The sequence below is a fragment of the Natrinema sp. CBA1119 genome, from assembly GCF_002572525.1.
In the GTDB taxonomy this organism is placed as follows: Archaea; Halobacteriota; Halobacteria; order Halobacteriales; family Natrialbaceae; genus Natrinema.
The window spans coordinates 1,974,232-2,087,780 of sequence record NZ_PDBS01000001.1 but is presented as its reverse complement, the minus strand read 5'-3'; the positions used below and the strand labels follow the sequence as shown (position 1 = coordinate 2,087,780).

The window sequence follows — 113,549 nt, the reverse complement described above, 5'->3', positions numbered from 1 at the left end:
GACGCGGCCAGCATGACCTGCAGCGCCTCGCTGGGCGACATGTCGTCGTCGAGCTGGCCGGCATACCACGTCAGCAGGTCCACGAACACCTCGCGGACATCGTGTGACGCCGCGCTGTGGTGTGCGACCTCTCCGTCGGTCTTCAGCGTGATGTCGACCCCGTGCGGTTCTGGCGCGTCGGCGAGTGCGTGATCATGTGCGTGTGTGCGATCGTGATCGTCGCGCTCGCTGCGAGCGTCCCCGGCGGGCCCGTCGCCCGCTGGGAGTGCGTCCGCGACCTCGCTGGCCGCCGACATCGCCGCGCGCTCCGAACCGGATCCCTCCGATCGAACGAGATAGCGGTTCTCGCCCAACTCGTCGACGTGGTCGTCGTCTAACTGCAGCTCGTCGGGGGCGAGAACGCCGTCGTCTTCGGGTGGATCGGGGGTCATTGTGTCTCAGTCGTCGGTGAGGTGGTTAGACCTCGACGATGCTCTTATCACCGAAGGTGTTCGGAAGACTCACACCGTAGGTGTACTGCGCACCGGATTGGTCGATGAGTTTGATCGTTGCACTCTCACCGGCTGGAAGTCCAACAGGGGTAGAGGTGCCAGTCTCATTAACTTCATCTTCAATCAATGCAGTATCAATTTCTAACTTGACTCGCTCTTCGGTGTTCGTAAGTGACTCATTAGAGCTGTCAGTAATAGAATGTGTGGTGAAGTTTTCAGCGTTAGCGCCACTGTCATCGTACGTGAGCGAGACATCCTCTTTATTACTCGTATACTGGACGGTCATCGATGTGAGGTCAATTGCCTCAGACCCAGCCGATTTCTTAATCGTCATGTTAAGTGTATCGACGTAGGAATTGTTAAGAGCATCCTCACTTGAGGAAGAAGCTTCATATACGGAACCAACAGCGTGAATGACATCGATCTGGTTCGCGACCTCCTGCTGAGTCTCGGAACCGGTGTCGGATGCCTGGCTCTGCAGGACGCCAGCCGTGTTAATCAGCACGCCTGCCGCGATCGCTGCGACGAGAACCATCGCAATGAAGACGATTAGTGTCCCGATACCAACCTGACCACGAGTGTCATCGTCGATCTGAAGTCGTTCGAACATCAGTTAGACCTCCACCACTTCTTTGTCACCGAACGTGTTCGGAACGCTCACACCGTAGGTGTACTGAGCACCGGATTGGTCAATAAGTTTGAGCGTTGCGCTGTCTCCACCGTCAAGTCCACCTTCGATATCATCGGTATCGATAGTGAGCCTGATACGGTGTTCAGTATTGGTCAGCGACTCGTCGTCATATCCATTAATTTGTGACGTGGTGAAATTCCCACTGTCCGCTGAAACCAATGCTGTCTCGCCCGCATCCGTGGCGTTATACGTAAGTGCGACATCGTTGTCATCACTTGTGTATTGGACCGTCATCGACGTGATGTCGATCGCATCAGATCCTGCTGATTTCTTGATAGTCAAATTCAAGTGGTCGACAACATCGGCGCTAGAAACGTTACCGACTGCGTGAACCACATCGATCTGATTCGCGACCTCTTGCTGAGTTTCGGAGCCAGTATCGGATGCTTGGCTCTGCAAAACACCGGCCGTATTAATCAGTACGCCTGCTGCAATCGCCGCGACCAGGACCATCGCGATAAACACGATGAGCGTCCCGATCCCGACCTGACCGCGGTCGTCGTTATCGTAGTCTGTTATTGCTTCGAACATTATGTGTACACCCTGCGTGCCGTCCTCGTCTGCATCGTGTCATCGCGACACGAGCCGTCCGCGCGGACACCATCTGCCAGCTCGACGGGCCGAACCCGTCGCTCCCACCGCGAGACTGACGACGGAACACGATCGGTGTCCCGTCGAAGGCAGACGTGTGACGAGGTCGTTGGCATCACAGATTCTGGGGATGTACCCCGGCGAAGACAAAGACTAGTCGGAGTATCAACCTCAGTATCAGTTCAGTCGACGTATCGAAACTCGACTCACGACTCGAAACGCGGGACGAACTCGAGCGTACACCTTTAGGACCGCCCTCGCTACTGGGGAGTAGTATGACCGTATCGTCCGACGGAGAAGACCGCCTCCGGCGGCAGGTGACGAGCCGAGTGACGAGCTCGCGGAGCTAAGATGGATTTCGGACTCGCCTCCCTGCGGAGCCTCATCGAAGACTTCCTCAGCGACAGCGGCGGCCGTCGGGGGCGCGAGCGCGAGCAACAACGCCAACAGCGCGACGACGGCACCGACGACGCTGGGGGGCGACCGCACAATCGGGAGGCGAGTCCGACGTGGAATCCACGGACGACGAGGAACCGACCGAGTCCGACACCGACGAGAAGAGCGGTGGCGGACTGTTCGGTCGCGGGAAGGGATCGAGCGGCGACGAAGACGATTTCGACGACCTCTTCTATCGGATCGAGGAACTCGAGGAGGAACTCGAGAGCAAGGAGTCGACGCTGGGCACGGTGCAGGACTCCCAGCAGCAGGTCGCGGACCAGGTCGAGGAGATGAACGATACGGTCCGCCAGCTGCTCGGCGTGTACGACATGTTGACCGACGACGTGAACCCGTTTACCGGCGCTGGTGAGGAGCGAAACGGGTTCGGCGTCTTCGGCGAGGACAAGGCGACGACTGACGGCGGGAGTGAGTCGATGGCCGGACTCCGGGCTGAAACGAGTTCGTCGGGGCGCGAGGAAACGGTCTCGTTCGACGACCTCAAAGGAGTTATCGAGGACGCGGCGGCCCAGTCCGACGGCGCCGACGAGACCGGCGGTGAGACGATCACGTTCGACGAGGACGAGGACGACACCCGCGTCGAAGTGCAGGCGACCGAGAGCGTCGACGACACCAGTTCGGAGCCGAGTTCGGACGCCGATGGAGCGGACGTAACGGCGGACGACGACGAGTCGGACGTCACTCTCGAGTCGCTCGCGGACACGTACGCGACGGATATCATCGTCCTCGAGTGGCTGACCGAACTGGTCCGGACGGCCGGGCCGGCGGCGACGCTGCGTGCGATTTCGTACTACGCCGAGATCGGCTGGATCGACGACGAGGTCAAAGACCACCTCGAGGCGATGTTGAGCGGGCCCGACCTCGACGTTCACGTCGACCCGGAGATGACGCCGGAGGAACTGACCGCCGAGGATCACGCCGATAGCTACACGTACATCATGAAGCTCCAGGAGATCCACGAGACGAAGCGGGAAGTCGGGCCGGATACCGGAGCGGGGCCGTAGCAATGCGTTGGAGCGACGAGGGAGGACGGTGATCGCGCGTGGGGTTCAGTACCAGTGGCGCGACGGCGATCATCTTCGTCGGCGTGCTGGTCGCCGCGGGGATCGCCTATCCGGTCTTTCACTCGGCACAAGAGGAGCGACGGACGGCGATACAGGACCGCGACGATCGGACGCTGTCGATGCGAAACACCGCTATCGCGGTCGACTCGTGGAGCTACAACGAGAGCGGCAACGACAACTTTACTATGAGCGTGAACAACACCGGTTCGGCGACGCTCTCGGTCGCCGAGACGGATCTGCTGGTCGACGGCGTCTACCGGACGCGAGACTCGTACGTGACGCGTGTCGAGGGGAGTGCCGAACGGGAGCTGTGGCAGCCCGGCGAGACGCTGCACGTGACGGTAGCCAACAGGACGCCCGAACCGGACAGGGTAAAACTGGTGACCGAACACGGAATCGCCGAGACGGTAACGGAGGTCGGCGGGTGAACCATGGCCGGTGACTCCGTTTCGACGCTGATCCTGTTCATCGCCGCGATGCTGGTCGCCGCCGGCGTCGCCGGCACGCTGGTGACCAACGTCAACGACCTCAGCAATTCGGTCGACAGCCAGAGCGGCGACATGACGGACAAAATCGATACCGACATCGAGATCATCAGCGATCCGGGAAGCCGCGCGGTGTACAACTCGAGCGGCGCGGAGAACATCACGCTCCTCGTGAAGAACACGGGCCGAAAGACACTCACGGCCGACAGCACCGTACTCGACGTGCTGGTCAACGGCTCGTACGTCTCGAGCGATGAGTTTACCGTCGCGGTCACGGACGGCGGCCCCTGGCGGGACGGAACGGTCGCCGAATTCGAGATCTCCCGGTCACTCGCGACGGGCGAGGAGCACCGGGTTAGCGTGACCGTCAACGGTGCGGAGGAGGTGTTCGAATTCTACGTCCCATGACAGACTACTACTCCATCGGGCTGACCGATCAGGACCGCGTGAACACAGCGATCGGCGGCGGGATTCCAGCCGGGAGCATCATGCTCATCGAAGGCCAAGACGGCGCTGGCAAAAGCGCCCTCTCCCAGCGCTTTTCCTACGGGATCGCCTCAGAGGACGCCTACGTCACCTACATCTCCACGGAGCTCGAGTCCTGGGAGTTCGTCCAGCAGATGCACTCGCTGTCCTACGACGTGGTCGATCTGCTGTTGGACGAACAGTTACTGTTCTTGCACGCGAACATCGACACCCACGACGAGGGGCAAGAACGCCAGCTCCTCGCGCGACTCGCGAGCGCGGAGACGCTCTGGAAGGCCGACGTGGTCTTCGTCGATACCCTCTCAGCGCTGTTGCGGAACGATCCCAACTACGAGGGCGTCATCGAAGCGGGTGACGAGGATCACGTCATTCAACGGCTCGTCACGTTCCTGCGCCAGATGACGATGAAGGACAAGTCGGTCGTGCTGACGGTCGATCCGACGAGCGTCCGCGAGGACGCGTTGCGACCGCTGCGGAACATGGCCGACATCTACTTCCAGATCGAGACGAACACGGTCGGCCAGGAGATCAGACGAAAGGTCCTGGTCCGACGCTTCCAGAACATGAAGAGTCCGGTCGACGACTCCATCGGCTTCACCGTCCAACAGGGACGAGGGGTCTCGATCGTCAGCAGGACGGTGGCCTAAATGTCCGACTTCGGGAGCGCACGACTCGAGAACGAACTCGACGCATTGGCCGACGAGCACCCCCACCTGCGGGAACACCTCGAGTGGTTTCACGAGGAGTACGGCGAGTACCCGAAACTCATCGACGAACCGTCCGAAGAGTGGGAGTCGAACCGACCGAACGTCATCTACGAGGCCGAGACACCCATATTCTGTCACGTCTACGGCGATATGGGGATCGACACCACCTACTACTGCGTCGAACCGACCCTCGAGGACGAGGACAAGGCGCTGTACGACCGGATTCGCCAGCGGATCCTCGACAAGAGCGTGACCCGACCCGCACCGGGCGACAACGAGGAGTTCGAGGAGCACCTGGACGAACTCCTGGACGAAGTCATCGAAGTCACGTCGGGAATCACCGGGCAGTCGATCGGTCGGCTCAAGTCCTTGGGCACCAGCAAGGTCTCGCTCTCGCAGGATCAGTTCACCCGGTTGCGCTACCAGCTCCAGCGCGATATCGTCGGCCTTGGCCCGCTGGAACCGGTGATGGCCGACACGGCCAACGAGGACATCCACGTCATCGGTCCGAAGCAGTGTTACCTCGATCACGGCACGTACGGCATGATCTCGGCCACCGTGGACTTCGGGACGCCCGAGGAGTTCGAGCAGTGGCTCCGGAACATGGGCGAGCGGATGAATCACCCGATCAGCGACTCCGATCCGATCATCGACGCGACCCTGCCCGACGGCTCGCGTATCAACATCATCTACTCCGACGATGTCTCCGTCCAGGGGCCCTCGATGACCATCCGACAGGGCGAGGAAATCCCGCTGTCGGTCTTCCAGATCACGAAGTGGGGGACGCTCTCTCCCGAACTGGCGGCCTACCTCTGGCTCTGCCTCGAGAACGAGCAGACCGTGTTCGTCGTCGGCGAAACGGCTTCGGGAAAGACGACGACGCTGAACGCGGCGCTGTCGTTCATTCCGCGCGACGCGAAGATCTACACGGCGGAGGATACGTCGGAGGTCATTCCGCCGCACAACACCTGGCAGCAGCTGCTCACCCGCGAGGGATCCGGCGACGAGTCGGCCGACGTGGACATGTTCGACCTGGTCGCGGCAGCGCTCCGATCGCGGCCCGACTACATCGTCGTGGGCGAGGTCCGCGGGGCAGAGGGGCAGATGGCGTTCCAGGCGGCCCAGACTGGCCACCCCGTCATGCTGACCTTCCACGCCAGCGACATCGTCTCGATGATCCAGCGCTTTACCGGAGCGCCGATCAACGTCCCCGAGACGTTCATGGACAACTGCGATGTCGCGCTGTTCCAGAACCGGGTCAAGCAGGGCGACGACGTCCTCCGACGGGTAACCTCGGTCCAGGAGATCGAGGGCTACTCCGACTACGAGGGTGGTGTCGTCACCCGGCAGGCGTTCAAGTGGGACCCCCGCGACGACGAGGTCGCCTTTACGGGTCGAAACAACTCCTTCGTCCTTGAGGAGCAGATCGCGACGCTGCTGGGCTATCAGGACACCCGGAAAATCTACGACGAACTCGACCGTCGGGCGGAGATCATCCGCCAGCTCATCGACGCCGACGTGCTGGGCTACCACGAGGTCAACGACGCGATCGCCGGCTTCCATCGCGACGGCCTCGAGGGGCTGCCCATCCGGATCAGCGGCATCGACCAGTTCGCCTGAGATCACTATGTCAACAGACTCTCAGTCCGCGCCCGATATGAGCACTCGATCGGCCCTCGAGTCGCTCAACATGGCGTACGCGAACATGGAGATGGGCGCCTCGCGGTATCTGCTCCTCGTCATCGCGCCCGCGTTCGTGTTCTTCATCGGGACTGGAATCGCCGTCGTCGTGCTCGGGCTCTCGCTGCTGATCGGCCTCCCGGTCATCCTCCTGGGACTGCTGGCGATGGTCGTCGCGATCATCTACCCCAAGCTGGCCCAGGACCGAAAGCGCAAGCAGATTCGCCAGCGCTTTCACCTCTTTTTGACCCACATCACCGTCCTCTCGATGACGAACATCAACCGCGTCGAGATCTTCCGTACCCTCGCGGAAGAAGACGAGTACGATGCCTTAGCCGAGGAGATGGGACATCTCGTCGCGATGGTCGACACCTGGAACCAGAGCCTCGACGACGCCTGCCGGCTCCGCGCCAAACAGACGACGAGTCCTCTCCTGACAGACTTCCTCGAGCGGCTGGCGTACACGGTCGGCGGCGGCCAGCAGATCAGCGAGTTCCTGATCGACGAACAGGACACGATCATCCAGCAGTTCGTTACCCGATACGAGGCGGACCTGGGGAAACTCGACGTGATGAAGGAGCTGTACATGTCGATGATGCTGTCGGTGGCGTTCATCCTCGTGTTCGCGATCGTGCTGCCGATCCTGACCGGAACGAGCCCGACGCTGTTGATCGGCGGCACCATCGCCATGTTCACGATCGTCCAGGTCGCGTTCATCTACGCGGTCCACGTCATCTCGCCGTACGATCCCCTCTGGTATATCGAGGAGACGGAAGGGACCGGCCCGCTCACCCGGATTCCGCGAGCGCTCGCGATCGGTATCGGCTGTAGCATCCTCCTCGCCGTCGTGATGGGACTAGCCCTCTTCGGGATCGTGCCGGGGATCGCCAGCCGCGTCCCGCTACCGATCATGGTTGCGATCCCCGTAACGCCGCTGCTCCTCCCCGGGTGGCGGATGCGACAGGAAGAACAGAAAGTCAAGGTCCGCGACGGGGAGTTCCCCAGCTTCATCCGCGCGCTCGGTGCCGTCGAGAGCGTCAAACAGACCTCGACCGGGAGCGTCCTCGAGAGCCTCCGGCGCAAGGACTTCGGGGCGTTGACCGACAACGTCGACGCGCTGTACAAGCGGCTCAACATGCGAATCGACGACATCCGCTCGTGGCGGCTGTTCGCGGCGGAGACCGGCTCCTATCTCATCCAAAAGTTCGGTGACATGTACGTCGTCGGTCGCCAGATGGGAGGTGATCCGAAGGTCCTCGGGCAGGTCATCAGCGAGAACCAGAACGAAGTGCTCAAAGTCCGCGAGCAACGGGATCAGGCGACGATGACCTTGATCGGCGTCCTCTACGGCATCACCGCCTCGGCCGTCTTCTCGTTTTTCGTCGGTCTCGAGGTCGTCGAGATCATGATGGAAATCACGAGCGGGATGGACCTCCAGAGCCAGGGCAGTTTCACCGGGGGGCTGCTCAGTACCGAGCAGTACGATATTCAGATGATCGAGTACCTGTTACTCCTGACGATCGTCATCAACGCCGCGCTCTCGGCGATCATGATTCGACTCACCGACCGCGGCCACATTATCAGCGCGCTGGTTCACTTCGTCTTCCTGACGTGGCTCGGTGCCGTGATCGCGGTCATCACGGAGTACGTCGTCGGGATGGCTATCAGCGTGTAGCGACGACGACTCACCGTTCGTAATGACGTGAATGTTCTTGAGTAGCGGACGACTGAATGACAGTAGATCGGCGACACCAGCCATCCATGCCAGATCAAAAACCATATCTCCAGACGCTCGAGCGATCGGCCGGGCGAACCAACGCCACCATCCAGTGGGCTCGCTTTCTCGGCGAGACCTTCGGCACGACGGGCGCGCTGAACTGCCTGCGGTACTACGAGGACCTGGGCTGGATCAGCCCGCTCGTCCGCGAGCAGATGACCTCGTACCTTCGCGGGCTCTCGCTCGGAGAGATCCACAACAAACGCTACGACGAACCGACGACGCTCGAGTATCCCCTCGAATCCCTGAGCGGGACGCTCTTCAGCGCCCACGCTCAGACCCTCGAGTATATCGCGAAGATCCGGGGCGACGACCTCGAGGAACACGTGATGGTCGCACGGATGGCCGAGCGGCGAGTCGAACGGCGCATCGATGATGACGAGGACGACGGCGACGAACCGAACGAGATGGTAAGCATCATCCGTGACGGGCCATCACATCACTGATCATATATTTGCCTTTTGGCCACAACACTTATCATCGGATTCGAACGGGCACCCATAACCCCACAGAAAAATACATTTATAAGTATTTTATGACCAGATGTTTCTTTTCTTCTCCCCACACGGACTAGTATCCGGAGAGTCCATGATTGGATAGTTATTCCATCATTCACGAAAAGTTGATTTATATATATTCAACACCATTCACTTCCCTGTCTCTTAATACGGATCAGTGTCAGGGACTCAGTAGTCGTGAGTGGGGCCGTCACCGATCATCCGGCGACAGTGCGTGGTCGGCGGCTGCGGAACGGTCCACATCACGTACCCCCATAGGTGATCGTCAATGCGTGAGGACACTCCAAATACCGAATCCGTGCTCGACGAGTTGTCGAGAGCGGCGACTGCGGACAACCAGTCGGAATCGTACGATATCTCGCTCGGATCGACCGACGATACGACCAGAGACGTCGAACGCGAACTCGACGAACTGATGGCGCAGGTAAACAGCGCGCTCCCGACCGACGAGGTCCAGTTCGACGAGGACATCATCAAGGAGAACTTAGACGAAATCCTCCTGATGCTCATCGCGCTCCACGAAGAAACACACGGGAAAGAGCTCCTCTCGGATCTCACCCACCTCTTCGGAGCCCAGCTCAGTCCGGGCACCGTCTATCCGAGCCTCCACAACTTAGAGGAGGAGGACGTGCTCTCGATGCATGCCAAGGTCAGAACCAAGGAGTACTCGATCGCCGACGAGGAGTACGTCCGTGCGACCGTCGAGCAGACGATGGTACAGCACCTCGCCTTCGGCCTGCTGCTGTACGCGTTTCTGCCGCGGCTCTAAGGCACTCCCGTTTTCCGCGCTCGAGGAGACCCCGATCGCGTTTTCGAAGCCGAAGTCACCGTCACCGACGGGTTCGAATCGACGGAGCCACCTCGGTCCGGTCGTGACAACGCTTTTGCCCGGCCGAAACTCGGCTCTCGCCGAGATCGGAGGGGTCGAAAATCAGCGGTCCTCGAGATCCTTCGCGATCTCGCTCAGGCTATCGCTCGGCGGCTCTCGCGCGTCGTAATAGGTCGTCTCGCCGGGTGCGCGAAGGCCGTAGAGGAACTCGGATTCGACGACGTCGACCAGCACCGAGCCCCCTGCCGGAATACCGTTCTCGGCGGTCCACTCCGAGAGGCGGTCAGTCGCGCCGGTGGGGTCTCGGGCCTCGTCCGGCGTCTCGTAGACCCCCGGAATCAACAGGTCGTCGCCCGTCAGCGCCCGCTCGACTCGCGCGAACAGTTCCTCGCCGTCGAGGGCGACCCGGACGACCTCGTCGGTCGGAAACGCACCGCGTTCGTCGGCCGGTACCTCGAGTCTGACGCCAGTCGCCGTCTCGGTACACGTCGACCGGACCGTCTTCACCGAGGAATGGTCGCTCGCAATTCTGTCTCCCATGAGAATGAATCGAAGGACTCGCCGCGATTACTCGTCGTCGTCGCCGCCCTCGCCGAGGAGGTCGTCGACGTCGGTGCTCCCGCGCTCGGCGATCGAGGCGTTGACCTGCGCGACGGCGTCGGAAATCTCGCTACCGCGAACCGTGATCCGGCGACGCTCACCGTCACGGTCCGGACGGTACCCCGTCTGTCGGCCGGTCATCAGCACTTGCGACAGATTCGGGCCGGAGACCTCGCCGTTGAGCGGGCGGCCCGCTTCGTCGGAGCCGCCGGTGATCTCGAGCGTGTAGCCGTCGAGGCCGACCGAGCCGCCGTCGACCTCCTCGCCGATCGACTTGCCCATGAATCGGTTCGCGTCCTGTTCCTCCGCCTCGAGCTGATAGGACGACCCGGATTCGGGGTCGCCGACAACGACCGTGAAACTTGCCATGCCCGACGGAAGACGGCCGTCGCTCAAAAGATCATCGATCGGGACCGAACTTTTGCTCTGCGGGCGCGGCAGAGCCGCGCCCTCGGCAAAACTTCGATGAAAAGCACTCCTCCCTCCGTTTCGGGCCGCTTCGCGCCCCTCCACATCGGTCGTCGGCCCGCTCACTCACCCTTCGGGTTCGCTCGCGATAGATACTAGGTAACCGCCTGCCCTCCCCCGGGTTAGACGGCTCTCGCGTTGCTCGAGCCGTCCGCCCGGCCACTCGAGCCAGCGGCGTTTGAGCGTTGGTGTTTCAGCGTTCGGCTGCTCGAACAGTCAAGTACCCCGACCCCCTACGAGTAGCCGTGTTCATCGATCCCGGACGACTCGAGATCCGCCTGCGCGAGGAGTTCGGCGGAACGATGGGGCAGTCACGCGTCGTCGTTCGGCAGGCCGTCGATCTCGCGGATTCCAACCAGTACGAGGGGGACGTGGGTGTGACGCTGACGAACGATATCATCATCGACGAACTCTCTGACGCCCCCGACGGCACCCCGCCCGAGCGGTGGAACTGGTGGATCGGCTCGCTCGAGGTCGCGTACGGCGGCTACGGCCGGTTCGGGATCCAGCGGTATCGGAAATAACCACTCGGTCGAAAGGACAACACGGATTGTCTTCCACGACGTAGGTAGCTCTCAATGAGCGAGCTGTCACGGCCAGTCTGGCCGGCGTATCCACTGTCAGCGCTCGTCGCCGGCCTCGGCCACTGTTACCTCGGTCGGTGGAAACGCGCCGGGATCTGGTTCGTTTGCTACGGCCTCGCGATCGCGTTCCTGAGCGCGCGATCGCTGTCGGGCGCGTTCGAACCGGGCGAGCCGTTCGTCGTGACGGCACTGCAGTTCGATGCGGTGCGCTTTACCGACGTCGCCGTGCCGCTCGCGATCCTGTTGATCTGTCTCCTCGACGTCTATCTCATCGGGCTGACCGAACGGACCGACGCCCGGCGGGCCGATGCGAACGACCCTCGATCGAACAGCTCCTGATACCGCTTCGCGAACGGTCGACTCGAAAGAAAGTCACAGCATCGCGATTATCGCCGTCTGCGGCCCCGAGTGGTTTTTGTGCACATCCGACGAACGGTGCGTATGGGACGCCTCAGTTCCATCCTGTTCCAGGGAATCGGCGTGCTCGTACTCGCGCTCATCGCGCTGAGCGTCGTCGGAACGATCGTCGGTATCGCGCTCTCCCTCGTCGTCGCCGTTCTCTCGGTGATCGTCTCGCTCGCCGTCCTGAGCCTGTTCGTTCTGGCGATCGTCGGGCTGTTTTCAGTGTTCAGTGGCGATTCAGCCGCCGAAGGCGACGCGCGTCCACCGCAGCAGTCCGACGACCGGACCGCTCCCGAGGACCGAGTTCGCTCTCGGTACGTCGACGGCGAACTCGACGATGACGAGTTCGAACGAGAACTCGAGCGCGTCCTCGGACCGGACGAGCGACGCGAGTGACGGACATCTCGACCGGAGTCCGTGAACCAACGGAGGCAAACCAGACGAGATGCAAGGGATTCGTAATGGACGTCCAGTTGCTGGGTGGCGCGCGCGAGATCGGCCGGAGCGCGATCCTCATCGACGACACGCTCTTGCTCGATTTCGGAATGGATTCGGGGAACCCGCCGTCGTTTCCGATCGGCGACGTCGATCCCGACGCCATCGTCGTCAGTCACGGCCACCTCGATCACGTCGGCTCCGTTCCGGCGCTCCTGTCAGGTGACGCCCGGCCGCCGATCCACTGGACGCAACCGACGTACGATCTCACGATGGTCCTCGCGCGGGACACGCTGAAACTCCACGGTGGAAGCTACGACTGTCCGTTCACCCAGGCGGAACTCGCTCGCGTCGCGGAAGTCTCCGAGACCCACGGATACGAGCACACCTTCGATGCTGCCGGGTACGAGATCACGTTCTTCGATGCCGGTCACGTCCCCGGCAGCGCCCACGTGCTCGTGAACGACGGCGAGACCAGACTGCTCTACACCGGTGACTTTCACACCGAGGAACAGCGGTTACTCGACGGCACCACCGCGCGACCCGACGCCGATGTTGTGCTCTGTGAGAGCACCTACTCGGACGTGACGCGACCGCCGCGACCCGAAATCGAACGCGAGTTCGCCGAGAGTCTTCGAACGACGATCTGGGAGGGCGGCACCGTCGTCGTCCCCGCCTTCGGTATCGGCCGCACGCAGGAGGTGCTCTGCATCTGCGAGGAACACGACCTCGAGTGCTACGTCGACGGGATGGGCAAACGCGTCACGGAACTCTTTCTCCGGGATGCGAACCGAGGATTCCTGCGCGATCCGGACCTGCTGCGCCGGGCGAAGGGCAACGCCAGGTTCGTCGACGGCCGCGACGGCCAGCGCCGACGGATCGCCGAGCAGAATACCGTGATCGTCACGACCAGCGGGATGCTCCACGGCGGCCCCGCGATGACCTACGTGCCCGCGATCCGCTCCCACCCGACGAACAAGATCGCCATGACGGGCTATCAGGTCGAGGGGACCCCCGGCCGCGACCTGCTCGAGACCGGGAGCGCCGAGATCGACGGCCGGATGATGCCGGTCAGCGCGCGGGTCGAACAGTACGACTTCTCCGCGCACGCGGATCGAGACGGGGTTCGCGCGTTCCTCGAGTCATATGCGGATGCAACGGTACTGATCAATCACGGCGATCGCTGCGAGGCGTTCGCGGCGGAGCTGCGCGCCGACGGCTACGACGCGACGGCGCCCGAACTGGGCGAGCGAATCGGAGTCTGAGCGGTCGGGCGACGCTCGCACTCCGTCCCGCAGTCCGGCACGTCCAACGGGGACGGTTTTCCGTCCGGTCGTGGTTCTCGCGTGCGTGACGGATACAGATTCGGACGCCGACCCCGCGGACGGCGACCGCGACTGATCGGCCGCCTGGAACGCGCTCGCTGAGTCGCGAGCGACCGTCTTGCGCGGCAGTGCAGGAGAACGCCTCCCACGCGTCGCCGGTGGCCTTCGCATGGTTTAAGCCCGCGCTGCCTGCATGTCGACACAATGAGCGACGAGAGTCAAGAACTCGGGATCACCGAGTCGAAATCGCACAAGCCCGGGGAGTGGTACGCCGAGGTCGTCCAGAAGGCGAACCTCGCGGACTACGCCCCGATGGGCGGGTTCATCGTCACGAAACCGCGCGGCTACGCCCTTTGGGAGGCCATTCAGGACTCGCTGGACGGCTGGTTCAAGGAGACCGGCGTCGACAACGTCTACTTCCCGATGTTCATCCCCGAGAGCTACCTCGAGCGGGAGAAAGACATCGTCGAAGGCTTCGACCCGGAGGTCGCGTGGGTGACCCAGGGCGGCCACGAGGAACTCGAGGAGCGACTGGCGGTCCGTCCGACAAGCGAATCGATCATCGCACCCTTCATGGCCGAGTGGACCCGCAGCCACCGCGACCTGCCGATGCGGCTCAACCAGTGGTGTTCGGTCGTGCGCTGGGAGGCCACGGAGACCAAGCCGTTCTTCCGGACGAAGGAATTCATGTGGCAGGAGGGCCACACCGCCCACGCGAGCAACGCCGGCGCGTGGGAGGAGGTCTGGACTCGCCTCGGACAGTACGAGCGCGTCTACGAGGACGTGCTGGCGATTCCGGTGTTGCGCGGCAAGAAGCCCGAACACGACAAGTTCCCCGGCGCGGACACCACGACGACCGTCGAGGCGCTGATGCCCGACGGCAAGTCCGTCCAGGGGGCGACCAGCCACAACCTCGGCCAGAGCTTCGCCGAGGCGTTCGACATCACCTTCGCGGACGAGGACGAGGCCGAACAGACGGCCTACACCACCTCGTGGGGGCTCTCCTGGCGAGCGATCGGGGCGCTCATCATGACCCACTCCGACGATCAGGGGCTCGTGCTCCCGCCGACGGTCGCGCCCACGCAGGTCGTCATCGTTCCCATCTGGCAGGAGGATACCAAAGACGACGTCCTCGAGTACTCGGAAAATATCGCCGACGACCTCGAGACGGCCGGCTTCCGCGTGGAACTCGACGACCGCGACGAGCGAAATCCCGGCTTCAAGTTCAACGAACACGAGCTCAACGGGATCCCGCTGCGACTCGAGATCGGCCCCCACGAGGTCGACGACGGGGAAGCCACGCTGGTTCACCGGCCGGACAACGAACAGTCCGTCGCCGAGCGCGACGAGATCGTCGACGCCGTCGACGAGCATCTGGACGAGATCTACGACAAACTGTACGAGACCGCGCAAGAGAACCTCGAGGAGAACGTCCGGGACGCCCACAGTCCGGAGGAGATCCTCGGGACGATCGGCAAACACGGCGGCTACGTGAAGACGCCGTGGTGTGGCGACGAGGCCTGTGAAACGGCCATCAAGGAGAAGATCGCCGCCGAGATCGTCATGCAACCCCTGGCCGACGAAGGCGGGACGACGGCCGGCGAGGTACCCGAACCCGACCGCGACGAGTGTGGCGTCTGTGGCGATCCCGCCGACGAGATTGCCTACTTCGCGAAGTCGTACTAGCGCGGTTACTCGACGGGAGCAGGTCCGTTCGGCAGTAACACGCCTGTTCGGTGGTAACATGTCGACTCGTCGTTGCTCGCTCGAGCCGGGAATCGAACCGTCAGCTTTCCGGTGTTTCGCTGCCGGCGGCAGGTACTTTCGATCTGATGTCGTCTTCGACGAAACGCTCACATCGGGATGCGTGAAACGGTGAGATGGATCGTCGGTGCGAACAGGGTCGAGACGGACTCCCCACGTGAACCGGTCGGCCTCGCTTCGGGAACTGGTTCGAACGGTCACCTCGACAAATTGTGGGTGCCACTGCCATGCGTACCTAACTCTTTAACCCAATAGTGCTTACCAGCGGCGAGTAATTAGAGACTGTGGTGTTCACTCTGGTGGGTGAACACTACGTGCCTCTGACAATTCACCCCGCTATCGGGAAGCATCGCTTCCCGGATGGGGGTTCGAACAGTGCCGTCCTGAATCTCGACCCCAGAGCGGTAGCTCGATCCGATAGCAGTCGCAACTGCGGCGAGACGGCGCGTGAACGGTGACGAGGTGAATGTATAAGGGCCCCACAAATACCTTATATCACACCATATGTGTTTATAATACACTTAGCCATAATGGGTTAGCCTCTTATATCTGTTTCCGCTAGGGAGGGCTATGCCACAGCCACATATAGCGTCATCCGCCGAGCGTTCACAGGGGCTCGCCGACCCCGCGGACGCGCGGTCGAACTGCGGCGTCGGCGTCGTCATGGATCTCGATGGGGATGGGGGCCACGACGTCGTCGCTGACGGACTCGAACTACTCATCAATCTCGAGCACCGGGGGACGACCGGGGCGGAGAAGAACACCGGCGACGGAGCCGGCATCATGCTTCAGACGCCGGATTCGTTCTTCCGAGAGGTCCTCGACGCCGAGCTTCCGGACACCTACGCCGTCGGTTCGCTCTTTTTGCCCCAGGACGACGCGGCTCGCAACGCGCTCGTCTCGCTGGTCGAGGAGACGGTCGATACCTACGATCTCTCGGTCCTCGAGTGGCGGGACGTCCCGACCAACAACGACGACCTCGGCGAAACAGCCGTCGACTCCGAACCCGACGTCCATCAGGTCGTCGTCGCACCCGACGACAATATCTCCGGTGACGACTTCGACCGCCGACTCTACGTCGCCCGACGCGCGCTCGAGAACGCCGTCGAAAGCGCCGATATCGAGAACAAAGAGCGCTTTTATGTCGTCTCTCTCGACTCCAAGACGGTCGTTTACAAGGGACTGCTGAAAGGCGTTCAGGTCCCCGACTACTACCCCGATCTCACCGACGAGCGCATGGAATCGACGTTCGCGATGGTCCACGAGCGATTCTCGACGAACACGCTCGGCGCCTGGCACCTCGCCCACCCCTACCGAAACATCATCCACAACGGCGAGTTCAACACCATTCAGGGCAACATCAACTGGATGCGGGCCCGCGAGACCGACATCGAGAGCGACGTCCTCGCGGACCTCGAGGCGGTCAAGCCGATCATCGACGATCCCGACCAGTCCGACACGGCGAGCGTCGACAACGCCCTCGAACTCCTCATGCAGGACGGCCGGGACCTCGAACACGCCCTGCGGATGCTCGTTCCCGAGGCCTGGCGCGGCGACGACGCGATGGACCCCGATCGAAAGGACTGGTACGACTTCCACGCCTCGCTCGTCGAGCCGTGGGACGGTCCCGCGCTCGTCGCGGCGACCGACGGCGAACGCGTCGGTGCCGTCCTCGACCGCAACGGACTGCGCCCGTGCCGGTACGACGTGACGACGGACAATCAGCTGATCATGGCCAGCGAGGCCGGCGCGCTCGAGACCGAGCCCGAAAACATCGAAGAGCGCGGCCGTCTCAAGCCCGGTCAGCTGTTCCTCGCCGACCCCAACGAGGGGCGCGTCATTCCCGACGAGGAGGTCTTCGAGGACCTCACCGACGACCGCTACGGCGAGTGGGTCGCCCAGGAGCAGGTCCATCTCGACGACATCCGCACCACGAACGATCGTTCGCCACAGCAGACGGTCTCGGGGCTGCGAGACTATCAGGCCGCGTTCGGCTACACGCACGACGAACTCGAGAACATGATCGAGCCGATGACCCAGAAGGGGAAAGACCCCGTCGGCTCGATGGGTGACGACACGCCGCTGTCGGTCCTCACCGATTTCAACCGACCGCTGTTCTCCTACTTCAAGCAGCTGTTCGCGCAGGTCACCAACCCGCCGCTGGACTACATCCGCGAGGAACTGGTCACCTCGATGGAGAGCCGGCTGGGCTTCCAGCGGAACCTGCTCGACGAGTCGCCCGAACACGCCCGCCAGCTCGTGCTCGACTCGCCGATCCTGACCGACGCCGAACTCGGCTCGATCCGCGACTGTTCGACCAACGGGATCACCACCGCGACGATCGACATCACCTACGAACCAGAGAGCGCGGAACTCGGGGCCGGCCTCGAAGCCGCCATCGAGCGCGTCCGCGAGGACGTCGTCGAGGCGATCGAGGACGGCGGTCACGACATCATCGTCCTCTCGGACCGGACCGTCGACGAGGACCGGGTCGCGATCCCGAGCCTGCTCGCGACCGGTGCCGTTCACCACCACCTCGTGCGCAACGGGCTGCGCAACCACGTCGGGCTCGTCGTCGAGTCCGCCGATCCGCGGACCGTCCACCACTTCGCGACGCTGGTCGGCTACGGCGCCGGCGCTGTCAACCCGTACCTCGCCTACCAGACGATCGAGGACATCACCGCCGGCCCCGACGGAGCCGACACCGAGGTCGCGATCGACGCCTACGTCGGCGCGGTCGAGGACGGCCTGCTGAAGATCATGGCCAAGATGGGCATCTCGACGGTCGAGAGCTACCAGGGAGCACAGATCTTCGAGGCCGTCGGCCTCGACTCGGGGCTGGTCGCCGAGTACTTCGAAGGCACCGAGAACCGCACCGAGGGGATCGGCCTCGCCGAGATCGAGGAAGACCTCCGCGAGCGCCACGCCACCGCCTTCGACGGCGACGGCGAGGACGCCGACCTCGACCGCCACGGCGAGTTCGAACACCGTTCGGACGGGATCTACCACCAGTGGAACCCCCAGACCGTCGGCGCGCTCCAGCAGGCGGTCCGCTCGAACGACTACGAGCGCTACCAGGAGTTCGCCGAGCAGATCAACGATCAGCAACAGAACCTCCAGACGCTTCGGGGCCTCCTCGAGTTCGAGTCGGATCGCGATCCGATCCCGGTCGAGGACGTCGAGCCGATCAAGGACGTCGTCCAGCGGTTCTCGACGGCCGCGATGAGTCTCGGGAGTCTCTCGCCGGAGGCCCACGAGAACAACTCGATCGCGATGAACCGGCTGGGCGCCAAGTCCAACTCCGGCGAGGGCGGCGAACCGCCCGAGCGATTCAACACCGAGCGCGAGTGTAACGTCAAACAGGTGGCGTCGGGCCGCTTCGGCGTCACCTCGACGTACCTCTCGAACGCCGACGAGCTGCAGATCAAGATGGCACAGGGCTCGAAGCCCGGAGAGGGTGGCCACCTCCCCGGCTCGAAGGTCAACGAGATGATCGCCCACGTCCGCAAGTCGACGCCCGGCGTGGGGCTCATCTCGCCGCCGCCGCTACACGACATCTACTCCATCGAGGACCTCAAACAGCTGATCTTCGACCTGAAAGCCGCGAACGAGACGGCGGACATCAACGTCAAGCTCGTCTCCGAGGCCGGCATCGGCACGGTCGCCGCCGGCGTCGCCAAGGCCAACGCCGACGTGGTCCACATCTCGGGTCACGACGGCGGCACCGGTGCCTCGCCGCGCACCTCGATCAAGAGCGCCGGTCTCCCCTGGGAGCTCGGCCTCGCCGAGGCCAACCAGATGCTCTGTGCGACCGGCCTCCGCGATCGCATCCGCGTCTCGACCGACGGCGGGATGAAGACCGGGCGCGACGTCGCCGTCGCCGCCCTCCTCGGCGCCGAAGAGTACATCTTCGGCACCGCCTCGCTGGTCACCGGCGGCTGCGTGATGGCCCGACAGTGTCACAAGAACACCTGCCCGGTCGGCGTCGCCACCCAGCGTGAGGACCTGCGCAAGCGCTTCCCCGGCGAGCCCGAACACGTCATCAACTACATGACGTTCATCGCCCAGGAGCTGCGCGAGATCATGGCCGAACTCGGTTACGAGACCATCGACGAGATGATCGGGCAGGTTGGCGTCCTGGAACAGCGTACCGATGTCGACCACCCGAAGGCTCGCAAAGTCGACCTCTCGGAAGTGCTGGCGGATCCGGGCGGCGACGTCCGCCGCAAGATCCGCGAACAGGACCACGAGCTCGAGGACCAACTCGACCGCGACCTCATCGAGGCCGCGGCCGACGCCATCGAGGACCAAGAACCCGTCTCGCTCGAGACGGACGTCACGAACGTCGACCGGACCGTCGGCGCGATGCTCTCGAACCGCATCACGGACCGCTACGGTGAACCCGGCCTCCCGGAGGATACGATCACCATCGACGCGGAAGGGACCGCCGGCCAGAGCTTCGGTGCGTTCCTCGCCAGCGGCGTCTCGATGCATCTCGACGGCAGCGCGAACGACTACGTCGGCAAGGGGCTCTCCGGTGGCAAACTCACGATTCGCACGCCCGAGACCGCGGGCTACGATCCAACGGAAAACATCTCGATTGGCAACGTCGCACTCTACGGCGCGACCGACGGACAAATGTACGTCAACGGCGTCGCCGGCGAGCGCTTCGCCGTCCGCAACTCCGGAGCCAAGGCCGTCGTCGAAGGCGTCGGCGACCACGGCTGTGAGTACATGACCGGCGGCGTCGTCGCGGTGCTCGGCGAGACCGGGAAGAACTTCGCCGCCGGCATGTCCGGCGGCGTCGCGTACGTCTACGACCCCGACGACGAGTTCGAGGCCAAGGCCAACACCGGCATGGTCTCGCTTCACGACGACCTCGAGGAGAAAGACGAACGGATGCTCCGTCGGCTCGTCGAGAACCACGTCGCGTACACCGGCTCCGAACGCGGGCAACTGCTGCTCGAGAACTGGGAGCGCGCCCTCGAATCCTTCGTGAAGGTCATGCCCGAGGCCTACTACGAGGCGATCACCGAGCAGGGGAGCGACGATGTCCGCAACGAACTGCCCGGTGCGCCCGAGGTGGCCGCAGAGGCCGAATCGACCAGTTTCGCAGCGAGCGACGACTGAGCCGCGACCTGCCGCTTCTCTTCACTCGTTACGATACAATAATTTTCCGTCCGCGGGCCGGAGTCGTCGTCGACTCGAGGATGCGATACGCGACCGCTACTCGCGACCCAGCGTGTGGAATTCCTCGTTGGGCCGCATCTCCGCGAACATCGCCAACCGATTGCTCAGGTTGTAAAACGCGGTCACGGACGCGATATCCCAGAGCGCCTCCTCGCTGAACCCGACCTCGCGAAGCGCCTCGAGGTCGTCCCGCTCGACCTCGGTCGGTCGTTCGGTCAGTTTCACGGCGACGTCGAGCATCGTCCGATGAGCGTCGTTGATGTCGGCGGTCCGGTAGTTAGCCACCAGTTGATCGGCCAGCGTCGGATCGTCGGCGTAGATTCGCACGAGCGCGCCGTGGGCGACGTTACAGTAGTAGCAGTGGTTGACGCCTGAGACCGCGACGACGATCATTTCGATCTCTTCGCGCTCGAGGGCGGTGTCTTCGACGAGTGCGTCGTGATAGTCGAAGAACGCGCGAAAGTGAGACGGTTTGTACGCCATCGCAGCGAAGACGTTCGGCGTGAATCCGGCGCGGTCGGTTTCCGCCGCAATTCGGTCCTGGAGATCCTCGGGGAGGTCCTCGAAAGCCGGAACGGGAAACCGACCCATCGCGTCGTCGCTGAGTTCGGGGTCGGTCGCTGACTCGGCATCGGTACCTGAATTGGTCATGACTACCGTTTCACAGGCATCCCTAAAAGCTCAGGGGCGAACTCCGGGTGCTCTCCGTTGACGATGCCGCCCGTATCGGCCGCCGCCTCGAGAACGGAGTCAGCGTGGCTCGCCCAGCCGCCACAGTTTTTTCCCGCAGCCGTGACGGCTACGCATGGACAGCGCACTCGTCATCGGCGGCACTCGCTTCATCGGCCGCCACCTCGTCGACGACTTGCTCGAGCACGACTACGACGTCACACTGTTCACCCGCGGAACCAGCGGAAACCCGTTCGCGGACGACGAACGGGTCGATCACGTCGAGGGTGACCGGACGAACGAGACCGCCCTCGAGGCCGCGGCGACGACGGTCGACCCCGACGCGGTCTTCGACTGCGTGGCCTACCATCCGAAAGACGTCCGCGCCGCGACGACCATTTTCGCGGACTGCGACGCGTACGTCTACGTCTCGAGCGGCGCGGCCTACGGCCGCGAGGAGATCCCCAAGCGGGAGGGCGAGACGCCGCTGCACGAGTGTACGCTCGAGCAGGCGACCGACGATTCGTTCGAGACCTACGGCAATCGGAAGGCCGAGGGCGACCGCGCCGTCTTCGCGGCGGCCGAGGACGGCGTCCGCGCAATGGCCGTCCGGCCGCCAATCGTCTACGGCCCCCACGACCACACCGAGCGCCTGGACTGGTGGATCGACCGCGTGAACCGCTTTGACCGCGTCGTGGTGCCCGGCGACGGGACGAACCTCCGCCACCGCGTCTACGTCGAAGACGTCGCGAGCGCGCTCCGGATCGTGGCCGAGCGCGGCGAGGCCGGCGAGGCCTATAACGTCGGCGACCGACGGCTCGTCACGCTCGAGGAGATGATCGACCTGATCGCTGAGTCCCTCGATCGCGTGGCGCATAGCGCCACGGAAAAAGCGAATGACGTAGAACTCGTCCGCGCCGGCCCGCGAGAGCTCGCGGTCGGCGACATCGAACTCGACGACTACCCCCTCTACCGGACGTATCCCCACGTCCTCTCGACGGCGAAACTCGCCGCGCTCGACTGGGAGTCGACATCGCTCGAGACGGCGATGGATCGCTCGGTCGCGGATCACCTCGAGAGCGACCGGGACGGGAGCGAGAACGGGCCGAAACGAGAGGCCGAGGAGCGCGTGCTGGGGATCCTCGAGACGCTTTGATCAGATGTCGCGAAGGCGCTCGAGTCGCCGAGACCGCGACGGCTGCGACGCGAGCAACTCTCTGAGCCGACCCCGGTCGTCGGACAGGTCGGAGCCGGTCTCGATAGCGGACGCGAGGGGCGCGGCTCCGACGGATCGAGCGGCGCGGCGATCGGCAGCGAACTCGAACCGCCGGTAATACCGGAGAAGAAGCGGCGCGGTGATCGCAACGCAACCCACCATAATGAGAAGCGATGTCCAGACGGTCAGCGTCACGATCAGTCCGAAGAGAAGCGCCAGCACTAGTGACCGCCGCTCGAGGAGCCACAACTCGTCGCTGGCGTCCGCACGCGCACAGAGCGCAGTCAGCGCCTCGTCGTCGAGGGCGTCGAGAGCGTAGTCCGTGGCGTACACCCGCCGATTCCAGAACGGTCCGTCGAGGAAGAGTCTGGCTATCTCGGCTTCGCGAGCCGGGATCACGCCGGCGATCGTCGCGGTCAGGCCGGCTCGGTCGCCAGCGTTCTCGAGTCGCTGGCGCTGTTCGGCCGTCGTCTCGGTGACTGTCTGCGAGAGGCGAATGCCGTACTGCAACCAGGCGTAGACCACGGCGATGAGGACGACGAACGAGAGCGGGATCAACAACGGACTGGGATCCGATGCGCTGACGAGCGCGACGAGGGGAACGAGTGCCCCAAGGCAGAGCATCGTAATCGCCACGAGATATTTCGCGAGCCGACCGACCGCCGTCGCGGCGCTGATCTCGAGGTCGCGGCGTTCGCGAGCGTACGGAAAGACGCCGAGATACGCGACGAGCGTCGCGACGATCGCACCGCCGAGCACGGGAAGCCAAGCGAGCGTCGCTCCGGTCCCGCCCGCCAGCGCTGGATGGACACTCGAGAGGGCGTTTTCAGTCTCCTCGAGGAGGCCGGATAACGCGAGGACGATTCCAGTCCCGAAGCCGACGACGGCGAGAAGGCGATACGTACCGAGCGATCGCCGGCCGTCCGGGCGGCGTCGAAGCGTGTACCATCCGTATAGCCTGGCACTGGCGTAACCCGCGCCGAGCAATCCGAGCCAGAGCGCGGCTACTGCAATCATATACGCCCGTTATAGTTGGCAATTATATAATATCGCCGATCGATTCGACGGATCGACTCGAGGCTGTCGACCGGCCGCCGCAATCGGCTCGCCAGTTCGGTCCCGGCAGCGGGCGCCCCGAACGACGCGCCGACGAGGAAAAACACATGACCCAGGGGTGTGTCAGGAACGGTATGTTCGAGAAGTCGACGTGGATCCGCTTGCCGCGAAACGTCGTCGTCGGCCACGGCGTTCGCGACGAGGTCCTCGACGTGATCGACGACCTCCACTTGCAGGGGCGGCCGCTGTTCGTCACGAGTCCGACGCCTCGCGAGGTTGCTGCGGACCCCATCGCGGCCGACTTCGAGGCCACCGGGATCGAGCCCGCGATCGTCACGATACAGAAAGCGACCTTCGCCGCCGTCGAGCGGGTGATCGAGGTCGCCGAGGCCGAGGAGGTCACCTATCTGGTCGGAATCGGCGGCGGGAAGGCAATCGACATCGCGAAGCTGGCCAGTCACCACCTCGATATGGGCTTTCTCTCCGTGCCGACGGCGGCCAGCCACGACGGGATCGTCAGCAATCGCGGCTCCGTTCCGGACGGGGATTCCCGCCACAGCGTCGCCGCGGAGCCACCGCTCGCGGTCGTCGCCGACACCGGCATCCTCGCCGAGGCACCGTGGGAGCTGACGACCGCCGGCTGCGCCGACATCATTTCCAACTATACCGCCGTGATGGACTGGCGGCTCGCCCAGCGGCTCAAAGACGTCGAATACTCCGAGTACGCCGCCGCGCTCTCGGAGATGACCGCCGAAATCCTCGTCGACAACGCTGACCTCATCCGACCGGGACTCGAGGAATCGGCCTGGGTCGTCACCAAGGCGCTCATGTCCTCTGGCGTCGCGATGAGCATCGCCGGCTCCTCGCGGCCGGCCAGCGGCGCGGAGCACCTCTTTTCGCACCAACTCGACCGGCTGGCCCCCGATGCGGCCCTCCACGGCCACCAGGTCGGCGTCGGCTCGATCATGACCGCCTACCTCCATCAGGGAGGAGACGGCATCTGGCGCGACATCCGCGACGCGCTGTCGAGTATCGACGCGCCGACGACGGCGGCTGAACTCGGAATCGACGACGAGATGATCATCGAGTCACTGACGACCTGTCACGAGATCCGCGACCGGTACACCATTCTCGGCAACGGGATGAACGAACGGGCCGCTCGAGACGTGGCGGCGAAAACGGGCGTCATCGACTGAGTGTCACGTCGGGTGGAATTTGACCGGCCCCCGGAACTGGAACCGAGGTGGCTACTTTTCGCGCGAACCGGCCGACGCTGTCGAGAGAATTCTTCCGTCAGCCCAGATCGGCGCGTTCGAACTGCCAGATCCCCAGCGCCAGCGGGACGACGAGCCAGGCGAGCATGACGACGAGCATCGTCTCGCCCTGCAGGAACCACGGGAGATCCGGCGGAATGGTGTTGAACCCCTCGGGGAACGCGAGCCCGGTGGAGTTGACGTACGCCGCCGTCGGGCTGACCAGCGACTGGACGAACGCGATCTGGTTCATCGAAACCTCGAGGCCCGCGAGGTCGTTGAGCACGTAGTCGATAGCGAGCTGGAGCGGACCGAACACGTTCAAGACGCTCGTGATGAAGAAGAAGGCGATGGAACCGCCCATCGCGCGCGAGCGAGAGGCGGTCGCGGCGGAGATCGCGATCGCGACGGCGACGTAGGTCAGCGCGTACAGGACCGTCAGCGCCGCCATGATACCGAACGTGTCCATCTCGGGCGAGGGGTACCACAGTAGCGTGAGCACGCCGCCCACCAGGAACGCGACGACGATCGACGCGCTGACGATGGCCGTCCGGGTCGCAAATTTTCCGAGAACGACGTCGCGACGACTGTTCGGAATCGAGAGGAGGTACTTGATGCCGCCGGATTCGCGTTCGCCGGCGATCGCGAGATACGCCGTCACGAGCGCGATCAGCGGGATGAACATCGCGCCGATAGCGGTCAAATTCCAGAGGGCGTTCAGGATGGTCGGATCCGGCCGCCCGTTCTGTCCGAAGTACACCAGCAACACCATAAACAGGGTGTAGAACGCGCCGACGAACCAGACGATCTTGGCCCGGCGGACGTCGAGGAAGTCCTTCTTCGCGACGTCTACCGTACTCATGCTGAGGCCTCCGGCGTCGCGGCCCCCTCGTCGCGCTCGCCGTTCGTGTACGTGTTGAACAGTTGCTCGAGCGAGACGTCTTCGGAGACGATATCGCGGACGGTCGTCGCCTCGGCGACGTGTCGGACGACATCGACCTTGACCGAGGGATCGGCGCAGGTCGCCGTGATCGTGGCGTCCTCGACGGTGACCGAGCGGACGCCAGCGAGATCGTCGAGGGCGAGGCCCTCGGGGACGGTCGCAACCTCGAGCGAGATCGGCGCGCCGAGGTCCAACTCGCCCTGCAGGTCGTCGAGGGTGCCGGTCGCGACCAGCCGCCCCTCGTTCATGATGCCGATGCGGTCACAAACCGCCTCGACCTCGCCGAGGATATGGCTCGAGAAAAAGACGGTGGTGCCGCGATCCGCCTCGTCGCTGATGATCTCGCGCATCTCCTGCATCCCCGCGGGATCGAGCCCCGAGGAGGGTTCGTCGAGTATCAGGAGGTCGGGATCGCCGGCCAGCGCCATGCCGAACCCGAGGCGCTGGGCCATTCCCTTCGAGTAGTCGCCGGCGGGACGATCGCCGTCGTCGCTCGTGAGACCGACTTTCTCGAGCAGTGCGTCGGGATCGTCGTCCACGTCCTTCGTGTCGATGACCCACTCGAGGTGTTCGCGCGCGGTGAGGCGGTCGTAGACGCTCGCCCCTTCGGGGAGGACGCCGATTCGGTGACGGATCTCGTCGGTGTCGGCCTGCGCGTCGAGGCCGAGCACCGTCGCGCTCCCTTCAGTCGGCCGAACGAAATCGAGGAGCATGTTGATCGTCGTCGACTTCCCGGCACCGTTCGGGCCGAGGAAGCCGAACACTTCACCCTCCTCGACGGTGAGATCGAGGTCGTCGACTGCGAGGATCGACTTACCGTATCGCTTGGTGAGCCCGGTCGTCTGAATAGCGGCCATAACGGGAACTCTACGCCCCCATCATGTATAACCTTTGTAATAATTTCGCTGACCGATCCGAGCAAGCGGCCGCTCAGACGTGTTCGTCGAGGAAGTCCGCGATCGCGCTGTACGCTTCGATGCGGTTCTCGAGCTTCGAGAAGCCGTGTCCCTCGTCTTCGAAGATGAGTTTCCGGACCGGCACGCCCTGTTCGGCCGCTTGCTCGGCGATCTGTTCGGCCTCGCCGACCGGAACGCGCGGGTCGTTTTCGCCGTGGAGGACGAACAGCGGGGCCTCGATGTTCTCGACGTTGTTGATCGGGGAGATCTCCTCGAGGAACTCGCGATCCTCCGCGAGCGAGCCGTACTCGGCCTCGCGAAGTTCGCGCCGCCAGTCGCCGGTATTCTCGAGGAAGGTCACGAAGTTCGCGATGCCGACGACGTCGACGCCGGCGGCCCAGAGGTCAGGATACTCGGTCAGCGCGGCCAGCACCATGAAGCCGCCGTAGGAGCCGCCCTTGGCGGCGATCCGATCGGGATCGATCGCGGGATGATCCTGCAGCCACTCGACGCAGGCCCGAATGTCCGCGACCGAGTCCATCCGCCTTTCGACGTCGTCGAGGGCGGCGTACTCGGCACCGTAACCCGACGACCCGCGAACGTTCGGCTCGAAGTAGGCGTAGCCCCGGTCGAGGAAGTACTGCTTGACGCTCGAGAAGGAGGGACGACGCTGACTTTCGGGGCCGCCATGAATGTCGACGATGACGGGCGTCTCTCCGTCCTCGTGCCCGTCAGGAAGCGTCAGGAAGCCCGGCACCTCGAGCCCAGCGTGGGACTCCTCCGGAGTCCCACTGGCTGACGGGCGCTGCCCGTCAACACCGAAACTCTCCACGCTGACCAGATCGGAGTCGCGAAACGTTTCTGGAGGGATCCCTGCAGTCGGCGCGCTGGTCCACTGTTCGGTCTCACCGCTCTCGAGATCGACCACGAAAACGTTCGTGTTGACCGTGTCGCCGGTCGTCGACAGCGCGAACCGTTCCGCGTCGGGGCCGAAACTCACGCCGCCGGAGATGCCGCCCGGCAGGTCGGGCTCGGGAAAGGTCTCGTAGGCGGTCGGCTCGTCGGCGTCGAACTCGCCGACGGTCAGTTCGGTGTAGCCCTCGACGTTCCGCGAGCAGACGAACCGGCCGGTCTCGTCGTCCAGCGCGATGCCGTCGACGTTCCATCCCTTCCCATCGATGACGGTCTCGAGTTCCATCTCGTCGCTCTGGAGGTCGAGATACGCGAGGTAGAGCGTGTCGGCTTCACCCTCGTCGGTGACGAGGTAGATGCCCGTCCCGTCGGGGGCCCAGCTCGCGCTCTGGTAGCGCACGTCGCCCTCGTGGGGGGTGAGATGGGTGAGGTCGGGCTCGTCGGCCGCGAGGTCGAGGACGTACAGATCCTGATCGAAGTTGGAGTAGGCCTGCGAGACGAGTAATCGGGAGTCGTCGGGGCTCCAGCCGGACAGCGAGAGCCAGCCGTCGCCTTCGTAGACGAGGGTCGCATCGTCTCCCCGCTCGTCCCGGTCCTGAACGTAGACGTCGAAGACGGACTCGTCGCGGCGGTTCGAGGTGAACGCGAACCGCTCGCCGTCGTGGCTCCAGCCGCCCCACCTGTGTTTGGCGTCGGGCATCGCCGTCAGGTTCTCGATCTCGCCGGTCTCGGCCTCGAGCCGGAACAGCTGGGCGCGCTCGTTGCCGCCCTCGTCCATCCCGAAGATGAGTTCCGGCCGCTCGGGCGACCACGAGGCGAACGTCACCCGCTCGTCGTAGAACGTTCGTTGCTCGGGCCAGGATCGGGGCTCATCGAGCGTCCAGATCTGTGGCGTGCCGGTCGTATTCATTAGGAAAGAGAGCCGTTCGCCGTCGGGACCGAACGACGCGCCGTAGGCACTGCGGACGTTGAGATAGCGCTCGATATCGTAGCTTCCCATGGCAGGGCCGTACGGACTCGAGCGGGTAGTCGTTTCGGTCGGGCGGACTCGAGGCGGCGACCACGCCTCGGTAGGGGCCGGTTATCCCCGCTCGTCACCGACCGCGATGAGTCGAGCACTCGAGCGACGAGCGCCCGGTCGGCTGCCGTGACTGCGGTCCGCGCTGCCGATGGCTGCGCTTAACAATACCGTCTCCCGTCCTGAACACGGTCGATGGCAGGTGAGACCGACTCGTCGTCGATCGGGACCGTCCTCGTGACGACCGTGATCATCCTCGCGGCGTTCGGGCTGACCGTCGCAGCCGTCGGCCCGGAGCTATTCGTGGGCGAGGGAGGCGAAACGCCCGAGGTCGACGGCGAAACGGAACCGCTGGGGGGACAGGATGCCGAGAGCGACGAGACGGGGGCTGATGACTCCGAGGACGAGAGTGGCGACCTCGAGGACGGCGAATCGGCGGACGATTCGACCGAGGAAGGCGGAACCGAGGGTGGTGACGACGGGACCGGCGGTGGGGACGAGACCAACGAAAGCGACGAGGCAGACGATGACGAGACGGACGATGGCAACGAAACTGTCGATGACGAGACGGACGATGGCAACGAGACCGAGAGCGACGAGACTGACGACGGGGACGCGACCGAGAGTGACGAATCCGAGGGTGACGAAACCGAAGACGACGCGCGGGAGGCCGAGGACGGTGACGACACGAACGAAGAGACCGTCGACGATCCGGAATCTGGGACGAGTGAGGACAGGAGCGACGACGATACGGCAACCGATGACGGCGACGACGGTGGCAGTGACAGCGAATCGGAGACCGATAGTGACGAGACCGACGACGGCACGGGCGACGACGACAGCACGGACGACGACGACAGCACGGACGACGACGATTCGGACGACACCGATGGCGGCTTCTTCGAGGGAGTCGGATCGTTCTTCGAGGACCTTCTTCCCGGCGACGAGAGCGACGAATGATCGATCCGGACCGAATCCGTCTCAGTGTGGCCGAAAACGGTCACCGATCGTCGCCTCTCCGTCGGTTTCGAGCGGCGATTGCGGACGAAACTCGCGCTCCTCGAGCCGACGAATCGGACGAAAAAAGTGACTTTATAGCCCGGGGCTACGTGGCGGCCGAATATGCGAATCGCGTTCGTCTCGTTCGAAACGGTTTATCACCGCGATACCGAGACGAACCAGCGCTTTCGAACCGTCTGCGAGCTGTTCGCGGAACGCGGCCACGACGTCCACTGTTACTGCGCCGGGTTCTGGGCCGGCGAGGAGTCGACGTTCGAGCGCAACGGCGTCACCTATCACGCGGTCTCGAGCGGCACCGAGGCCCGGAGTTCGTTCCTCCTGCGGCTGCCGTTCGTCCTCGCGGCCGCGAGTCCGGACGTGATCCACGCCAGCGCACAGCCGTCGAGTCAGGTGCTCGCGGCCAGCTGGGGATCGACGCTCGCTCGCGCGCCGCTGGTTCTCGAGTGGTACGGCGACGACGGCGTGAGCGACACGCGGTGGACCCGTCTGGCGACGGGCCGACCCGGTCGGATCATCACGCCCTCCGAACTCGTCGGGACGTGGGTCCGAGAGATTGGGGCCGACGGCGATATCGTCGAGACCGTCCCGAACCCGATCGATTGCGACCGAATTCAGCGCGTTGAGCCGGGCGAGGACGTCGACGTGATCTACGCCCGCCGGCTCGACGAGGGGCCAACCTCGAGAGCCTGCTGTTGGGACTGGCCGAACTCCGCGGCCGCGACTGGCAGGCCAACGTCATCGGCGACGGCCCCGAGCGGGATACCTACGAGCGCCTCGCACGGGATCTCCGGATCGAGGACCGCGTGACGTTCGTCGGTGACTGCGATCTCGAGGAGCGGATCGCGGCCTACCGCGGGGCGCACGTCTTCGCCCAGACCGCGGATCACTGCGTCTTCCCGACGGAGATGCTGTGGGCGCTCGCCGCGGGCTGCGTCGGCATCGTCGAGTACCACGCGAACTCGAGCGCCCACGAACTCGTCGAGGGCTGGGACCGGGGGTTCCGGACCACCAGCGAGGACGAGCTGGCCGAAGCGATCCTCGCGGCGGGGGACCTCGAGCACCGCGCGTACGACGAGGCGTTCGCGGAGTACGATCGGTCGGCGGTGGCCGATCGGTATCTCGAGTTGTATCGAACGCTACAGGACGAACACGGGCTTCTGTAGGAGCCGGTTCGTGTCGAACGCCGACGGGCGACCGTCGAGCGGAGATACCTATATGTCGGTTCGGAAGAGAGTTCGGCCATGCACGACGACTGCGAGTTCTGTCAGATCCACAGCGGTGATCGATCGGCGCACGTCCTCCGCGAAGACGAGCGAACGATCGCGTTTCTCGACCGGAATCCGGCCGCCCCCGGACACAGTCTCGTTATTCCGCGCGTCCACGAGGAAGACGTACTGACGATCGACGAATCGGTCTCGACAGCCGTCTTCGACACGGTCCGAATCGTTTCGACCGCACTGGAGGCGGCACTCGAACCGAACGGATTCAGCGTCTTTCACACCAGCGGGCCGCTGGTCGGAACCGTCGACCACGCCCACGTCCACCTCGTGCCTCGCTTCGCGGACGACGACGTGGCGCTGTCGCTGCCGCGGGATCGGCTCGATCCCGACGAGGCGGCACACCTGCGGGATCGCGTTCGGGCACACCTGTGACGGAGTCGGTCCCTCGAGCGCCGAACTGACGCTCGCCGCGCTCGGAGTCACCGCTCAGAGATCGAACTGCGCCGCCGCCGTCTCCATGTCCTTGTCGCCACGACCCGAGAGGTTGACGAGAACCGTCTCGTGGTCTCCTTCCCCGGCGAGTTCGATCGCGCGAGCGATCGCGTGGCTGGACTCGAGTGCGGGGATGATCCCCTCGGTCTCGCTCAGTTCGCGGAAGGCCGCGAGCGCTTCGTCGTCGGTGATCCCCGTGTACTCACAGCGACCGACGGCCCGGAACATGGCGTGCTCGGGGCCGACGCCGGGGTAGTCCAGGCCCGCGGAGACGGAGTGAACGTCGACATCGTCGTCGATGACGCGCGTCTTCATACCGTGCAGGACGTCGTCAGTTCCCTTCGCGAGCGGGGCCGCGTGCCGACTCGAGTCCGATCCCTCCCCGCCGCCCTCTGCACCGTAGAAGTCGACAGGATCGTCGCGGAAGGCGTGGAAGAGGCCGATCGCGTTCGAGCCGCCGCCGACGCAGGCGACCGCGGCGTCGGGGAGGTCGCCGGTTCGATCCTGAATCTGCTCGCGGGCCTCGCGTCCGATGACGCTCTGGAAGTCCCGAACCATCCGCGGGAACGGATCGGGGCCGACGACGCTGCCCACCAGGTAGTGGGTGTCGTCGACGTTTTCGGCGAAGTCCTCGAGCGCGGCGTCGACGGCGTCCGCGAGCCCCTCGTCGCCCCGGGTGACTTCGTTGACCTCGGCACCCATCAGTCGCATCCGGAAAACGTTCATCTCCTGGCGCTCGACGTCCTTCTTCCCCATGTAGATCTCCGTCTCGAGGCCCAACAGCGCGCCGACCATCGCGGTCGCGGTGCCGTGTTGTCCGGCACCGGTCTCGGCGATCAGCCGCTCCCGGCCGGCCCGCTTGGCGAGCAGGGCCTGCCCGAGACAGTTGTTGATCTTGTGCGCGCCGCCGTGGAGCAGGTCCTCGCGCTTGAGGTAGATTTCGGCGTCGTAGCGCTCGCTCAGATTCCGCGCGTAGTACAGCGGCGTCGGCCGGCCGGCGAACTCCTCGAGCAGGCCGCGCAACTCGGACTGGAACTCGTCGGTGTTCGCGACGTCGTCGTAGGCCGCCGCGAGTTGCTCGAGCGGCTCTCGAAGCGGTTCTGGAACGTGCCGACCGCCGTATCCCTCGAATTCTCCGTTCTCCATGCTGATCGATTTCGCGCTCATCACCAAGTATGTTCCGCGGTGACGGTCGCCCCCCGCGGCCGGCGGTGGAAATATCACTGCGACCGTCGACGGGACGCAGTCGGATTCGGAGCCGGCCGTCAGAACAACACCAGCAGCGCCGTCAGCGAGAGCGCACTACTGGCGAGCAGCGCCAGCAGAACGGCGAGAGCGGGCACCAGCCCGGTCGCCCTGAGATTACCGAGGCGGATTTCGGCCCCGAGACCGACGAACGCGAGCGCGAACAGCCAGTCGTATGCGTGCTCGATCGACGCCTGCTGTGCCGCGGAGAACAGGCCGGCGCTCGCGATGAGGGCCACCGCGAAGAAGCCGAGAACGAACGTCGGAAACTCGTCCCAGAGCGTCCGGAGCGAGGGGCGACTGCCGCCCCCGGATCGACTGTAGTAGCCCGCGTACGCGAGCACGACGACGCCGATCAGCACGTTTCTCGAGAGCTTCGTCATCGTCGCCCACTGTCCGGCCGCCTCAGAGTGAGCGAAGCCGACCGCGACGACGGGGCCCGTCGAGAACATGCTGACGCCGGCCCAGATCCCGAAGACCGTCCCGGATAGGTCCAGCAGATCGCCGACGATCGGGTAGACGACGATCGTGATCGCGTCGAACAGCAGGACCGTCGCCGCCGCGTAGGCGATCTGCTCCTCTCGCGCGCCGATGGCACCGGCGACCGCGACGACCGCGGAGACGCCGCAGATGCTGGCACCGGCCGCGAGCAGCGAGCCGAATCGCTCGGTCAGTCCGAAGACGTTTCGCGCGAGCAGTTCGACGAAGAGGAGTGAGAGCGCGGCCGCAACGACTACCAGGAGGAAGACCGGCCCGCCGACCGCGAGGACGGTGTCGAGCGATATCGACGCGCCCATGAGGACGATGCCGGCCCCCAACCACAGGTTGTGCGTCGCGAGACCGGGCTCGAGCCGGGTCGGGATACCGATGACGTTGGTCGCGGCGAACCCGAGCGCGATAGCGAGGAGCAGCCGGTTGAATCCGAGCGACTGGGCGAGCGCCCGCGCCAGCACCGCGCCGAGACAGAGGGCGACGAACCCCGGCAGGAGACGACGAACGGCCATCTCGTCACCGGGAGGGCTGCAGTTCGAGCGCGGCGACCAGTGCGGCGATCGCTGCCCCGACGACGGTCTTCCAGTCACGTTCCGGCGCCGGTCGGCGGGCCGTCCCGGTGCCGACGGTCGACCGCCATCCATCGATCGCCATGTGTCCGGTCTCCGGACGCCGCCACAGTTAACAGTTGCCGATCGATCGGTGATTCGGGCGCACGTTTCCGGTCCGGACGGCAGGGTCGTATATAGTAGCCACTGAAAGTCAATACACATCTGATCGCACGACTGTGTTACGACCAGTGTGTGAATCGTTTCAGTGGCTACTATAGCCGTACGCGGCGACGGGGACGCCGTCTCGCCCATCGAAACCGTTTATGTATCTCGTCGCCCGTAGTATGGGACATGTCTCGAGGGCTCGACTGGTTCGACGCGTTCCGGGAGGTCGCCCCCGAGTGGGCCATCGTCTTGCTCGGGCTGGTGACGCAACTCGGGGACGTCTGGTTTCTCGGCCTCGTCGTTGGGACCGTCTACTGGGTATCGACGACGCGCCGGGACGAGGCCGCCGCCGTGTTCGGCCTGCTGCTCGCCGGGCTCTCGCTCATCACGGGCCTGAAGCACGTCTTCGCGCTCCCGCGGCCGGAGCGGGTGCTCGTGGAGGTCGGGGCGCTTCCGGAGACGGTCCATCCGCTGTATCAGGCCACTGCGACGGCGACCGGCTACGGGTTTCCGAGCGGCCACGCACTGATGACAACGGTCGTCTACATCAGTCTGGCCGAATATCTGTCCGTCGGCACGCGTCGACAGCGATACCTCGGTGCCGCCGGGCTCGTGACCGCCGTCTGTCTCTCGCGGGTCGGTCTCGGCGTCCACTACCTCGTTGACGTCGTCGCCGGCGTCGCCGTCGGACTGGTATTCCTGCTCCTCGTCTGGCAACTTCTGGATCGCTATCCTGGACGCCGCGGCACGCTCGGATTCGGACTCGCGACGGGCCTCGCCGCCGTCGCCCTCGTGACGAGTAACACCGATCCCGATGCCGTCCTCCTGTTCGGAACGTCCCTCGGCGCGCTCGCCGGCTGGCAACTCGCCCTCCTCGCTCGAGCGCTGGACGACGGACGCGGCCCGATCCGAAGCAGCCGCGTCCTCACCGCGAGAGCCGTCGTCGTCGCCGCCGTGATCGCATCCCTCGTCGCCCTCTCGGGCTACTACTGGCCCGCGCTGGTGCTCGCCGGCAGCGGCGCTCTCGGAGTGATCGTCGCCGCATTCGTCACCGCGCCCGTGCTGTACCGTCTCCAACGCGTCGACAGTCTCCGAGGACGGGTGCCCTCGCGGTCGCGGTAGTTCGGCCGTCACTGCCGACCCGCGCTTCGCTTCGAGGCTACTGGCACGCGCGCTGTGGATGGTGGCCTGGCCCACCCCTGAGAAGCGAGTCCCTCGAGAAAGCCGCGATCAACCGCTCGAGCGGCGACCAGTTCCGCTGGCACCAGTCGCAGCCGCGAGAAGGGGTTACCGCTCGCTTTCGCCCGACTCCGTCGCGTCCGCGGCGTCAGTCTCGTTCGTTTCCGAGTCCGATTCGTCCGCGTCCGGCGGATCGACCTTCATGTGGGAGGCGTCGTCCGCGGGGCTCTCCTCCGGTTCGGTGTCCTCAGTCTGGGTCGGCTGGGCCTGGGTGGGATCCGGCCCCGTCGCCTCGCTGGTCTCGTCGGCCATCGCCGAGTCGGAGACGTCGACCTCGACCCCGTCGGTATCGGTCTTGCGTCGGGGCTCTTCCTCGTCCGCCCCGAGATCGGGTCGAGACCGGGATTCGTCCTCGTCAGGCTCTTCAGTGAAATCGATCTCGGAACTCGAGTCGTCCGCATCGTCGATCCCCGGTTCCGCCGAGATATCACCGTCGGACTGGATCTCGGATTCTCGCCCCGAATCGACGCGTTCGGCGGCGGCGCCGGCTTCGTCCGCGGTCTCCTTTCCGTCGGTCCCCGCTTCGACGTCCGGCACATCGGTCTCGGTCGCGGGCTCGCCGCTCGAGCCACGTTTGCTGAGCCCGAAACCGACGAGCCCGGTGCCGACGATGGCGAGCGGAATCGCCCGCCGGCGATTCGCAGCCATCGATCGGATCGCAGCCACTAGCGCGAGTCCGCCGCCGATCAGCGGGAGCGTCCCGCTCTCGAGCGCGTCGGCCGCCACCGAGGCGGCATCGCCGATCGGGGACTCCAGTTCCTCGAGATCCTCGAGGTCGTCGATGTCGTCGAACGTGTCCATCAAATCGTCCGTCGCCGCGTCGTTTTCGTGGTTTGTGGTCATCGGAAAGCCTCCGAGCGACAGTGCTGGTGAGCCTCGACCGTCACATCGGCTCGCTGGCAAGCCGCTACTCGGCCGGCTGGCGTGCCGCCGGATCACCAGTGATCCGCTCACGATACCTACGGTGTCCGATCGGATGAATATTCGACCGGCAGATGAATACCCGCGCCGGGAGCGGGAGTCTGCTCAGCGGGCAGCGGCGATATCGAGCGCGGCCGAAATCGACGGTTTTCACCCGAAAAGCGGACGATATCTTCGGATAGAGCCCTGCATACTCCGGCCCGGTGACCTTCCCTGCTTGCCGTGGAAGTAGTCACCAATGTCGGACTCTAACGGACGTGATGCCGAGTCATATAGCACTGTGCGGAACGTCGTCCTCGTCGTTCTCGATACGGCCCGGGCGAAAAGCGTCGGAATGCAGCCGCTTCCGACCGATCGCCCCAAGGCCGAGACCGAGGACGACGTGGCCGGCAACGAGGCGGCCACGGCCGAAGCCGATTCCGCCGGCGCACACCCGACGCCGACGCTAACGCGGCTGGCCGACGAGGGAACCGCGTTCGAGAACGCCTTCGCGACCGCGCCCTGGACGCTCCCCTCTCACGCGTCGTTTTTCACCGGGACGTACCCCTCCGAACACGGCACGCACGGCGGCCACACGTATCTCGACGACGAGCTGCGAACCCTCCCCGGGGCCTTCGCCGACGCGGGATTTCAGACGATCGGCGTCTCGAACAACACCTGGATCACCGAGGAGTTCGGCTTCGACCGCGGATTCGACGACCTTCGCAAGGGTTGGCAGTACATCCAGTCCGACGCCGACATGGGCGCGGTCGTCCGCGGCGAAGACCTCCGTGAGAAACTGACCGCGACCCGCAACCGGCTCTTCGACGGCAACCCGTTCGTCAACGCCGCCAACATCCTCTACAGCGAACTCCTGCAGCCCGCCGGCGACGACGGCTCCGATCGAGCGACCGACTGGATCGCCGACTGGCTCCGGAGCCGCGACGACGGCCGGCCGTTCTTCCTGTTCTGTAACTTCATCGAGCCCCACGTCCAGTACGATCCGCCCAGGGAGTACGCCGAGCGATTCCTCCCCCGCGGTGCCAGCTACGAGGAAGCGACCGCGATCAGGCAGGATCCCCGCGCCTACGACTGCGAGGACTACTACATCTCCGACCACGAGTTCGCCCTCCTCCGCGGCCTGTATCGGGCGGAGCTCGCCTACGTCGACCAGCAGGTCGGGCAGCTTCGAACCGCACTCGAGGAGAGCGGCGAGTGGGAGGACACCCTCTTCGTCGTCTGTGGCGACCACGGCGAGCACATCGGCGAACACGGCTTCTTCGGCCACCAGTACAACCTCTACGACACCCTGCTCAACGTCCCGCTCGTGTTCCACGGCGGCCCCTTCACCGGCGGTCACCGCGCCGGCGGCGGCCGACGACAGGATCTCGTTCAGTTGCTCGACCTCCCAGCCACGCTGCTCGAGACGGCCGGAATCGACGACCCCGAGCTCCGCGAGCAGTGGTCGAGTCGATCGCTCCACCCCGATTCGGCCGCCGAGCCCCGCGACGCCGTCTTCGCGGAGTACGTCGCTCCCCAACCGTCTATCGAGCGCCTCGAGGCCCGCTTCGGCGAGATTCCGGACCGCGTCCGGGAGTTCGACCGGCGGCTGCGGGCGGTCCGCACGGCCGAGTACAAGTACGTCCGCGGCGACGACGGCTTCGAGCGCTGCCACCGCGTCCGGACCGACCCGCTCGAGCGGACCGATATCAGCGACGATGAGCCCCAGCGCGTGCGAGCGCTTCGCAGGCGGCTCGAGGAGCGCTTCGAGCCGTTCGAGAAGACCGACGGATCGGCGGATGACTCGTCGGAGGGCGGCGCATCGGAGGACGGCGCGTCGGAGGCGGTCGAGATGCGAGCGGGGACCAAAGAGCGGCTCGCGGATCTCGGCTATCTCTGACGGGTCGCGTGGCAGGATGTGTCGTACTCGGAGGATGCGAAATCGAGAAGCGCTTCGAAGCGTGCTGACAGCGGAGATGGGTTTCAGCGACGGGACCGCGACTATCAAACGCGCAACTGTCCACCCGGATCCGTTTCCGCCCGTCGTCGGAACGTGGGGCCGTGTCCTCCGCTTCGCCTCCCGAAACGACGTCGTTCCCGTATCCCACGCAGGTCGTCTACGACGGGCGGGTCGACGAGGTACGCGCCGCCGTCGACGTCGCCCCCGCCGCCCTCGAGGACGTGACGGTCGAGGTCGGCTCGCGTCGCCTCCGGATCCGGGTCGCCTCCGACGGCGCTGACCATGACACTAACGACGACGCTGAACGAATCGTCACGCCGCTCCCGCGCGAACTCGTCTTCGGCGACGATCGCGAGGCCGTCTACAACAACGGCGTCCTCAGCGTGACCCTCGAGACCGTCGAACGCTGGCGGTAGTCCGAGCCCACTCGGCCCTCGTCGCCGGTATTCGCGTGCCCCGGTTTGATCCCGCGAGCCGTCGCATTGCCGATACTCCGATGAGCGACGACTACTACACGAAAAACGATTTCGCGGACGAACTCGCGGTCGACGAATCGCGCTTCGATCGAGACCCTGACGACGAAACGATCGAGACGGTCGTCTCGAACGTCGAGGATCGAAACATCACAGTCCACGTCGTCGACGACGGCGAGGCCGCCCGCGAGCACCTCCGCGAGCAGATTCCGGCGGGAGCCGACGTGATGGACGGCCACTCGACGACGCTCGAGGAGATCGGTGTCACCGACGATCTCGAGGCCGCGGACGGCTTCGACTACCTGGGAAACCGGATCGGAGAGATCGACGACGACGAGGAACGATCCCGAGCGCGCCGGGAGGCGACGACCGCCGACGTTTTCATCGACAGCGTCAATGCGATCGCCGAGAGCGGCGAACTGGTCGGGGCGAACGCGCTCGGCAACGCCGTCGGCGCGTGGCCCTTCGGCGCGGAGACCCTGTTGCTGGTCGGGAGCACGAACAAGATCGTCGACGACTGGGAGACGGCCGTCGAGCGCGTCCGCGAGTTCGCCTATCCGCTCGAGGACGCCCGCGCCGAAGAGGTGTACGGCCAGGGCAGCGTCGTCGGCAAGCTGGTCTCCCTCGAGTACGAGCGGATCGACGACCGGACCCAGCTCGTGTTGATTGACGAGACCCACGGGTTCTGAGGAGGTCCAGCGGGGACCGTTCGACCGACACACGCCGTCGCCGCGTGCCTGCAGCACGCTTTTTATCGCCAGTCGGATAGGTGGATTCGAGCTCTCGGATTCCACCAATGGCCACCCACGATTCGAGCACCGGAGACGGGTTCGTTCCCTTCTTTCGCCGCTACGCGAAGTCGTGGGTTCACGCGGTCGCGGCGGCCGGCATGACCGCCTTCGGGACGCTGACGATCGTCCACCGCGGGTTCGCCGTGCTCGCGCTCGCCTCCTACGTCGTGCCGCCGATCGTGCTGTACGTCCTCGAGCCGTCGACCGATCGGTCCAACGGCGATACCGCAGCCGACCGCCGGCGAGACACAGCGACCGACGCGACCGACGAGCGAGCGACGGAGGCGGGGACCGCGCCGCTCGAGCGCACCGAAACCGAAGGCGACACCGAGGCAGCGGCCACCACTGAGCCCGAGAACGAGGAGGGCACCGAACCCAGCCGCGCACCCGGCAGCGCTACTACTGTTTCGAAGGAACAGCGTCGCAACGCCGACCCGGCGACTGACCGCGAGACCGCAGCCGACCGAGCGCCCCAGGCCGAGCGATCTCGGCGCTGGGAACTCGTCGACGTCCCCACCGAAACGACGCTCCGGGACGTCTGCGTCACCGAAACGGGAGCGGTCTACGCGGTGGGCGACGACGGACAGGTCCTCGCTGCGGGCCCCGGCGACGGTGACTCCGCCGAGGGCGAGTGGACGGTCGTCCTCGAGGACGGCCCGGCCGCCGAGGGCGAGAACCTCAGCGGCGTCGACGCGACCGCTGGCGGCGAGGTCGTCTGGATCGCCGGCGATAGCGGCGCGGTCGGCCGGCTCGAGGCCGATACCGGCCGTCACACCGACTACTCGGCCCCGGCGGGAATTACCGACAACTGGCCGGGAGTCGCCGTCGCCGGTCCGAACGGCGACGAAACGATACTGCTGATCAACGGCTCCGGCGAAGTCCTCCGCGGGCGCTATCGCGACGACGAGTGTTCGTGGGACGAGCCCGTCACACCCGGCAGCGGCTCGAGCCTGAGCGGAATCGCCCTCGCCGACGCGTCGATTGGCTACTGCTGCGATACGAACGATGCTGTCTTCGAGACGACTGACGGCGGCGATTCCTTCGATCGCATCGGGCCCGTCGGGGCCGGCGGGACGCTCGAGAACCTCGCGACGCTGGGGCGGGGCGACTGTCTGGTGAGCGCCGACGATGGCGTCGTCCACCGCTACGGCGGCTCGACGTGGACGCCCGAGCGGGTCGGCGAGGAAGCTATCTGTGGCATCGCTCGCCGCGAGGGGGAAACGATCGTCTGCGACGCGGACGGAGTGATCCACGAGCGGGTCGAGGCCGAGTGGGAAGAGGTCGACACGCGTGCACCCGAGTCGCTGCTGGCCGTCTCGGTCGATGCGGACGGCGAGCGGGCGGTCGCGGTCGGCGAGGACGGGACTGTCGCCGAGCGTTGGTGAGGCCGATCGAGTACCGCACGATCGACCGGAATACGACCAATCGGAATACGACCGATCGGAGTGCGATCGACGGAACGCCGAGTCTCGAGACGGATGGAGCGACGATCGTATCGAGTTCTTGACCGCTCGAGATCCGCTGTTCGTCGGCTCGAGCGGACCGATTACTAGTCGAATCAATCGAGTAATTCACGACCTGTCGGATCGGCGTATTCAGGGCAAACCACCATTCCACTCCGACGGGAATAGCAGATTATCACGACCGCATTGCGGGACATCTCTCGGTCGACCTGCAGACAGCCGTGAAACGGCCACCACCATGAGTACACGCAAACGAACGGCGACGAGATACACCGTCCGCGCGTTCGAATCCGATGACCGATCGGCGTTCCTGTCACTGTACGAATCAGTGTTCGGCCACCAGCGGAACGCGGACTGGTTTCGCTGGAAGTTCAGCGAGAACCCGTACGTCGATCACGTCCCGATCCTCGTGGCGATCGAGGACGGCGTCCCAGTCGGGTTTCGGTCGTTTTTCGCCCAGGAGATGCGCATCGGCGGGGTCGTCCGGTCCGCGTTCCAGCCCTGCGATACGATGGTTCACCCGGATCATCGCGGGCGCGGCCTGTTCGGTCGCATGAACGAACGGGCCATCGAGCGCTACACCGACGGGGAACCGTCGTTTTTCTTCAATTTCCCGAACGAGAACTCGAAGCCCGGCAACCTGGCGCACGGCTGGCGGGAGATCGGGACGGTGCCGGCCTACTACCGGCCACAAAACCCCATCAGCGCCCTTGGGGACCGGATCAACGCCGGGCCGAGGAGAGACGTTACTGACGCCCAGCCGACTGACGACGGTCCGGCCACCGCCGTCACGGACACGCTCGAGGACGCCATCGCGACCTCCCAGCGTGCCAGCGATCGGTTGCTCGTCGAATCCGATTCCGAACTCGAAGTCGAGTACTACGAGACGCCGCCGGCAGAGACGCTCGCGGCGATCTATCGACGGTCGATTCCCGAAGCGATCCACACGAACCGGACTGCGGCGTTCTATCGCTGGCGGTTCGACAACCCCGTACACTCCTACGCGGCCTACGTCGCCCGGCGGGACGGTCACCCGATCGCCGCGCTCGTCGTCTCGAGCGGGGACGAGTACGCCCGAATCATCGACACGCTCCCTCGAACGGTCGAATCGGAACCTGCGACGCTCAACCGCCTGCTCGTCTCGGCGCTCGGCGACTGTGCGGACCGAAACTACGTCGAGGCGTTCGGGGAAACGCTGCCCGCACCGCTCCGGTTCCGGTTCTACCCCGATACCCGATTCCCGCTGTCCGCGCTGATCCAGCCGACCTCTCGGACGCTCCTCGCGCGGAATCTCGGCGACGAGATCGACCTCGAGTCGAGTTCGATCGCGTCGTGGACGTTCTCCCGACTCGATCTGGACACGACCTGAGAGAGCGAGGCGGGCCGCCGGCTGACAACGAGGCCATCGGAATCGACCACCATTATTGCCGTCGAACCCGCAGTCACTACCGTGAGCAATCGACGCGCGGGCGACGACCGGCGCGACCGCTGTCGGCTGTGTGGCTCGCCGCTCTCGGAGACGGTCGGCGAGTCTGCGGTGAGTGATTTCTGTTCGACCGGCTGTCGCGACGTCGCCGCCGAGTTCGGCGCGGGCGACGGCGATAGCGGGACCGACAGCGGTGACATGACCGACGGCGGTACGGACGATACCGATCGAGACGAAACCGTCCGCACCTTCTTCCGAGTCGACGGGATGCACTCCGCGACCTGCGAGGCGTTCCTCGAGGCCGTCGCGGAGGACCAAGCCGGCGTGAGCGACGCCGAGGCGAGTTACGTCACGGAGACGGTCCGGGTCGACCACGAGCCGGAGCGGGTTTCGACGGACGCGCTTGAGGACGCGCTGAGCACGGTCGGCTACACGGCGTACCTGCGCGAGGACGCGACGGCCGACGACGAGACCGGTGGAACGCGGCGCTCGCGGGAGATGTCCGGCCTCCGGAAGCGCCGCGCGGACGACATGCTCGAGATGCGGTACGTGGTCGGCGTCGTCTTCGGCTCCTTCCTCCTGTTGCCGTTTCTGGCCGTCCTCTATCCGATGTTTCTGACCGACTTCACCGACTGGGGCGCGCTCTCGCAGTTCGACGACGCCTTTACTGGCTTCAGCGGCCCGATGTACATGCCCCTGTTTCTGGTGATGACGGCTGCGATCCTCTATCTGACCGGTGGACCGCTCCTGCGGGGCGCGTACGTGAGCCTGAAACTCCGACGGCCGACGACGGACCTGCTCGCGGCGCTGACGATCTGCAGCGCGTACGTCTACAGCGTCGCCGTCTCCGGACTCGGACGCAACGATCTCTACTTCGATCTGACGATCGTCGTCGCCTCGATCGTGATGGGCGCGACCTACTACGAGGCGACGGTCAAACGCCGCGCGACGGACCGACTGACCGACCTCACCGTCTCGCAGGTCGACACGGCCAGGCTGTACGCGTCGGACGGCTCCACGACCGAACTTCCCGTCGCCGACCTCGAGTCGGGCGATCGGGTACTCGTCCGCGAGGGGGAGCGGGTTCCCGTCGACGGGACGCTCGCTGAGGGCGAGTGTGCGGTCGACGAGGCCGTCGTGACCGGGGAATCGCTCCCGGTGACGAAACGCGAGGGCGACGACGTAGTCGGCGGCTCGGTCGTCACGACCGACGCGGCTGTCGTCGACGTCGGCGAGCGGACGACCAGCAGCATCGACCGGCTCACGCGGATCGTCTGGAACGTCCAGAGCGCGGACCACGGCGTGACGCGCCGGGGCGACGAACTCGCCGCGACCCTCGTGCCGATCGTCCTCGCCGCAGCCGTCGTCGTCGGTGCGGGGTCCCTCCTCCTCGGTGCGAGCGGGCTGACGACCGCGCTGGCCGTCTGCATGACTCTCATGGTCGCGAGCCCGTGGGCGCTCGGCTTCGCGACGTCGTACTCCGTCGCGGCGAGCCTCGAGTCGACACTCGAGCGCGGGATCGTCGTCTTCGACGAGACGATCTTCGAGCGCCTGCGCGCGATCGACATCGTCGTCTTCGACAAGACCGGGACGCTGACGACCGGCGAGATGTCCGTGCTCGAGGCCGACGCGCCCGGCGACCTCCTGGCGGCCGCCGCGGCCCTCGAGCGGCGCGCGGCCCACCCGGCGGCGGCGGCGATCGCGGATGCGTTCGACGGAAGCGGTGGTGGCGACGGGGGCGGCGATCGCGACGACGGCGACGCGAGCGGGTCGGCTCGTGCGGACGGCGGCGCGGCCGCGGCGGGTGACCGAACGGTCCGTGACTTCCACACCCACGCGACCGGCGTCGAGGGAACCGTCGACGGTCGAACGGTGCTGGTCGGCCATCCCGACCTCTTCCGGGAGCGAGGCTGGACGCTCGGTGAGACGCTCGAGGCGCGACTCGAGCGCGCTCGAGCAGCGGGTCGGCTCCCGGTCGTCGTCGGCCGAGACGGGGCGGCGGAAGGAGTCGTGATCGTCGGCGACGAACCCCGCGAGGCGTGGGAGGAGACGATCGCAGCCCTGGACGCGGACGGGGTCGATATCGTGGTCCTGACCGGCGACGACGGGACATCGGCCGACGTCTTCGACCGGCACTCGGGCGTCGATCACGTCTTCGCCGGCGTCTCGCCCGACGGGAAGACGGCGGCCGTCAGGCGGATGAAAGGCGACGATCGGGTCGCGATGGTCGGCGACGGGACGAACGACGCGCCCGCGCTCGCCGCGGCCGATCTGGGTATCTCGCTGGGGAGCGGCACCGCGCTCGCCGCCGACGCGGCCGACGTGGCGATCGTCGACGACGACCTCGCTTCGGTCGAGCGGGCGTTCGCGCTGGCGCGGGCCGCACGCAACCGAATCAGGCAGAACCTCGGGCTCGCGTTCGTCTACAACGTGATCGCCATCCCGCCGGCCGTCCTCGGCATCGTGAACCCGCTGGTGACGACCGTCGCCGTCGTGGTCGGCACCCTCCTCATCGTCGGGAACGCGGAGCGATCGCTCGTCGACGACTGACCGTCACGGCCGCCATTCCTCTTCGACGCTCTCCTCGGGGTCCTCGAGCGCGCCCCACGAAACGGTTCGATCGACGCGGATCGAAACGATCGGCCGCTCGTCGAGGTCGTGGGCCGCGTACTGGTCGTACTTTGACTCGAGTGCGTGCACGGCTGAATGGTGTCCTGAGACCTCAGGCTCGAGAATCCGCGCGCGACCGCGAACCTGAACCCATGCGAGCCGCGACCAGTCCTCGCGATAGCGGTCGACGAGCACCGTCACCTGCGGGTTCGTCCGAATATTCCGAACACGCCGGAGGTCGCGGGTCGCTTTCGGCTTCTCGTCGATCGCCGAGACGATTCGGCCGTTGGCTCCGCCGTCAGCGCTCCGTGACTCGCTCGAGGCCGTCCGATTCGTCACAGCCGTCGGACTCGCCACCTGTGGACGCTCGAGGAGCGCGAAACAGATCGGCACCACATGCGGGCGATTCTCCTCGTCGACCGTCGCCAGCGAGCCGACGCGGGCCCGCTCGAGGAAGGCGCGTTCGTCGGGCGTCATAGCACGACGGACGAGAGACGGGCGGAAAGAACTGCGGCCGCGGACTGCGGGCAGTCGTTCCGCGAAGCCAACTTACTCGAGGCACCGCGTCCCATCCACGTTCAGATGGACGACCGGATGAGTCGGCGTCGCGCGTACGCGGCCGTCGTGGTCGGGACGGGCGGCTACACCTGCCTGATGTTTATCTGGTTCTCGCTGCCGGCGTCCCTCACGACGATCATCGACGACCTCGGGCTCTCGGGCACGCAGGCCGGCGTCGTCGCGGGTGCGGTCCCGCTGACCTACATCCCGATTGCGCTGTTCACGGGCCTGATCATCGACCGCGTCGGGCCAGGTCGGAGCCTCGCGGCGGGCGTCCTGATCTACGGCGTCGCCCAGATTGGGCGCAGTTTCGCGGCCGGGTTTCCGTCGCTGCTCGCGGCGACGCTGCTGATCGGCGTCGGCGCGACGGCCATCACCTTCGGGCTGCCGAAACTCGTCTCCGTGCTGTTTCCGCCCGACGAGACCGGCTTCCCGTCCTCGATCTATCTCGTCGGCGCGTCGGCGGGAACGGCCGGCGCGTTCGCCGTCGGGCGGCCAATTCTGAGCCCGCTGCTGGGCGGCTGGCGCGAGCTGTTCTTCTGGAGCGGGATCGTCGCGGTCGGCTACGGCATCCTGTGGTTCGTCGTCGCTCGCCGGTTGGGGATCGACGCCCGAAATCGCGCGGCCAACGACGCCGACGCGGCGGACTCGTCGCTCTCGCTCGCCGCCGTTCGTCGGGATCTCGCGCTCGTGCTCACCCACCGCGAACTACAGCTCGTAGTCGTCATCGGGACGATGTATCTGCTGATCGCCCACGGAATGCAGGGATGGCTCCCGACGCTGCTCGAGGCACGGGGCTACTCGCCGGATCGAGCGGGACGGACGACGAGCCTGCTCGTCGCCGCCAACGTCGTCGGCGTGCTGACCGTCCCCGCGGTCGCCGACCGACTGGGCGCTCGCCGCACCGCCCTGATGGTGTGCGGGCTCGTCGCTAGTCTCGGAATTTCGGGCGTGCTCTCGAGCGGCCTCGGGCTCGTGCTTCTCGGAAGCGTCCTCGTCACCGGTTTCGGTTTCGGCGGCCTGTCGCCGCTCATTCGGGCCATTCCACCGGAACTCGAGGGGATCGGCGCGCGGCTGACCGGCACGGCCGTGGGATTCATCTTCGCTGTCGGCGAGATCGGCGGCTTCCTCGGCCCGGTACTGATCGGGATGCTGTACGACCTCACCGGCTCGTACGCGCCGGGGCTGGGAATCCTCGCGACCGGCGGGCTCGTCGTGGCGGTCGCCGGCGGCGTGTTGCGCTATCGGTACGAGTGACTGCTCCGTTTCGGCCGGACCTGTTTCTCGGACCGAAATTTCGCTTGGACTCGGTCTTGCATGATATGCAACTGTTTTCCCAGTATGCAAAAGCAGTCGGAGGACACGGTCGACCGGTGAACCCCATCAAAATCGAGTACCAAGAGTCGACAGCGGACGCACGCGTCACTCCTTTGGCCGTCCACGGAGTGACGGTCGACTATGTGGCAGGGCGACGGCTACTGGCTCGTCCGGTTCGTCTTCCAGCGGGGCCTCGCGCTGCTGTACCTGCTCGCCTTTCTCGTCGCTGCGCGTCAGTTTCGACCGCTGGCGGGCGAGGACGGGTTGTTGCCGCTCGAGCGGTACGCCAACGGGGTTTCGTTCTGGGACCGGCCGAGCCTCTTCCACGTCGTGCCGAGCGACCGGGCGATCGGTATCGCGGCCTGGACCGGCGTGGTGCTCTCGGCGCTGACGCTCGTGGGAGCGCCATACTGGCTCCCCGCGGGATTCGCGACGCCGGTTTCGATGGCCCTGTGGGCCGCGCTGTGGGCGCTCTATCTCTCCTTCGTGAACGCGGGCCAGACCTTCTACGGCTACGGCTGGGAGTCGATGCTCTGCGAGACCGGGTTTCTCGCCATCTTTCTGGGGGCGGGATCGGTCGCACCGCCGTTCGTCGTGATCTTGCTCCTGCAGTGGGTGCTGTTTCGCAACATGTTCGGTGCCGGGCTCATCAAACTCCGCGGCGACGACTGCTGGCGGGATCTGACCGCCATGGACTACCACTACGAGACCCAGCCGATCCCGAACCCCGTGAGCTGGTTCGCCCACCACCTCCCGGATCGGTTTCACCGCGTTGAGACGTTCGGAAACCACGTCCTCGAGCTCCTGATACCGTTTTGCTACTTCGCACCACAACCCCTGTCGGCGCTGGCCGGGCTGGCGACGATCGGCTTTCAGGGCTGGCTGATGGTCACGGGGAACTTCGCCTGGCTGAACGCGCTCACGATCGTGCTGGCGATTCCGACGTTTAGCGACGGCGTGCTCGCGGCCGCGCTCCCGATTTCCGCGCCCGCGACCGCGCCGACGCCGCTCTATCTCGAGGCCCTCGCGGTCATCCTGGCCGTGATCGTGCTCGTCCTGAGCGTCCAGCCGGTGCGAAACATGCTCTCGGAGAGCCAGCTCATGAACACGTCGTTCGATCCGCTCAATCTCGTCAACACCTACGGCGCGTTCGGCTCGATAACGCGAGAGCGCTACGAGATCGTCGTCGAGGGAACCACCGACGAGGAACTCACGCCGGAGACGGAGTGGCGGTCATATCGGTTCAAAGGGAAGCCGACCGATCCGGAGCGCCGGCCGCCGCAGGTCGCGCCCTATCACCTCCGGCTCGACTGGCAGCTGTGGTTCGCCGCCATGTCGCCGACCCCGCGCCGGAGTCCGTGGTTCCCGCGATTCCTCGCGAAACTGCTCGAGGCCGACGCGGAGACGCTCGCGCTGCTCGCCGAGGACCCGTTCGACGGGGAGCCGCCGACACACGTCCGAGCGGTCCGGTACCACTACCGGTACACCACGCCCGAGGAGCGGAGCGAAAGCGGCCGCTGGTGGTCACGAGAGCGCGTCGGGACGTACGTGCAGCCGGTCTCGCTCGAGGAGTTGCGAGTTCGTCAGTCGCGATTTCGATAGCGCAGGTTTGGGTGTGGTTCAGCCGTCCTCGGACCCCCGACGCGCCGGCGGCGTCTTCGAGAGGTATCGGCCCCAGCGGTCACGGTTGTCCGCGACCCACCGGTAGCCGCGCTCGCGGAACCGTTCGTAGTCCTCGAACTGCCGAAGGAACTCGACGACGTCGTCGACGGGGCCGCCGACGTCGGTGCGGGTGAGCGCCTCCTCGATCGACGCGCCACAGGAGTATACCTCGTCGTCGGTCACCAGGTGCGAGCAGTCCTCGTACTCGTCGGGGAGTCGCGCACGTAACTCGTCGGGGAGGTCGCTGAAGCCGACGATGCGGAGGGCCATCCGCTCGTCGAAGTAGTCGGCCCACCAGGTACAGAAGCCGCAATCGTCGTCGTAGACGAGCGTCGCCTCGCTCTCGCTCATAGAGGGACGTGGGGCCTCGAGCTACTAACGCTTGTTCTCGGACTCGGGCACCGGGATACTTGGCTCGGGACGACGAAACGACGCCCATGGAGCGGTTCGTTCGGCTGATCGTCGCCGGCGGCCTCGTCCTCGTCGGCGCGTGCTGGCTCGTCGCGTTCGCCGACGACGGATCGGTTCCGTGGGCGGGAGGGATCGTCCTCGCGCTGCTCGGAACGGGAGCCGTCTTCGCCGGGATTACGACCGAACTCGAGCCGGGTGCGTTCGCCGTCGAGGAGGAGTGAACCGGTTCGGTCGCCCCGTCGCCAGAACATTATTGGGACGGCTGGCCAATAGGGAGCCATGAGTAGCGCGGCCCGGTCGCTCTCGGAACCGCAGGTGCTGGCCCACGCGAAGCGGCGGCTCTTTCCGGCGGACGACGAGTCGACCGCCTACGCGGTGGCCGACACCCAGTTCTCGAAAGCGGAGTGGCTTCCGGGGACCCCCGTCGATCCGGCGATTCGCGACGCTCTGGCCCCGTTTAACCACGTCCGAATCGGCGGCGGCTACCCCGATCTCGTCGGGGTTCGAACCCTCGAGTCCGATCTCCTCGCCGTCGAACGCCTCGGCGATGAGCCGCCGCTGATCGCCATCGAAGCGAAGGGGGAGACGAGCGGCGGCGTCGACACGCAACGCGGGATCGTCCAGGCCTACGATCGCCTCCACGAGGCGAACGCGGCGTATCTCGCCGCGCCGGCGGCCGCGATCTCCGAGACCGATCGGACGCTCGCGCGAGAGCTGAACGTCGGCGTTCTCGGCGTCGATTCCGCGGGGGCAGTCGAGCCGCTCGAGGTGCCCCGCGTCGTCGGCAATCGGACGACGAGCGAGGCGACGGCGCTGCGATTCCAGGCGAGCGCGCAGGGGGTCGCGGACGCGTCGTTCGGACTGAACCATCCGAAGAACTACCTCGGCTATCCGCTGGCCCACTACGCGGCGGGCGACACCGCGGCGCTACTGTCGGAGTACGACGTCGTGAGCGCCGTGAAAAGCGCCAGACAGGGTGCCGCGTTTCTGGGATTGATCGAGGACGGCGTCGGTGTCGAGGGCGTCGAACTGACGTCGCTCGGCGAGGAAGTCGTCCGATTCGCCACGGCCCGCTGTGGCTCCGCGGAGGCGGCCCTCGCGGAGTTCGAGGACTGGTACCGATCGCAAGCGCGGTTCATCGATCTCGCGCCCGCGTGGGGCCGGCTGGCCCGGCGGGTGCTCTTCGCCTATCCCGCGACCGAACTGCTGGTCACGGAGTTACAGACCATGCACGAGGACGGCATCACGGAGCCGTCACTGGTCGACGCGGTCACCTATCTGCACGAACTCCACCCGTCGCTCACCGTGGAGCTGTTCATCCGGGGAGACGATGGCGTCCGAAGCCGGGTACTGACCGAGGACGGCGAGCTTCGGCGCTCGGCGCTCGAGGACGGCTCCATCTACCACTCGCCGACGGTGTTCCAGCTGAAAGCGATGCTGTACCACACTGGGATCCTCACCGAGCGGGGAGCGGAACCCCACCGGCTCGAGCCGCTCAAGGACGTCTGGGCGCTTCGGGAGCCCGTTTGATTCGCCCCATTTCGCGACCACTATCCCGTGAACGTACGAACGAAGCCCCAGCTATCGCGTTTCCGACCGTGACTGTGCTCGACTTCGGACTGGCTGGAGCGGCCGGTACTCGTTGAACTCGATCACGGCGATTCGAACCCGTGTCGATCCCGATGGGCGGCGAGGAACGTCGCATGCGGACGGAGGTCCTCGGCGTCGGGGAGCGTGAGCGACTCGTTCTCGAGGGGTGCGAACTCCTCGTAACCCTCGAGGTCGGGGCGATCGGCGACCAGAATCCGATAATCGTCGGCCACCGCGAGCCAGCCGGTGTCGAACGCCCAGTGGTGGAGCCGACAGAGGGCGAGCCCGTTTCGAACGTTGTCGCGGCCGTTCGCCCGCTTCGGATAGATGTGTGCGGCCTCGATATCGATCACGCCGTCCGGGGATTCACGCGATTTCCCACAGATCGCACACCGGCCGTCGTAGGCGGACGTGACTTTCTTCGGAAATGCACTCGAGCGGACCCGTCGCTGGACCTCGGTGAATTCCGCCTCGTCGTCGGTGAGAGCCGGTTCGTCGGTCTCGTCGTCCGCGACGTTGTCGGACACCGATTCCGAGAACGCCTCGAACTCGGCCGGCTCGATCTCGAGTCGATCCATCGTGAACCGGTAGACCATCCGCTCGTCCAGCGAGACGCGTTCGGAACCGACGACGTCGACCAGCCCCTCGTATCTGAGTTCGTCGCTATCAGCCGGCTGGTAGAAGAAGTACACCGGGACCGTCGATCGGTCGGCCTGCTCGAGGAGCGCGCTGTTGGCACCGGTCAGCCGCTGGTCTCCCTTCTCCGGAACGCCCTCGCCGATGTAAGTGAACCGCTCACCGTCGATCTCGTCGCCGTAGGGCCCGTCCTCGCGGGCTTTCAGGATGATGTACGACAGCGCACCCTCGTCGTCCGTGCGCGGGCTGATCCCCTTGATATAGGAGCCGAAACTGGTGTCGAACGCGTCCTCGAGTTCGGTTTGCGCGTAGAATTCGCCCCGCTCGAGATGCGGGTGCTCGGACGACCGCCGCCGCGCCAGTTGCCGGCCGCTCTCAGTCAACGAGTTTTCCGGCGCAGCTCGCTCGACGTAGCCGAGGCTCTGCAACCACCCCCTGTGTTGGGCGGGGCCGGATGCGTCGTTCCAATCGAACTCGGTGTGGTCGGATTCGATCGCATCTCCTAACTCGTCGTCCGTCTTCGGTCCATCGAGAAGCGCCTCGAGCACCGTGTCGAATCCGTACACGGCGCTCGAGAGCAGTTCGTAGAGGATTTCGGGATCCGTTTCCGAGAGCCACTCGATACCCCGCGGCGTGAGTCGAACGCGCTCCGGCTCGATCTCGAGCAGCCCAATCGACTCGAGAAAGGCGAGTCGGTCGCGGATCCCCTCGTCGCTCGTCGCCCGCGTATTCGCTTTGACCCACTCGAGAACCCCTGTTTTTGTCGGATTTTCGGTGAGGACGTACGTACAGAATCGCTCGAGGACAACAGTGTAGTCCCCCGCACCGCCGAAGAACCGAACCGCAATGTTGCGTTTTTCTCCTCCCATCGATGATAGTCGGTACTGCTGACGTTGTGCGGACGCAGGGATAAAACGAGTGGCAGGAACGCGACCGGCTCGAGACGACACGGCCTCCCCGAATCTTCACGTCGTTCCCGGTCGTAGTGTCATCCATGTCCGAACCAGCGCTCGCCGACCAGGAGTGCGAGGCCTGTACGAGCGAAGACGAACCCCTCGAGTTCGACGAGTACGCCGACTTCCTCGCGGAGATTCGCGACGACGTCTGGGACGTCGTCGACGACCACCACCTCGAGGGAACGTACGCGTTCGAGGACTTCCGAGACGCCCTCGAGTTCACGTACGAGGTGGGCGAGTTGGCGGAGGAGGAGTGGCACCATCCGGATATCCAACTCGAGTGGGGCGAGGTAACGATCGAGATGTGGACGCACAAGATCGACGGACTCCACAAGACCGATTTCGTGATGGCCGCTCGGATGGACCGCATCTACGCGGAGTACGAACCCGAGGAGGACGCGTAGCGCTGGCGATCCCGTATCGACCCGACGGCGATTCCAGCGGCCTCTCGATCGCCGCTCCCGGCGGCTCGCTGACGACGGCCTATCGCGGCCCGGAGCCGGAGGCGCTCGAGCGTGAGCGCCAGCGCGAGACCGAAGACGACTGAGATCCGGGGTTCTCGAGGCCGAGTACGGAATCCCATCGCCGTACTCGCTCGGCGATCGGGGTCGATACAGTCGGCGGCCGGCGGTATCGGTAGCTGCCTACGAGCGAATGAGTCGGGCCCGAATCTTCGTCTTGCCATCTGGATCCGCTCGAATTTCGTACGTGCCGGCGTCTTCGATCGCGACATCGAACGACGCGTCGGCCTCGACGGTTTCGCGGTAGATCGATTCGACGGCCCCATCTACGTTGACGATACGGATACTGGCACCCCCGTCGTATCCCGTGACGTCGACGGAGATCACGTCTCCCGCGTCGGCGTCGACGCTGTAGTTCGACGCGGTGGCGATCGTTACGTCGACGACCGTTTCCGGTTCGTCATCGTCGCCGTCACCGTCGGAATCGGCGTCGGTCTCGTCGCTCGAGCAACCGGCGAGTGCCGGTATGAATACTGCACCGCTCCCGTAGAGTACCGGCCGCCTGTTCATATAAGTTCAATCGGACAATATATTGATAAGAGTGGCTACTGCGAGCCGCCGGGCTCGAGTTCGACGGCACTCGAGTCCGGTTCCGACGATCGTCGTCGCGCAGCGCTATCGACCGTCGGATATCTTTCGGGATGCCTCTCGGATACTGATCGGGGCTGCGTGAGAAGTGGTACGCTGGCAGGGGACGTGGCACGCGAAATTAAGTGACTTTCAATGTCGCGCGTCGCCCTGCCGTACTTCTGTATACCGTGGTACCGATAATACGTCTGTCCCCAAATCACGTTGGGACTGACCGAACGAGGAACTCGATCGGCGTTCGTCGAAACCGACACCACTGCTCGGAGTGGTGGCATCTCCTGTGAGCGCTCGAGCGAGCGGCCACCGGTTGCGTTCGAGCCTACTACCCCGGCTCGAGACCAAACTCGCAGCCACTGAGCGACGCGCCCTCGAGAGAGCAGAACCACAGCGAAAATACGACGATTGCCCGTTCCCGACACGACTCCCCCGTCAGCGTCGAGACTACGTCGAAAACTCGGTGTCGATGAGGTCCCCGCTCGACCCGTCGACCGAAACACCCGTTTCCGCGAGCGAGATCTCGACGCCGTCGGTACCGTCCGTGACGGAAACGGTGTACCCCTGATAGGAGAACTCGAGGCGTGAAAAGCCGTCAGCGTCGGGAAGCGAGTCGAGGAGGTCGGGATCGATCGCGTGGTACAGCGGCTCGGTCTCGAGCGGATCGGCGCCGTCCGCCTGAGCGACGAGGTCGATGACGGTCATGCTGATAGACATCTCTCCCGAAGCGGATGGCGACTGAGATGTGTTCATAGCCGCCGATCCGGGTCGGAGAGTAAAGAAGATGACTCAATATTTCCCTGCGCCGGTTCCGGATAAAAGAACGGTTCGACGCGGCCGGTCGAATCGCTGTCACGACCGATCCGGATCAAGTACTCGCGTCTCCGGCGTGCGGTGTCAGCGCACAATCAGTTCCGTCTCGGGACCTCGTGCCGACCGAAGCCGTACCGGAGTCGGTTTGCGAGACGTCGCGAGAACCGGCCGTCGTCGGCCCGCGAACCGAACCGTTCGGCCAGCGCGGTGTAGATCAGCGGCAGGGGGACCTCCTGTTCGAGCCCCTCCTGGACGGTCCAGGTGCCGGTCGAGCCGCCTTCGATGCGATCGGCGACTGTCCCGAGGTCGGTTCCCTCCTCGCGGAACGCCTCCTCGCAGAGTTCGAGCAGCCACGAACGGATGACCGCGCCGTTGTTCCAGACCGACGCGACGTTCTCGAGGTCCAGGTCGTACCGCCCCTCGTGGAGCAGCTCGAACCCCTCGCCGTAGGTCTGCATCAGGGCGTACTCGACGCCGTTGTGGACCATCTTGACGTAATGGCCCGAGCCGGCTGGGCCCATCCGTTCGTGGCCGTCGGGACCGGTGGCGACGGCGTCGAAGACCGGTTCGAGTTCGTCGTAGGCCCACTGGGGACCGCCGACCATCAGCGAGAAGCCGAGTTCGGCACCGGCGGGGCCGCCGGACGTGCCGCAGTCGAGATACGCCGCGGGGCAGGCCTCGGCGCGGCGGACGGAGTCCTCGAAGTTGGAGTTGCCGCCGTCGACGACGATATCGTCACCGTCCAGGTGGGGCTCGAGTTCCTCGAGGGTGACGTCGACCGCATCGCCGGCGGGGACCATCAGCCAGATGCGCTTGTCGTCGTCGAGTCGGTCGACGAAGTCGTCGATCGAGTCGGCGGGGTCGGCACCGGCGTCGGCCGCCGCCGCGACCGCGTCCTCGTCCAGGTCGAAGGCGACGACCTCGTGGCCCGCCGCGATGGTACGCTCGACGACGATCTGTCCCATCCGTCCGAGTCCGATCAGGCCCAGTTGCATGGATAGGCGTCGGCCGCCCGGTGTGGTAGTGGTTGCGGTTCGGTGGCGGTCAGTGTAGCAGTGGTTGCAGTTCGGTGGCGGCCGGTGTGGCAGTGAATACGGTTCTGTGCGGTCGAGTAGCAGTCTCGGTTCATTGCGGCCGAGAGGTCCGTTCGATAGCTGCAGCGGGCTCGGTCGATCGTCGTGGCGGCCCGGACCAGCCTGGCCGCAAAATCGGGTCAGGAACTCGGCCGACCGCCGGATCGCACCGCGTCCGAGGGGTCGGACGGCGCGGCCTCGAGCGTGATTTCGACGCGACTGCCGCCGATGGTCGACTTTGCGAACGAGATGCTGCCGCCGTAGCTGTCGATCATCCAGCGGACCAGCCAGAGGCCGAGGCCGCTGCTGTGGGTCAGTTGCGTGATGTCGGTCTCGCCGGTGACGACGTCGATCTCCGCCGGCGGGATACCGGGGCCGTCGTCGGCGACCGAGAGGTGAACCGCCTCGCCGTCGCGGGTGACCGACACCTCGACGGTCGGCTCCGGCCCCGTGTGCTGAAGCGCGTTCTCGAGGAGGTTGTCGACGACGGCTCGCAGCCCCGGATCGGCCCACGCGCGGCAGGCGTCGGCCGTCGAGACGGAGAGCGTGGCGTCGGCGGCGTCGAACGCGTCGACAGCGTCGTCGATGATTTCGGCGACATCGATCGGCTCGAGATCGCCGTCCCGATCGAGTGCGTACTGAATGGTCCGCGTTTTCTCGCTGGTCCGGGCGAGGCCGGTCGCGGTCTCGCGGAGCCTGTCGGCGGCGGCCACGAGGGCATCGTCGTCGAGCCGTTCGGAGAGCAGTTCGGCGTAGCCGATAACGACGGTGAGATCGTTGCGCAGGTTGTGCCGGAGGACGCGATTGAGCACCTGCAGATACTGTTCGCGCTCTTTGCGTTGGGTGATGTCCCTGACGACGCTGACGGTACCGCGGAAGCTCCCGTCGACGCCGGGTAACAGCGAGCACTCGATCTCGACCGGGAACCGCTCGCCGTCCGCGGTCGTGTAGGTCGCCTCGAGGGGACCGCTGTCTCGCTGGGGATCCGCGAGCAACTCCTCGACGTGTCGGACCGCACGGTCGTAGGCCTGCTCGTCGAAGATGAGCGAGACGTGTTCGCCGAGGAGGTCGTCGCGATCGTATCCCAGACGCTCGGCTAGCGGGTCGGTCACAAGCGTCAGCCGGCTGTCGCCGTCGGTCGCATACACCATCCCCTCGACGGTCTCGAGGACCCGTTCGTGCCGGAGGAGGTCCTCGCGGCGGTCGGCTCGTTCGAGCGCGGCCGCCGCGCTGGCCGTCAACAGCTGTGCGAGTTGGACGTGGTGGTCGTCGAACGCACCGCTGACCGGCGAACCGACGTTGAGGAGGCCGTGGTCGGCAATCGGAATGGTCATCGCGCCCCGAAGCGGTCCGTAATCGTACTGCGAGCTGTTCTGCAGGTCCTCGAAGATGACCGGTTCGGATCGACGGAACGAGTCACCCATCTCGCTCTTGGAAACGTCGACGCGCTTTCGCTCGCTGAACAGGTCACCGACCGCGTCGGAGGCCGCGGTGAGGACCAGGTCATCGGCGTCGCACTCGTAGAGGCGAACCGAGACGACGTCGAAGCCGAGCACCCGTTCGGCGGCGTCGACGACGACCTCCGCGACGTCCTCGCGCAACTCACAGGAGAACAGGGCTCGCGTCGTCTCGAGCAACTGGGTCACGACGTCCGCGCGGTGGTTCCCCACGGAGACGGGCTCCCGGTTGCCGTCTCGCTCGGCGAGGGGGGCTCGAGCGCCGGGCCCGGCTCGGATCGAACCGGTCGCCGCCCGGTGAGCGTCGGTGTTGTCGACCGAGAGGGTAGCGACGCGGTCGACGAGCGTCTCGTCGGTCGCGCCGGCGAAGTACTCCGTCGCTCCCGCACGCGTCGCTGCGGCCGCGGCGGTGCCGTCGGGCGTCGCCGTCACGTAGAGAATCGGGACTGACGGCGCGGCCTCGCGCACCGCAGCGACGGTCTCGAGGCGGTCGTCCTCGCGCCCATCGACGACGACGCAACTAACGGCGGCTGTTTCAACGCGATCGACCGCCCGAGTCCGTTCTCGCACCGTCACGATCTCGAATTCGACCGCGAGTTCCCCCATCGGTGACTCGTTGCCGACGAAGACGACGGGCTGCCCGGTTCCAGTCACTGTCGGCCCAATGGAGGGAGCCATCCGGGATTACTGTTATGGCAGATGGGATCGGAATAGCTTCGGGCTGCCGACTGCGGTTACTGAATCGGTTCCTCGAGGTGGGCCCAGCCGATCGCATCCAGAACGACGATGCGATCGTTGTATCGGACGTATACACCGTTGTACGAACCGGTATCGGCATCGTAGTAGGGCAGTGACTGGCGGATGCGGTCGACGACCGACCACGCGCCGTCGCTCTCGAGCGTGATGTGTTCCCACTCGTCACGCGCGCCGTTACGGACGGCTCGATCCAGCGCTCGGCGAGCGCCGGGAATCTCGCCGAGTCGTCGTGCGGACGCGTCGACGACCGTCGCGTCGTCCGGAACGTCGGCCGGGCCGACGAGACGGGCGCCGAGATCCGCTTTCGATCGCGACGTGCAGGTTCCTGTTCGCTCGGAGCGGAGAACGTAGCCGGCCACAGCAGCTGATCCCACCGCGAGAAGCGAGATGGCCATGTCTTTACCCCTGATCATTAGCGAGTACCTTACAGTAACTGACTAAGTATCTTTCGCAAGAATGTTCATTTCCGAGAGGTTCGATGTCGAAAAACGCCCGTCAGCGCTGCAGGTCACAGAAGTCGTCCGACGTTCGCCGAAAGCAGCCCGGCGACGACCAGCAGTCCGACGGCGACGACGGCGGCCGCCCGGAACACCGGTAGCGCCTCGCGGGCCGGCTCACGGATCTTCTTCCCGGTGAGCCCGGCCTCGAAGCGCTTCGCCGCGATCTCGACGAGTGCTGTCAGGGCCAGCCAGAGCGCGACCATCGCGAGCACCAGCCGCCCGTTGGTCGACCCGAACAGGCTGTCGGCCGTGTAGACGGTGCCCGCGAGGTGACTCCCCGAGAGGAACAGGACGAGCGAGCTCACCCGGGAGACGGTCGTGAGCTTTCCCGAGATGACCTCGAGCGGGCGGGTCGTGTTGAACGCGCCGTCGCGTGCCAGTGGCAGGACGACGGCTGCGACGAAACAAACGCTACCGGCCCAGAGTGCAGCAAAGACCAGGTGAGTCGTTCTGGCGACGAGCGCGTCGACCATACGGAGCCGCTCGAGGAGCGGGCGTATCAGGGTTCCGACTTCCAGCCGAGAGACAGTCCGTCTCGCCGTCACGTCCCGCTACTCGAGCCAGTCGGGCGTCCACGCGACCAGTCGTCGCCGAAGGAGCGCGTAGACCAGCGAGACGGTGACGCCGCCGGCGATCACGGCCGTGAGCCAGCCGTCGAAGACGACGAGCGCCGGGATCGCGAGCGCGACGCCGAGAACGGCGTCTTCGGGGGCACCGTCGTAACGGATCCACCGCCGCGGGCGTATCCATCGGCCGCGAACGTGATCGTAGACCGCACGCTCCGTGCGATCGTTCCATGGGTCCATCTCGGGGCCGCCGCCGATCGAATCGCTCGCGGCGTGTAGCCAAGCCGTGACGACGAACGCGGCCAGCGCGAGCGTGAGAATCAAGGGTGAGACGGCGGCGAGGACGACCGCGGGGACGGCGACGACGAGCCCGGCGACGGGAAAGTGGAGCGTCCGCCGATGCGTACGGATGAGGTCGAAATCGGGGGCGAGCCCGCCGAGGATCGCACCGACCGCCAGCGCGACCGCGAAATCGGGGGCCACGTACGCGACCGGTGCGACAACCGCGAGCCCAGTGAATACGTGGGTAGTCGCCATCATCGGGTGTCACACGAGTAGACGCGGGGGAGCGCCAAAACGGTACGCGAACCGGTACCGGCTCGCCGGTGCCGGGGGACGAAGCGACGCCAACCGGCTACTCGAGGTTCTCGCCCTGATAGCTCCCATCGTAGACGTCCTCGTGGTCGGCTTCGGCGAAGACGAGCTGGGCGATTCGAGCGCCGCGCTCGAGTTCGACGTCGTGGTGGACCTGTAACAGTCCCTCGCCCCGTCCCTCGTAGCCGGCGTCCCAGACCGCCGTATTGAGCATACAGGAGTTGCGCATGAGCGAGGAGCGGGGATAGACGAAGCCGACGTGGCCCTCCGGAATCGCGATCCGCTCGCCGTAGCGGACGACGTAGCTCCCCGTCGGCAGGTAGTAGGTGTCGGGATCGGCCTCCTCGAGTTCCTCGAGCGGGCGAGCGACGCGGTCGCCGATCTGTTTGCCGTCCCGACCAATGCGGCCCGGTTCCAGCTGCTCGAAGACGACGTCGGCGGTGAGATCGACGCCGTTGGGCTGGACCTGCGCGTCGGTCGTCGGCGAGACGTGGTCGGCGACGAAGGCACCGGAACGGAACATGTCTGTTGGCTCAACGCTGCGGCGACGGCAAAAGCGTATCCGTTCGCGACGGCTCGACGGGTCGGTACCAATCGACACGAAAGCCTTTGGACCGAAACAGCGCTAACGCCCCGGTAGCGAGTGAACGACTGGGGTCTGCGTCTCGTCTGACGAGCCGGGACTCAATCGGCAATACTTACTCGAAACCCTCCGTTCCGGACCCCCACACGCCGGTCAGCCCTCACAGAAACACGCTGGATTTATCAGGACGGAAAGCCGAGTTCTGGGTGCTATGGGACAGACTCTCACCGAGAAGATTCTCGACGACCACCTCGTCGAGGGCGAACTCGAGACCGGCGAGGAGATCGGGATCGAGATCGATCAGGTACTTACCCAGGACACGACCGGGACCATGGTCTGGCTCCAGTTCGAAGCCATGGGGCTGGACGAGGTCCAGACCGAGATCGCAGCGCAGTACTGCGACCACCAGACATATCAGTTCGACTTTAAGAATACCGACGACCACCGTTTCCTGCGTTCTGCGGCCGGTAAATACGGGGCACATTTCTCTCGCCCCGGTAACGGCATCTGCCACAACGTCCACCGCGAGAACTTCGCTGCGCCCGGCAAGACGCTGCTCGGTTCCGACAGCCACACCCCGACGCCCGGCGGAATCGGCGAACTCGCCATCGGCTCCGGCGGGATCGACGTCACCGTCGCTATGGGCGGCGCACCGTACTACATCGAGATGCCCGAGATCGTCAGCGTTCGCCTCGAGGGCGAGCTTCCCGAGTGGGCCACCGCAAAGGACGTCATCTTGGAGCTGCTCCGCCGACTGAGCGTCAAGGGCGGCGTCGGCAAAATCCTCGAGTACACCGGTCCGGGCGTCGAGACCCTGACCGCACCCGAGCGGATGACCATCACCAACATGGGAACGGAACTCGGCGCGACGACGTCGATCTTCCCGACCGACCACCAGACCGAGGACTACCTCGAGCGCGTCGGCCGCGGCGACGAGTACGTCGAGCTCCAGCCCGATGACGACGCCGACTACGACGACGAGATCGTCGTCGACCTCTCCGACCTCGAGCCGCTGATCGCACAGCCCTCGATGCCCGACAAGGTCGTTCCCGTCAGCGAAGTCGAAGGCGAGTCCGTCGAGCAGGTCATCGTCGGCTCCTGTACGAACGGCGGCTACGAGGACATCCTCCCCGTCGCCAAGATGCTCGAGGGACGCGAAACCTCGATGGAGACCGAAACGATCGTCGCGCCCGGCTCCAAGCAGGCCTCCGAGATGCTCGCCCGCGAGGGCTGGGTTGCGGAGATGATGGCCGCCGGCGTCAACTTCTCCGAGGCGACGTGTGGTGCCTGTATCGGCATCGGTCACGTCCCCTCCTCGGACTCCGTCTCGCTGCGAACCTTCAACCGCAACTTCGAGGGCCGCTCGGGTATCGAAGACGACAACGTCTACCTCTGTTCGCCGGAGGTCGCCGCCGCCGCCTCGATCAAGGGCGAAATCGTCGATCCGCGTAACCTCGCCGACGAACTCGGCGACCTCGAGGCCCCCGGCATCGAACTCCCCGACGAGTACGACGGCTCCAAGACGGACCTCATCAGTCCCGACGAGGCCGTCGACGACGAACTCATCAAGGGCCCGAACATCGGCGACGTCCCGCTGAAGGACCAGCTCGGGACCGATATTGCGGGTGAGGCGCTCCTGAAGATGGAGGACAACATCACGACCGACCACATCATCCCTGCGACGCAGGACATCCTGATGTACCGGTCGAACGTCCCCAAGCTCTCCGAGTTCACCCTCTCGCGCGTCGACGACACCTTCGCCGACCGCGCGCTCGAGGCCGACGGCGGCTTCCTCGTCGCCGGCGAGAACTACGGACAGGGCTCCTCGCGTGAGCACGCTGCACTCTGTCCGATGTACCTCGGTATCGAGGGCGTCCTCGCACAGAGCTTCGCACGCATCCACCGCGCGAACCTCTTCAACTTCGGGATCATCCCGCTGACGATCGACGAGGACACCTACGAGAACATCGATCAGGGCGACCAGATCGAGATCGTCGACGACGTCTACGACGCCGTCACCAGCGGACAGGAAGAGTTCACGGTCCGCGTCGGCGACGAGGAGTACACCGCAACGCTCGACGCCTCCGAACGCGAGCGCGCAATCCTCGCCGCCGGTGGCAAGCTCGCCTGGACGAAAGACCAGGCCGAAGGCGGCAGCGGTGCCGCGCCCGCCGACGACTGATCAGAGCCGACGACTCGGCCGCCAATCCGCGACCCGAATGTTCCACTTTTTGTTTCGCCGACGACTGACGACGCTCTCGAGAGCGCACTCCGATAGCGCCGTCTCGAACGGCGTCGTCCGATATCGTCATAGGGCTCCGCCCGATAACACGAGCGAATGCCTGCCGGTGGACACGAAAACGCGGGCTATCGACGCCTGTTCGAGAGCGACGGCCTGACCTTCGGTGCCGGCTTCCCGCTCACGGGGTCGAACCGCTCGACACCGAACGTCGCGGACGAACTCCGACTCGCGAAACACGCGGAGGCGGTCGGATTCGACGGGCTCTGGGCGCGGGACGTCCCCACCTACTGGCCGAAGTTCGGGGACGCCGGCCAGACGTTCGACACTTGGCCGTGGCTCTCCCACGTCGCGGCCCACACCGACGACGTCGCGCTCGGCACCTCGAGCGTCGTCCTCACGCTCCGCCATCCCATTCACGTCGCGAAGTCCGCGGCGACCGTCGACCAGCTTTCAGATGGGCGACTCGTCCTCGGCGTCGCCTCCGGCGACCGCGACCCCGAGTACCCCGCCTTCGGCGTCGACCGCGAGGAGCGCGGCGACCTGTTCCGCGAGTCCGTCGAGGCCCTCCGGACGGTCTGGCGCGAGGACTTTCCCGAACTCGAGGGGCGATGGGGATCGCTCGAGGGGGACCTCGACGTCGTTCCGAAGCCGACGGCGGAGACGATTCCGCTGTTACCGACCGGCCACGCCCGCCAGTCCCGCGAGTGGATCGCCGAACACGGGAATGGCTGGTTGTTCTATCACCTCCCGGAACGCACGCTGGAAGACTACCTCGCGGACTGGCGCGAGGCCGCGGGACAGAAGCCGTTCGCCATCGCCGTTCAGGTCGAGTTAGCCGACGATCCGACGGCCGACCCGGAGCACCTGCACCTCGGATTCCGGGCCGGCATCGAGTGGTTTCGGGAGTACTTCGGCCGACTCGAGGCGATGGGGCTCGATCACGCGATCGTCGGGATCCGGAACGACGACCGCGAGGCGGCGCTGTCGACGTTCGCCGACGAGATTATCGAGCAATTGTAGTCGTTTCTGCCGCGACCGATGCCGGTTCCGTATCAGTTCAACTCGAGTTCGATACACTACGGACCCGGGAAACATACAACGGAGTGTTCGTTCACTCCGGTTCTCGGAGCTTTATGCGGGAGTCTCGCGTGAGACCTCGTATGAAAGCGATCGAGGTAACCGAGTACGGCGACAGCGACCGACTCGAGATCATCGACGCGGATCGACCGGAGCCGGGGCCGGGCGAGGTTCGCATCGACATCAAGGCGGCGGGGATCAACTTCGCCGATATCATGCAACGGCGCGGCCACTATCCGGGCGGTCCCGAGCCGCCGTATGTTCCGGGGATGGAAGCCGCGGGAACGGTCGATGCCGTCGGCGACGGCGTCGAGGACGTGTCGGCGGGCGACCGCGTCGTCGCGATGCTCGACACCGGCGGCTACGCCGAATCCACCACCGTCGACGCACAGCTACTCTTTCCGATACCCGAGGCGATGAGCTTCGAGGAGGCCGCCGGCTTCCCCGTCCAGTTCCTCACCGCCCACGCCTGTCTCTTCGAGTGGGGCGGCCTCGAGGAGGGCGAGTCCGTGCTGATCCAGGCCGCCGCGGGCGGGGTCGGAACGGCCGCCGTCCAGCTGGCGTCGAACGCCGGCGCGGAGGTCTTCGGCACCGCGAGCACCGCCGAAAAGCTCGAGCTCGCCTCGGATCTCGGCTGTGACCACCCCATCAACTACACCGAGACGGACTTCCGCGAGGTAATCGAGGAGGAAACCGACGGAGCGGGAGTCGATCTGGTCCTCGAGAGCGTCGGCGACGACGTCTTCGAGCGCAGCCTCGACGCGATGAGCCACTTCGGCCGGATGGTTACCTACGGCGTCGCCAGCGGCGTTCCCGCCGAGGTGAGCAACCGGCGGCTGCTCTTCGAGAACAAGACCATCAAAGGGTTCCACCTCGGGCAGGCCTCCGTCCACGATCCGGGCAGAGTCATGAAGGCCGTCCCCGAGTTGACCGACGGACTCGCGAGCGGCGACCTCGAGATCATCCTCGGCAAATCGTTCGCGCTCGAGGACGCGGCGGCGGCTCACCAGTACATCGAGGACCGGAAGAGTTCGGGAAAGGTCGTGTTGAAACCTTGAAGTGGCTTATATCCGGGTTCCAAACTCGATTGACTCGTCTTATCAGTTGTCGGACAGACCGTCCATAACACCTGTATGGATCGCGGCGGAATGAGTTTGCGTGAGCATAGATCCGGCTTGCGATCCGGACGATCTCGAGGAAGCTCTCGAGGCGGGAGAGACCACGATTTCACGTGCGGCCGAACTCGCAGAACTGACCGTCTGGGAGTTGCAGCAGTTCATCCGTGAGCACGATATCACGTGGATCGACGAAAACGGACTGGAGTCAGATCTGCAAGAGCTTTGAAAGACGGGTTCGATACGACGCTGCTGTTGCCTTCGTAAACGTCGCGCGGATCTCACTGACGACAGTTCGTGAAGACACGCCCGTTACTCCTGTTCTCACTCGTCCGTATCTGCCTCGAACGAGACATTCCATTCGAGGTCGTGATCAACGAATTCGGCCTCGTCCAGCGGGTCGCCGCCCTCGAACCTGAACTCGCCGACCACCGTTTTCCCCTCGAGCACGCCGGGCAGCCACAGCCGGTCGTCGTCCCACATCTGATCGTAGGGGACGTCCGCGACGGAAACCCACTCCGGGTGGGCCTCCTCGGACGAGGTGGGCTGCCCGTCGAACGAGCGCGTGCGGTAGACGTGGCAGACGGTGTGGCCCTCGCCGTCGAGCAGAAAGGTGAGTTCGCCCGCCTTGTCGAGGTCCGTGACCTCGAGGCCGACCTCCTCGCGGGTTTCGCGGATTGCGCATTCTCGAGGGGACTCGCCGGGTTCACGTTTTCCGCCGGGGCCGTTGTACCAGCCCTCGCCGAGCCCGCGGCGTTTCTCGATGAGCAGGACCTCGTCGGCGTCGTCACCGCCGTTCCGGAGCGGGAAACACAGCGTCGCCTCGATCATACGCGGGAATTCGATCGGAGGGTGAAAAACGTGCGCTCTCAAGCGTATCGAGTCTCTCCTGAAAAGAGAACGACGCATAGAGCGTTCTGCTATCGTGGCAACAGGGAGTAGCCACACCCTCCCCAACCGATTCGCTCACTCACTGCGTTCGCTCTCTCATCCCTCGCACGGTGTTTGTGTCGGGGTTCGCCGTTGGCTTCACCGCGACCCAGCGCGCGCCACCGCACTACTTTGAGAAGGAACGAGAAGTCCAGTTCACCCGTCAGCGTGCGAGAAGACGAACTCCCGGACCAGTTTCGCTGCCAGAGCCGCGGCTTGGCCGTCGTCGCGGTCGTTGACTTCGACCACGTCGAAGCCGTCGGCGTGGGGGGCGACGGTTCGGACGACCTCGCGGAGTTCGCGGGGCTCGAGCCCGAACGGCTCCATCGTCCCGGTCCCCGGCGCGTAGCCGGGATCGGCGGCGTCGATATCGACGCTCAGGTAGACCTCGCGGTCCGTGAGCCGGTCGTCGGGATCCCACTCCGCTACGTCTTCGGGCGGAACGACGGTCACGTCGTCCGCGGCCGCCCGGTCCCACTCGGATTCGCTACCGGTGCGGACGCCCAGTAGAATGACTTCCGCGACGGAGTCGACGTCCTCGAGGATCCGCCTCGTCACGGCGGCGTGCGAGAGCGGATCGCCGTCGTAGGCGTCGTACAGATCGAGATGGGCATCGAGACAGACGAACACCTCGGGTTCCACCGCGCGGGCACCGGCGAGCGAGACGGTGTGTTCGCCCCCTAGCGTCAGGGGAACCGCGTCGTTCCAGACGGCTTCCCGCAGGCTGCTCGTGAGATACTCGAGGTAGGCTTCGACGTCGTTCCACGCGCGGACGTCGCCCCGGTCGACGACGCCGAGCTCCGAAAAGCGCCGGTCCGTCCGGTGGTCGTAATCGTCGAACGGTGTCGCAAAAGATCGGATCCGCTGGGGCCCGAATCGGGTCCCCGGCTGAAAGGTCGTCGTTGCGTCCAGGGGCGCACCGACGACCGCGAAGTTCGCGCCGCCACGGTCGGACTCTCGCCCTTTCGCGTCGGTCTCACCGTCACGATCGGATCGATCCGCCGTGTCGGTCGCCTCGCGTTCGTCGGTCGCCCCGGGGAACATCAGACGATCTTTCGGTTGTCTTCCATCTCGAGGTACTCGATGTCTTCGTCGGGGGAGACGTCTTTGTCTTCGGGGATGCGCATCGTGATGGTCTCGTAGGTCTCGAGGTCCATGACCTGCATGTCGTTACCGTCGACGGAGACGACCTGGCCCTGTTTTCGCTCGATGATCGGTACCCAGATCTTCGCGTCGACCGGCTGGGAGAGCGAGCGTTTCTTCCCGTCGAAGACGCCCTCGGCCTCGACGCGAGCCTTGGCGCTGCCGTGTTTGCCCGGCTTCGCCGTCGAGTAGGCGTTGATCTTACACGGCGCGTCGTCGATCATGACGTAGCTCCCTTCCTGGAGTTCGCGAACTTCGGTCTGCTGTTTCGCCATGTCCCGGCGTAATCAACCGACGGCCATAAACCGTTTGGAATGCCCCGCTGGGGCGCGTTCGGTGTGCTGTACTGCCGAATGTCAGTTTGTGTCACAATTCGCCGCGGCTCATTGGGGAATCACACGAGGAGGGACGCCAGACGGGAAGACAGCACTGGTTCGGTTGGACCGGCCGTCGGCTCACCGAATCGGTCGCTCCGTCTCGATCGGTCGGCAGTGTCCGGTGATCGTCGTGCTCGAGCCACAGTCACGTGAACTCGCCGCACGCGGGTGAAAATCCATATATTTTCATAGGAGAGATCCCAACCGGAAGGATGTCCGGGTGAAAAACTCACATCCAGGCTGGACCGCGGACCTCACATCCATCCAGTCCAACCCGGACTTCTTCGATAGACACGAACGACAAAAGTTCTACTGCCCGATTACGGTGGCGGTTGACACGATATCGGTATCGATTGCTCCGAACCCTTCGTATGGCTGACGGGCTCCGCTCAGTCGCTGCAGTTCACCGACACGGGTCGATTCCTACTCGAATCCGAGTGGATCGGCCGGTGGCTCGAGCGGGCTCCGGGGCAACTCGTTCCCGACCGCGGGATCGTTGTACGCCCGCGGTGCGACGTCGTTGGGGCCGTCGGGATAGCAAAGCGACGCCACCGTCTGTATCTGACCGCGGCCGACGCCGAGCTCGAACTGGCCGCCGCCGTACAGCCGGATATCGCGTTCCTCGCAGTGGGCGATCGTCTCGAGCAGCGACTCGAGCGAGCCGAAACGAGAGGGTTTGACGTTCAACCAACTGGGCTCCCACGGGAGCGCCTCGATATCCGCGAGACCGTGAATCGGTGCGTCCCAGGAGACGCGGGAGCGAACGGCGGGATCCTCGAACAGCGGCCGCGTCTCGTCGGTCAGGTTGGGATCCTCGATGACGGCGTCGGGGAACGCCTCGAGAACGAGTTCGTACAGCTCGGGATCCGCCGGCACGTCGACGTCGGTCCCCTCGTATTGCCCCTTCAGGTCGAGGATGCGGACCGAATCGGTGCCGACCGTTTCGTCGATGGCCGCAACGAGATCGGCGTCCCACGCCGGGGTCGGATCGAGCTTGAACTCGAGGTCGGGAACTCGCTCGCGAAGCGCCTCGAGCCGGTCGGTGGTCGGCGGTTCGCCGAGGCGAGTGCTGGCGACGAACCGGACGGGATCGGCGCTGCGATCCAGCACGCTCCCGAGATCCGTCTCCGCGCGCCGGAGCGCGAGGTCCAAGGCAGCGCTCTCGAGGCCCCATCGTCGGTAGTTCCGAAAGACGTCGCGGTCGGGTTCGCCGCCCGGGAAGAGATCGAGGTCCGCGAGCCGATCTGAGAACGACCCGACGGTGTAGTCGCCGGTGAGGTCCGGGAGCCCCGTCTCCGCCAGCCGGTCGTGGTCTTCGGTTTCGTAGGTGACGTCCTCGCCGCGGCCCGTGATCGTGCCACCGTCGTCCGGATCCGGTCCCGAGAGCGAGAAGACCGTCGTCACGCGAGTGAACTCGCTCGAGGTCTCGCGCTCGAGACGCTCGGTCGCGACCGACTCGATCGTCAGCGGCAGATCGGCGATCCGATCGTCGTTCATACGGGCCGTACGGCCCGACGTGGAAAGAAGCTTGGCAGCGTCGCGGTGCTGGAGCTACGATGGACGGTATCGCGTCGGTCGACCGCTCACACGGATCTGATATCGGACCGCTGTGCGGATGTGCGCTCGGAAACCGACACGATCCGGCTGTGCGGCGCGGGCTCGAGGTCGTCCGATCGCAGGACTCGGTCACGCCAGACGGCGTAGCCGGCCAGGTTCCACGCGAGGCCGGGGGAGTGGTCGACGATCTCGCCTCGGATATCCGGCGCGAACTCGGGAACGTCGTAGCGGTCGAAGACCGACTCGAGGGGACCCGACGATAGGAATCGGTCGGCCGGGAAGTTCCCGTTCCCCTTCGGCTTGCTCCGGTCGTAGTCGGGATACCACTCGCCGAGCAGGTTCTTCGGGACGTGTTTGGGCTCGCCGTCGTGGACGTACCGCTCCGACGACTCGAGGCCGAGGGCGAGTTCGGCGACCGCCTTGCCCGCGAACGGCGTGTACATCTCGCGGCCCCGCGCGAGGCCCGCCTGTCGCCAGACGGTGACGGCGTCCTCGCAGAAGAAGTCGACCCACTGGCCGACGTGGACGTGACGGGCGTAGTCGTCGCCGGTCGCGCCGGGGACGCGATCCATCGCGTACTCGTAGCGCGCCCGCTGTCGGCGCTCGAACTCACGCCGACCGATCGCGTCGACGGCCGACTGACGGTCCGTGTACAGCGCAAAGCGCAGCGCCTGTCCGTCGGGATCCGACGGATGTCGAGTGAGTTTCTCGAGTTCGGAGCGATGCCGGCGAAGCTTCTCCACCACGGGCGGCACGTACCGAAGATGCCGGGTCCGCCACACCGTGCGCGCGACGTCGAGCTGGCCGCTCAGACCGAAGACGGCGTCTGCAACCTGTCCGCTGACGAGCGTGTCGCTACCGTCGTATTCGCGGTATATACCGTCGAACGTCGGCGTCTGGAGCTGGTGGGGCGGCATCCCAAGCGCGTCGACGGCCGCCTCGAGGCGCTCGAGGTACGACGATTCGGTCATCTCGACGACCTCGCGATCGGTCTCGACGAGGGCGTTGGCGCGGTCGGCGTACTCCCGTTCGAACTCCAGTTCGGGCGTGTCGAACGAGCCGGTGACGCTCTCGGTCGGGTTCGTCAGGTACGGCTCGAGGACGGTCGAATCGACGCCGCCGGAGAGCATGAGCGACGCTTCGTCGGCGATGGGAGCACAGACCGCCGACAGCACCTCGTCCAGTCGCTCGTGTGCGCTCTCGGGCGTGAGTCCGGACTCCGGCTCGAGCGTCTCCGTCAGTTCCGTTCGCGGCATCGTCTCGCCGGGAGACCAGAAGAGCGTCTCGCCGTGACCAAGCCGGTCGATTCGCTCGACGTAGGAGTCGATCGGCGTCGTCCGATAGAGCAGGTGATCGGCCTTCGCGCGGGATGGGACCCGCCGATCGGCGGGCTCGAGGCGGGCGAGTGCGTTCCGAAACAGGTCGGTCAGGACGGGCTCGCCGCCCGAATCGAGACAGTAGAACACTTCGTAGGCGGACGTGATCCCGCGGTGGGCTCGGATCGTCGGCTCGTCCGCCCGCGCCGAGAGGACGATGACCGTTCCTTCACCGGGGTGCGAATCGTGGTGCGCTTTGACGTCCCGAAAGTCGGCTCCGTCTTCGATCACCGACCGAAGCTCACGCCGATGCGTTCCACAGAGGATCCAGCGTCGGTCGTCACGGCGAACGACCTCGGCGTTCGGATTCGCGAGCAGTACTGTCGCCATTATCGTCCCAAACCGGAAGGGAAGCTATTGTTATGGGACGGATACTCCGCTCGAGTTGACTATCAATCGACGATGAACGCTGCAGTTACGTCCGACGAAGAACGGTGCAGTTACGTCCGACGATGAACGGTGCGATTACTCCTCGCCGCGACGCTGGCGCAGGTTCTGTCGCGTGAACTGCGGCCGGGTGCCGATCGATTTCGGCGAGCGAAACGACCGGTAGAGCTGGATCGCCACGAGCACCGAGAAGACCGCGGCGACGATCGATCCGCGGGGTGCCTCGAGGGCGTAGAGGACGCCCATCGAGAACAGCGACATGGTGAGCAACATGCCGTAGACCAGCCGCTTGGCGAGTTTGTCGAAGACGTTCTCTTTGTCCTCGACGCCGATGCGGACGAGGAGGTCGTCGCGGTCGAGGCGGTCGAGCGCCCGCTCGGCCTTGGGTGCGAGCCGCGTCAGCGACTCGCCCGACCGGCGGAGCTGTCGGCCCGTCTCGTCGAGATACTGTCGGATAGACTCCTCGCGATACCCCTGCTCGGTCAGGTAGTCGGTCGCGGTCGAGATGAAGTCGAAGTCCTCGTCGAGGGTAACGCAGACCCCCTCGACGACGGTCGCGACCCGGAGGACGAGCGCAAGATTCTTCGGCAGCCGGAAAGGGAACACGTAGATCGAGTCCTCGATCTGGCCGACGATCTGATTGACGCGGTACTGCTCGACGTCCTCCCCGCGGGCGTCCTGGATCGCGATCTCCATCACCTCGGCCATCACACCCCGGTCGGCGTCCGGGCTGAGCGTCCCGATCTCGATCAGCGCGTCGAGGATCGCGTCGATGTCCTGGTTGGCGACGGCGACGTAGAACTCGATGATCTTCTCCTGGACGAACGGGTCGACCCGCCCCGACATCCCGAAGTCGTAGAAGACGATCCGGCCGTCGTCGGTCACCGCGAGGTTTCCCGGGTGCGGATCGGCGTGAAAGACCCCGTCGTCCATGATCATCTGCAGGTACGCTCGCTCGAGGTTCTCCGCGACCTCGGTTCGGTCGATTCCCGCGCGCTCGAGTTCCGCGAGGTCGTTGATCTTCGTTCCCTCGATGTACTCCATCGTGAGCACGCGCGGACCGGAGTGGCTCTCGATCACGTCGGGGATGAGAAACCGATCATCGTCCGCGAAATTCGACCGAATCTCGGCGAGCATCTCCGCCTCGCGCTCGTAGTCCATCTCCTCGCGGATCGTCTTCGAGAACTCCTCGGCCAGGTTCTCGAGCGAGAACGACCGGGCATCGTCGACGAAGTACAACAGGAGCGGCAGCGACCACTTGATGACCCGGAGATCGGCCCGGACGAGGTCCTCGATCTCCGGGCGACGAACCTTCACGGCGACGTCACGGCCGACATCGGCGTTCGTCCCGGACGTTCTCCCCTCGGCCCGTTTGCTCTCGGCCCGCTCCCGTTCGGTCTCGGGGTCGAGACGCGCTCGGTAGACCTGTCCAAGACTCGCGCCGCTGATCGGCTCGGTGTCGAACGCGGCGAAGCGCTCGTCAACGGGCCCGAGTTCGTCCTCGAGCACCCGTTTCGCGCCCGGCCAGGGAGCCGGCGGCACGTCGTCCTGAAGCGACGCGAGGGTGTCAATGTACGCCGGCGGGAGTACGTCGGGGCGGGTCGACAGTAACTGGCCGAGTTTGATGAAGGTCGGCCCGAGTGTCAACAGCGACTCGAGCAGCACCTCGGCCCGGTGGCGGTGCGTCTCGGAGTCGACCTGTCGGGGACGACCGAACAGGAGAAAGCGCCGTCGGTCGCGGGCGTAGGCGAGCAACAGCGGGAGGAACTGCCGGGCGACGATGACGAATCGCTTGTACACGCGGAGGGAGGCCAGCCTCGGTCACCCCGTGTTAGGCGTCCTCGTCGACGATGTCGATCGTCGTCTCGCCGCTCGTGCCGCGTTTCGGGAGGGTCAACTTGAGGACGCCCCGATCGACCGTCGCTGTCGCGTTGGCGTCGGAGGCGTCATCGGGGAGGGGCAGGTCGACGTCAAGGAAGAGCGAGCGGTTCTCCTCGACGTACTGGTAGTCGTCGGTCGGCTCCTTCTCGCGGTGGGCGTCGATAGCGATCCGACCGTCCTCGATCGCGAGGTCGAGCGACTCGGCGGACACTCCGGGCACGTCGAGCACGAGCAGGTAGGCGTCCTCGCTCTCGAGCAGATCGAAGAAGACGTCCTCGGAGAGATCCCGCAACGCGTCGCGGAGCGCAGACATGGATACAGGTTCGAACGCCGATACGAAAAACCCCGCGGTCGCGGCGAGACGTCGATACCTTGTGGACGATCTATGACGATTTCATTGATGAGTTGTATCCGGAGAAGAAGAGTTCTGTGTCACTCCGACCTCACCAACCGACGTGCAGTGGCGTGCGCTGTCGGTCGTCTGAGCGCTAGCGAAGGCTTGTCAGAGCGTGCTCTGACAGTGGATGAGCGAATAGTGCGGGACCAGAGGTCCCGCATACCATGCGAACGGGCGCTGCGCGCCCGTGAGCAGACGAAGTGAGCGAATCGGCTGGGGTGGATGAGGAAATTCTCTGTTGCCACGATAGCAGCACACTCTCACGTCCCCTCTCTGGGCTGATCGCTCCATACATACGGAATGGACGGAGTGATCGTCTGGAAAGGGCGGTATCCTGCTATCGTAGCAACACGGGGGAGCCACGCCCTCCCCAGCCGATTCGCTCGCGACGTTCGTCGCTCGCTCATCCCTCGCACGAGTTCGAACCGCGGTTCGCTGTCCGCTCACCGCGATACAGCGCGCGCCACTGCAGGCCGACCCTCGATTTGCACGCTCGAGCCGCGGGTTCCCCCACGCTTTTGGCCTCCGGCGACTCGAGTCACCGTATGGAAGGTGCCGACCGCGAGCGCACGGAGGCCGGGTTCAAGGTGCGGACGCCGGTCGACGAGGCGCGTCGGATTCTACAGGAGGCGCTCGAGGGGAGCGGGGACATCGATTCGGACGTGCCCTGTGGGACCGAGACCGTCGACGTCGACCGCGCGGACGGCCGCGTCCTCGCCGCGCCCGTCGCCTCGGCTCGAGACGTGCCACACTACCGGCGGGCGGCGATGGACGGCTACGCGGTTCGGGCCGCGGACACGTTCGGGGCCAGCGATCGGTCGCCCGAAGTGCTACGAATCACCGAACCCGCTGTGAGTTCCGACGACGAGCACGCTACCGCCGACCGGATCGAGCCCGGAACGGCCGCCCGGGTCCACACCGGCAGCGCGCTCCCGGAGGGAGCCAACGCCGTCGTCATGATCGAACGGGTGACCGAACTCGAGTCTGCCGGCGAACTCGAGGTCGAAGACGCGGTCGCGGAGGGCGAAAACGTCGCGCCCGTGGGAGAGGACATCGAGGAGGGCCAGCACCTGTACGACGCCGGCCACCGGCTCCGACCGTCGGATCTGGGGCTCCTGCGATCGGCGGGTTACGGTCGCGTCGCGGTGGCCCAGCAACCCACGGTCGGCGTCGTGCCGACCGGCGAGGAACTCGTCGCGGGTGACCCGGACCCCGGCGAAGTCGTCGAAACCAACGGGCTCACCGTCTCGCGACTGGCCCAGCGCTGGGGCGCTCGAGCCACCTACCGCGACGTAGTCACCGACGATCCCGAGTCGCTGCGCGTGGCGATTCAGCGGGATCTGACGAAGGACGCGATCGTCACGACCGGCGGCTCCTCGGTCGGCGAGCGCGACCTCCTCCCGGAAGTGATCGACGATCTCGGCGAGGTGCTGGTCCACGGCGTCGGGCTCAAACCCGGTCACCCCGTCTGTCTCGGAGTCGTTCAGGACACCCCTGTACTCGCGCTGCCGGGCTACCCCGTCGCCTGCATCGTCAACGCCGTCCAGTTCCTCCGGCCGACCCTGCGCTGGCTCGAGGGCACGGAGCCGGCGTCACATCCCACGAGGCGAGCCCGTCTCGAGCGCAAGATCCCCAGCGAACCGGGAACGCGGACGTTCGCGCGAGTGAAACTCGAGGATCGCGACGCGGACGGCCTCGGTCCCGACGAGCCTCGATACGAGGCGATCCCGACGCGGGCCAGCGGCTCGGGCGTCCTCTCGAGCGTCGCGCTGGCCGACGGCTGGGTCGTCGTCGACGACGACCGCGAGGGGATTCCGGCCGGCGAGACGGTCAGCGTGCAGGACTGGGAACCGAACGCCTGAGTCCTACTTTGTTCCGTCACGCTGCCGCGAACGCAGGACGACCCACAGGCCGACCGCGAGCGCGGCGGCCGCGACCACTCCGGTGAGGACCGGCCGATCGACGGCGACGTCCCAGGCGGCCGCGAACAGCGACTCCCGCCGACCGTAGTAGACCACTGCGCCGACGGACGCGTAGAACAGGATTGTGCCGACCGCCGTGTAGACGCCGAACCGGACCCGCGACATGCCGGCGAGCCCCGCGGGGATGGAGACGACGGAGCGAAGCGCCGGCAGGAACCGGCCCCAGAGGACCGACCACGTTCCCCAGCGGCGGAACCACCGCCGGCCGCGGTCGATCGTCTCCTCGGAGACGTTAATCCGGTCCCGAAACCTGCCGAGGCCGCGCGATCCGGGGCCGCGAAACGCGTAATAGGGGACGAACGCGCCGACGGTCCCGCCGACGGTCGCCGCCGCGACGAAGACCAGAAACGAGACGGGGCCGCTGATTAGCAACGCGGCTGCGGCCGGGACGACGACCTCGCTCGGAAAGAACGGGAAGAGCATCGACGTCTCGAGGAAGACGAAGATCAACAGGGCGAGCGGCCCGTACAGCCGGATGAACCGCAGTGCGGTCGACCCGAAATCGATCCCGAAATTCACCAGGCCGAGCTCCGCCATGGGCGGGCTTGGGCGAGGCGACCTATCACTGTTCGGCCGGAACGGTTCGGCGACGGACGGGCCGTCGGCAGCTCACCGGAGCGCCTCCCGAACCGCGTCAGCCAGCGCGTTCACGCGGGCGACGTGTTCGTAGGAGCCGTCGCGGACCCCGTTGGTCACGTAGGAGAAGCCGACGTTCTCCTCGGGGTCGGCCCAGCCGACGCTGCTACCCAGCCCCGCGTGGCCGAAGACGTGCTCGGGCGAGAGCGAGCCGTACGGCGCGACCGTCGTGCCGCCCTTCCAGAAGCCCAGCGCGAACCGTCCCTCCCGGCCGATCGTCCCGTCCGCGTCCGTCTCGGCCTGGACCTCCGCCATCCGCTCGACGGTCTCGGGTTCGAGGAGTTGCGTCCCCTCGAGTTCGCCGCCGTTCGCGAGACAGGCGTAGAATCGGGCCATGTCGCCGGCGGTCCCGATACCGTTGGCGGCGGGGATCACGGCGCGGTGGACCTCCTCCGAATTGAACGGGGCCGCGACCTGTGTGTGATCGCCCAACCCCTCGCCGGGGTCGCGACAGCGGTCGAACTCCTCGAACCCGACGAGCGTCGCCACGTCGTCCTCTTCGTCCTCGCGGAGGCCGATGCCGGTGTCGTCCAGTCCCAACGGATCGAAGACGCGCTCTCGAGCGGCCGTCTCGATCGGCGTTCCGGACACCCGCCGGACGAGTTCGCCGACGAGCCAGCCGAAGGTCAGCGCGTGGTAGGCCGGCTGTTCGCCCGGCGTGAAGTTGGGCTCCATCGCCTCGAGCTGCTCCACCACGGCGTCCCAATCGCCCCAGAGGTCGGGCCGGTCGTCGATCTCGCCGCGGTTCAGTCCGGCGGTGTGGCTGAGCACCTGCCGGACGGTGATCCCGGCCTTCTCGGTCCCCTCGTCGGCGAACTCGGGCCAGTGGTCGACCACCCGGTCGTCGTAATCCAGTTCGCCCTCCTCGACCAGCGAGTGCAGCGTCACCGCTGCATAGGGCTTCGTACTCGAGAAGAGGACGTGGCGCGTCTCGCGGGTCTCTTCCGGGCCGTCCGGCGCTTCGACGCCGCCAGCGAGGTCGATCACCGGCTCGCCGTCGACGTAGACCGCTAGCTGCGCCCCGTGGTGGAGCCCGACCTCGAGGTGACGATCGAAGAGGGCTGCGATGCGCTCGCGATCCGATTGGGCAAGTCGTGACATACCACAACCATCCAGCGGCGGGTTTGTAACCGTTCCCCTCGCGATCCGAGCGCGGTAGCAGGGGCTGTGCTGGGGTTCCGGGCGATGCGAACCCGACCACGTCCGTGTCGAGGGCTAATCCCCGGGCGACGACCCGGGACGATACGATCGACTGATGGCCTTCCACTGGCCGGTCGAAAACCGGTAGTACGTGACGACGGCGGGAACGAACGTCTCGAGGATCAACGCGGCGTAGAGCGCCCCGATCCCCAGCGGCGTGACGGCCTCGAGGAACGGGAGCGGAACCGAGACTGCACCGAGGAAGGCGACGGGGAGTGCAGCGCCGTAGAGACCGAGCACCTGGCCGTAGAACGGCCAGCGGGTGTCGCCGCTGGCGCGGAGCGGCCCGGTCGCACCGCTGCTCACGCCGCGGAAAACGACGCTGACGCAGGCGACCGCGATGAACGCGGTCACGAGCGGCAGGATCGACGGGTCGGCGACGAAGATGCGACCGACCTGTTCGGCGAAGACGAGGACGATGGCCCCGCTGACGAGGTAGACGCCGGTCCCGAACCAGAGGACCTCGCGGCCGTACGTGTCGGCGTCCCGTTCGTCGCCGGTGCCCAGTTCCTGTCCGACGAGACTGCTCGAGGCGAGCGAGAAGCCCCAGCCGGGCGTATCCATCAGATCCCGGACACGGCGAGCGACGACGTAGGCGGCGAGCACGTTCGGTCCGAAGAGGGCGACGATCGCGAGCATCGGAAACTGCGCCGCTCGCCGGGCGATGTTCGTGAAGACGAGCGGCGTTCCGATATCTAGGACGGTCCGGAGTTCGCCGATCGTCGGGCGCGGCCACGCCACGTCGATAGTAATGGGGAACTCACCGATCAGCGGGAGCCGACCGACGGTGAACCCGGTGACGAACGCGGCCAGGACGAGCACGTTCGCGACGACGGTCCCGATGGCCGCGCCGACGACGCCCAGCTCGAGGCCGAAGATCAATACCGCATTAATGGTCACGTTGACCACCGCACCGCCCGCTCGGAGCATCATCGGCGTCCACGCGTCGTCGGCACCGACGAGCGCCCGACTGCCGATGAGATTTAGCCCCGCGAACGGGATCCCGATCGCGACGACCCGGAGGTAGTCCGCACCGTAGGCGATCGACGCGGGGTCGTTACCGACGAGCGCGATCAATCGCTCGGGAACCGTTCCGTACAGCGCGGCGAGCGGAAGCAACAATGTGAGGACGATGACGCCGCTCGTCGTGACCGCCAGCGTGACGCCTTTCGCCGTCCCCCCGCTGTAGCGCTGGGAGACCAGGCCGATCGTCGCACCGGCGATCCCGCCACCGATCGCAAAGGCGATCGCCCAGTAGGGAGTCGCGAGTCCGACGCCCGCGATCGCCGCCGGTCCGAGAGCGATTCCGACCATCGCGATGTCCGCCGCGGACTTCGACATTCGGGCGATCCCCGTGACGATCCGCGGCCAGGCGAGGTCGGTCGTCCGCTCGACGCGTCGGGGATCGATGACCCCGAGCCGTGCGAGCAGGTAGCCGACCGCCAGCAGGAACCACCGGAAGGGGTTCGGGACGGCGCTCCATCGGAAAGACACGGGCGACGGTCAGTGATCCGGCGCTAAAACACTTCAGATTCCGACATTTATAATTAAAAATCGGCCTGTTAGAGAGTGTCAATTGCCACATATCGGTTGTTTCGTCACGATCGTTCGGTACTGAGTAACGAATACCGAACGACGTGATGGAAGCCACTGTTGTCGGAGTGGTCACCGAGCAGGCGGGACCATCGAACTGGTGAACGCATTGCCCGGTGAGATCGCAGGCTCGTTCGACCGACGTTTTTACCCTCGGCACGCGAAGAGCCCCTATGAACCGCAAGGAGTTTCGCGATCTCGCCTCCCCCGACGAGGCCCGCGAGGCGATCGACTCGCTCTCGCTCGAGGGCGGCATCGAGCGCGTCTCGCTCGAGGACGCTCGCGGTCGGGTGCTCGTCGCACGACTCGACGCCGAACTCGACGTGCCGGGGTTCGACCGGGCGAGCCTCGACGGCTACGCCCTCCGGGCGCGGGACACGTTCGGCGCGGACGAGGCCGATCCCGCTCGCCTCGAGCTCGTCGGCGAGATCCACGCCGGCGCGAAACCCGACGTGGGACTCGAGGCGGGACAGGCGGCGGAGATCTCGACCGGCGCGGTGATGCCCGACGGAGCCGACGCGATGGTTCCGGTGGAGCGAACTGATACGGACGCAGACGGCGACGAGGTGCTGATCCGCACCGCGGTCGCACCCGGCGACAACGTCATGTTCGCGGGGGCGGACATCGCCGCGGGTGAACGCGCGCTCGGTCCCGGGACCGTGATTACGCCTCGAGACATCGGCTTGCTGTCGGCGCTGGGCATCGATGAGGTGCCGGTCCGGGCGAAGCCGCGCGTCGGCATCGTTTCGACCGGCGACGAACTGGTGCGACCGGGCGAGAAATTGCACAGTGAGCGCGGGGAGATCTACGACGTCAACAGCTACACGATCGCCGCGGGGGTCGAAGACGCGGGCGGCGAGGCGGTCCTCTACCCCCACGCCGGCGACGAACAGGAGGAGATGGAGGAGATCCTGCGGAGCGCGGCCGAGGAGTGCGACCTCGTGCTCTCGTCGGGGTCGACCAGCGCCAGCGCGGTCGACGTCATCTACCGGGTCATCGAGGAACAGGGCGAATTGCTGCTCCACGGCGTCAGCGTCAAGCCGGGGAAGCCGATGCTGATCGGCCGGTTGGAAGACTCCGCATACGTGGGTCTACCGGGCTATCCCGTCTCCGCGATGATGGTCTTTCGAACGTTCGTCGCACCGGCGATCCGTCAGGCTGCCGGCGTACCGGAGCCCGCATCCGCGACGGTTTCGGGCCGGCTCGCCCGGCAAGAGCGGTACGAGGAAGGCCGCCATCGGCTCATGCCCGTCGGGTTGGTTACGGACAGCGCAGGCGAGACGCTCGTCTACCCCGTCGACAAGGGCAGCGGCGCGACGACCAGTCTCGCCGACGCCGACGGGGTCGTTGAAGTCGGCCCCGAGACCGATTACCTCGAGGCGGGCGAATCCGTCACAGTAACCCTCTTTTCGCCGGACGTCCGGCCGCCGACGCTGTTCGGCGTCGGCGAGGGCGATCCGACGGTCGCTCGGCTGCTCGACGGCCTCGAAAACCCGCGCTACCTCTCGGTCGGCACCCGGCCCGGTCTCCGGCGGCTCCGCGAGCGCGTCCCCGACGTGGCCGTGGCCGCGGGGCCGCTCGAGCGAGAGACGAAAGCTGCCGAACTCGGCCGCTGGGATCGCGAGTGGGGGCTGGTCGTTCGGCCCGGCAACCCCGACGAGATCGAGGGGCTGGAGAACTTGATCGATCGCGATCTGCGCTTCGTCAATCGGACGACGGACTCGGGGTTGCGCTCGAGTCTCGACGCTGCCGTAGACGAGATCTCGACCGATCGAGGGACGACCCGCCGCGACCTGACTGACGCGATCAGCGGCTACGACATCGGGTTGCGCGCCCACGAGAGTCCCGCCCGCAAAGTCATCGCGGGCGACGCCGACGCCGGGCTCGGTCTGCGTGAGACCGCCGACCGGCTGGATCTCGGCTTCGTCTCCCTCGGACAGCAGCCGGTTCGCGTCCTCGCGAGCCCCGATCGAGTGGAGAAAGAGGGGGTCCAAGAGCTCGAGCGAGCGCTCGCGGACGCCTCGTCCCGATCGCGATAGCGGGACCCGACCCCGTTCGCAACGCGAAGACGCGGCGATCACACCCCCGAAAGAACCGGGAACGCGTACACCCTCGAGCTGTAGGGAGTGATGCTAAGCCCGCTGGAGCGCTTCATCGAGTGGACGGTGCCCCGATAGCCGACCATATCAATGATACAGCATAATTCCCCATCTCCAGAGAGCACGCTCGATTACGATCCGGTTGCTGGGATATACTACGCCTCTCATGACTGGGGAGGTGAGAGAGCACCGTCTCAGAGCGTGATCGAAACGGTCGCGACTGCGATCGGGTCAGACCCGCTCCATCTGCAACCGCTCTACGATTCGATCGACCCGGAGGCACTCGATGGACTCCTAGAACCGAAAGTAGGGCAGTCTCGCACGGATGTCCGGATAACGTTTCGATTCGAAGGCTGTGACGTGACGGTAAGCGCGAACGGTGAAACGATCGTTTCACCGCCGGATCACGTCCGTCCGTAACGCTGTCGAACCGCTACCGGAGACCGGCTACACCCCGAATACCCCTTCAGATCGCTCAGCGACCGTCGAAGAGGGCGGTGAGGAGTTTGCGCTCGGCGGCGTGGATGTGCTCGGAGAAAGTCGCCGAGGCGATATCGAGAGCAGCGGCGACGTCCGCTCCCGTACATTCGCGCGGCCATTCGTAGTAGCCCGCTTCGAAGGCCGCTCGGAGCACTTCCGATTGCCGATCCGTGAGGGTCGTAGAGAGGACCTGGCTGAACGCCGACGGAGTGAAGAGCGGTCGAACGGTGTCTTTCGTCCGTTTAGCCGTCAGTTCCGCATCGGGAACCTCCTCGAGGAATCCGTCGATAACCGCCGACGGATCGTACTGCGGCGGAATTTCGGCGGTGATCCGACCGTTGCCGTTGACGCTCTCTATCTCTCGGGGAAGCGCGCCGAGCTCGGCGAGCGCGAACGCCGGACAGTTCCCGGAAACGCAAAATTCGAAGAGGGCACCGTCTTCGTATTCTCGGAGAAGGGTCACATCGACGGTGTCGCGAGTCGCAGCGAGGGACGAAATCCGAGCCGGAGCCGCGTCCGTTACATTGAAGAATTCCGAATATCGGCCGTCATTTCGGGGGACCATCTCTGCGAGTTCGAACGTACACGCTTCCGTCTCGGAAGCCCTGATAAACGGATACGCGCCGCTCCGAATATCGAATTCGACCTCGGTCACAGGACGGTGCTGCCTGTTCGGGGACTCCTCGGATACTGTCTGTCCCATTGAGTACGTCCAATTCTCGTTCGAGCTGTGTAAACCCACGCAATCACCCGTATCATAACAGGTCGGCCACGTCTCACGACCGCCGAAATCCTCCAGAGACAGTCCGAGCCGGCTCCCCGCTCCGCATCTCGGACCTCGCCTTCCGACCTTCCCGGGGTCAAGCCCCGTGATATTCGCCTCGTCAGCCCGTAACTAGACGCTGCTGGTCCAGTCGAGTCCGAGGCCGCCGTTTTTAGTCGCCCGCACCCTACGAGCAGGCATGCGAATCGTCACGACGCTCCCCTCGGCGACCGAGATGGTGGCCACGCTCGGCTGCGAGCCAGTCGGCGTCTCCCACGAGTGCGACTATCCGCCGACCGCCGCGGCCGCGCCTGCCGTCACCCGCTCGCGGATCGATACCTCGGGCTCGAGCGGCGAGATCGATCGACAGGTCCTCGAGACCGCCGACACCGAGGACGGCGTCTACGACGTCGACGTCGAGACGCTCGACGGCCTCGAGCCGGACGTGATCGTCACGCAGGGGATGTGCGACGTCTGTGCGGTCGACGTGGCGGTCATCGAAGACGCCGTCGACCGGATTTCGGCCGAGCCGGAAATCGTCCCGACCGATCCCCACAGCGTCGGCGACGTACTGGACGACCTCGAGCGAATCGGTCGCGCGATCGGTCGCGAGGAGCGCGCTGGTGACGTCCGCGCCGATCTTGAGTCGCGTATAGAGATAGTCCAGAGCCGAACCAGGGATATCGACGCCACTGACCGTCCGCGTGTGGCGGTCTTCGACTGGACCGATCCCGCGATGATCGCGGGACATTGGACCGCCGAACTCGTCGACTGGGCCGGCGGCGAGTACGGGCTGGCCGACATCGGCGAGCGCTCGAGGCCGCGAGAGTGGGACGATATCCGCGCGTACGATCCCGACGCCGTGATCGTCGCGCCCTGTGGCTTCGACCTCGAGCAGATCGCGCGGAATCGAACGGATCTCACCGAACGCGAGGGGTGGAGCGAGCTGACGGCGGTCCAGGAGGGGCGCGTCTGGGCGATGGACGGTGATCACTATCTCAATCGGCCCGGACCGCGTCTGGTGGACACGCTCGAGGCGCTCGCGCCGATTATCCAGCCGGAGCTGTTCGACGGGCCGGCTGCGGATATCGCGGTCCCGTTCGACGACCTCGAGGAATTCGAGGGCCTCGAGACAGGGGACGAACCCGCCGCTCCCGACTCTCGAGCCGAAATCGACTCGAGCCCGTGATCGTCCTCCCGACCACCGCCCGCGAGGCGATCCTCGAGCGCGCCCGTGAGGGGAAACCCGAGGAGATCTGTGGGGTCCTCGGCGGCGAGTACGAACCCGACGGACGGAGCCGCGTGCTGTCGCAGTATCCGGCCGAAAACGTCGCCGAAGCGCCGCGGAGGCGCTACGAGATCGATCCCGAACGGCAGCTTCGGATCTTCGAGTGCCTCGAGGACCGCGGCGAGGAAATCGTCGGTTTCTACCACTCACATCCCCGCGGCCCGCCGCGACCGAGCGCGACCGACGCCGCGCGGGCGACGTGGCCCGATCGCACGTATCTGATCGTCTCGCTGGAGCCCCTCGAGGTGGGGTCGTGGCGGTGGCGGACCGGCGGGGACGGAGCCAACGCTCCCGGCGATCGGTTCGAACGAGAGCAACTCGTCGTCGAGTGAGAGCCGATTTCACGGCGAACGAGGGACCCTCACGGAGAGAGTCGTCGTCCGAACCCGGACGGGACGCGAAAAGACGTGACAGGCCTGCCCCCGCTGGCCCGGCACGTCGACGATTCCCGGGAACCGTCACTCGAGGGTTGGCGCTAGTCGAATGTCATTCTTTCGCAGGTCGCGAGAGACAGTCGCGACAGAGTGACGGTATCGGTGGGCGTAATCTTCGTCGTTCGAACACCGTACGCGAGCAGTACGCTGCGATCGATATCACTCGTCGCCGGCGTCATCGAGTTCGTTGGCTCGCTCTCGAGCCTCCGCCGCCTGCTCGCGGAATTCCTCGATCCGCTGGGTCAGCTTCTTGCCGGCGGTGTAGGCGAACTCGTCGGGCATCATCCCGTACTCGATCTCGAGCGTGATCATCGTGTCACAGCCCTCGATGATCTCCGGTGCCCAGCTCCCCTGTGCCAGCTTCGATTCGTCCGCGATCACCGCCTCGCCGTCCTCGACGTCGATGAACGCGCTCACGATGTTCCAGATGTTCGGATCGCTCGAGCTCACCTCGTCGAACAGGCCCTCGAGGCGCGAGCCCTTGATGTCCTCGTCGCGCAGTTCCGCGAGGAGGTCCTCGAGGGCGTCGGCGATCTCCTCGTCTCTCGCGGCCCGCTCGCGGAGTTTGGCCGGTGACTCGCTCGAGTCGTCTCGCGTTCCCGTCATCGGATACCCCCCGTCTCGTCGCTGTCGGCGATCATAGCGGAAGCTATCGGCTTCGGAACCGTAAACGTACGCTTCCGTTTCGTGTCTTGGAATGACGACGGAGACGTTTGTGGGCGACCAGGGCGACCATGGTGCCCTGCATACGTGGCATCTAGGGAAGCCACGCCCTCCCCAGCCGACTCACTCGCTGCTCACGGCTCCCGTCGGTCACCGTTCGCTTTCGAGGCCTCACTCTGTTCGGCCTCGCACCGCTCGCTCGTCCCTCGCACGGCTTTGCTCCGCGGTTCGCCAACAGCGAACCGCGACACAGCGCGCGCCACCGCAGAGTGGATGAACGGTCGGTTCTACGATGCGTTCTCGAGCATGTCCGTTACCCACACACGATTCGGATCGTCCGTCTCCTCCATCCAGTCGACCAGTCGGTCCCGCATCTCTCGGCGGGCGGCCACGTATTCGGGGTGGTCGATCAGGTTTCGGAGCTCCGCCGGATCCGCCTCGAGGTCGTACAGCTCATCGATATCGGGGCCGTTGTAGACGTACTTGTACCGGTCGGTGCGGACCATCCGCTGGCTGTAGAGGCCGAACTCGTCGCCGTGGTACTGGGCGAATGTGGAGTCCCGCCAGTCGTGCCCCTCGGGCAGATCGCCTCGGTTCTCGAGCAGGGGGACCAGGCTTCGCGAATCGAAGCCGTCGGGGACCGGCACGTCCGCGATCTCGAGGAACGTCGCCGCGAGATCATGCAGGTGGACTGGGACCTCGCACCTCGAGCCACCGTCGGCCACGCCCGGCCAGCGCACCTGCAGCGGGATGCGGTAGGTGTCGTCGTACATCAGCGGCCCCTTGTTGAACTGGCGGTGGCTCCCGGCGAAATCGCCGTGGTCCGAGGCGTGGACCACGACCGTCTCCTCGGCCAGCCCTCGGTTCTCGAGCGCCTCGAGGACCCGCTCGAACTGGTGGTCGATCAGCGTGATGAACCCCCAGTACTTCGCGAGGGCTTCGGCCCAGAGATCCCAGTCGAAGCCGGTCACGCCGCGGTAGGCGAGGTAGTTCTCGTGGACCTGTGGCTTCCCGTCGTAGGTCTCGGCGTAGCTCTCGGGGGGCTCGATCTCGTCGGGATCGTACATCGAGGCGTAGGGCTCCGGGACGACGTAGGGGTGGTGGGGGCCGTAGAAGTCCGCCCGGTGGAAGAACGGACCGTCTCGGTCGCCGTCCGCGTGCGATTCGATCGCGTCGATCGTCCGTTCGGCGAGAAAATAGGCTCGCGTACCTTCGACGTCGACGGACGTTTTCGCGGCGACGAACGTCCCCTCGCTGCCGTCGCGCGGCTCCTCGCCGGTGTAGATCTCCTCCTCGAGGCCGGCCTCACCGACCGGCACACCTCGCTCCTCGCGGTACTCGCGGTACGCCTCGTCGATGTCGTCGTGGTGTTCGTCGCTGCCCCCGAGATACGAGAAGCCGAAATCGGCGGGGGTCTGGTCGCGGCCAGCGTGCCACTTCCCCGTGTAGGTGAGGTCGTAGCCGGCCGCCGCGAGTTCCTCGGAAAATGTCGGCAGGTCCGCGGGCAGGTTCGCCCGAATCGCGTCCGGCTCGTGGCAGTTGTTCAGCATCCCGTGCCCGTGGGGGAACTGACCGGTCAGTAACGACGCGCGAGCGCTCGAGCAGATGCTGATCGGTGTGAACGCCCGCTCGAAGCGGACGCCCTCGCTCGAGAGCCGATCGATCGTCGGCGTTTCGATCGGGGGGCCCTCGGGTGCGCTGGCGTCGTATCGCTCCTGGTCGGTGAGCACGAGCAGGACGTTCGGGCGGGTATCGGCGTCAGCGTCGGCCATCGGACGAGGTACATCCTCGCCGTAGTTAATAGTGAGACTTGCGTCTGGACGCAACACAGCCTCGGTATCGAATAAGACGCCGCGGTGTGAACCCGACCGTTCATTATCCACCCGTTCGACGGTCCACGCGTGCCTAGTGCGTACTGTGGTGAGTGTGGGTGGCAGCACCGAGTCGACGGGGACGATCCGGGCGAGCTCAGCCGCGCGATGATCGATCACTTCGTCGAGACGGGTCACTCGGTCGAGCGACGCGACGCCGAGGAGCGGGGCGAGCCATCGAGCGGAACGGCCGACCGGAGTCTCGAACCGTCACAGAAGAAAGAACAGTAGCCGAGCGACGCACCCCACGGTATCAGCCGAGCAGGTAGCGTAGCCACGGCCGCCGTTTCACGAACTCGGTTTCCTCGAGGTACGCGTCGACGCCGAGGATGCGGCCCGCGGCGAAGGCGCCGATGAGCACGAACATCAGGAGCCCCAGCAGGTCCCCGTTGACGTAGCCGTTCGCCCAGTCGGCGTTGCCCAGGTAGAACAACACCATGAGGACGCCGCCGAAGAAGGCGGCCAGGCGCACGAGCGCTCCCACGATGAGTCCCAGTCCGATGAGGAACTCGCCGAGGGGGATCATCACGTTGGTGAACTCGAGCAGCCAGGGCGTCCCGACGACGATCTCGAACAGGCCGACGATGGGCGACTCCGCGTGTTGGAGGTAGCCCGCCGCGTCGAACGGTTCACCGGCGACGAATCCAAACTTCCCCCACCCGGCGTGGAGGAACCAGTATCCGACGATCAGTCGAATACCCACTAGCACGTAGCCAGCGACCGAATCGGCGTACTCGAACTCTTCCCGCTTACCGAACCATTGAATGGTAGCTTCGTTAGTAGACATTGGTGGTCACCGTACGGCTGAATATTGCCTCTTAGAAGCGTTAATACCGTCTATCGTTCTTATTCGGTAGGAACGGGATCGAATCACCCACTCAATAGGGGGATCTTATATAGGAACGTGGAAGTACAGACCTTACGCGAAGTCCGCGAACGTCGGTCGCTCGAGGTCGCCCGGGAACTCCTCGACCGGAACCTGCGTCTGATCGCCCGATTCCATGTCCTTGATCGTCACCTCGTCGTTCGCGAGGTCCTGTTCGCCGACGATGACGACGGTTTCGGCGTTGATCGAGTCGGCGTAGTTCAACTGCGCGCCGAAGGAGCGGCCCGCGACGTCGGTTTCGACGACGTGGCCCCGGTCGCGTAACTCGCGTGAAATACGCGCCGCTTCGCTCCGGGTATCACCGATCTGCAGGACGTAGTAGTCCGTTGTGACTTCTTCCTCGGGCCAGACGCCCGCGCGCTGTAACAGGAGCGGCAGCGTCGCGTGACCGGGGGCGACGCCGACCGCGGGCGTCGGCTGGCCGCCGAAGCCCTCGATGAGATCGTCGTAACGGCCGCCACCGAAGATCGACCGGGAGACCTCGCCGGCGGAGTCGAAGCACTCGAAGACGACGCCGGTGTAGTAGTCCAGTCCGCGGGCCGTCTCGAGCGAGACGGTGCAGTACTCGCGCGCGCCGAAGTCCTCGGCGGCCGCAAGCACGTTCTGGAGGTTCTCGACGGCCGCGGTCACGCGCTCGGTGTCGGCGAACGTGTCGACAGCCTCGAGGTCGCCGTCCGCGATGAGGTCGTCGAACTCGGCGGCCTGATCGGCCGAGAGGCCGGCGTCGATCAGGAGGTCGTGGTACTCGACGGCCGAAATCTTGCCGGACTTGTCGACCGCGCGGATCGCCGCCTCGGTGTCGACGTCGGCGCCGTAGCTCTCGAGGACGCCACCGAGGATGTCCCGGTGGGAGATCCGAAACTCGAAGTGGTCGCCGGTGAGTCCGAGGCCAGTGAGGGCGTCGGCGGCCCACGCGAGGATCTCGGCGTCGGCTTCCGGGGCCGAGGAGCCGAAGATGTCGACGTTGGTCTGATAAAATTCGCGCTGGCGGCCCTGCTGGACCTGTTCGTAGCGCCAGAACGGCCGCGTCGAGACCCACTTGATCGGTTTCGACAGCTCCTGTTGCTTGGCGACGACCATCCGGGCGACGGTCGGCGTCAGTTCGGGCGTCATCGCGACGTGGCGGCCGCCCTGATCCTCGAAGGAGTAGAGTTCGTCGACGATCTCGTCGCCGCTCTTGTCGGTCCATAGCTCGGCGCGCTCGAGTGCCGGCGTTCCGATCTCGCGGAAGCCGTACTCGCGGGCGGTCTCCTCCAGTACGTCGATAGTCGCCCGCCTGGCGGACATTTCGCCGGGGTAGAAGTCACGAAAGCCCTTGATCCGGTCGTACATGCGAATTCGTTCGGGGACGGCGAACTTCTATCCTTTCGTTCCGCCGTGGCCACCGTGACCGTCGGCGGTCCCGGCGAGCGGGCGGCTGACGTTTGGTTCAATGCTGATTACCGTTAGTTCGACAGTCACCGCCTTGAGACCGTCCCGTACATTGATACCGACCTACGGCGAGTAGCCACTGTGCAACGCGTGGCCGACGACGATTGGGTCGCGGAGATCGGCGAGCGACTGCCGGTTTCGCCGCTCTCGGCGCTCGGTCTCTTTCTCGCCGCGATCATCGGGATCCGCATCGCTCTCGAGCACGTGACGACCAGAGCGCTCCTCGAGAGCGTCTTTCCGCTGCTCGCGGCGACCGCCGTCGTCTTCGCTGACCGATGGCTGGTCTCCCGGGACATCTCTGTCCGAGACCGGCTCACCGTCTTCGGCTACGGGCTCGGCGGCTTCCTCGCTGCCGTCCTCGTGACGGCGCTGCATCTCTACGTGCTGTATCTCGAGGAGACCGGCGCGCAAGCGCCCCTGTACCTGCTCTTGATGGGTGGAACGGTCGGCGTCGGCGCGGGTACCGTCGCCGGCATCTACGAGATTCAACAGCGGGCCGCCGTCCGCGAGGCCGAACGGCAGAGCGAGCGCTTAGAGGAGTTCGCGAGCGTCGTCAGTCACGATCTCCGAAACCCGCTCAGCGTCGCCCAGGGCCGGCTCCGAGCGGCGTTCACCGACGGCGACCCGGAGCACTTGCAGGAGGTCGACGCGGCGCTAAATCGGATGGACGAACTGATCGAGGAGACGCTGTCGGTGGCCCGCAGCGGGACGCAGGTGGAAGATCCCTACGACGTGCCGCTGGTCGAACTCGCGAGCGACGCGTGGACGGTCGTCGAGACGGACGAGGCAACCTACGAGATAGTCGGTAACCGAACGCTGGAAGTCGACCCGCTTCGGGCGAAACAACTCTTCGAGAACCTCTATCGCAACGCGATCGAACACGGGCGCGATGACGTCCACATCCGCGTCGGCCCCTGTGATGGCGGCTTCTTCGTCGCCGACGACGGCCCCGGCATCCCCGAAGACGAGCGAGCGGCGGTGCTCGAGCAGGGGTACTCGATGTCGGAGGACGGCTCCGGGCTCGGTCTCGCGATCGTCCGCGCAATCGCCGACGCCCACGGCTGGCAGGTCGCGATCACCGAAAGCGAGGCCGGCGGGGCCCGATTCGAGTTTACTCGCGGCGGCTGAGAACGAAGAATCGACTGTTTGATCTCACCGCACTTTCGTCACGTACGTCTGGTCGTGATCAGGGAAACACTCCGCGATCGCCGCCGGGCCGTCTTCGTCCCCGATGAGCGCGCGGAGCTCCGCCTCGTAATCGGCCCTGTCGATCTCCTCGCTCGGCCCGACGGTCACGTCCAGGCGCGCCTCGACGAGCCGGTCGACGGCCGACCGGCCAAAGCCCGACAGCGGCGCGATGTAATCGATGTCGTGACGATCCTCGAGGCTCTGGGCCTGCGCCCGCGACACCGTCGGAACGCGATCGTCGCGGCGAGTGCCGTCGGCGATCGCGTCGAACGCTCGAGTCGCCAGCTGTTCCAAGGCGTGCGTGTGGACCAGCTGGATCCCGTTTCGCGGGAAGCCGTCCTCGCGGATCCGATCGGCGGCCTCGCGGGCGACGTCCGGATCACATTCGAGGCGTTCGAACGCGAATCCGGCGTCGTCGGCCGTCTCGCGGGCGTGTTTCCAGTCGTCACTGATGCCGAAGTGCGCCGTCAGCAGCGTTACGTCGTAGAACTCCTCGAGCAAGAGCGCGGCGAGCGTCGAGTCCTTCCCGCCGCTGTAGAGCAGTCCGAGTTCCATTACCGGCGCTGGATATCGAAGCTCTGGGAGTCCGGCTTCAGCTCCTTGAGGAGCTGTTTCATCTTGTCGTCGTCGATCTTGCCCTGGATGCGACCACTTCGGGCGAGACTGACGACTTGGCGCTCGACCTGCTCGCCGAACTGGGGTTTGCTCATCTTGACCGTGTTGAGTCGCTTGCGGGCCTCGTCGGTCAGGTGCTGGCGCAACACGGCTTTCTTCTGGGCATCGGCCTGCTGCTGGGCCGCCTCCTGATTGCCCTCGCCCTGTGCGTCGGTGCGGTCCTGTAGCTGCTCCATTTTCTTCTGGCGAAGCTCCTCGAGTTTTTCCTCGTCTGGTGAGCCACTCATCGTTGTCTCGTACTTGTCCGCCACGCGGGAAAATGATTACGGACGACAGTAGCGATGGCTCTGGGCGGGGAAACCGACACGAAAACGAACGCGTGAATTAGGCGTAGCGCTCGAGTTCCGGACGGTCGAGCTCTTCGAGAACCTGGCCGGCGGTGTCGTCGAGCAGGCTCCGACCCTCGGCGGTGATTCGGCGACCCTCGCCCTCGGCGGTCTCGACGAGGTCTTCCTCCTCGAGCTGTTGGAGGATGGTCCGAATCAGGTTCTTCGAGCCGTCGGTGCGCTTGTCGGGTGCGACCTGATAGCGGTTCGAACCGCCCTTCGCGCCGCCGTACTCCGTCGAGAGGCGCTCGACGCCAATTGGGCCGCGGTCGGCGACCTTGCGCAGGAGACTTGCGGCGCGGGTCGCCCAGAAGTCGTCCTGTTCGGGCGGGAGTTCGTTGGCGACGCCGCTCTTGGCGAACGCGCCCCAGTCGGGTTCCTCGAGTCGATCCGCGAGATCGTCGGCGAGCGCCTCAATGAGGTCGTCCGCCGGAACGTCGTACATCGTAGCCATTGGCGTGTGATTCCCGGCGGCGGCATTTAAGGCCATCGTCTCCGCACAGCCCGGCGTCGGCCCGGACCGTTTTTCGCCTTCGAGTCGAAACGGGGGGTATGGACGAACGCGCCGCCCTGGGGCTGCTGTCGGACGAACTCGCGGCGGCCGGCGACGACGCTGCCGTCGTCGACGGGCTCGTGGTGACGACGGACATGCTCCACGAGCGGACGGACTTTCCGCCGGGAACGACCCGCTACACGGCCGGTTGGCGCGCCGTCGGCGCGTCCCTGTCGGACGTCGCGGCGATGGGTGCCGAGGCCACGGCCGCCGTCGCCGCCTACGCCGCGCCCGAATTCGACCGCGACGAACTGCTCGCCTTCGTTCGCGGTGCGAGCGACGTCTGCGAGCGCGTCGACACCGAGTACGTCGGGGGCGATCTAGACGGCCACGACGAGTTCACCGTCGCGACGACCGCCATCGGGCGCACCGACGAGCCCGTTCCGCGGAGCGGCGCTCGGCCCGGCGACGTCGTCTGCGTGACCGGCACGCTCGGCCGGAGCGCGGCCGCGCTCGAATACTTCGAACGCGCCGCCGAACGCGCTGGCGACGGGGACCGGCTCCGCGAGCGGGCGAACGACCTCTTTCGGTTCGAGCCCCGAATCGCGACCGGCCGGGCGCTGGCACCCCACGCGAGCGCGATGATGGACTCGAGCGACGGGCTCGCCCGCTCGCTCCACCAGCTCGCCGAGGCCAGCGACTGCGGGTTCGCGATCGACTCCGACCGGCTGCCGATCGACGACAGCGTCCGCGACGTGGCAGACGGCGACGACGAGGCGCTCGAGCTCGCGACCACCTTCGGCGAGGACTTCGAGCTCGTCGCGACGCTCCCCGAAGACGCACTGGCGGCGGTACGTGAGACGGCCGACGTATCGCTGTCGGTGATCGGTGTCGTGTGCGAGGCCGAGGACGGACTCACGACGGACGGCGAGCCGCTCGCGGATCGCGGCTATACGCACGGCTGAGGGAGGGGAAGGTCGAGCAGAGAGACTGAGACGTGGGCCGGGGCCGAATCACCCCACGATCACGACCGGGATTGGCATGAAACAGAGCAACCCGAGGCCGAACGTCACGGTCCCGAGGAGGAACCGACCGCGGCCGAGCGGCTCGTCCCGTACCGGCGTGGCGGGCCCCTTCGAGGCGAGCAGCGCGGTCAAGAATCCCCAGATGACCCAGATCAGGACCGTGTTCACGCTGTAGCCGTCGACATAGTAGAGGTACGCGGCGAGCGCGAACAGCGCGCCCGGAACCAGCGCTGCGATCGTCTCCTGCAACTCGCCGGCCATCGCCCGGAGGATGTGCCCCCCGTCGAGCTGACCGACCGGGATCAGGTTGAGGAAAGTGACGAGCATCCCAACCCACGCGCCGATGACAACCGGGTTCACCCCGGTCGTCGGGTCGTTCCGGTACAGCGGCTGGTCGAATCCCGCCGCGAGGAACTCGAGCAGCGGCGGATAGCCCAGTTCGATCCGAACCGCGTCGGGGTTTTGGAGTAATGCGGGGTCGACCGAAACCGGCGGCAGGTGAAGGCCGATCACGGTCACGACGACCGTCGCGACCAGCCCGGCCAGCGGACCGGCAGCGCCGATGTCGAACAGTGCCTTTCGATCCGGCATTCGGCCTTTCAAGGTTATAACCGCCCCCATCGTTCCGATGAGCGTCGGCACCGGAATGAAGTAGGGTAACGAGGCGTCGACCTGATGGTACCGGCTCATGACGTAGTGGCCCATTTCGTGGACGCCGAGAACCCCCAGAATAGCCGCCGTGAACGGCCAGGCCTGCCAGATCACGCCCGGATCGGAAATCGGATCGAGCTGATACCAGAACGAGCCCGCGAACAGCGTCGACCCGACCGTCAACAGGAACAACACGATGTTCGTCCAGGGGATTCCATCGATCCCCACGCTAGTCGGCTCGGCCACGATCGCGTACTCGCCGTGACGCCGCTCGAGATCGGCGTCGTACCCGCGTTCGCGGAAGATCGGCCAGAGTTCACGGACCACCCGCTCCGGGTGTGTCAACGGATCGCCATAGTAGACGATCTGGCCGTCTTCCTGACGCGCTTCGTAGACCGCGAACACCGTCTCGATCCGATCGATCGGCGGCCCGTCCTCGAGCGAGCGGCCGCCCCGGTTCGCCGCGCCGAATCCGGACCGGTCGACGTCGTCCATTAGGTGTAATTCACTAGGGCCCGGTATAAATCGACTGCCGTTGGCAGGACGATCCGTTTCTCCCGATCACGGCCTCGTCGCAGTTCTGGACCTCATCAGAAGTCGGTGAGGTGCTGCGGCGGTGTCGAATACGACGGAGGGAGCCGTATAGTAGCCACTGAAAGTCATTGCACGCCCGATCGAACGACAGCTGTCCGATCAGTGTGTGAATCGTTTCAGTGGCTACTATAATAGGGCGTAGAAACACGACGAGACAACGGAAACCGAATCGTCAGCGAGGGGCAGGAAATCAGGGGAATTGCGCCTGATCGCGTCGGTAACGCGCCAGCGCGGAGTGAGGGGCGGGGACTGTCGTCCGAGCGGTTCAGCCGGGCCGATCGAAACAGCCGTTAGGCGGGTGCGACGCGCCACGTCGTCGCGCTCGTGTACGACCACTTCTCGATCTCGAGGTCGGTGACGGAATCGGAGAGCTTGACCATCAGCGCGCCGATTTCCTTGGGGGACATCCCGACATCGTCCGCGATGAACTTGCCTTTGAAGTACAGCTCGCCGTCTTCGGCGCGTTCGCGCAGATAGCGTTTCAGGCGGTGTTCTTTGCTTTCCGTGGAGGGTTGGGCAGTGGTGCTCATCGACAGATACTCCTTGTGGGGGATATCTGTTATAAAGGATGGTTGGTTAGCGGCGTTTCGATTGTGTTCAGCGATCTGGGGGGTAAGAGACGTTTTATTCTCGATTACCAGACTGTTAATCGGGCGAGGAGAATCGTCGAGATGTTTTAAAACCGCACGTAACGCATTATTTCCGATTATACTGTTCCGATCAATGCAATATCGTCTTTCCCGACCGTTTCACAGTTTCATCCCGAACGGCGAACGAAAAGAACAGTCACGGCCGATCGTGGACCCAGAACTCGTCCTCGACCGTGACTTCCTTCTTGAATAGCGGTACCTCGTCTTTCAGACGGTTGATCCCGTCTTCGACGGTTCGAAACGCCTCCTCGCGGTGACCGGCGAGGACGACGACGAAGACGATGTCTTCGCCGTCCTCGACGACACCCGTCCGGTGGTAGAGTTCGACGTCGAAGACGCCGTCTCGAGCCTCGAGATCCGCCTCGAGGGCCGCCATCCGCTCGTCGGCGACGCCCTCGTACTTCTCGAACTCGAGGTGCTGGGTGCGCGCGTCGTCCGAACTGTCTTTCGCGCGGACCCGGCCGGTGAAGGTCGCGATCGCGCCCGCTCTGTCGGCCCGCGGCGATCGTTTGATGCGGGCCACCAGCGACTCGAGCGTCTCGTGGGGCTCTGCCGACTCGACGGCCCCCACCACGGCATCGAGTTCGAGGTCGCCGGGGTCGTTGACGCTCGCGATAATGTCACCGGTCGGCTCGCGCTCGAGGTCGGCCGATCCCACGACGATCGAGGGATAGCGAAGCGTCGGCGTGCCGACGGCGACCGCGTACTCGCAGTCGGTCGCCAGACTGTCGAGCGCGTCACCGACCGACAGCCCCGTCCCCGACGCGAGCCAGTCGCCATCGACCCCGAGATCGTAGGTGACGTCTCCGCCGAAGGTGATGGATTCGCGCGCGTACGCACCGTCGGCGATCGTCGAATCGTACCTGACGACCCCAACGCGGCCTCGCTCGGAGAGCCGATCGACGGTCCGATCGACGACCGCCTCGAGCGCGTCGCCGTCCGCTCCCCCGTCGCGAACATCCAGTACGTGCATGTTCGAACGATGGGGCGGTCGGGCTTTGTAGCTGTCGCCGGAAAGCCCCGCGCTGGGCGGGCATACAGCGCCCACCCAGCGCGCCCCTTTCAGTCCCACCCGGCAGAGCAAGCCCGGGTGGGTCCCGTGTGACGGAACGGTGGTCGAGAATCAGTAGCCTGGGGTTTTGGGCATGCGCCGCGAACGGTCGATATGCCCTTCCGAATCGGCTTCACGGGCGACGTGATGATCGGTCGGCTCGTCGACGACCGTCAACGAAGTCGATCCGTCGATGCGGTCTGGGGGAACGTCCTCGAGCGCCTTCACAAACTGGACGGGCTGGTGATAAACCTCGAGTGCGTGCTCTCGACGCGCGGCCGAGAGTGGCAACGCACGCACCGTCCGTTTCACTTCCGAGCCGATCCCGAGTGGGCAATTCCGGCCCTCGAACGCGCGGGCGTCGATATCTGTGCGCTGGCGAACAACCACGTCCTGGACTACGAAGCGGTCGCGCTGCGGGACACCATCGCGGCGCTCGACGAAGCCGGCATCGCTCACGCGGGTGCCGGCGAGACGATCGACGAGGCGCTCGAGCCCGCGATTCGGACGATCGGTGGCTCCAGCGCCGGCGACGATGAACCGAAACAGAACGCGGACGGCGACGGTGGACTCGACGTGGCGGTCGTCTCGTTCACTGACAACACGCCGGAGTACGCGGCCGACGAGAACTCGCCGGGGACGGCCCGGATCGAAATCGATATCGACGATTCGGAGTCGCGGCGGCTTGTGTCGGATGCGCTCGAGCGCGCACGCGAGACGAATCCCGATCTGCTGGTCGCCTCGCTGCACTGGGGGCCGAACATGGTGACGGAACCGCCCGAGTCGTTCCGGGAGTTCGGCCGCTGGCTGATCGAAGCGGGCGTCGACGTCGTTCACGGCCACAGCGCGCACGTCTTTCAGGGGATCGAAGTCCACAACGGCCGGCCGATCGTCTACGACGCGGGGGATTTCGTCGACGACTATCGGGTCGACGACGAGTTGCGAAACGACCGGAGCTTTCTGTTCGTCCTCGCGGTGACACCCGACGGACAGCCGACCGAACTCCGATTACACCCCACCGAGATCGACGACTGTGTGGTCCGCGAGGCGAGCCCGGCGGCCGCCGCGTGGTCCCGCGAGCGGATGCGCGAGCTCTCGAAACCCTTTGGCACCGAGTTCGACCGGGACGGCGACGGGCTCGTCCTGTCGCTCGAGGCGTAGTCCGCCCCTCGGTCCGATCGCGCTGCTTGCGGTCATCCGATTCGCTACTCGAGGGGTGTGTCACCACGTCATCCGGGCAGTTGGCAACTCTTAAGATAGCAACTCCGCTACACCGGTGTAGTATGAAAGTGGTCGTCTCTATCGGCGGGAGCGTCCTCGTTCCCGAGCCCGGCGGGGATCGGGTCGCCGAACACGCTGCCGTCATCGAGCAACTCATCGCGGAGGGCTGTCGGATCGGTGCCGTCGTCGGGGGCGGCGGCGTCGCCCGCGAATACATCTCGGCCGCTCGAGAGCTCGGCGCAAACGAGATCGAACTCGATCAGCTGGGAATCGACGTGACGCGACTCAACGCTCGGCTGCTCATCGCGGCGCTGAGCGAGGAGTCCGTGACCGCACCGGCCCTCGATTACGAGGAAGCCAGCGAGGCGCTCCGCCGGGACGACATCTGCATTATGGGCGGGGTCGCACCGGCCCAGACCACGGACGCCGTCGGGGCCGCCCTCGCGGAGTACATCGACGCCGACCTGCTCGTCTACGCGACGAGCGTCCCCGGCGTCTACAGCGACGACCCCAACGAGGACGACGACGCGACCAAGTACGACCGGCTCTCCGCCGCGGAGCTGGTCGACGTCATCGCCGGCCTCGAGATGAACGCCGGCGCGTCCGCACCCGTCGACCTGCTGGCGGCGAAGATCATCGAGCGCTCGGGGATGCGCACCATCGTCCTCGACGGCACCGATCCCGACCGGATCGCCCGCGCGGTTCGCCACGGCGATCACGAGGGGACGGACGTTATCCCCGACGGTGCCGGCGAAGAACCGACCTACTGGGCGAGCAACGAGCAATGAGTTCCGACGGCGACGCTGACGGAGACACGATCGACGCGCCTGAATCCGACGCGATCAGTCCCTATACGCTCCAGCGAGAGGAAGCGAGCGAGACGCGACACGCGTTCTGGGCGGATACGGTCGCGGATCGGGTTGAAGAGCGCGTGGCCGACCAGCGGGAGGCCACGGACAAAGCGAGCGGGGAGGAACGACCCGCGAGCCGAAATCCCGAGGAACCGATCGTCGTCAAGGGCGGCATCTCGCCCTCCGGCGTCCCCCACCTCGGCAACGTCAACGAGATCATGCGCGGCTACTTCGTCGCCGAGGTGCTGCGCGACCGGGGCCACGAGGTCCGGCAGGTGTTCACCGCCGACGACCGCGACCCCCTTCGAAAGCTCCCGCGAACCCTCTGTGACCTCGAGGGGAACCTCGTCGATCTCGGCGAGGTCGACGCCGGCGCACTCGGCCGGAACCTCGGCGCGCCCTACACCGACATCCCGGATCCCTTCGGCTGCTGTGACTCCTACGGCGACCACTTTGCGACGATTATTCAGAACAGCGCCGACGCCGTCGACGTCCCGATCGAACTCGTCTCGAACACCGAGCTGTACGAGTCCGGCGAGTTCGAGGACGTGACTCGATTCGTCCTCGAGCACCGAGAGCGCGCACGCGAGGTCCTCTCGAAGTATCAGGACAAAGTCGACGCGAACGGCGACTACGTCCCGTTCAACCCGATCTGCGAGGAGTGTGGCAAGATCACCGAGACGGTGACGAGCGTCGATCTGGATGGCGAGGCGCAACGCGCCTCGAATAGTCGAGCGGGGAGCGAAGCGACCCGCGAGACGGGCGGCACGCCGACCGTCGACTACCGCTGTACCGACATGGACGCGGGCAACCAGACGATCGACGGCTGCGGTCACGAGGGCACGGCAACGCTGCGCGAGGGCAAACTCCCCTGGCGCTTCGAGTGGCCCGCCCAGTGGCAAATCCTCGGCGTCGATTTCGAGCCCTTCGGCAAGGACCACGCCGAGGGCTCCTGGCCCAGCGGACAGGACGTCGCGCGCAACGTCCTCGAGATCGAGCCGCCGGTCCCGATGGTCTACGAGTGGTTCACCCTCGAGGGCGAGCCCTTCTCCTCGTCGGAAGGGAACGTGATTCTCGTCTCGGACGTGCTCGAATTGCTCGAGCCCGAGGTCCTGCGCTACTTCTTCGCGAAGGACCCCGCGAAGGCTCGAGACTTCAGCATCGAACGGCTGGATCAGCTGGTCGACGAGTTCGACCGGCTCGAGGCGATCTACTTCGGCGAGATCGAAGGCAGCGAGGACGAGCGAGCGTTCGCCGAGCGCGTCTACCCGTTTGTAGTCGATAATCCACGAGAAGACCGAATCCGGCTCCCCTACACCTTCGCCGCGGTGCTCGGGATGACCGACGATCCCGACCTGCGCGAGGAAATTGCCCGTCGCGAGGGTCATATTCCCGACGACGCGCCCGAGTGGGCAGTCGACAGGGCGCTCGAGCGCGTTGAGCAGGCCCGCAACTGGGCGCGCCGGACGGGCAACGAGTTCGATTACGAGCTCAAGCGCAGTGAGATCCCGGACCACGAGTTCGACGCGGACACCGAGGCCGCGCTCGCGGAACTGGCCGACTTCATCGAGGCGGGCCACGATCCTGAGGAAATCCAGGGCGAGATCTACGAGACCGCGCGACGCCACGACATCGACGTCGGCGACTTCTTCGCGGCGGGCTACCGGCTGTTCTTCGACGAGGAGCAGGGGCCGAAGCTCGGCTCCTTCCTCGCGAAGGTCGACCGGGAGTTCGTCGTCGGCCGGCTCCGCCGGGAGCGGTGAATCGACCCGGAGCGTTGGGTCGATAGACAAAAGCCATTTGAGACCGCCGCCCGGAGATACTATCGATGGATCACGGTCTCTTCGCCTTCGTTTCGCCCCCCGCAATCTACGGATCGGAACTCCTGACATGGGTTCTGTTCGGTCTCCTGCTCTACTGGCTCGCGGTCGTCGGACTCCGAAACGGCGGCTATCTCCCCGACTACATCGGCACGCAAGGGCCGATTCTCACCTTCCACACCAAACGCGGCCGGGTGCTCCTCGACCGGCTCGCCCGTCCGAAACGGTTCTGGCGCGCGTGGTCGAACATCGGCGTCGGCATCGCACTGGTCGTGATGGTGGCCATGTTCGCGTTCCTCATTCAGGCGGCGATTTCCTCGCTTTCGACGCCGCAGATGGCGAACTCCGCGGTTCGACAGCCGCGCAACGTCCTCGTCATCCCTGGGGTTAACGACTTCCTGCCGCTGGCGGCGACGCCCGGAATCGTCGTCGGACTGCTCGTCGGACTCGTCGTCCACGAGGGCGGTCACGGCCTGCTTTGTCGCGTCGAAGACATCGACATCGACTCGATGGGGATCGCGATGCTCGCCGTCCTTCCCGTCGGCGCGTTCGTCGAGCCCGATCAGGAGAGCAGTAAATCCGCGTCCCGCGGCGGGCAGACGCGGATGTTTGCCGCCGGCGTGACGAACAACTTCGCGATCACGATCCTCGCCTTCGCGCTCCTCTTCGGCCCGGTCGTCGGCGCGATCGGCGTCGCACCCGGAGCCGCCGTCGGCGGTGTGGCGCAGGACTCCCCCGCGGCCGATGCCGGCATCGAACCCAACGACCGAATCACGGCGATCAACGGCACCGCGGTCGAGGGTAACGACGACCTCGCGGATCGGCTCGAGGCCGTCGACGGTGAGCAGGTCGCCGTCGAACTCGACGGCGAGGAGACCGTGACGGTCGACAGATCGCTGATCGTGACCGCGGCGATGGACGACGGCCCGACGGGGCTCTCCGCCGGTGACGAGATTCGCGCCGTCAACGGGCAGACGGTGGCGACCGAGCGCGGCTTCTTCGACGCCGTCGGCGACGACGAACGAGTCGCTCTCACGATCGAACCCGCGGACAGCGAGGAGGGTGTCGAACGAGCGGTGACGATCGGCGCTGCGGTCTCGATCGCCGAGGATGAGCCGCTCGAGGCCGAAGCCGGCCCGACCGACGAGACGTTCGTCATCACCCGCTTTGACGGCGAGCGGGTGCACAGCTACGAGGATCTCGCTCCCCTGCTGGCGGACACCGAGCCCGGCCAGCAGGTCGAGGTGACGGGCTACATCGGTGACGACCGACAGACGCACACCGTCACGCTCGACGAGAACCCGCGCTCCGAGAGCGGATTCCTCGGGATTCAACCGTATCCAGGAACGTCCGGCGTCGACGTCAGCGACATCGGCGTCCAGCTCTATCCCGCCGGCGAGTATCTGGGGCTGCTCGGCGGGGACGGCGAGACGCGCTTCGGCGGCGTCACCGACACCTTCCTCGGAAAAATGGGACTCGCACTCCTGTTGCCGGTCATCGGTGTCAGCGGTGCCTTACCGTTCAACTTCGCCGGGTTCACCGGCGGGATCCAGAACTTCTACGAGGTGCAGGGTGCACTCGGCGCGTTCGGAGACGGGTCCGTCTTCCTGCTGGCGAACCTGCTGTTCTGGACCGGCTGGATCAACGTCCAGCTCGGCTTCTTCAACTGCGTCCCGGCGTTCCCGCTCGACGGCGGGCACATCCTCCGGACGAGCACCGAGGCGATCGTCTCCCGGCTCCCCATCATCAACCCGACCCGGGGGATGGTCCGTCTGGTAACGACGACGGTCGGCGTGACGATGCTCGTCAGCTTCCTCATGATGCTGTTCGGGCCGCAACTGTTCTCGGGGTAGTCGTCCCCGCAGACGGTCTGCTGTACCGACATATCGGCGCGCCCGTATGGGTGGGTCGCGGGTGTGCCGGAACTGACGGAGCGTAGCCCGTCTCAGTCTTCCATATCGACGCCGTGGCGCTCGGAGAACTCCTCGGGCGTCGCCTCGAGGCGTTCGAACTCGGTATCGAAGTAGTGTTCGTGGTGACGGACGACCTGTTCGACGACCCAGTGGCTGAACGCCTCGTCGAAGCGCCACTCGCCGTCCGTCTCGGGGATCTCGAACCGGTCGTCAGTCGAAAAGGCCGCGTAGACGTGGAAGAAGCCGAGGATGACGTCCGCGAAGTCACGGGCCTTCTCCGAGCCGCTCTCGCGGCGCTCTTCGAGTTCGGCGAGACCGTCGGCAGTGAGTTCGAAGTACTTCCGATCGGGTTCGTCCTCGCGCTCGATGCGCTCGGCCCAGCCCTTCTCCTCGAACTTGTAGAGGATCGGATACACCGAGCCGTACGACGGCTCCCAGTGACCGCCGCTGATCTCGCGAATCTCCTTGAGGATCTCGTAGCCGTACCGGGGCTTCTCCTCGAGGAGTTCGAGCACGATGTAGGCGATGAGTCCCTTCGGCGGCCCACTTTTCCGCATGTACGTCGTGGATAAAACGGACGCACGTAAAGGGTTTCGGTCGCGCTCGAGACCGGCGGCTCAGGGCCTGGGAACCTAACAGCGGCGGTTCCCAGCCGAGGGATGAACGCCGGAGCGAAGCCGACCGAAACCCGGTCCTTCTTAGCGTCCCCGTCCCAACCGACGGACATGGAACGACGACGACCGCCGCAGACGGAAGAGGGTTGGTACGTCCTCCACGACTTCCGGTCGATCGACTGGGACGCCTGGCGAAACGCGCCCGAGCGGCGACGCTCGCAGGCGATCGAGGAGGGCATCGACTACCTCGCGGCCAGCGAAGCCGTCGACGACGCGGACGAGGGCGAATCAGCGACGTTCGCGGTGCTCGGCCACAAGGCCGACCTGCTCGTGCTCCACCTGCGACCGACGCTCGCCGACATCGACACGCTCGAGCGGCGGTTCGAACACACCGCGCTCGCCGAGTTCACCGAGCGGGCCGACTCCTACCTCTCGGTGACGGAGGTCTCGGGCTACATGTCCGAGGACTACTTCGACGAGGACGCGGAGGTCGAGGACACCGGCCTCGAGCGATACATCGAGTCGCGGCTCAAGCCGGAGATTCCCGACAGCGAGTTCCTCAGTTTCTACCCGATGAGCAAGCGCCGTGGTCCCGACCACAACTGGTACGAACTGCCCTTCGACGAGCGGGCCGACTACCTCGCAAACCACGGCGAGATCGGCAAGGGCTACGCCGGCCGTGTCACCCAGATCATCTCCGGCAGCGTCGGCCTCGACGACTTCGAATGGGGTATCACCCTGTTCGGCGACGACCCGACCGACGTCAAGGAACTGCTCTACGAGATGCGTTTCGATCCCTCGAGTTCCCGCTTCGCCGAGTTCGGCCGGTTCCTCTCGGCCCGGCGTTTCCCGCCCGAACACCTCGGCGCGTTCCTCGCGGGCGAACCGGTTCCACAGGAGGACGACACCGAGAGCGCCCACGGCGAGCACGGCCACTCACACGCCGGTGACGACGCCGACGGCCACCATCACGGAGACTCGGGTTCGGACGGCCACCACGGCGACTCCGGCGGCCCTCACGGCGATGATGGTGACGGGGACGAAGACGTTCGCAGCGAACTCGAGGAACTGGGCGTCTACGCGGGCCAGCCACACGGCGAGGACGTCCACGCGGTCGTGCTCTACTCCGCGGCCGATCCCGACGAGCTGTTCGAGGAGGTCGACGGGCTGCGAGGGAACTTCGATCACTACGATACGCACGTGAAGACGGCGGTGTACGCACCTCGGGACGGCGGTGATAATGCGGAGACCGCAATCGTCAGCCTCTGGGACACCGAACGCGCCGCGAACACGGCCGCCGGGTTCCTCGCCGATCTCCCCGATATTGTTCGGCAGGCCGGCGACGACGAGACGGATTCCTGGGGCACGATGGGGATGTTCTACACGGTCAGGCCCGAGCACCGCGGTGACTTCACCGGCGCGTTCGAGGACGCCGCCGGCCTCCTCGCGGAGATGGACGGCCACCGCAAGACGGACCTGCTGATCAACCGCGAGGACGAGAACGACATGTTCATCGCCAGCCGCTGGGACTCCCGCGAGGACGCCATGCAGTTCTTCCGGAGCGACGCCTTCTCAGAGGCCGTCGAGTTCGGCCGCGACGTCCTCGTCGACCGACCGCGACACGTCTTCCTGGCCTGAGCGCTCGAGGCCGATTTTTCGCGGTCTGCTCGAGCGGACTGGGGTCAGATCTGGCCTGATCCGGCCGTCTCATCGTAGAAGAAGTAGGCCGCGATTCCGGCCAGTCCGAACGCGAGCGTCACGAACGGCCACTTGCCGGGGTCGCGATCGGTCACGAACGCGTGGACGGTGACGAAGATCGCGAACCCGATGTGGCCGGCGAGCGTCGCGGCGAAAAACGCCTGTGCTTCCATTACTGAGGGATTCGACGCGGCGATCAAAGCCGTTACGAAGCCATTCGTCGGAACCAAAACCACAATAGTCGGTGCTGTGGCCGAGAAGGCGGCTCACCGCACTCGCGGTGAGTCGCCTGATCCGGGGAAGGGCAGGCGGTTCACCGATACGACCGCGAGCGACTGAACGCGCGGCGCGAAGCGCCGCGGAAAGACGAGCGGCCAACGGCCGCGAGTCGAGGGAGCGAGCGGCCTTTTTTGGTCGAGATTTTTTGCGCGAGCGGTGAACGCAGTGAACCCGAGCGCAAAAAAGGTCGGTCTTAGAAATCGTGATCCGGGTCGTCTTCGACCGTCCGCTTCATCGATTCGCGGCGGGACTTGGCGTCGCGACCGGTCGCCTCGAGCAGGAAGTCGTTTTTGGCGTCGACGGCGTCGCCCGCGGCCTCGAGTTCGTCGGGACCGAGTTCGGTGGGATCGCGCTCGTAGAACTCGACGCCGAGTTTGTCCTTCTTGCCGGAGTACTCGATGGTGCCGACGACGACCTTCTCGAAGACGGGGTTGTCGGGTTCGCCGATGACGAAGAGATCGCTTCCCTTGTACTCCTCGAACCCCGTGATCGGGCCGAAGTAATCCTCGACGGTCGACTCCATGTCCGGAATTCGCTCCTCGAGATATTCGCCGCGGCGCATCTTGTACTCCTTCATGGGTTGGGAGAAACACGGCGGACCGTTTACCTCTTTTCATAGGGAACGTTTCGACCCGCTGATCGGTCTCGGTGGGAGAACGGATCACCGAGTCAACTGCAATAGTATTCGAACTCGCTTCGGCCGGGAGACTGACCGATCGACTTGCGGACGGGAGATAGACCAGCGGACGGAGGCGCGAGTGAGCGGGGACGCAACCACTCGAGAGAGATTGGGGTCGTGAAGGGGCTACTGGCGCTCGCGCTCGCTGATATATCCCTTTCGGCAGTCGGGGCAGATGTCGCCGGCGCGCAGCGACGCGCGGTCGCCTGCGGCCACGTAGTCACACCGCGGGCAGTAGAACTCGGTCGGCACGGTAGTCGCGGGAGCGGCGTCGCTCTCGGCGGGCGTCGCGACCGAGTCGGCCCGCTCGATACCGGTGCCCGACTCCGACGCGGCGTCGGCGTCGCCGTGCTCCGCGGCCGGGGCCTCCGCGGTCACCGATCGGGCATCGCCCGCTCCGCCCGCCGACGCGTCGTTCTCGAGGACGACGGCGTCGTCATCTGGCGGAGTCGAGTCAGCCTCGTCGTCTGCAGCGTCGGAGACGCCCTCGGCGTCGTCGGCCCCGGTGAGGATCTCGCCGCCGTCGCCGTCGCCGTCGTCACCGTCATCGGGCCACTCGGTCGGGTCGGCGTCCGCGCCGACCGGCGGGCCGACGTCGCTCGAGTCGGGCCACTCGCCGTGCTCGCGGTCCCGGTCGGTGTCCGAGTCGTCATCGTCGTCCTCGAGGATCTCGCCGTCGTCGGTGACGGGATCGCCGTTCTCGTCGGTCGGCAGCTCGATCTCGTCGGCCGGGTCATCGGAACTGTCGTCGGCCGCGTCGGCTGCGGCGGCCACGTCGTCCGCCGGGTCGGCCTCGCTTCCGGCGGTCGAGTTCGGAGCGGCGGACGCATCGGGTTCGGAGTCGACGAGTTCGGCGTCTTCGGACGCGAGGTCGGCGTCGTCGGCGTCGATGAACGCGGCGTCCGAGTCGACGTCGGCGGCGCTGTCGGCCGCGGCGTCTCGTTCGATTGGCGGTTCAGTCGGTTGGGGATCGTGATCGTCGGGGAGCGAGTCGGCTCCCGTCCCGGCGGAGAGGCTGGTTACTTCGGTGTTCTCGCTGATGACGTTGCGCTGGCCACAGCGGGAACACTCCTCGTACTCCTGGACGGTAACGACGACCTCACTGCCCCGTTCTTCGCGCTCGCGTTCGACATCGGTCTCGCCGAAGTCGTGCCCGAGCAGCGAGCATCGCAGGACCATTGTCCCACCGTACCGACCCGGTCCATAAAAAACGTACTGCCTGTCAGTCGCCGAGTTATGACAGTCGTTCTCCCACGAACGTACTGCGTCGGGAAACGACTCGTCGCTGACCGCTCGTGGCGGACCGACTCCGACGGTCGTCATCGGAACGACAAACGTCAAATCCCGGGTCGTCGAATGGGTAGACGGATGAGAGCAAAGCGGGAGTACCGGAACCGAGAGGGAACGGAGGTGGCGGTACTCGACGCGCTGGTTGATCGCACCGAGGACGGGATGACCGTCTTCGAGCTCCGAGCGGCCGTCGAGGTCGATATCGACGAGCTCGAGGACGCCCTGTCGACGCTCAAGGCGGACGACCTGATCGTCGTCGAATCGGGGTCTGAAACGGTGATCAAGCCCGCCGAGCGGGTGGTCCCCAACCGGAGCGCCGACGAGGACGACGACCAGTCGATCGGGGAGTGGCTGCGCGAGCGGCTCCCTTTTTGAATCGAAACGCCTGAGAGGATCAGGCTCCAGTGAGTACGCATGAGTGTCATCAAGTCGGTCCACGAGGATCACGGAGCGACGTTCGGCGAGCGCGCCGACCGACGGATCGTCGAACACTACGGGCGACCCGAGCGGACCCATCGCGCGGTCCGCAACGGCGTCGGCCTGCTCGAGTTCGCCTACGGCGTGATCGTCGTCGAGGGCGGAGACCGCGTCGAGTACGTCGATAACGTGGTATCGAATCGCGTCCCCACGGAAGACGGACAGGGGTGTTACGCGCTCGTGCTCGATCCCCAGGGCGGGATCGACGTGGAACTGTACGTCTACAACGCTGGCGAGCGACTGCTGCTCTTCACGCAGCCCGAGGCCGCCGAACCGCTCGCCGAGGAGTGGAGCGAGAAGGTGTTCATTCAGGATGTCGACATTCGGGTCGCGACGGACGACTATGCGGTCTTCGGGATCCACGGGCCACACGCCACCGAGAAAATCGCGAGCGTGCTCAACGGTGCCGGCTCGCCCGACCGACGCTACTCCTTCGTCCGCGGGACGATGGGCGACGAGGGCGTCTCCGTCATCCGGACCGATGCGCTCACCGGCGAGGAGAGCTACGAGGTGATCTGCGCCGCAGACGACGCCGCAGCCGTCCACGACACGCTGCTCAACCAGGGGCTCAACGCCGCCCCCTTCGGCTATCGAACCTTCGAGAGCCTCGCGCTCGAGGCCGGCTCGCCGCTCTTTCACACCGAACTCGAGGGGACGCTCCCGAACGTGCTCGGCCTCCGAAACGCACTGGACTTCGAGAAGGGCTGTTACGTGGGACAGGAGGTCGTCTCTCGCGTCGAGAACCGTGGCCAGCCCAGTCGGCGACTCGTCGGGCTGACGCTCGCAGGAGACGACGAGAGCGGGGAGCGACCAGTTCCCGACGCCGGCGCGGCGGTCTTCGACGGCGACGCGTCGGTCGGCGAGGTGACCCGCGCGGGCGAGAGCCCGATGATCGGGGACGTCATCGCGCTAGCGATCGTCGACTACGACCTCGAGAGCGACGACCTGACGGTCCGAGTCGGCGGCGAGGAGGTAGCTGCGACTCGCACCGAACTGCCGTTCGTCGAGGGGTCGGATCGCTCGGATCGGCTCCCCGAGTATCAGTAGTCCGGGAGCGGCGTCGCGGCTCGTTCAGCGGTCGCTCCTCGTCCGCGGCGGCCGAGAAAACGGAGTCACGTTCCCGGATCCTTGATCTGGGGCAGTCCGGCGGTCACCAGTCGACGGAGCAAAACGACGATCCCGTTCTCGAGACCGCGGGCGAAGATCGCCTGTTCCTTCGCGCTGCCGGCGGCGTTGGGATAGTACGATCCAATCAGGAGCGTTTCGCGGTCGACGAGGAGGATTCGACTGATCGCGACCTCATCGTCGCTCTCGAACCCGGTGAGCCAGTCGAGACCGGTTTCGAACACGCGGGTGTTGGGGAGTTCCGTGCCGAGCGTGTCCGTGATCGCGTCCGTCTGCCCGCCCAGAATCATCGAGAGGTCCCTATCGACTGCCCGCTGTAAGCTGTCGAACATCGTCTCGGAGAGAATGTCCTCGTCGACGACGAGCAGCGCGATTTCGGACTCCGCCTCGTCGATGAGCTCGATCGTTCGCGACTCGATCGCTTCGTGACCGGCGAGCGACCACACCTCCTGGACGTGTTCGTTCTCCGTGACGTCCTGAATTTCCGTGCTCTCGAGGTAGCTCTCGAGCGTTTCGATCCGATTGTCGTACTTCTGTCGCAGGGTCTGCGTCGCCTCGGTGACGCTGACGGCGCGGTACACCTGCGGACTGGTGTGTTGTACTTCGACCAGTCCCTGCGATTCCAGCACACGGATGGCGTCGTATACCCTCGTTCGGGGCACCTCGGAAATTTCGTGTATTTCCTTTGCCGTTCCACTGGGGAGTTGGTTCAACGCCATAAAGCAGCGCGCTTCGTATTCCTGTAGCCCGAGGTCCTGTAACAGGCTAATCGCCTCTCTTGTAGATTCGTTCTCTGTCATGGCCCAACCACGAGTCCGGATAGCCGAACACGTAGGATAACGCGCGAGGATGGAAAAGGATTCGTGTCTTCCACCACAGTCACTGGCGTCACGTGCCTCTCTCTCCGTGAATTGCAGTTTCACTCAGATTATCACACAAGCTACTTGAGTGCACGGGCGAAATGTGGGAGTGGTGAGTCCTGTTACGGCCCAACCACGACAGGGCTCGCCATTTTCTATAAAACAGGACGGGAGAGTTCTCGCTGGTTCCGCCAACTAGCACGATCGAGTGCAGACTGACTGTCAAAGGGAGATAGCTATTCGCTCGTGCCAATCGCGGCGATTCGGTCCCTGTCAGTGGACGTGGGAGACAGAACCGACTCGAGCCAGAACGCTTCGAGACGCCTCTCGCGCGAGACGGATGTCTCCTCGTTGTCTTCGACGTGGAGAACGTCTATCGGCTCGTCGGGGGTACCGCCGGGTGTGCCTGTCGCTATGAAGCCCGCTCATTTTCACGATAGTGTGAGTTTTGAGTGACTGAGTGACAGCCGGCCTCGACGTCGAAATACGGACATACCAGCGCAGCGAACGCGACACACCCCCTCGAAAACTCGCTGAGAGCTACTGTTATGTATCGGGCCTCCATCGGTGTAGTCATGTCACGCGACGTCCTCGAGAGCGACCTGTTCGATCGGGCACCGGACGATCGAATCCGGGTACTCGACGCCGACGGGACCGTCGTCGCACCCGAACTGGAACCGGACCTCGAGCCGGAGACCCTGCGATCGATGTACCGGGACATGCGGTTCTCCCGGCGCTTCGACGAGCGGATGATCAGCCTCCAGCGGCAGGGTCGACTGGGGACGTACTCCTCGCTGGCCGGTCAGGAGGGGGCGCAGATCGGCTCGACGTACGCGCTGGCCGACGACGACATGCTCTCCTTTCAGTACCGGGAACACGGCGCGCTGGCCGCGCGGGGACTCCCCTGGGAGTACCTGCTGTACTGGATGGGCCACGAGGACGGGAACGCCGCGCTAGCGGATATCGAGGTCTTTCCGCTGAACATCTCGATCGCCAGCCACCTCCCCCACGCGGTGGGCTGGTCGTGGGCGGCGAAACTGAGCGGCGACGAGCGCGTGGGTGTCGTCCACTTCGGCGACGGGTCGACCTCCGAGGGGGACTTCCACGAGGCGATGAACTTCGCGGGCGTATTCGACACGCCGACGGTCTTTTTCTGTAACAACAACCAGTGGGCCATTTCGGTCCCGCGCGACCGCCAGACCGCGAGCGCGACGATCGCCCAGAAGGCCCGCGCCTACGGCTTCACGGGCGTTCAGGTCGACGGCATGGACCCGCTCGCGACCTACGTCGTTACGGAAGCCGCGCGGGAGAACGCGCTCGAGGCAAACGGCGACCGGTTGCGGCCGACACTGATCGAGGCGGTTCAGTACCGGTACGGTGCACACACGACGGCGGACGATCCCAGCGTCTACCGGGACGACGAGGAGGTCGAGCGCTGGCGCGAGCGCGATCCGATCGACCGGTTCGAGGCGTACCTGCGGAACAACGGTGTCCTCGACGACGACCGAATCGACGCGATCGAAACTGAGATCGAGGAGACGCTCGAGACGCTGGTCGAGCGCGCCGAAGGCGTCGGCGGGGACCCCAGCGAGATGTTCGAGTACACCTATGCGGAGCCGACCTCGCGACTCGAGGACCAACGCGATTATCTGGAATCCCTGCGGGAAACCCACGGCGACGAGGAATTACTCGAGGACGAGTAAGTTCCAGGACGAGCATATAAAGCCGGTCGGTAGACAGGCGAACGACTATCCGACCATCGTGTCGAGGTGCAGTCGATATGCAACTCGAGCAGTCGTCCCGGGGTGCAACGTCGACCTGGAGTGGCACGGTGCCGAGCGCGGTCGACGCGCGCGTGCTCGGGCTGGTCGTCGTGACGGCCGCGCTCGCGGCGTCGATAAACGTGCCCTACGGCGGCCTCCCGATGGCGGCCGCCGCGTTCGTCCTGCTGGCGAGCGGCGGCGTCGCGCTTCACCTGCTTGGCGAACGGAAACTCCGCCGGATCACCGACGAACTCGTCGAAAAGTGGGTCGCGGCCGGCGGCCAGATCGACGACGTCACTCGGTCGTCGAACGGGATGCGGACGGAGTGGCGCGTCCATACCCCCGACGGCGAGATCGTCATCGGCGGCATCGCACTCGTCCCGATCGCTCGGTTGGCCGTCGAGTGGCAAGGGATCGGCGACACGATGGCCGCCAGCGAGGCCGAAGCGGACATCGATCGCCTCGCCGAGAGTCTCTACCGAGAGATCTTCGAGATCGGGGACGCGACCCAGCAGGCTTGACACCGGGGCCCTCGACGTTCCCTCCTCGAGCGGTACCGGGAGCCGTCACTCGAACAGTTCTTCGTGGCGCTGGGCCAGATTCGTGTAGTCACCCGAGGAAAACGCCTCGAGGATCTCCGCCGCGTCGATCCCCGTCTCCGCGAGCGGCGTGATCTCCGCCGGGACGCCGCGGACGAACGATTCGGGCGGGATCGAGTAGCCGTCGGGAACGACGGTCCCCGCGGCGACAATGCTCCCGCTACCGATCGTGACGTCGGAATTAATCGTCGCGTTGAACCCGACCAGCGTCCGCTCCTCGACGGTCGTCTCGTTGAGCACTGCGCCGTGTCCCACCATGACCTCGTCCTCGAGCCGTGACGCGTGAATCGTGGCGTTGTCGCCGACGTGTGTCTCCCGGCCGATACGGACGGGGCCGATATCTCCTCGAAGGACAACGCCGGGCCAGACGCTCGCGTCCGCTTCGACTCGGACGTCGCCGACGAGAGTCGCCTCCCTGCTCACCCGCGCCCCGTCGTCGATCATCGGTCGCTCCCCCTCGAATTCGTAGCGTCTGCTGTCATCCATGCGCGAAACGACCACGATCGGACGGATAATACCGCGGTACCGCACTCGTGACAGTCTCTCTCGAGTCAAACTGCTCCCGGACGAAATCGAGGCGAGTGATTACACAGGTCACGAGACCTATTGATGCCATTCAAAACCATTCAATGGTCTGCAAGGCCATTACTTATACCGTATCGAACCGGACGGCTAGTCGAAGACAATGAGTCACTCAGAATCCCCCATCCGAGCGATGTTCGACGCACAGCGAACCGCAGTCAAACAGAGTCAGCAGCTGATCAAACAGGGAATGGCCACGCAGCGAAACGTCGACACGATGGCCCTCACCGGACTCAAAGGCCAGAAGTCTCTCCAGCGCCAGCAACTCGAGCTCGCGCAGGCGGCGACCCACGGCTACCTCAGCGCGACGGCGGCGATGCTGCCGAGCGACGACGCTCCCGAGGTCCACCGGACCATCGACGAGACCTTCGACCAGCTGAAATCGACTCACGCGGAGTTCTACGACGCACTCGAGCGCGAACTCGAGCGAGATGTTGACTCTGCCAACGAGCTTTCCGAAGAGTTCGTCGACGCGCTCGACGAGCAGACCGACCAGTTCCTCGAGATCACGCGCTCCGTCGAGGACCAGACGGTCCAGAACGTCGACGAACTCTCGGGACAGCTCCGCGAGCAACTCGAGCGGACCCAGGAGCTACAGGACCGACTCGAGGACCAACTCGAGGAACAGACCGGCGGCGTCGAGGAACTCCTCGAGCAGCAGGCCGACCAGATCGAGCAGTTCCAGCAGCAACTCGAGGAACAGACCCAGGCGGTCACCCAGCAGATTCCGATTCAGGGTGCCAACGAGCCACACATGAAGATCGAAACCGATCCGGAGCACACCCTCGAGGACGTCGAGGGAATCGACGCGGACGTCCGCGAACAGCTCTCGGATGCCGGCATTGCGACGATCGACGATCTCACGCGCGCCGGTGCCGAGGCCGTCGCCGAGGCCGCCGATATTTCGGAGAGCCAGGCCGAGGAATGGATCGAGCAGGCCGAAGCCTGATCGGGGTCACGGGCATCCAGCTGCGCCGCACTGGCACTCGAACGCGAGAGCGATAGCGCCACGGATCCCCAGCAGCGTTACGACTGAATCTTATCGACGATTTCGCGGGCCTGTTCCGTCGCTTTGTCCTCGCCGACGTGCTTCTCGATCAGGACGCTGGTGACCTCCCAGTCGTCCTCCCCTTCGATCTTCCCGGTTCGGACCTCGCTGCCCTCGGAGACGGATTCCGCCGGCTGCTCCGCCCAGTCGGGCGTTCGGATCTCGTCGTACCGATCCGGATCGCGAAACCGAACGTGAGTGTAGTCGTCCTCCGTTTCGACTGTATTGATATCGGGCGTGTCGGCCATACGCAACTCTCACACACCCAGACGGCTAAATCACGCCCCTGAATGTGCCCCGGGTACCCAGTCAGTCACTCGGCACTCATCTTCGCGATCCCAAACGCGGCGAACGACAGCGCTCGGCGTGGATACTATCCGTGGCATCCTCCTACAGAGACCCATGCTCGTCCTCGGCGACGCCCACGCGTCCGACCCCGACCGGTGTGAGATCCTGCTCGAACTCTATCGAACCCTCGAGCCCGACCGGGTGCTCCAACTCGGCGACCTCGAGCGATACGACCTGCCGGCGCCGACGTGGTTCATTGCGGGCAACAACGAGGACTTCGACGTGATCGACGCGCTACGGGCGGGCGAGCACCCCACGGAAACGAACAACGTGCATCTCCTCGCGAGCACGGTGGCGACGGTCGACGGCCTTCGCGTGGCCGGTCTCTCGGGCAACTTCGCCCCCACAAGGTACGACCTGCCGCGAGACGAACTCGTCGGCGAGCGCCGGCGGCACTTCACCCACGAGGACATCGACCGAGCCGCCGCCCTCGAGGATATCGACGTCTTCCTCACCCACGAGGCCCCGAACGGTCTGTTGTCCTACGGCTACGATCCCGGCTGTACGTACGTCGACGATCTGCTCGAGACGCTCTCGCCAGACCTCTGTCTGGTCGGCCACCACCACCGCCATCGCGAAGCCGAGATCTCGGGAACCAGGGTCGTGAGTCTCGCGCCTGCCTGGAAACGATACTACACGCTCGAGCCCGAGACACTAGCACTCGAGAGCCACGAGCACGACCAGTCGGTCGGCGACTGAACGCGAGAAAAAGAACGGATACTACCGGCGGCTGCCGTCTCAGAACGTCTCGAGGTAGCGGTCGAGTTCCCAGTCGGAGACGTCGACGAGGTAGTCCTCGAACTCCTGGCGCTTGGCCTCGACGAACTTGGAACTGACGTGGTTGCCGAGCGCGTTGTAGATCGCGTCGTCTTCCTCGAGGGCGTCGACGGCCTCGCCGAGGTTCGCCGGCAGCGTGTCGATGCCGTACTCCTCGCGTTTCGCTTCGTCGAAGTCGTAGATGTTCTCGCGGACCGGGTCCGGACAGTCGAGGTCCTTCTCGATGCCGTCGAGTCCGGCGTGGATCATGACGGCGAGCGCGAGGTAGGCGTTACAGGACGGGTCGGGCGAGCGCAGTTCGACGCGCGACGCTGCGGGCGTTCGCGCGGCCGGCTTGCGGATGAGTGCCGAGCGGTTTCGGTCGGACCACGCCACGTAGACCGGTGCCTCGTAGCCTGGAACCAGCCGCTTGTAGCTGTTCACGGTGGGGTTCGCGATCGCCGTGATCGCCGGCGCGTGCTCGAGGATGCCGGCGGTAAACGCGTGGGCCTCGTCGCTCAGGTTGAATTCGTCGTCGTCGTCGTGGAAGGCGTTCTCGCCGTCCTCGGTGAACAGGGAGAGATGCGTGTGCATTCCCGAGCCGTTGATTCGCGGAATCGGCTTGGGCATGAACGTCGCGTGGAGGTCGTGCTGGGCGGCGATCGCGCGGACGACGGTGCGGAAGGTGCCGACGTTGTCCGCCGTCGTCAGGGCGTCGTCGTAGGTGAAGTTGATCTCGTGTTGGCCCTCGGCAACCTCGTGGTGGCTCGCCTCGACCTCGAAGCCCATGCTCTCGAGGCCGTAGATGATGTCGCGGCGAACGTCGCTCGCGAGATCTTTCGGCGCGAGATCGAAGTAGCCGCCGGCGTCGTTGGTTCTGGTCGTCGCGCGGCCATCCTCGTCTTCTTCGAAGAGGAAGAACTCCGGTTCGGGGGCGGCGTTGACGGTATAGCCCATCTCGTCGGCGCGGTCGAGCGCGTTCTTGAGGACGCGCCGCGGGTCGCCCTCGAAGGGCTCGCCGGTGGAGGTGTCGTAGACGTCACAGATCATTCGGGCGGCTGCGCTCTCTTCTTTCTGGCGCCACGGGAGAACCGCGAACGTGTCCGGATCGGGCTTGAGCCGCATGTCTGACTCCTGAATGCGAACGAAGCCTTCGATGGACGACCCGTCGAAGTAGATCCCTTCGGCGAACGCCTTCTCGGCCTGTCGGGCCGGTACGGAGACGTTCTTGACCGTTCCCAGAATATCGGTGAACTGCAGTCGGAGGAAATCAACGTCTTGCTCCTCGATCTCGTCGAGTACCGCCTGTTCGGCGTCAGTGAGGTTTCCGCTTGTCATTGTTCTCGTGGTCGTATCCTCGGAACCCGCCTATTAAAACACTACTGTTCTAAGCAAATCTTCGCTCTCCCCGTCCAAACTGTATATTCGTAAAGTTCTAAAGGCCCCAATGAGTGGGTAGATGTGATGACGTACGAAAATCTCGACGCAAAACTAGTGAATTCACTCCTCGGCGATGGCCGAGCGAGCCTGCGAAGCCTCGCCGAAGAACTCGACGTCTCGGTGACGACCGTCTCGAATCACCTTTCCACGCTGGAGGACGAGGGCGTCATTCAGGGCTACACACCCCGCGTCGATTACGGCGCGGCCGGGTTCGACGTGACCGCCGTCATCCAGTTGCAGGTCGAGGGGAACGCGCTGCCCGACGTCACGGAAACGCTGCGCGACCACCGCCAGATGACTAGCGTCTACGAGGTCACCGGTGACTACGACGTAATCGCCATCGGCAAGTTCGAAGACACCGACGGTATGAACGACCAGATCAAACAGCTGCTGACCGACCCCGATATCAAGGCCTCGAACACCAGCGTCGTCCTCAACGCCGTGAGCGAGAACGAACAGTTCGACCTCGAGGTCGACGAGAACGAGTAATCGGACGATCGCTTTCTGACGGTGCATCTTCTAGAGTCGCGGTGCCATCAGCTTATTCACCGCGAGCGAACGGAGTGAGCGAGCGGGCCGACGACTGACTCGGAGCGA

109 protein-coding genes and 1 pseudogene (1 of these 110 running past the window's edge) are annotated in these 113,549 nt (G+C 65.4%); 55 read left to right on the top strand and 55 right to left on the bottom strand.

What is annotated here, in order from left to right:
- The 3 genes in view from CP556_RS10245 to CP556_RS10235 are tightly spaced (at most 25 nt apart) and all read right to left on the bottom strand, a layout consistent with a single transcriptional unit that may run on beyond the window.
- Positions 1-431: the 5' portion of a DUF7500 family protein gene (locus tag CP556_RS10245; protein WP_098725527.1), read on the bottom strand. The gene continues 19 nt to the left of window position 1, outside the view; only the first 431 of its 450 coding nucleotides appear in the window; its start codon is at positions 429-431; its stop codon lies beyond the left edge, outside the window.
- A gap of 25 nt (positions 432-456) precedes the next feature.
- On the bottom strand, positions 457-1,101 hold the full coding sequence (locus CP556_RS10240; RefSeq protein ID WP_098725526.1) for an archaellin/type IV pilin N-terminal domain-containing protein: 645 nt from the start codon (positions 1,099-1,101) through the stop codon (positions 457-459).
- 3 nt (positions 1,102-1,104) lie between these two features.
- Positions 1,105-1,713: an archaellin/type IV pilin N-terminal domain-containing protein gene (locus CP556_RS10235; RefSeq protein ID WP_098725525.1), complete on the bottom strand. Its 609-nt coding sequence runs from the start codon at positions 1,711-1,713 to the stop codon at positions 1,105-1,107.
- Between the two features lie 569 nt (positions 1,714-2,282).
- Between CP556_RS10235 and CP556_RS10230 the strand changes: the two genes are divergently transcribed.
- The 8 genes from CP556_RS10230 (at position 2,283) to CP556_RS10195 (ending at position 9,715) form a co-directional block, all read left to right on the top strand.
- Positions 2,283-3,233, top strand: coding sequence for a FlaD/FlaE family flagellar protein (locus CP556_RS10230; protein ID WP_255291441.1), 951 nt, complete (start codon positions 2,283-2,285; stop codon positions 3,231-3,233).
- A gap of 38 nt (positions 3,234-3,271) precedes the next feature.
- Positions 3,272-3,721 carry an archaellum stator protein ArlF gene (arlF, locus tag CP556_RS10225; protein ID WP_098725524.1) on the top strand — a complete coding sequence of 150 codons (450 nt, stop codon included), beginning with the start codon at positions 3,272-3,274 and terminating at the stop codon, positions 3,719-3,721.
- A gap of 3 nt (positions 3,722-3,724) precedes the next feature.
- Positions 3,725-4,186 (top strand): archaellum stator protein ArlG, encoded by a 462-nt coding sequence (gene arlG, locus CP556_RS10220; protein WP_098725523.1) that lies wholly within the window; start codon positions 3,725-3,727, stop codon positions 4,184-4,186.
- Positions 4,183-4,911: an archaellum protein ArlH gene (arlH, locus tag CP556_RS10215; RefSeq protein WP_098725522.1), complete on the top strand. Its 729-nt coding sequence runs from the start codon at positions 4,183-4,185 to the stop codon at positions 4,909-4,911. The genes arlG and arlH overlap by 4 nt, the downstream gene beginning before the upstream one ends.
- Positions 4,912-6,591 carry a type II/IV secretion system ATPase subunit gene (locus CP556_RS10210; protein WP_098725521.1) on the top strand — a complete coding sequence of 560 codons (1,680 nt, stop codon included), beginning with the start codon at positions 4,912-4,914 and terminating at the stop codon, positions 6,589-6,591. It begins immediately after the preceding gene.
- A gap of 7 nt (positions 6,592-6,598) precedes the next feature.
- A complete protein-coding gene (gene flaJ / locus CP556_RS10205) occupies positions 6,599-8,326 on the top strand; it encodes an archaellar assembly protein FlaJ (protein ID WP_098725520.1) in 1,728 nt (575 codons plus the stop codon).
- Between the two features lie 86 nt (positions 8,327-8,412).
- Positions 8,413-8,874, top strand: coding sequence for a FlaD/FlaE family flagellar protein (locus tag CP556_RS10200; RefSeq protein ID WP_098725519.1), 462 nt, complete (start codon positions 8,413-8,415; stop codon positions 8,872-8,874).
- A 340-nt stretch (positions 8,875-9,214) separates the two neighbouring features.
- A complete protein-coding gene (locus tag CP556_RS10195; protein WP_098725518.1) occupies positions 9,215-9,715 on the top strand; it encodes a PadR family transcriptional regulator in 501 nt (166 codons plus the stop codon).
- Positions 9,716-9,877: 162 nt separating this feature from the next.
- Here CP556_RS10195 and CP556_RS10190 read toward each other — a convergent pair whose 3' ends face one another.
- Positions 9,878-10,315, bottom strand: a complete 438-nt coding sequence (locus CP556_RS10190; RefSeq protein WP_098725517.1) for a DUF7112 family protein — start codon at positions 10,313-10,315, stop codon at positions 9,878-9,880.
- Positions 10,316-10,342: 27 nt separating this feature from the next.
- The gene (locus CP556_RS10185) at positions 10,343-10,744 is read right to left on the bottom strand and encodes a 30S ribosomal protein S6e (protein WP_098725516.1); all 402 of its coding nucleotides are present in this window, start codon (positions 10,742-10,744) and stop codon (positions 10,343-10,345) included.
- Between the two features lie 344 nt (positions 10,745-11,088).
- Between CP556_RS10185 and CP556_RS10180 the strand changes: the two genes are divergently transcribed.
- From CP556_RS10180 to gltB, 6 genes are all read left to right on the top strand, one after another.
- Complete coding sequence (locus CP556_RS10180; RefSeq protein WP_098725515.1) at positions 11,089-11,367, top strand: WNWW family protein; 279 nt, start codon at positions 11,089-11,091, stop codon at positions 11,365-11,367.
- A gap of 54 nt (positions 11,368-11,421) precedes the next feature.
- Positions 11,422-11,766 (top strand): hypothetical protein, encoded by a 345-nt coding sequence (locus CP556_RS10175; protein ID WP_098725514.1) that lies wholly within the window; start codon positions 11,422-11,424, stop codon positions 11,764-11,766.
- Positions 11,767-11,868: 102 nt separating this feature from the next.
- The gene (locus CP556_RS10170) at positions 11,869-12,225 is read left to right on the top strand and encodes an SHOCT domain-containing protein (RefSeq protein WP_098725513.1); all 357 of its coding nucleotides are present in this window, start codon (positions 11,869-11,871) and stop codon (positions 12,223-12,225) included.
- A 65-nt stretch (positions 12,226-12,290) separates the two neighbouring features.
- Complete coding sequence (locus tag CP556_RS10165; RefSeq protein WP_098725512.1) at positions 12,291-13,529, top strand: MBL fold metallo-hydrolase; 1,239 nt, start codon at positions 12,291-12,293, stop codon at positions 13,527-13,529.
- Positions 13,530-13,793: 264 nt separating this feature from the next.
- Positions 13,794-15,275, top strand: coding sequence for a proline--tRNA ligase (gene proS / locus CP556_RS10160; RefSeq protein WP_098725511.1), 1,482 nt, complete (start codon positions 13,794-13,796; stop codon positions 15,273-15,275).
- Positions 15,276-15,923: 648 nt separating this feature from the next.
- On the top strand, positions 15,924-20,483 hold the full coding sequence (gene gltB / locus CP556_RS10155) for a glutamate synthase large subunit (RefSeq protein ID WP_176548166.1): 4,560 nt from the start codon (positions 15,924-15,926) through the stop codon (positions 20,481-20,483).
- A gap of 96 nt (positions 20,484-20,579) precedes the next feature.
- On the opposite strand, the gene CP556_RS10150 is transcribed toward gltB, so the two are convergent.
- Positions 20,580-21,194 carry a peroxidase-related enzyme gene (locus CP556_RS10150; RefSeq protein WP_098725510.1) on the bottom strand — a complete coding sequence of 205 codons (615 nt, stop codon included), beginning with the start codon at positions 21,192-21,194 and terminating at the stop codon, positions 20,580-20,582.
- A gap of 154 nt (positions 21,195-21,348) precedes the next feature.
- Between CP556_RS10150 and CP556_RS10145 the strand changes: the two genes are divergently transcribed.
- Complete coding sequence (locus CP556_RS10145; protein WP_098725509.1) at positions 21,349-22,368, top strand: NAD-dependent epimerase/dehydratase family protein; 1,020 nt, start codon at positions 21,349-21,351, stop codon at positions 22,366-22,368.
- Here the strand turns inward: CP556_RS10145 and CP556_RS10140 are convergent, their stop codons facing one another.
- Positions 22,369-23,445: a M48 family metalloprotease gene (locus tag CP556_RS10140; protein WP_098725508.1), complete on the bottom strand. Its 1,077-nt coding sequence runs from the start codon at positions 23,443-23,445 to the stop codon at positions 22,369-22,371.
- 173 nt (positions 23,446-23,618) lie between these two features.
- On the opposite strand from CP556_RS10140, the gene CP556_RS10135 reads away from it, so the two are divergent.
- Positions 23,619-24,680, top strand: a complete 1,062-nt coding sequence (locus CP556_RS10135) for an NAD(P)-dependent glycerol-1-phosphate dehydrogenase (protein WP_098727358.1) — start codon at positions 23,619-23,621, stop codon at positions 24,678-24,680.
- Between the two features lie 97 nt (positions 24,681-24,777).
- Here the strand turns inward: CP556_RS10135 and CP556_RS10130 are convergent, their stop codons facing one another.
- The 3 genes from CP556_RS10130 to CP556_RS10120 form a co-directional block, all read right to left on the bottom strand.
- Positions 24,778-25,599 carry an ABC transporter permease subunit gene (locus tag CP556_RS10130; protein WP_098725507.1) on the bottom strand — a complete coding sequence of 274 codons (822 nt, stop codon included), beginning with the start codon at positions 25,597-25,599 and terminating at the stop codon, positions 24,778-24,780.
- On the bottom strand, positions 25,596-26,537 hold the full coding sequence (locus CP556_RS10125) for an ABC transporter ATP-binding protein (RefSeq protein ID WP_098725506.1): 942 nt from the start codon (positions 26,535-26,537) through the stop codon (positions 25,596-25,598). Before CP556_RS10125 ends, CP556_RS10130 begins: the two co-directional genes overlap by 4 nt.
- A 73-nt stretch (positions 26,538-26,610) precedes the next feature.
- Positions 26,611-28,488: a S9 family peptidase gene (locus CP556_RS10120; RefSeq protein ID WP_098725505.1), complete on the bottom strand. Its 1,878-nt coding sequence runs from the start codon at positions 28,486-28,488 to the stop codon at positions 26,611-26,613.
- 213 nt (positions 28,489-28,701) lie between these two features.
- On the opposite strand from CP556_RS10120, the gene CP556_RS10115 reads away from it, so the two are divergent.
- From CP556_RS10115 to CP556_RS10105, 3 genes and pseudogenes are all read left to right on the top strand, one after another.
- The gene (locus tag CP556_RS10115; RefSeq protein ID WP_176548165.1) at positions 28,702-29,466 is read left to right on the top strand and encodes a hypothetical protein; all 765 of its coding nucleotides are present in this window, start codon (positions 28,702-28,704) and stop codon (positions 29,464-29,466) included.
- 162 nt (positions 29,467-29,628) lie between these two features.
- Positions 29,629-30,689, top strand: a pseudogene (locus tag CP556_RS10110) (glycosyltransferase family 4 protein).
- 78 nt (positions 30,690-30,767) lie between these two features.
- Positions 30,768-31,178, top strand: a complete 411-nt coding sequence (locus CP556_RS10105; RefSeq protein ID WP_098725504.1) for an HIT family protein — start codon at positions 30,768-30,770, stop codon at positions 31,176-31,178.
- 54 nt (positions 31,179-31,232) lie between these two features.
- Here CP556_RS10105 and trpB read toward each other — a convergent pair whose 3' ends face one another.
- The 3 genes from trpB to CP556_RS25930 form a co-directional block, all read right to left on the bottom strand.
- Positions 31,233-32,384 (bottom strand): tryptophan synthase subunit beta, encoded by a 1,152-nt coding sequence (trpB, locus tag CP556_RS10100; protein ID WP_098727357.1) that lies wholly within the window; start codon positions 32,382-32,384, stop codon positions 31,233-31,235.
- A 119-nt stretch (positions 32,385-32,503) separates the two neighbouring features.
- Positions 32,504-33,487, bottom strand: coding sequence for a YeiH family protein (locus CP556_RS10095; protein WP_098725503.1), 984 nt, complete (start codon positions 33,485-33,487; stop codon positions 32,504-32,506).
- A gap of 4 nt (positions 33,488-33,491) precedes the next feature.
- Entirely contained in the window at positions 33,492-33,629 is a 138-nt protein-coding gene (locus CP556_RS25930; RefSeq protein ID WP_176548164.1) for a hypothetical protein, read from the bottom strand.
- 248 nt (positions 33,630-33,877) lie between these two features.
- Here CP556_RS25930 and CP556_RS10090 point away from each other — a divergent pair, with 248 nt between their 5' ends.
- Positions 33,878-34,813, top strand: a complete 936-nt coding sequence (locus CP556_RS10090) for a phosphatase PAP2 family protein (RefSeq protein ID WP_098725502.1) — start codon at positions 33,878-33,880, stop codon at positions 34,811-34,813.
- Positions 34,814-34,978: 165 nt separating this feature from the next.
- On the opposite strand, the gene CP556_RS10085 is transcribed toward CP556_RS10090, so the two are convergent.
- Positions 34,979-35,773 carry a prolipoprotein diacylglyceryl transferase gene (locus CP556_RS10085; RefSeq protein ID WP_098725501.1) on the bottom strand — a complete coding sequence of 265 codons (795 nt, stop codon included), beginning with the start codon at positions 35,771-35,773 and terminating at the stop codon, positions 34,979-34,981.
- 316 nt (positions 35,774-36,089) lie between these two features.
- Here CP556_RS10085 and CP556_RS10080 point away from each other — a divergent pair, with 316 nt between their 5' ends.
- The 6 genes from CP556_RS10080 (at position 36,090) to CP556_RS10055 (ending at position 44,493) form a co-directional block, all read left to right on the top strand.
- Positions 36,090-37,730 carry a sulfatase gene (locus CP556_RS10080; protein ID WP_098725500.1) on the top strand — a complete coding sequence of 547 codons (1,641 nt, stop codon included), beginning with the start codon at positions 36,090-36,092 and terminating at the stop codon, positions 37,728-37,730.
- Positions 37,731-37,891: 161 nt separating this feature from the next.
- A complete protein-coding gene (locus tag CP556_RS10075) occupies positions 37,892-38,206 on the top strand; it encodes an Hsp20/alpha crystallin family protein (RefSeq protein ID WP_098725499.1) in 315 nt (104 codons plus the stop codon).
- An 80-nt stretch (positions 38,207-38,286) separates the two neighbouring features.
- Positions 38,287-38,952, top strand: a complete 666-nt coding sequence (locus tag CP556_RS10070) for a lactate utilization protein (RefSeq protein WP_098725498.1) — start codon at positions 38,287-38,289, stop codon at positions 38,950-38,952.
- 107 nt (positions 38,953-39,059) lie between these two features.
- A complete protein-coding gene (locus CP556_RS10065; protein WP_098725497.1) occupies positions 39,060-40,439 on the top strand; it encodes a WD40/YVTN/BNR-like repeat-containing protein in 1,380 nt (459 codons plus the stop codon).
- Positions 40,440-40,755: 316 nt separating this feature from the next.
- Complete coding sequence (locus CP556_RS10060) at positions 40,756-41,886, top strand: GNAT family N-acetyltransferase (protein ID WP_098725496.1); 1,131 nt, start codon at positions 40,756-40,758, stop codon at positions 41,884-41,886.
- Positions 41,887-41,967: 81 nt separating this feature from the next.
- Positions 41,968-44,493: a heavy metal translocating P-type ATPase gene (locus CP556_RS10055; RefSeq protein WP_098725495.1), complete on the top strand. Its 2,526-nt coding sequence runs from the start codon at positions 41,968-41,970 to the stop codon at positions 44,491-44,493.
- Positions 44,494-44,496: 3 nt separating this feature from the next.
- Here CP556_RS10055 and CP556_RS10050 read toward each other — a convergent pair whose 3' ends face one another.
- On the bottom strand, positions 44,497-45,030 hold the full coding sequence (locus CP556_RS10050; RefSeq protein WP_098725494.1) for a TIGR03668 family PPOX class F420-dependent oxidoreductase: 534 nt from the start codon (positions 45,028-45,030) through the stop codon (positions 44,497-44,499).
- Positions 45,031-45,135: 105 nt separating this feature from the next.
- Between CP556_RS10050 and CP556_RS10045 the strand changes: the two genes are divergently transcribed.
- Both CP556_RS10045 and CP556_RS10040 read left to right on the top strand, forming a co-directional pair.
- Complete coding sequence (locus CP556_RS10045) at positions 45,136-46,368, top strand: MFS transporter (RefSeq protein ID WP_098725493.1); 1,233 nt, start codon at positions 45,136-45,138, stop codon at positions 46,366-46,368.
- A 201-nt stretch (positions 46,369-46,569) separates the two neighbouring features.
- Positions 46,570-48,030 carry a lipase maturation factor family protein gene (locus tag CP556_RS10040; RefSeq protein ID WP_098725492.1) on the top strand — a complete coding sequence of 487 codons (1,461 nt, stop codon included), beginning with the start codon at positions 46,570-46,572 and terminating at the stop codon, positions 48,028-48,030.
- Positions 48,031-48,048: 18 nt separating this feature from the next.
- On the opposite strand, the gene CP556_RS10035 is transcribed toward CP556_RS10040, so the two are convergent.
- The gene (locus CP556_RS10035) at positions 48,049-48,441 is read right to left on the bottom strand and encodes a thiol-disulfide oxidoreductase DCC family protein (RefSeq protein WP_098725491.1); all 393 of its coding nucleotides are present in this window, start codon (positions 48,439-48,441) and stop codon (positions 48,049-48,051) included.
- Between the two features lie 59 nt (positions 48,442-48,500).
- Here CP556_RS10035 and CP556_RS10030 point away from each other — a divergent pair, with 59 nt between their 5' ends.
- Together CP556_RS10030 and CP556_RS10025 are read left to right on the top strand one after the other, a co-directional pair.
- Positions 48,501-48,722: a hypothetical protein gene (locus tag CP556_RS10030; RefSeq protein ID WP_343124871.1), complete on the top strand. Its 222-nt coding sequence runs from the start codon at positions 48,501-48,503 to the stop codon at positions 48,720-48,722.
- Positions 48,723-48,780: 58 nt separating this feature from the next.
- Entirely contained in the window at positions 48,781-50,031 is a 1,251-nt protein-coding gene (locus tag CP556_RS10025; protein ID WP_098725489.1) for a hypothetical protein, read from the top strand.
- 122 nt (positions 50,032-50,153) lie between these two features.
- Here the strand turns inward: CP556_RS10025 and CP556_RS10020 are convergent, their stop codons facing one another.
- Positions 50,154-51,596 carry an HNH endonuclease gene (locus CP556_RS10020; RefSeq protein ID WP_098725488.1) on the bottom strand — a complete coding sequence of 481 codons (1,443 nt, stop codon included), beginning with the start codon at positions 51,594-51,596 and terminating at the stop codon, positions 50,154-50,156.
- 125 nt (positions 51,597-51,721) lie between these two features.
- Between CP556_RS10020 and CP556_RS10015 the strand changes: the two genes are divergently transcribed.
- The gene (locus CP556_RS10015; protein WP_098725487.1) at positions 51,722-52,087 is read left to right on the top strand and encodes a 4a-hydroxytetrahydrobiopterin dehydratase; all 366 of its coding nucleotides are present in this window, start codon (positions 51,722-51,724) and stop codon (positions 52,085-52,087) included.
- Here CP556_RS10015 and CP556_RS10010 read toward each other — a convergent pair.
- From CP556_RS10010 to CP556_RS09970, 9 genes are all read right to left on the bottom strand, one after another.
- Complete coding sequence (locus CP556_RS10010) at positions 52,054-52,266, bottom strand: hypothetical protein (RefSeq protein WP_098725486.1); 213 nt, start codon at positions 52,264-52,266, stop codon at positions 52,054-52,056. The two genes, CP556_RS10015 and CP556_RS10010, sit on opposite strands and share 34 nt — an antisense overlap.
- A gap of 61 nt (positions 52,267-52,327) precedes the next feature.
- Positions 52,328-52,714: a hypothetical protein gene (locus tag CP556_RS10005; protein ID WP_098725485.1), complete on the bottom strand. Its 387-nt coding sequence runs from the start codon at positions 52,712-52,714 to the stop codon at positions 52,328-52,330.
- Between the two features lie 519 nt (positions 52,715-53,233).
- A complete protein-coding gene (locus tag CP556_RS10000; RefSeq protein WP_098725484.1) occupies positions 53,234-53,491 on the bottom strand; it encodes a HalOD1 output domain-containing protein in 258 nt (85 codons plus the stop codon).
- A 203-nt stretch (positions 53,492-53,694) separates the two neighbouring features.
- Positions 53,695-54,594 (bottom strand): phosphogluconate dehydrogenase (NAD(+)-dependent, decarboxylating), encoded by a 900-nt coding sequence (gene gnd, locus CP556_RS09995; RefSeq protein WP_098725483.1) that lies wholly within the window; start codon positions 54,592-54,594, stop codon positions 53,695-53,697.
- 218 nt (positions 54,595-54,812) lie between these two features.
- The gene (locus tag CP556_RS09990; RefSeq protein WP_098725482.1) at positions 54,813-56,783 is read right to left on the bottom strand and encodes an ATP-binding protein; all 1,971 of its coding nucleotides are present in this window, start codon (positions 56,781-56,783) and stop codon (positions 54,813-54,815) included.
- An 80-nt stretch (positions 56,784-56,863) separates the two neighbouring features.
- Positions 56,864-57,298: a hypothetical protein gene (locus CP556_RS09985; protein ID WP_098725481.1), complete on the bottom strand. Its 435-nt coding sequence runs from the start codon at positions 57,296-57,298 to the stop codon at positions 56,864-56,866.
- Between the two features lie 95 nt (positions 57,299-57,393).
- Complete coding sequence (locus CP556_RS09980; RefSeq protein ID WP_098725480.1) at positions 57,394-57,858, bottom strand: copper resistance protein CopD; 465 nt, start codon at positions 57,856-57,858, stop codon at positions 57,394-57,396.
- A 78-nt stretch (positions 57,859-57,936) separates the two neighbouring features.
- Positions 57,937-58,491 (bottom strand): hypothetical protein, encoded by a 555-nt coding sequence (locus CP556_RS09975; protein ID WP_098725479.1) that lies wholly within the window; start codon positions 58,489-58,491, stop codon positions 57,937-57,939.
- A gap of 94 nt (positions 58,492-58,585) precedes the next feature.
- Positions 58,586-59,068, bottom strand: a complete 483-nt coding sequence (locus tag CP556_RS09970) for a deoxyuridine 5'-triphosphate nucleotidohydrolase (protein WP_098725478.1) — start codon at positions 59,066-59,068, stop codon at positions 58,586-58,588.
- A gap of 271 nt (positions 59,069-59,339) precedes the next feature.
- Between CP556_RS09970 and CP556_RS09965 the strand changes: the two genes are divergently transcribed.
- The 4 genes from CP556_RS09965 to CP556_RS09950 all read left to right on the top strand — a co-directional run bounded on the left by CP556_RS09965 (position 59,340) and on the right by CP556_RS09950 (position 63,791).
- A complete protein-coding gene (locus tag CP556_RS09965) occupies positions 59,340-61,310 on the top strand; it encodes an aconitate hydratase (protein WP_098725477.1) in 1,971 nt (656 codons plus the stop codon).
- 156 nt (positions 61,311-61,466) lie between these two features.
- Positions 61,467-62,390, top strand: a complete 924-nt coding sequence (locus tag CP556_RS09960) for an LLM class oxidoreductase (RefSeq protein ID WP_098725476.1) — start codon at positions 61,467-61,469, stop codon at positions 62,388-62,390.
- Between the two features lie 140 nt (positions 62,391-62,530).
- Positions 62,531-63,505 carry a quinone oxidoreductase family protein gene (locus tag CP556_RS09955; protein ID WP_098725475.1) on the top strand — a complete coding sequence of 325 codons (975 nt, stop codon included), beginning with the start codon at positions 62,531-62,533 and terminating at the stop codon, positions 63,503-63,505.
- Between the two features lie 100 nt (positions 63,506-63,605).
- Positions 63,606-63,791, top strand: coding sequence for a hypothetical protein (locus CP556_RS09950; RefSeq protein ID WP_098725474.1), 186 nt, complete (start codon positions 63,606-63,608; stop codon positions 63,789-63,791).
- A 95-nt stretch (positions 63,792-63,886) separates the two neighbouring features.
- Here the strand turns inward: CP556_RS09950 and CP556_RS09945 are convergent, their stop codons facing one another.
- The 7 genes from CP556_RS09945 to CP556_RS09915 form a co-directional block, all read right to left on the bottom strand.
- Positions 63,887-64,393, bottom strand: a complete 507-nt coding sequence (locus CP556_RS09945; protein WP_098725473.1) for an 8-oxo-dGTP diphosphatase — start codon at positions 64,391-64,393, stop codon at positions 63,887-63,889.
- Between the two features lie 255 nt (positions 64,394-64,648).
- A complete protein-coding gene (gene speB / locus CP556_RS09940; protein ID WP_098725472.1) occupies positions 64,649-65,536 on the bottom strand; it encodes an agmatinase in 888 nt (295 codons plus the stop codon).
- Positions 65,536-65,910: a translation initiation factor IF-5A gene (locus tag CP556_RS09935; RefSeq protein WP_098725471.1), complete on the bottom strand. Its 375-nt coding sequence runs from the start codon at positions 65,908-65,910 to the stop codon at positions 65,536-65,538. Before CP556_RS09935 ends, speB begins: the two co-directional genes overlap by 1 nt.
- Positions 65,911-66,435: 525 nt before the next feature.
- Complete coding sequence (locus CP556_RS09930) at positions 66,436-67,509, bottom strand: enolase-like domain-containing protein (protein WP_098725470.1); 1,074 nt, start codon at positions 67,507-67,509, stop codon at positions 66,436-66,438.
- An 86-nt stretch (positions 67,510-67,595) separates the two neighbouring features.
- Complete coding sequence (locus CP556_RS09925; RefSeq protein WP_098725469.1) at positions 67,596-69,275, bottom strand: asparagine synthase-related protein; 1,680 nt, start codon at positions 69,273-69,275, stop codon at positions 67,596-67,598.
- 135 nt (positions 69,276-69,410) lie between these two features.
- Positions 69,411-71,087, bottom strand: coding sequence for an ABC1 kinase family protein (locus tag CP556_RS09920; protein WP_098727356.1), 1,677 nt, complete (start codon positions 71,085-71,087; stop codon positions 69,411-69,413).
- A 76-nt stretch (positions 71,088-71,163) separates the two neighbouring features.
- On the bottom strand, positions 71,164-71,526 hold the full coding sequence (locus CP556_RS09915) for an Hsp20/alpha crystallin family protein (protein WP_098725468.1): 363 nt from the start codon (positions 71,524-71,526) through the stop codon (positions 71,164-71,166).
- A gap of 629 nt (positions 71,527-72,155) precedes the next feature.
- Here CP556_RS09915 and CP556_RS09910 point away from each other — a divergent pair.
- Positions 72,156-73,472 (top strand): molybdopterin molybdotransferase MoeA, encoded by a 1,317-nt coding sequence (locus tag CP556_RS09910; protein WP_098725467.1) that lies wholly within the window; start codon positions 72,156-72,158, stop codon positions 73,470-73,472.
- A 3-nt stretch (positions 73,473-73,475) separates the two neighbouring features.
- On the opposite strand, the gene CP556_RS09905 is transcribed toward CP556_RS09910, so the two are convergent.
- The 3 genes from CP556_RS09905 to CP556_RS09895 all read right to left on the bottom strand — a co-directional run bounded on the left by CP556_RS09905 (position 73,476) and on the right by CP556_RS09895 (position 76,922).
- On the bottom strand, positions 73,476-74,129 hold the full coding sequence (locus tag CP556_RS09905; protein WP_098725466.1) for a DedA family protein: 654 nt from the start codon (positions 74,127-74,129) through the stop codon (positions 73,476-73,478).
- Between the two features lie 72 nt (positions 74,130-74,201).
- Positions 74,202-75,329, bottom strand: coding sequence for a serine hydrolase domain-containing protein (locus CP556_RS09900; RefSeq protein WP_098725465.1), 1,128 nt, complete (start codon positions 75,327-75,329; stop codon positions 74,202-74,204).
- Between the two features lie 114 nt (positions 75,330-75,443).
- Positions 75,444-76,922 (bottom strand): MATE family efflux transporter, encoded by a 1,479-nt coding sequence (locus CP556_RS09895; protein ID WP_098725464.1) that lies wholly within the window; start codon positions 76,920-76,922, stop codon positions 75,444-75,446.
- A gap of 272 nt (positions 76,923-77,194) precedes the next feature.
- Between CP556_RS09895 and CP556_RS09890 the strand changes: the two genes are divergently transcribed.
- Positions 77,195-79,060: a molybdopterin biosynthesis protein gene (locus CP556_RS09890; RefSeq protein ID WP_098725463.1), complete on the top strand. Its 1,866-nt coding sequence runs from the start codon at positions 77,195-77,197 to the stop codon at positions 79,058-79,060.
- A 150-nt stretch (positions 79,061-79,210) separates the two neighbouring features.
- Positions 79,211-79,540, top strand: a complete 330-nt coding sequence (locus CP556_RS27230) for a HalOD1 output domain-containing protein (protein ID WP_394340733.1) — start codon at positions 79,211-79,213, stop codon at positions 79,538-79,540.
- Between the two features lie 55 nt (positions 79,541-79,595).
- On the opposite strand, the gene CP556_RS09880 is transcribed toward CP556_RS27230, so the two are convergent.
- A complete protein-coding gene (locus CP556_RS09880; RefSeq protein WP_098725461.1) occupies positions 79,596-80,303 on the bottom strand; it encodes a helix-turn-helix domain-containing protein in 708 nt (235 codons plus the stop codon).
- Between the two features lie 259 nt (positions 80,304-80,562).
- On the opposite strand from CP556_RS09880, the gene CP556_RS09875 reads away from it, so the two are divergent.
- Positions 80,563-81,552: an ABC transporter substrate-binding protein gene (locus CP556_RS09875; protein WP_098725460.1), complete on the top strand. Its 990-nt coding sequence runs from the start codon at positions 80,563-80,565 to the stop codon at positions 81,550-81,552.
- Complete coding sequence (locus CP556_RS09870) at positions 81,549-81,983, top strand: desampylase (RefSeq protein WP_098725459.1); 435 nt, start codon at positions 81,549-81,551, stop codon at positions 81,981-81,983. The genes CP556_RS09875 and CP556_RS09870 overlap by 4 nt, the downstream gene beginning before the upstream one ends.
- A 261-nt stretch (positions 81,984-82,244) precedes the next feature.
- Here the strand turns inward: CP556_RS09870 and CP556_RS09865 are convergent, their stop codons facing one another.
- Positions 82,245-82,691 carry a hypothetical protein gene (locus tag CP556_RS09865; protein ID WP_098725458.1) on the bottom strand — a complete coding sequence of 149 codons (447 nt, stop codon included), beginning with the start codon at positions 82,689-82,691 and terminating at the stop codon, positions 82,245-82,247.
- A gap of 344 nt (positions 82,692-83,035) precedes the next feature.
- A complete protein-coding gene (locus CP556_RS09860) occupies positions 83,036-84,520 on the bottom strand; it encodes a sulfatase family protein (RefSeq protein ID WP_098725457.1) in 1,485 nt (494 codons plus the stop codon).
- A gap of 129 nt (positions 84,521-84,649) precedes the next feature.
- On the opposite strand from CP556_RS09860, the gene CP556_RS09855 reads away from it, so the two are divergent.
- Entirely contained in the window at positions 84,650-84,850 is a 201-nt protein-coding gene (locus CP556_RS09855) for a hypothetical protein (RefSeq protein ID WP_098725456.1), read from the top strand.
- A 22-nt stretch (positions 84,851-84,872) separates the two neighbouring features.
- On the opposite strand, the gene CP556_RS09850 is transcribed toward CP556_RS09855, so the two are convergent.
- Positions 84,873-85,406, bottom strand: coding sequence for a DoxX family protein (locus CP556_RS09850; protein ID WP_098725455.1), 534 nt, complete (start codon positions 85,404-85,406; stop codon positions 84,873-84,875).
- A 132-nt stretch (positions 85,407-85,538) separates the two neighbouring features.
- Complete coding sequence (gene hisS / locus CP556_RS09845) at positions 85,539-86,837, bottom strand: histidine--tRNA ligase (protein ID WP_098725454.1); 1,299 nt, start codon at positions 86,835-86,837, stop codon at positions 85,539-85,541.
- A 180-nt stretch (positions 86,838-87,017) separates the two neighbouring features.
- Between hisS and CP556_RS09840 the strand changes: the two genes are divergently transcribed.
- A complete protein-coding gene (locus tag CP556_RS09840; protein WP_098725453.1) occupies positions 87,018-88,064 on the top strand; it encodes a sensor histidine kinase in 1,047 nt (348 codons plus the stop codon).
- 24 nt (positions 88,065-88,088) lie between these two features.
- On the opposite strand, the gene CP556_RS09835 is transcribed toward CP556_RS09840, so the two are convergent.
- The 3 genes from CP556_RS09835 to CP556_RS09825 all read right to left on the bottom strand — a co-directional run bounded on the left by CP556_RS09835 (position 88,089) and on the right by CP556_RS09825 (position 89,579).
- Entirely contained in the window at positions 88,089-88,679 is a 591-nt protein-coding gene (locus tag CP556_RS09835) for a DUF7411 family protein (RefSeq protein ID WP_098725452.1), read from the bottom strand.
- Complete coding sequence (locus tag CP556_RS09830) at positions 88,679-89,026, bottom strand: DNA-binding protein (RefSeq protein WP_098727355.1); 348 nt, start codon at positions 89,024-89,026, stop codon at positions 88,679-88,681. The genes CP556_RS09835 and CP556_RS09830 overlap by 1 nt, the downstream gene beginning before the upstream one ends.
- A gap of 97 nt (positions 89,027-89,123) precedes the next feature.
- The gene (locus CP556_RS09825) at positions 89,124-89,579 is read right to left on the bottom strand and encodes a 30S ribosomal protein S19e (RefSeq protein ID WP_098725451.1); all 456 of its coding nucleotides are present in this window, start codon (positions 89,577-89,579) and stop codon (positions 89,124-89,126) included.
- 98 nt (positions 89,580-89,677) lie between these two features.
- Between CP556_RS09825 and thiL the strand changes: the two genes are divergently transcribed.
- A complete protein-coding gene (thiL, locus tag CP556_RS09820; protein WP_098725450.1) occupies positions 89,678-90,583 on the top strand; it encodes a thiamine-phosphate kinase in 906 nt (301 codons plus the stop codon).
- A gap of 48 nt (positions 90,584-90,631) precedes the next feature.
- Here the strand turns inward: thiL and CP556_RS09815 are convergent, their stop codons facing one another.
- The 3 genes from CP556_RS09815 to CP556_RS09805 form a co-directional block, all read right to left on the bottom strand.
- The gene (locus tag CP556_RS09815; RefSeq protein ID WP_098725449.1) at positions 90,632-91,789 is read right to left on the bottom strand and encodes a site-2 protease family protein; all 1,158 of its coding nucleotides are present in this window, start codon (positions 91,787-91,789) and stop codon (positions 90,632-90,634) included.
- 389 nt (positions 91,790-92,178) lie between these two features.
- Positions 92,179-92,418, bottom strand: a complete 240-nt coding sequence (locus tag CP556_RS09810; RefSeq protein WP_098725448.1) for a DUF7123 family protein — start codon at positions 92,416-92,418, stop codon at positions 92,179-92,181.
- Positions 92,419-92,674: 256 nt separating this feature from the next.
- Positions 92,675-93,511, bottom strand: coding sequence for a molybdopterin synthase (locus tag CP556_RS09805; RefSeq protein ID WP_098725447.1), 837 nt, complete (start codon positions 93,509-93,511; stop codon positions 92,675-92,677).
- A 192-nt stretch (positions 93,512-93,703) separates the two neighbouring features.
- On the opposite strand from CP556_RS09805, the gene CP556_RS09800 reads away from it, so the two are divergent.
- From CP556_RS09800 to CP556_RS09785, 4 genes are all read left to right on the top strand, one after another.
- Positions 93,704-94,750, top strand: a complete 1,047-nt coding sequence (locus CP556_RS09800) for a CapA family protein (protein WP_098725446.1) — start codon at positions 93,704-93,706, stop codon at positions 94,748-94,750.
- A 122-nt stretch (positions 94,751-94,872) separates the two neighbouring features.
- Positions 94,873-95,598: a UMP kinase gene (pyrH, locus tag CP556_RS09795; protein ID WP_098725445.1), complete on the top strand. Its 726-nt coding sequence runs from the start codon at positions 94,873-94,875 to the stop codon at positions 95,596-95,598.
- Complete coding sequence (gene lysS, locus CP556_RS09790) at positions 95,595-97,424, top strand: lysine--tRNA ligase (RefSeq protein WP_098725444.1); 1,830 nt, start codon at positions 95,595-95,597, stop codon at positions 97,422-97,424. The genes pyrH and lysS overlap by 4 nt, the downstream gene beginning before the upstream one ends.
- 65 nt (positions 97,425-97,489) lie before the next feature.
- On the top strand, positions 97,490-99,334 hold the full coding sequence (locus tag CP556_RS09785; RefSeq protein WP_098725443.1) for a site-2 protease family protein: 1,845 nt from the start codon (positions 97,490-97,492) through the stop codon (positions 99,332-99,334).
- A 92-nt stretch (positions 99,335-99,426) separates the two neighbouring features.
- Here the strand turns inward: CP556_RS09785 and CP556_RS09780 are convergent, their stop codons facing one another.
- Positions 99,427-99,951: a PadR family transcriptional regulator gene (locus tag CP556_RS09780; protein ID WP_098725442.1), complete on the bottom strand. Its 525-nt coding sequence runs from the start codon at positions 99,949-99,951 to the stop codon at positions 99,427-99,429.
- A gap of 168 nt (positions 99,952-100,119) precedes the next feature.
- Between CP556_RS09780 and CP556_RS09775 the strand changes: the two genes are divergently transcribed.
- Positions 100,120-101,646, top strand: a complete 1,527-nt coding sequence (locus CP556_RS09775; protein ID WP_098725441.1) for a heme-binding protein — start codon at positions 100,120-100,122, stop codon at positions 101,644-101,646.
- Positions 101,647-101,690: 44 nt separating this feature from the next.
- Here the strand turns inward: CP556_RS09775 and CP556_RS09770 are convergent, their stop codons facing one another.
- The 3 genes from CP556_RS09770 to CP556_RS09760 form a co-directional block, all read right to left on the bottom strand.
- Complete coding sequence (locus tag CP556_RS09770; RefSeq protein ID WP_098725440.1) at positions 101,691-101,879, bottom strand: hypothetical protein; 189 nt, start codon at positions 101,877-101,879, stop codon at positions 101,691-101,693.
- A gap of 299 nt (positions 101,880-102,178) precedes the next feature.
- Complete coding sequence (locus tag CP556_RS09765; RefSeq protein WP_098725439.1) at positions 102,179-102,562, bottom strand: DUF5611 family protein; 384 nt, start codon at positions 102,560-102,562, stop codon at positions 102,179-102,181.
- Between the two features lie 228 nt (positions 102,563-102,790).
- Complete coding sequence (locus CP556_RS09760) at positions 102,791-103,843, bottom strand: DUF7093 family protein (RefSeq protein ID WP_098725438.1); 1,053 nt, start codon at positions 103,841-103,843, stop codon at positions 102,791-102,793.
- 189 nt (positions 103,844-104,032) lie between these two features.
- On the opposite strand from CP556_RS09760, the gene CP556_RS09755 reads away from it, so the two are divergent.
- Positions 104,033-104,329 (top strand): DUF6432 family protein, encoded by a 297-nt coding sequence (locus tag CP556_RS09755; protein ID WP_098727354.1) that lies wholly within the window; start codon positions 104,033-104,035, stop codon positions 104,327-104,329.
- A 39-nt stretch (positions 104,330-104,368) separates the two neighbouring features.
- Positions 104,369-105,478: a CAF17-like 4Fe-4S cluster assembly/insertion protein YgfZ gene (ygfZ, locus tag CP556_RS09750; RefSeq protein ID WP_098725437.1), complete on the top strand. Its 1,110-nt coding sequence runs from the start codon at positions 104,369-104,371 to the stop codon at positions 105,476-105,478.
- A gap of 65 nt (positions 105,479-105,543) precedes the next feature.
- Here ygfZ and CP556_RS09745 read toward each other — a convergent pair whose 3' ends face one another.
- A complete protein-coding gene (locus CP556_RS09745; protein ID WP_098725436.1) occupies positions 105,544-106,356 on the bottom strand; it encodes a TrmB family transcriptional regulator in 813 nt (270 codons plus the stop codon).
- A gap of 635 nt (positions 106,357-106,991) precedes the next feature.
- Between CP556_RS09745 and pdhA the strand changes: the two genes are divergently transcribed.
- The gene (gene pdhA, locus CP556_RS09740; protein ID WP_098725435.1) at positions 106,992-108,119 is read left to right on the top strand and encodes a pyruvate dehydrogenase (acetyl-transferring) E1 component subunit alpha; all 1,128 of its coding nucleotides are present in this window, start codon (positions 106,992-106,994) and stop codon (positions 108,117-108,119) included.
- A 77-nt stretch (positions 108,120-108,196) separates the two neighbouring features.
- Positions 108,197-108,700 (top strand): hypothetical protein, encoded by a 504-nt coding sequence (locus CP556_RS09735; RefSeq protein WP_098725434.1) that lies wholly within the window; start codon positions 108,197-108,199, stop codon positions 108,698-108,700.
- A gap of 45 nt (positions 108,701-108,745) precedes the next feature.
- Here CP556_RS09735 and CP556_RS09730 read toward each other — a convergent pair whose 3' ends face one another.
- The gene (locus CP556_RS09730) at positions 108,746-109,264 is read right to left on the bottom strand and encodes a gamma carbonic anhydrase family protein (protein ID WP_098725433.1); all 519 of its coding nucleotides are present in this window, start codon (positions 109,262-109,264) and stop codon (positions 108,746-108,748) included.
- A gap of 199 nt (positions 109,265-109,463) precedes the next feature.
- Here CP556_RS09730 and CP556_RS09725 point away from each other — a divergent pair, with 199 nt between their 5' ends.
- A complete protein-coding gene (locus CP556_RS09725) occupies positions 109,464-110,309 on the top strand; it encodes a helix-hairpin-helix domain-containing protein (protein ID WP_255291440.1) in 846 nt (281 codons plus the stop codon).
- A 77-nt stretch (positions 110,310-110,386) separates the two neighbouring features.
- On the opposite strand, the gene CP556_RS09720 is transcribed toward CP556_RS09725, so the two are convergent.
- Positions 110,387-110,656, bottom strand: coding sequence for a hypothetical protein (locus CP556_RS09720; RefSeq protein ID WP_098725431.1), 270 nt, complete (start codon positions 110,654-110,656; stop codon positions 110,387-110,389).
- A gap of 154 nt (positions 110,657-110,810) precedes the next feature.
- Between CP556_RS09720 and CP556_RS09715 the strand changes: the two genes are divergently transcribed.
- Positions 110,811-111,455, top strand: coding sequence for a metallophosphoesterase family protein (locus tag CP556_RS09715; protein WP_098725430.1), 645 nt, complete (start codon positions 110,811-110,813; stop codon positions 111,453-111,455).
- 39 nt (positions 111,456-111,494) lie between these two features.
- Here the strand turns inward: CP556_RS09715 and glnA are convergent, their stop codons facing one another.
- On the bottom strand, positions 111,495-112,850 hold the full coding sequence (glnA, locus tag CP556_RS09710) for a type I glutamate--ammonia ligase (protein WP_098725429.1): 1,356 nt from the start codon (positions 112,848-112,850) through the stop codon (positions 111,495-111,497).
- A gap of 126 nt (positions 112,851-112,976) precedes the next feature.
- Between glnA and lrp the strand changes: the two genes are divergently transcribed.
- Positions 112,977-113,441 (top strand): HTH-type transcriptional regulator Lrp, encoded by a 465-nt coding sequence (gene lrp / locus CP556_RS09705; RefSeq protein ID WP_098725428.1) that lies wholly within the window; start codon positions 112,977-112,979, stop codon positions 113,439-113,441.
- Positions 113,442-113,549: the final 108 nt, after the last annotated feature.

Bases quoted from the DNA above. Each gene is read 5' to 3' on its own strand.
- CP556_RS10235 (WP_098725525.1), bottom strand. From the start codon at position 1,713: ATGTTCGAAGCAATAACAGACTACGATAACGACGACCGCGGTCAGGTC.
- gnd (WP_098725483.1), bottom strand. From the start codon at position 54,594: ATGCAACTGGGCCTGATCGGACTCGGACGGATGGGACAGATCGTCGTC.
- CP556_RS10120 (WP_098725505.1), bottom strand. From the start codon at position 28,488: ATGGGAAGCTACGATATCGAGCGCTATCTCAACGTCCGCAGTGCCTAC.
- CP556_RS09960 (WP_098725476.1), top strand. From the start codon at position 61,467: ATGCCTGCCGGTGGACACGAAAACGCGGGCTATCGACGCCTGTTCGAG.
- CP556_RS10145 (WP_098725509.1), top strand. From the start codon at position 21,349: ATGGACAGCGCACTCGTCATCGGCGGCACTCGCTTCATCGGCCGCCAC.
- CP556_RS09890 (WP_098725463.1), top strand. From the start codon at position 77,195: ATGAACCGCAAGGAGTTTCGCGATCTCGCCTCCCCCGACGAGGCCCGC.
- CP556_RS09755 (WP_098727354.1), top strand. From the start codon at position 104,033: ATGAGAGCAAAGCGGGAGTACCGGAACCGAGAGGGAACGGAGGTGGCG.
- CP556_RS10090 (WP_098725502.1), top strand. From the start codon at position 33,878: ATGTCTCGAGGGCTCGACTGGTTCGACGCGTTCCGGGAGGTCGCCCCC.
- CP556_RS09815 (WP_098725449.1), bottom strand. From the start codon at position 91,789: ATGGACGACGTCGACCGGTCCGGATTCGGCGCGGCGAACCGGGGCGGC.
- CP556_RS10135 (WP_098727358.1), top strand. From the start codon at position 23,619: ATGTTCGAGAAGTCGACGTGGATCCGCTTGCCGCGAAACGTCGTCGTC.
- CP556_RS09930 (WP_098725470.1), bottom strand. From the start codon at position 67,509: ATGAACGACGATCGGATCGCCGATCTGCCGCTGACGATCGAGTCGGTC.
- lysS (WP_098725444.1), top strand. From the start codon at position 95,595: ATGAGTTCCGACGGCGACGCTGACGGAGACACGATCGACGCGCCTGAA.
- CP556_RS09925 (WP_098725469.1), bottom strand. From the start codon at position 69,275: ATGGCGACAGTACTGCTCGCGAATCCGAACGCCGAGGTCGTTCGCCGT.
- speB (WP_098725472.1), bottom strand. From the start codon at position 65,536: ATGTTCCCCGGGGCGACCGACGAACGCGAGGCGACCGACACGGCGGAT.
- CP556_RS09900 (WP_098725465.1), bottom strand. From the start codon at position 75,329: ATGTCACGACTTGCCCAATCGGATCGCGAGCGCATCGCAGCCCTCTTC.
- arlG (WP_098725523.1), top strand. From the start codon at position 3,725: ATGGCCGGTGACTCCGTTTCGACGCTGATCCTGTTCATCGCCGCGATG.
- CP556_RS10190 (WP_098725517.1), bottom strand. From the start codon at position 10,315: ATGGGAGACAGAATTGCGAGCGACCATTCCTCGGTGAAGACGGTCCGG.
- CP556_RS10125 (WP_098725506.1), bottom strand. From the start codon at position 26,537: ATGGCCGCTATTCAGACGACCGGGCTCACCAAGCGATACGGTAAGTCG.
- CP556_RS09780 (WP_098725442.1), bottom strand. From the start codon at position 99,951: ATGCGGAAAAGTGGGCCGCCGAAGGGACTCATCGCCTACATCGTGCTC.
- CP556_RS10195 (WP_098725518.1), top strand. From the start codon at position 9,215: ATGCGTGAGGACACTCCAAATACCGAATCCGTGCTCGACGAGTTGTCG.
- CP556_RS09805 (WP_098725447.1), bottom strand. From the start codon at position 93,511: ATGCACGTACTGGATGTTCGCGACGGGGGAGCGGACGGCGACGCGCTC.
- CP556_RS09720 (WP_098725431.1), bottom strand. From the start codon at position 110,656: ATGGCCGACACGCCCGATATCAATACAGTCGAAACGGAGGACGACTAC.
- CP556_RS10000 (WP_098725484.1), bottom strand. From the start codon at position 53,491: ATGACCGTCATCGACCTCGTCGCTCAGGCGGACGGCGCCGATCCGCTC.
- CP556_RS10020 (WP_098725488.1), bottom strand. From the start codon at position 51,596: ATGGGAGGAGAAAAACGCAACATTGCGGTTCGGTTCTTCGGCGGTGCG.
- CP556_RS09875 (WP_098725460.1), top strand. From the start codon at position 80,563: ATGCGAATCGTCACGACGCTCCCCTCGGCGACCGAGATGGTGGCCACG.
- CP556_RS09765 (WP_098725439.1), bottom strand. From the start codon at position 102,562: ATGAAGGAGTACAAGATGCGCCGCGGCGAATATCTCGAGGAGCGAATT.
- CP556_RS10170 (WP_098725513.1), top strand. From the start codon at position 11,869: ATGGGACGCCTCAGTTCCATCCTGTTCCAGGGAATCGGCGTGCTCGTA.
- CP556_RS09880 (WP_098725461.1), bottom strand. From the start codon at position 80,303: ATGGGACAGACAGTATCCGAGGAGTCCCCGAACAGGCAGCACCGTCCT.
- CP556_RS09915 (WP_098725468.1), bottom strand. From the start codon at position 71,526: ATGTCTGCGCTCCGCGACGCGTTGCGGGATCTCTCCGAGGACGTCTTC.
- CP556_RS09970 (WP_098725478.1), bottom strand. From the start codon at position 59,068: ATGTTCCGTTCCGGTGCCTTCGTCGCCGACCACGTCTCGCCGACGACC.
- pyrH (WP_098725445.1), top strand. From the start codon at position 94,873: ATGAAAGTGGTCGTCTCTATCGGCGGGAGCGTCCTCGTTCCCGAGCCC.
- CP556_RS25930 (WP_176548164.1), bottom strand. From the start codon at position 33,629: ATGGCGATCGATGGATGGCGGTCGACCGTCGGCACCGGGACGGCCCGC.
- CP556_RS10070 (WP_098725498.1), top strand. From the start codon at position 38,287: ATGAGCGACGACTACTACACGAAAAACGATTTCGCGGACGAACTCGCG.
- flaJ (WP_098725520.1), top strand. From the start codon at position 6,599: ATGTCAACAGACTCTCAGTCCGCGCCCGATATGAGCACTCGATCGGCC.
- CP556_RS09975 (WP_098725479.1), bottom strand. From the start codon at position 58,491: ATGATGGCGACTACCCACGTATTCACTGGGCTCGCGGTTGTCGCACCG.
- CP556_RS09985 (WP_098725481.1), bottom strand. From the start codon at position 57,298: ATGATCAGGGGTAAAGACATGGCCATCTCGCTTCTCGCGGTGGGATCA.
- glnA (WP_098725429.1), bottom strand. From the start codon at position 112,850: ATGACAAGCGGAAACCTCACTGACGCCGAACAGGCGGTACTCGACGAG.
- CP556_RS09800 (WP_098725446.1), top strand. From the start codon at position 93,704: ATGCCCTTCCGAATCGGCTTCACGGGCGACGTGATGATCGGTCGGCTC.
- CP556_RS10115 (WP_176548165.1), top strand. From the start codon at position 28,702: ATGGCAGGTGAGACCGACTCGTCGTCGATCGGGACCGTCCTCGTGACG.
- CP556_RS10015 (WP_098725487.1), top strand. From the start codon at position 51,722: ATGTCCGAACCAGCGCTCGCCGACCAGGAGTGCGAGGCCTGTACGAGC.
- CP556_RS09760 (WP_098725438.1), bottom strand. From the start codon at position 103,843: ATGGTCCTGCGATGCTCGCTGCTCGGGCACGACTTCGGCGAGACCGAT.
- CP556_RS09980 (WP_098725480.1), bottom strand. From the start codon at position 57,858: ATGGTCGACGCGCTCGTCGCCAGAACGACTCACCTGGTCTTTGCTGCA.
- CP556_RS09775 (WP_098725441.1), top strand. From the start codon at position 100,120: ATGGAACGACGACGACCGCCGCAGACGGAAGAGGGTTGGTACGTCCTC.
- hisS (WP_098725454.1), bottom strand. From the start codon at position 86,837: ATGTACGACCGGATCAAGGGCTTTCGTGACTTCTACCCCGGCGAAATG.
- CP556_RS10150 (WP_098725510.1), bottom strand. From the start codon at position 21,194: ATGACCAATTCAGGTACCGATGCCGAGTCAGCGACCGACCCCGAACTC.
- CP556_RS09735 (WP_098725434.1), top strand. From the start codon at position 108,197: ATGCAACTCGAGCAGTCGTCCCGGGGTGCAACGTCGACCTGGAGTGGC.
- CP556_RS09785 (WP_098725443.1), top strand. From the start codon at position 97,490: ATGGATCACGGTCTCTTCGCCTTCGTTTCGCCCCCCGCAATCTACGGA.
- CP556_RS27230 (WP_394340733.1), top strand. From the start codon at position 79,211: ATGATACAGCATAATTCCCCATCTCCAGAGAGCACGCTCGATTACGAT.
- CP556_RS10095 (WP_098725503.1), bottom strand. From the start codon at position 33,487: ATGGCCGTTCGTCGTCTCCTGCCGGGGTTCGTCGCCCTCTGTCTCGGC.
- CP556_RS10050 (WP_098725494.1), bottom strand. From the start codon at position 45,030: ATGACGCCCGACGAACGCGCCTTCCTCGAGCGGGCCCGCGTCGGCTCG.
- CP556_RS09945 (WP_098725473.1), bottom strand. From the start codon at position 64,393: ATGATCGAGGCGACGCTGTGTTTCCCGCTCCGGAACGGCGGTGACGAC.
- ygfZ (WP_098725437.1), top strand. From the start codon at position 104,369: ATGAGTGTCATCAAGTCGGTCCACGAGGATCACGGAGCGACGTTCGGC.
- gltB (WP_176548166.1), top strand. From the start codon at position 15,924: ATGCCACAGCCACATATAGCGTCATCCGCCGAGCGTTCACAGGGGCTC.
- CP556_RS10080 (WP_098725500.1), top strand. From the start codon at position 36,090: ATGTCGGACTCTAACGGACGTGATGCCGAGTCATATAGCACTGTGCGG.
- CP556_RS10240 (WP_098725526.1), bottom strand. From the start codon at position 1,101: ATGTTCGAACGACTTCAGATCGACGATGACACTCGTGGTCAGGTTGGT.
- CP556_RS10210 (WP_098725521.1), top strand. From the start codon at position 4,912: ATGTCCGACTTCGGGAGCGCACGACTCGAGAACGAACTCGACGCATTG.
- CP556_RS09865 (WP_098725458.1), bottom strand. From the start codon at position 82,691: ATGACGGGAACGCGAGACGACTCGAGCGAGTCACCGGCCAAACTCCGC.
- CP556_RS09860 (WP_098725457.1), bottom strand. From the start codon at position 84,520: ATGGCCGACGCTGACGCCGATACCCGCCCGAACGTCCTGCTCGTGCTC.
- CP556_RS09725 (WP_255291440.1), top strand. From the start codon at position 109,464: ATGAGTCACTCAGAATCCCCCATCCGAGCGATGTTCGACGCACAGCGA.
- CP556_RS10010 (WP_098725486.1), bottom strand. From the start codon at position 52,266: ATGGGATTCCGTACTCGGCCTCGAGAACCCCGGATCTCAGTCGTCTTC.
- arlH (WP_098725522.1), top strand. From the start codon at position 4,183: ATGACAGACTACTACTCCATCGGGCTGACCGATCAGGACCGCGTGAAC.
- CP556_RS10065 (WP_098725497.1), top strand. From the start codon at position 39,060: ATGGCCACCCACGATTCGAGCACCGGAGACGGGTTCGTTCCCTTCTTT.
- CP556_RS09715 (WP_098725430.1), top strand. From the start codon at position 110,811: ATGCTCGTCCTCGGCGACGCCCACGCGTCCGACCCCGACCGGTGTGAG.
- CP556_RS09730 (WP_098725433.1), bottom strand. From the start codon at position 109,264: ATGGATGACAGCAGACGCTACGAATTCGAGGGGGAGCGACCGATGATC.
- proS (WP_098725511.1), top strand. From the start codon at position 13,794: ATGAGCGACGAGAGTCAAGAACTCGGGATCACCGAGTCGAAATCGCAC.
- CP556_RS09965 (WP_098725477.1), top strand. From the start codon at position 59,340: ATGGGACAGACTCTCACCGAGAAGATTCTCGACGACCACCTCGTCGAG.
- CP556_RS10060 (WP_098725496.1), top strand. From the start codon at position 40,756: ATGAGTACACGCAAACGAACGGCGACGAGATACACCGTCCGCGCGTTC.
- CP556_RS10200 (WP_098725519.1), top strand. From the start codon at position 8,413: ATGCCAGATCAAAAACCATATCTCCAGACGCTCGAGCGATCGGCCGGG.
- CP556_RS10045 (WP_098725493.1), top strand. From the start codon at position 45,136: ATGGACGACCGGATGAGTCGGCGTCGCGCGTACGCGGCCGTCGTGGTC.
- trpB (WP_098727357.1), bottom strand. From the start codon at position 32,384: ATGGAGAACGGAGAATTCGAGGGATACGGCGGTCGGCACGTTCCAGAA.
- CP556_RS10035 (WP_098725491.1), bottom strand. From the start codon at position 48,441: ATGAGCGAGAGCGAGGCGACGCTCGTCTACGACGACGATTGCGGCTTC.
- CP556_RS09910 (WP_098725467.1), top strand. From the start codon at position 72,156: ATGGAAGGTGCCGACCGCGAGCGCACGGAGGCCGGGTTCAAGGTGCGG.
- CP556_RS09770 (WP_098725440.1), bottom strand. From the start codon at position 101,879: ATGGAAGCACAGGCGTTTTTCGCCGCGACGCTCGCCGGCCACATCGGG.
- CP556_RS10185 (WP_098725516.1), bottom strand. From the start codon at position 10,744: ATGGCAAGTTTCACGGTCGTTGTCGGCGACCCCGAATCCGGGTCGTCC.
- lrp (WP_098725428.1), top strand. From the start codon at position 112,977: ATGACGTACGAAAATCTCGACGCAAAACTAGTGAATTCACTCCTCGGC.
- CP556_RS09830 (WP_098727355.1), bottom strand. From the start codon at position 89,026: ATGAGTGGCTCACCAGACGAGGAAAAACTCGAGGAGCTTCGCCAGAAG.
- CP556_RS09955 (WP_098725475.1), top strand. From the start codon at position 62,531: ATGAAAGCGATCGAGGTAACCGAGTACGGCGACAGCGACCGACTCGAG.
- CP556_RS10175 (WP_098725514.1), top strand. From the start codon at position 11,422: ATGAGCGAGCTGTCACGGCCAGTCTGGCCGGCGTATCCACTGTCAGCG.
- CP556_RS09850 (WP_098725455.1), bottom strand. From the start codon at position 85,406: ATGTCTACTAACGAAGCTACCATTCAATGGTTCGGTAAGCGGGAAGAG.
- CP556_RS09825 (WP_098725451.1), bottom strand. From the start codon at position 89,579: ATGGCTACGATGTACGACGTTCCGGCGGACGACCTCATTGAGGCGCTC.
- CP556_RS09935 (WP_098725471.1), bottom strand. From the start codon at position 65,910: ATGGCGAAACAGCAGACCGAAGTTCGCGAACTCCAGGAAGGGAGCTAC.
- CP556_RS10105 (WP_098725504.1), top strand. From the start codon at position 30,768: ATGCACGACGACTGCGAGTTCTGTCAGATCCACAGCGGTGATCGATCG.
- CP556_RS09835 (WP_098725452.1), bottom strand. From the start codon at position 88,679: ATGGAACTCGGACTGCTCTACAGCGGCGGGAAGGACTCGACGCTCGCC.
- CP556_RS10165 (WP_098725512.1), top strand. From the start codon at position 12,291: ATGGACGTCCAGTTGCTGGGTGGCGCGCGCGAGATCGGCCGGAGCGCG.
- CP556_RS09810 (WP_098725448.1), bottom strand. From the start codon at position 92,418: ATGAGCACCACTGCCCAACCCTCCACGGAAAGCAAAGAACACCGCCTG.
- CP556_RS10140 (WP_098725508.1), bottom strand. From the start codon at position 23,445: ATGATTGCAGTAGCCGCGCTCTGGCTCGGATTGCTCGGCGCGGGTTAC.
- CP556_RS10040 (WP_098725492.1), top strand. From the start codon at position 46,570: ATGTGGCAGGGCGACGGCTACTGGCTCGTCCGGTTCGTCTTCCAGCGG.
- CP556_RS10085 (WP_098725501.1), bottom strand. From the start codon at position 35,773: ATGACCACAAACCACGAAAACGACGCGGCGACGGACGATTTGATGGAC.
- thiL (WP_098725450.1), top strand. From the start codon at position 89,678: ATGGACGAACGCGCCGCCCTGGGGCTGCTGTCGGACGAACTCGCGGCG.
- CP556_RS09745 (WP_098725436.1), bottom strand. From the start codon at position 106,356: ATGACAGAGAACGAATCTACAAGAGAGGCGATTAGCCTGTTACAGGAC.
- CP556_RS10025 (WP_098725489.1), top strand. From the start codon at position 48,781: ATGAGTAGCGCGGCCCGGTCGCTCTCGGAACCGCAGGTGCTGGCCCAC.
- CP556_RS10005 (WP_098725485.1), bottom strand. From the start codon at position 52,714: ATGAACAGGCGGCCGGTACTCTACGGGAGCGGTGCAGTATTCATACCG.
- CP556_RS09905 (WP_098725466.1), bottom strand. From the start codon at position 74,129: ATGGCGGAGCTCGGCCTGGTGAATTTCGGGATCGATTTCGGGTCGACC.
- pdhA (WP_098725435.1), top strand. From the start codon at position 106,992: ATGTCACGCGACGTCCTCGAGAGCGACCTGTTCGATCGGGCACCGGAC.
- CP556_RS10130 (WP_098725507.1), bottom strand. From the start codon at position 25,599: ATGAGTACGGTAGACGTCGCGAAGAAGGACTTCCTCGACGTCCGCCGG.